The sequence below is a fragment of the Acinetobacter pullicarnis genome, assembly GCF_006352475.1.
Classification (GTDB): domain Bacteria; phylum Pseudomonadota; class Gammaproteobacteria; order Pseudomonadales; family Moraxellaceae; genus Acinetobacter; species Acinetobacter pullicarnis.
This window is the reverse complement of the sequence record NZ_VCMZ01000001.1, coordinates 3,056,585-3,171,927: the sequence shown is the minus strand read 5'-3', so window position 1 is coordinate 3,171,927 and position 115,343 is coordinate 3,056,585. Positions and strand designations below refer to the sequence as shown.

99 protein-coding genes and 8 tRNA genes (2 of these 107 running past the window's edge) are annotated in these 115,343 nt (G+C 42.3%); 74 read left to right on the top strand and 33 right to left on the bottom strand.

Going from position 1 to position 115,343, the window contains the following annotated elements:
- The 4 genes from trpB to FD716_RS14070 all read left to right on the top strand — a co-directional run.
- A protein-coding gene (gene trpB / locus FD716_RS14085; RefSeq protein WP_139852921.1) for a tryptophan synthase subunit beta crosses the window boundary here: on the top strand, positions 1–895 show its 3' portion. It extends 335 nt beyond the left edge of the window; 895 of the gene's 1,230 nt are visible here — the last part of the coding sequence; the start codon falls outside the window, past its left edge; the stop codon is at positions 893–895.
- 205 nt (positions 896–1,100) lie between these two features.
- Positions 1,101–1,610, top strand: a complete 510-nt coding sequence (locus FD716_RS14080) for a DUF1543 domain-containing protein (RefSeq protein WP_139852920.1) — start codon at positions 1,101–1,103, stop codon at positions 1,608–1,610.
- 329 nt (positions 1,611–1,939) lie between these two features.
- Positions 1,940–3,583, top strand: a complete 1,644-nt coding sequence (locus tag FD716_RS14075) for a nitrite/sulfite reductase (RefSeq protein WP_139852919.1) — start codon at positions 1,940–1,942, stop codon at positions 3,581–3,583.
- Positions 3,576–4,061 (top strand): DUF934 domain-containing protein, encoded by a 486-nt coding sequence (locus tag FD716_RS14070; RefSeq protein ID WP_139852918.1) that lies wholly within the window; start codon positions 3,576–3,578, stop codon positions 4,059–4,061. The genes FD716_RS14075 and FD716_RS14070 overlap by 8 nt, the downstream gene beginning before the upstream one ends.
- A gap of 97 nt (positions 4,062–4,158) precedes the next feature.
- Here FD716_RS14070 and FD716_RS14065 read toward each other — a convergent pair whose 3' ends face one another.
- From FD716_RS14065 to FD716_RS14055, 3 genes are all read right to left on the bottom strand, one after another.
- The gene (locus tag FD716_RS14065; protein WP_139852917.1) at positions 4,159–4,611 is read right to left on the bottom strand and encodes a VOC family protein; all 453 of its coding nucleotides are present in this window, start codon (positions 4,609–4,611) and stop codon (positions 4,159–4,161) included.
- Positions 4,612–4,775: 164 nt separating this feature from the next.
- On the bottom strand, positions 4,776–5,951 hold the full coding sequence (locus FD716_RS14060; protein WP_139852916.1) for a thiolase family protein: 1,176 nt from the start codon (positions 5,949–5,951) through the stop codon (positions 4,776–4,778).
- Positions 5,952–6,103: 152 nt separating this feature from the next.
- A complete protein-coding gene (locus FD716_RS14055) occupies positions 6,104–6,637 on the bottom strand; it encodes a GspH/FimT family pseudopilin (protein ID WP_139853699.1) in 534 nt (177 codons plus the stop codon).
- A gap of 732 nt (positions 6,638–7,369) precedes the next feature.
- Here FD716_RS14055 and omp38 point away from each other — a divergent pair.
- A complete protein-coding gene (omp38, locus tag FD716_RS14050; protein ID WP_139852915.1) occupies positions 7,370–8,419 on the top strand; it encodes an outer membrane protein Omp38 in 1,050 nt (349 codons plus the stop codon).
- Positions 8,420–8,679: 260 nt separating this feature from the next.
- Here the strand turns inward: omp38 and FD716_RS14045 are convergent, their stop codons facing one another.
- The 4 genes from FD716_RS14045 to FD716_RS14030 all read right to left on the bottom strand — a co-directional run bounded on the left by FD716_RS14045 (position 8,680) and on the right by FD716_RS14030 (position 14,292).
- Complete coding sequence (locus tag FD716_RS14045; RefSeq protein ID WP_139852914.1) at positions 8,680–9,885, bottom strand: RtcB family protein; 1,206 nt, start codon at positions 9,883–9,885, stop codon at positions 8,680–8,682.
- Positions 9,886–10,322: 437 nt separating this feature from the next.
- On the bottom strand, positions 10,323–11,789 hold the full coding sequence (locus FD716_RS14040) for an amino acid permease (protein WP_139852913.1): 1,467 nt from the start codon (positions 11,787–11,789) through the stop codon (positions 10,323–10,325).
- Between the two features lie 36 nt (positions 11,790–11,825).
- Positions 11,826–12,842 (bottom strand): class I SAM-dependent methyltransferase, encoded by a 1,017-nt coding sequence (locus FD716_RS14035; protein WP_139852912.1) that lies wholly within the window; start codon positions 12,840–12,842, stop codon positions 11,826–11,828.
- A gap of 70 nt (positions 12,843–12,912) precedes the next feature.
- The gene (locus FD716_RS14030; protein ID WP_139852911.1) at positions 12,913–14,292 is read right to left on the bottom strand and encodes a uracil-xanthine permease family protein; all 1,380 of its coding nucleotides are present in this window, start codon (positions 14,290–14,292) and stop codon (positions 12,913–12,915) included.
- A gap of 471 nt (positions 14,293–14,763) precedes the next feature.
- Between FD716_RS14030 and FD716_RS14025 the strand changes: the two genes are divergently transcribed.
- Together FD716_RS14025 and FD716_RS14020 are read left to right on the top strand one after the other, a co-directional pair.
- Complete coding sequence (locus FD716_RS14025) at positions 14,764–14,946, top strand: hypothetical protein (protein ID WP_139852910.1); 183 nt, start codon at positions 14,764–14,766, stop codon at positions 14,944–14,946.
- Positions 14,936–16,354 carry an amidase gene (locus FD716_RS14020; RefSeq protein ID WP_139852909.1) on the top strand — a complete coding sequence of 473 codons (1,419 nt, stop codon included), beginning with the start codon at positions 14,936–14,938 and terminating at the stop codon, positions 16,352–16,354. Before FD716_RS14025 ends, FD716_RS14020 begins: the two co-directional genes overlap by 11 nt.
- Before the next feature lie 192 nt (positions 16,355–16,546).
- Here the strand turns inward: FD716_RS14020 and FD716_RS14015 are convergent, their stop codons facing one another.
- A complete protein-coding gene (locus FD716_RS14015) occupies positions 16,547–16,969 on the bottom strand; it encodes an Lrp/AsnC family transcriptional regulator (protein WP_139852908.1) in 423 nt (140 codons plus the stop codon).
- Positions 16,970–17,369: 400 nt separating this feature from the next.
- Here FD716_RS14015 and FD716_RS14010 point away from each other — a divergent pair, with 400 nt between their 5' ends.
- The 7 genes from FD716_RS14010 (at position 17,370) to mscL (ending at position 26,706) form a co-directional block, all read left to right on the top strand.
- A complete protein-coding gene (locus tag FD716_RS14010; RefSeq protein ID WP_139852907.1) occupies positions 17,370–18,587 on the top strand; it encodes a bifunctional succinylornithine transaminase/acetylornithine transaminase in 1,218 nt (405 codons plus the stop codon).
- A gap of 10 nt (positions 18,588–18,597) precedes the next feature.
- Entirely contained in the window at positions 18,598–19,713 is a 1,116-nt protein-coding gene (gene astA / locus FD716_RS14005; protein ID WP_139852906.1) for an arginine N-succinyltransferase, read from the top strand.
- A gap of 6 nt (positions 19,714–19,719) precedes the next feature.
- The gene (gene astD, locus FD716_RS14000) at positions 19,720–21,189 is read left to right on the top strand and encodes a succinylglutamate-semialdehyde dehydrogenase (RefSeq protein ID WP_139852905.1); all 1,470 of its coding nucleotides are present in this window, start codon (positions 19,720–19,722) and stop codon (positions 21,187–21,189) included.
- A gap of 21 nt (positions 21,190–21,210) precedes the next feature.
- Complete coding sequence (gene astB, locus FD716_RS13995; RefSeq protein WP_139852904.1) at positions 21,211–22,551, top strand: N-succinylarginine dihydrolase; 1,341 nt, start codon at positions 21,211–21,213, stop codon at positions 22,549–22,551.
- Between the two features lie 40 nt (positions 22,552–22,591).
- The gene (gene astE / locus FD716_RS13990; protein ID WP_139852903.1) at positions 22,592–23,647 is read left to right on the top strand and encodes a succinylglutamate desuccinylase; all 1,056 of its coding nucleotides are present in this window, start codon (positions 22,592–22,594) and stop codon (positions 23,645–23,647) included.
- Between the two features lie 574 nt (positions 23,648–24,221).
- A complete protein-coding gene (typA, locus tag FD716_RS13985) occupies positions 24,222–26,078 on the top strand; it encodes a translational GTPase TypA (RefSeq protein ID WP_139852902.1) in 1,857 nt (618 codons plus the stop codon).
- A 187-nt stretch (positions 26,079–26,265) separates the two neighbouring features.
- Positions 26,266–26,706 carry a large conductance mechanosensitive channel protein MscL gene (mscL, locus tag FD716_RS13980; protein ID WP_139852901.1) on the top strand — a complete coding sequence of 147 codons (441 nt, stop codon included), beginning with the start codon at positions 26,266–26,268 and terminating at the stop codon, positions 26,704–26,706.
- 77 nt (positions 26,707–26,783) lie between these two features.
- Here the strand turns inward: mscL and FD716_RS13975 are convergent, their stop codons facing one another.
- Positions 26,784–27,068, bottom strand: coding sequence for a peptidylprolyl isomerase (locus FD716_RS13975; protein WP_139852900.1), 285 nt, complete (start codon positions 27,066–27,068; stop codon positions 26,784–26,786).
- The gene (mutM, locus tag FD716_RS13970) at positions 27,065–27,919 is read right to left on the bottom strand and encodes a bifunctional DNA-formamidopyrimidine glycosylase/DNA-(apurinic or apyrimidinic site) lyase (protein WP_139852899.1); all 855 of its coding nucleotides are present in this window, start codon (positions 27,917–27,919) and stop codon (positions 27,065–27,067) included. The genes FD716_RS13975 and mutM overlap by 4 nt, the downstream gene beginning before the upstream one ends.
- A 281-nt stretch (positions 27,920–28,200) precedes the next feature.
- Between mutM and FD716_RS13965 the strand changes: the two genes are divergently transcribed.
- Together FD716_RS13965 and FD716_RS13960 are read left to right on the top strand one after the other, a co-directional pair.
- Positions 28,201–29,499 (top strand): carbohydrate porin, encoded by a 1,299-nt coding sequence (locus FD716_RS13965; protein ID WP_139852898.1) that lies wholly within the window; start codon positions 28,201–28,203, stop codon positions 29,497–29,499.
- An 89-nt stretch (positions 29,500–29,588) separates the two neighbouring features.
- Positions 29,589–30,701 carry an NADH:flavin oxidoreductase/NADH oxidase gene (locus FD716_RS13960; protein ID WP_139852897.1) on the top strand — a complete coding sequence of 371 codons (1,113 nt, stop codon included), beginning with the start codon at positions 29,589–29,591 and terminating at the stop codon, positions 30,699–30,701.
- Positions 30,702–30,825: 124 nt separating this feature from the next.
- Here FD716_RS13960 and FD716_RS13955 read toward each other — a convergent pair whose 3' ends face one another.
- The 6 genes from FD716_RS13955 to ygfZ all read right to left on the bottom strand — a co-directional run bounded on the left by FD716_RS13955 (position 30,826) and on the right by ygfZ (position 36,268).
- The gene (locus tag FD716_RS13955; protein WP_228714954.1) at positions 30,826–31,956 is read right to left on the bottom strand and encodes an esterase-like activity of phytase family protein; all 1,131 of its coding nucleotides are present in this window, start codon (positions 31,954–31,956) and stop codon (positions 30,826–30,828) included.
- 277 nt (positions 31,957–32,233) lie between these two features.
- Complete coding sequence (locus tag FD716_RS13950; RefSeq protein WP_139852895.1) at positions 32,234–32,944, bottom strand: DsbC family protein; 711 nt, start codon at positions 32,942–32,944, stop codon at positions 32,234–32,236.
- Positions 32,945–33,058: 114 nt separating this feature from the next.
- Positions 33,059–34,600, bottom strand: a complete 1,542-nt coding sequence (locus tag FD716_RS13945; protein ID WP_139852894.1) for a DKNYY domain-containing protein — start codon at positions 34,598–34,600, stop codon at positions 33,059–33,061.
- 167 nt (positions 34,601–34,767) lie between these two features.
- Positions 34,768–35,088, bottom strand: a complete 321-nt coding sequence (locus FD716_RS13940; RefSeq protein ID WP_139852893.1) for a low molecular weight protein tyrosine phosphatase family protein — start codon at positions 35,086–35,088, stop codon at positions 34,768–34,770.
- On the bottom strand, positions 35,085–35,333 hold the full coding sequence (locus tag FD716_RS13935) for a hypothetical protein (protein WP_407641899.1): 249 nt from the start codon (positions 35,331–35,333) through the stop codon (positions 35,085–35,087). The genes FD716_RS13940 and FD716_RS13935 overlap by 4 nt, the downstream gene beginning before the upstream one ends.
- A 212-nt stretch (positions 35,334–35,545) precedes the next feature.
- Positions 35,546–36,268, bottom strand: coding sequence for a CAF17-like 4Fe-4S cluster assembly/insertion protein YgfZ (ygfZ, locus tag FD716_RS13930; RefSeq protein ID WP_139852892.1), 723 nt, complete (start codon positions 36,266–36,268; stop codon positions 35,546–35,548).
- 319 nt (positions 36,269–36,587) lie between these two features.
- Here ygfZ and acnD point away from each other — a divergent pair, with 319 nt between their 5' ends.
- From acnD to tuf, 7 genes are all read left to right on the top strand, one after another.
- Positions 36,588–39,194 carry a Fe/S-dependent 2-methylisocitrate dehydratase AcnD gene (acnD, locus tag FD716_RS13925; RefSeq protein ID WP_139852891.1) on the top strand — a complete coding sequence of 869 codons (2,607 nt, stop codon included), beginning with the start codon at positions 36,588–36,590 and terminating at the stop codon, positions 39,192–39,194.
- Between the two features lie 122 nt (positions 39,195–39,316).
- Positions 39,317–39,796 (top strand): DUF2569 domain-containing protein, encoded by a 480-nt coding sequence (locus tag FD716_RS13920; protein WP_139852890.1) that lies wholly within the window; start codon positions 39,317–39,319, stop codon positions 39,794–39,796.
- Between the two features lie 336 nt (positions 39,797–40,132).
- On the top strand, positions 40,133–41,224 hold the full coding sequence (locus FD716_RS13915) for an EcsC family protein (protein WP_139852889.1): 1,092 nt from the start codon (positions 40,133–40,135) through the stop codon (positions 41,222–41,224).
- Positions 41,225–41,574: 350 nt separating this feature from the next.
- Positions 41,575–41,949 (top strand): 30S ribosomal protein S12, encoded by a 375-nt coding sequence (rpsL, locus tag FD716_RS13910; RefSeq protein WP_000246374.1) that lies wholly within the window; start codon positions 41,575–41,577, stop codon positions 41,947–41,949.
- Between the two features lie 195 nt (positions 41,950–42,144).
- Entirely contained in the window at positions 42,145–42,615 is a 471-nt protein-coding gene (gene rpsG, locus FD716_RS13905; RefSeq protein WP_016657334.1) for a 30S ribosomal protein S7, read from the top strand.
- 184 nt (positions 42,616–42,799) lie between these two features.
- Positions 42,800–44,935 carry an elongation factor G gene (gene fusA / locus FD716_RS13900; protein ID WP_139852888.1) on the top strand — a complete coding sequence of 712 codons (2,136 nt, stop codon included), beginning with the start codon at positions 42,800–42,802 and terminating at the stop codon, positions 44,933–44,935.
- A gap of 91 nt (positions 44,936–45,026) precedes the next feature.
- Positions 45,027–46,217 (top strand): elongation factor Tu, encoded by a 1,191-nt coding sequence (tuf, locus tag FD716_RS13895; RefSeq protein ID WP_139852887.1) that lies wholly within the window; start codon positions 45,027–45,029, stop codon positions 46,215–46,217.
- Between the two features lie 305 nt (positions 46,218–46,522).
- On the opposite strand, the gene FD716_RS13890 is transcribed toward tuf, so the two are convergent.
- Complete coding sequence (locus FD716_RS13890; RefSeq protein WP_139852886.1) at positions 46,523–46,879, bottom strand: hypothetical protein; 357 nt, start codon at positions 46,877–46,879, stop codon at positions 46,523–46,525.
- A 725-nt stretch (positions 46,880–47,604) separates the two neighbouring features.
- Between FD716_RS13890 and ndhC the strand changes: the two genes are divergently transcribed.
- The 14 genes from ndhC (at position 47,605) to upp (ending at position 63,520) form a co-directional block, all read left to right on the top strand.
- On the top strand, positions 47,605–48,153 hold the full coding sequence (ndhC, locus tag FD716_RS13885; protein ID WP_139852885.1) for an NADH-quinone oxidoreductase subunit A: 549 nt from the start codon (positions 47,605–47,607) through the stop codon (positions 48,151–48,153).
- Between the two features lie 6 nt (positions 48,154–48,159).
- The gene (locus FD716_RS13880) at positions 48,160–48,837 is read left to right on the top strand and encodes a NuoB/complex I 20 kDa subunit family protein (protein WP_139852884.1); all 678 of its coding nucleotides are present in this window, start codon (positions 48,160–48,162) and stop codon (positions 48,835–48,837) included.
- Positions 48,838–48,920: 83 nt separating this feature from the next.
- A complete protein-coding gene (gene nuoC / locus FD716_RS13875) occupies positions 48,921–50,708 on the top strand; it encodes an NADH-quinone oxidoreductase subunit C/D (protein WP_139852883.1) in 1,788 nt (595 codons plus the stop codon).
- A gap of 14 nt (positions 50,709–50,722) precedes the next feature.
- Complete coding sequence (gene nuoE / locus FD716_RS13870) at positions 50,723–51,232, top strand: NADH-quinone oxidoreductase subunit NuoE (RefSeq protein WP_139852882.1); 510 nt, start codon at positions 50,723–50,725, stop codon at positions 51,230–51,232.
- Positions 51,229–52,560 carry an NADH-quinone oxidoreductase subunit NuoF gene (nuoF, locus tag FD716_RS13865; protein ID WP_139852881.1) on the top strand — a complete coding sequence of 444 codons (1,332 nt, stop codon included), beginning with the start codon at positions 51,229–51,231 and terminating at the stop codon, positions 52,558–52,560. The genes nuoE and nuoF overlap by 4 nt, the downstream gene beginning before the upstream one ends.
- Positions 52,561–52,571: 11 nt before the next feature.
- The gene (nuoG, locus tag FD716_RS13860; protein ID WP_139852880.1) at positions 52,572–55,256 is read left to right on the top strand and encodes an NADH-quinone oxidoreductase subunit NuoG; all 2,685 of its coding nucleotides are present in this window, start codon (positions 52,572–52,574) and stop codon (positions 55,254–55,256) included.
- 2 nt (positions 55,257–55,258) lie between these two features.
- Positions 55,259–56,275, top strand: coding sequence for an NADH-quinone oxidoreductase subunit NuoH (nuoH, locus tag FD716_RS13855; protein WP_139852879.1), 1,017 nt, complete (start codon positions 55,259–55,261; stop codon positions 56,273–56,275).
- Between the two features lie 18 nt (positions 56,276–56,293).
- Entirely contained in the window at positions 56,294–56,830 is a 537-nt protein-coding gene (nuoI, locus tag FD716_RS13850; RefSeq protein ID WP_139852878.1) for an NADH-quinone oxidoreductase subunit NuoI, read from the top strand.
- Positions 56,830–57,357, top strand: coding sequence for an NADH-quinone oxidoreductase subunit J (gene nuoJ / locus FD716_RS13845; protein ID WP_171477107.1), 528 nt, complete (start codon positions 56,830–56,832; stop codon positions 57,355–57,357). The genes nuoI and nuoJ overlap by 1 nt, the downstream gene beginning before the upstream one ends.
- Positions 57,357–57,665: an NADH-quinone oxidoreductase subunit NuoK gene (gene nuoK / locus FD716_RS13840; protein WP_139852876.1), complete on the top strand. Its 309-nt coding sequence runs from the start codon at positions 57,357–57,359 to the stop codon at positions 57,663–57,665. The genes nuoJ and nuoK overlap by 1 nt, the downstream gene beginning before the upstream one ends.
- A complete protein-coding gene (gene nuoL / locus FD716_RS13835) occupies positions 57,662–59,551 on the top strand; it encodes an NADH-quinone oxidoreductase subunit L (protein WP_139852875.1) in 1,890 nt (629 codons plus the stop codon). Before nuoK ends, nuoL begins: the two co-directional genes overlap by 4 nt.
- A 1-nt stretch (position 59,552) precedes the next feature.
- Positions 59,553–61,163, top strand: a complete 1,611-nt coding sequence (nuoM, locus tag FD716_RS13830; RefSeq protein ID WP_139852874.1) for an NADH-quinone oxidoreductase subunit M — start codon at positions 59,553–59,555, stop codon at positions 61,161–61,163.
- Between the two features lie 3 nt (positions 61,164–61,166).
- A complete protein-coding gene (gene nuoN, locus FD716_RS13825) occupies positions 61,167–62,732 on the top strand; it encodes an NADH-quinone oxidoreductase subunit NuoN (protein WP_139852873.1) in 1,566 nt (521 codons plus the stop codon).
- A gap of 152 nt (positions 62,733–62,884) precedes the next feature.
- Positions 62,885–63,520 (top strand): uracil phosphoribosyltransferase, encoded by a 636-nt coding sequence (gene upp / locus FD716_RS13820; RefSeq protein ID WP_139852872.1) that lies wholly within the window; start codon positions 62,885–62,887, stop codon positions 63,518–63,520.
- Positions 63,521–63,596: 76 nt separating this feature from the next.
- Here the strand turns inward: upp and gigC are convergent, their stop codons facing one another.
- Positions 63,597–64,475, bottom strand: coding sequence for a LysR family transcriptional regulator GigC (gene gigC, locus FD716_RS13815; RefSeq protein ID WP_139852871.1), 879 nt, complete (start codon positions 64,473–64,475; stop codon positions 63,597–63,599).
- A gap of 83 nt (positions 64,476–64,558) precedes the next feature.
- On the opposite strand from gigC, the gene FD716_RS13810 reads away from it, so the two are divergent.
- Positions 64,559–65,320, top strand: coding sequence for a ferredoxin--NADP reductase (locus FD716_RS13810; protein ID WP_139852870.1), 762 nt, complete (start codon positions 64,559–64,561; stop codon positions 65,318–65,320).
- 31 nt (positions 65,321–65,351) lie between these two features.
- On the opposite strand, the gene FD716_RS13805 is transcribed toward FD716_RS13810, so the two are convergent.
- Entirely contained in the window at positions 65,352–65,774 is a 423-nt protein-coding gene (locus tag FD716_RS13805; protein WP_139852869.1) for a hypothetical protein, read from the bottom strand.
- 166 nt (positions 65,775–65,940) lie between these two features.
- Here FD716_RS13805 and FD716_RS18935 point away from each other — a divergent pair, with 166 nt between their 5' ends.
- The 3 genes from FD716_RS18935 (at position 65,941) to FD716_RS18930 (ending at position 68,219) form a co-directional block, all read left to right on the top strand.
- Positions 65,941–66,084 (top strand): hypothetical protein, encoded by a 144-nt coding sequence (locus tag FD716_RS18935; protein ID WP_171477052.1) that lies wholly within the window; start codon positions 65,941–65,943, stop codon positions 66,082–66,084.
- Between the two features lie 274 nt (positions 66,085–66,358).
- A complete protein-coding gene (locus tag FD716_RS13800) occupies positions 66,359–67,957 on the top strand; it encodes a mechanosensitive ion channel (protein WP_139852868.1) in 1,599 nt (532 codons plus the stop codon).
- Between the two features lie 88 nt (positions 67,958–68,045).
- On the top strand, positions 68,046–68,219 hold the full coding sequence (locus FD716_RS18930) for a hypothetical protein (protein WP_171477051.1): 174 nt from the start codon (positions 68,046–68,048) through the stop codon (positions 68,217–68,219).
- A 16-nt stretch (positions 68,220–68,235) separates the two neighbouring features.
- Here FD716_RS18930 and FD716_RS13795 read toward each other — a convergent pair whose 3' ends face one another.
- Positions 68,236–69,435, bottom strand: a complete 1,200-nt coding sequence (locus FD716_RS13795; RefSeq protein ID WP_139852867.1) for a BaiN/RdsA family NAD(P)/FAD-dependent oxidoreductase — start codon at positions 69,433–69,435, stop codon at positions 68,236–68,238.
- A gap of 521 nt (positions 69,436–69,956) precedes the next feature.
- Between FD716_RS13795 and FD716_RS13790 the strand changes: the two genes are divergently transcribed.
- Entirely contained in the window at positions 69,957–70,886 is a 930-nt protein-coding gene (locus tag FD716_RS13790) for a 5'/3'-nucleotidase SurE (RefSeq protein ID WP_139852866.1), read from the top strand.
- Positions 70,887–70,901: 15 nt separating this feature from the next.
- Positions 70,902–71,552, top strand: coding sequence for a hypothetical protein (locus FD716_RS13785; protein ID WP_139852865.1), 651 nt, complete (start codon positions 70,902–70,904; stop codon positions 71,550–71,552).
- A gap of 77 nt (positions 71,553–71,629) precedes the next feature.
- Here FD716_RS13785 and FD716_RS13780 read toward each other — a convergent pair whose 3' ends face one another.
- On the bottom strand, positions 71,630–72,526 hold the full coding sequence (locus tag FD716_RS13780) for a 1-aminocyclopropane-1-carboxylate deaminase/D-cysteine desulfhydrase (protein ID WP_139852864.1): 897 nt from the start codon (positions 72,524–72,526) through the stop codon (positions 71,630–71,632).
- A 197-nt stretch (positions 72,527–72,723) separates the two neighbouring features.
- On the opposite strand from FD716_RS13780, the gene FD716_RS13775 reads away from it, so the two are divergent.
- Together FD716_RS13775 and FD716_RS13770 are read left to right on the top strand one after the other, a co-directional pair.
- Positions 72,724–73,485 (top strand): class I SAM-dependent methyltransferase, encoded by a 762-nt coding sequence (locus tag FD716_RS13775; RefSeq protein WP_139853697.1) that lies wholly within the window; start codon positions 72,724–72,726, stop codon positions 73,483–73,485.
- A gap of 24 nt (positions 73,486–73,509) precedes the next feature.
- Positions 73,510–74,196: a D-Ala-D-Ala carboxypeptidase family metallohydrolase gene (locus tag FD716_RS13770; protein WP_139852863.1), complete on the top strand. Its 687-nt coding sequence runs from the start codon at positions 73,510–73,512 to the stop codon at positions 74,194–74,196.
- On the opposite strand, the gene FD716_RS13765 is transcribed toward FD716_RS13770, so the two are convergent.
- Positions 74,186–74,647 carry a hypothetical protein gene (locus FD716_RS13765; protein ID WP_139852862.1) on the bottom strand — a complete coding sequence of 154 codons (462 nt, stop codon included), beginning with the start codon at positions 74,645–74,647 and terminating at the stop codon, positions 74,186–74,188. The two genes, FD716_RS13770 and FD716_RS13765, sit on opposite strands and share 11 nt — an antisense overlap.
- A 197-nt stretch (positions 74,648–74,844) precedes the next feature.
- Between FD716_RS13765 and FD716_RS13760 the strand changes: the two genes are divergently transcribed.
- A complete protein-coding gene (locus FD716_RS13760) occupies positions 74,845–75,468 on the top strand; it encodes a LysE family translocator (RefSeq protein WP_139853696.1) in 624 nt (207 codons plus the stop codon).
- A 115-nt stretch (positions 75,469–75,583) separates the two neighbouring features.
- On the opposite strand, the gene FD716_RS13755 is transcribed toward FD716_RS13760, so the two are convergent.
- Together FD716_RS13755 and metG are read right to left on the bottom strand one after the other, a co-directional pair.
- The gene (locus tag FD716_RS13755; RefSeq protein ID WP_139852861.1) at positions 75,584–76,756 is read right to left on the bottom strand and encodes a hypothetical protein; all 1,173 of its coding nucleotides are present in this window, start codon (positions 76,754–76,756) and stop codon (positions 75,584–75,586) included.
- A gap of 100 nt (positions 76,757–76,856) precedes the next feature.
- The gene (metG, locus tag FD716_RS13750; protein ID WP_139852860.1) at positions 76,857–78,914 is read right to left on the bottom strand and encodes a methionine--tRNA ligase; all 2,058 of its coding nucleotides are present in this window, start codon (positions 78,912–78,914) and stop codon (positions 76,857–76,859) included.
- A 395-nt stretch (positions 78,915–79,309) separates the two neighbouring features.
- Here metG and FD716_RS13745 point away from each other — a divergent pair, with 395 nt between their 5' ends.
- From FD716_RS13745 to dcd, 4 genes are all read left to right on the top strand, one after another.
- Positions 79,310–79,762: a hypothetical protein gene (locus FD716_RS13745; RefSeq protein WP_139852859.1), complete on the top strand. Its 453-nt coding sequence runs from the start codon at positions 79,310–79,312 to the stop codon at positions 79,760–79,762.
- A 249-nt stretch (positions 79,763–80,011) separates the two neighbouring features.
- Positions 80,012–81,298 (top strand): iron-sulfur cluster carrier protein ApbC, encoded by a 1,287-nt coding sequence (apbC, locus tag FD716_RS13740; protein ID WP_139852858.1) that lies wholly within the window; start codon positions 80,012–80,014, stop codon positions 81,296–81,298.
- A gap of 433 nt (positions 81,299–81,731) precedes the next feature.
- A complete protein-coding gene (locus FD716_RS13735; RefSeq protein ID WP_139852857.1) occupies positions 81,732–82,322 on the top strand; it encodes a LysE family translocator in 591 nt (196 codons plus the stop codon).
- A gap of 147 nt (positions 82,323–82,469) precedes the next feature.
- Positions 82,470–83,039 (top strand): dCTP deaminase, encoded by a 570-nt coding sequence (dcd, locus tag FD716_RS13730; RefSeq protein ID WP_139852856.1) that lies wholly within the window; start codon positions 82,470–82,472, stop codon positions 83,037–83,039.
- A gap of 126 nt (positions 83,040–83,165) precedes the next feature.
- Here the strand turns inward: dcd and FD716_RS13725 are convergent, their stop codons facing one another.
- Positions 83,166–84,881, bottom strand: a complete 1,716-nt coding sequence (locus tag FD716_RS13725) for a proline--tRNA ligase (protein WP_139852855.1) — start codon at positions 84,879–84,881, stop codon at positions 83,166–83,168.
- A 280-nt stretch (positions 84,882–85,161) separates the two neighbouring features.
- On the opposite strand from FD716_RS13725, the gene FD716_RS13720 reads away from it, so the two are divergent.
- Positions 85,162–85,524: a response regulator gene (locus tag FD716_RS13720; protein WP_139852854.1), complete on the top strand. Its 363-nt coding sequence runs from the start codon at positions 85,162–85,164 to the stop codon at positions 85,522–85,524.
- A 108-nt stretch (positions 85,525–85,632) separates the two neighbouring features.
- Here the strand turns inward: FD716_RS13720 and dapE are convergent, their stop codons facing one another.
- The 3 genes from dapE to FD716_RS13705 form a co-directional block, all read right to left on the bottom strand.
- On the bottom strand, positions 85,633–86,769 hold the full coding sequence (dapE, locus tag FD716_RS13715; protein ID WP_139852853.1) for a succinyl-diaminopimelate desuccinylase: 1,137 nt from the start codon (positions 86,767–86,769) through the stop codon (positions 85,633–85,635).
- A gap of 153 nt (positions 86,770–86,922) precedes the next feature.
- Positions 86,923–87,066 carry an entericidin A/B family lipoprotein gene (locus FD716_RS13710; protein WP_139852852.1) on the bottom strand — a complete coding sequence of 48 codons (144 nt, stop codon included), beginning with the start codon at positions 87,064–87,066 and terminating at the stop codon, positions 86,923–86,925.
- A 114-nt stretch (positions 87,067–87,180) separates the two neighbouring features.
- Positions 87,181–88,047, bottom strand: coding sequence for a DUF1853 family protein (locus FD716_RS13705; protein ID WP_139852851.1), 867 nt, complete (start codon positions 88,045–88,047; stop codon positions 87,181–87,183).
- Positions 88,048–88,133: 86 nt separating this feature from the next.
- On the opposite strand from FD716_RS13705, the gene FD716_RS13700 reads away from it, so the two are divergent.
- The 9 genes from FD716_RS13700 (at position 88,134) to FD716_RS13660 (ending at position 89,738) form a co-directional block, all read left to right on the top strand.
- On the top strand, positions 88,134–88,520 hold the full coding sequence (locus tag FD716_RS13700) for a YbaN family protein (RefSeq protein WP_139852850.1): 387 nt from the start codon (positions 88,134–88,136) through the stop codon (positions 88,518–88,520).
- A gap of 289 nt (positions 88,521–88,809) precedes the next feature.
- Positions 88,810–88,885: transfer RNA gene (locus FD716_RS13695), tRNA-Val, on the top strand.
- Between the two features lie 25 nt (positions 88,886–88,910).
- Positions 88,911–88,987, top strand: a tRNA-Asp gene (locus FD716_RS13690).
- A gap of 45 nt (positions 88,988–89,032) precedes the next feature.
- Positions 89,033–89,109 (top strand) — tRNA-Asp (locus FD716_RS13685).
- 17 nt (positions 89,110–89,126) lie between these two features.
- Positions 89,127–89,202 (top strand) — tRNA-Val (locus tag FD716_RS13680).
- 27 nt (positions 89,203–89,229) lie between these two features.
- Positions 89,230–89,306 (top strand) — tRNA-Asp (locus tag FD716_RS13675).
- Positions 89,307–89,379: 73 nt separating this feature from the next.
- A tRNA-Val gene (locus FD716_RS13670) sits at positions 89,380–89,455 on the top strand.
- A gap of 27 nt (positions 89,456–89,482) precedes the next feature.
- A tRNA-Asp gene (locus tag FD716_RS13665) sits at positions 89,483–89,559 on the top strand.
- Between the two features lie 103 nt (positions 89,560–89,662).
- A tRNA-Val gene (locus FD716_RS13660) sits at positions 89,663–89,738 on the top strand.
- 253 nt (positions 89,739–89,991) lie between these two features.
- On the opposite strand, the gene FD716_RS13655 is transcribed toward FD716_RS13660, so the two are convergent.
- The 4 genes from FD716_RS13655 to yccS all read right to left on the bottom strand — a co-directional run bounded on the left by FD716_RS13655 (position 89,992) and on the right by yccS (position 96,573).
- Positions 89,992–90,777, bottom strand: a complete 786-nt coding sequence (locus tag FD716_RS13655) for a YdcF family protein (protein WP_139852849.1) — start codon at positions 90,775–90,777, stop codon at positions 89,992–89,994.
- Between the two features lie 132 nt (positions 90,778–90,909).
- Complete coding sequence (locus tag FD716_RS13650; protein WP_139852848.1) at positions 90,910–93,534, bottom strand: PepSY domain-containing protein; 2,625 nt, start codon at positions 93,532–93,534, stop codon at positions 90,910–90,912.
- 212 nt (positions 93,535–93,746) lie between these two features.
- Positions 93,747–94,307 (bottom strand): SdpI family protein, encoded by a 561-nt coding sequence (locus tag FD716_RS13645; RefSeq protein ID WP_139852847.1) that lies wholly within the window; start codon positions 94,305–94,307, stop codon positions 93,747–93,749.
- Between the two features lie 91 nt (positions 94,308–94,398).
- Positions 94,399–96,573, bottom strand: a complete 2,175-nt coding sequence (gene yccS / locus FD716_RS13640; protein ID WP_139852846.1) for a YccS family putative transporter — start codon at positions 96,571–96,573, stop codon at positions 94,399–94,401.
- A 277-nt stretch (positions 96,574–96,850) separates the two neighbouring features.
- On the opposite strand from yccS, the gene FD716_RS13635 reads away from it, so the two are divergent.
- From FD716_RS13635 to FD716_RS13615, 5 genes are all read left to right on the top strand, one after another.
- Positions 96,851–98,047, top strand: a complete 1,197-nt coding sequence (locus FD716_RS13635; RefSeq protein ID WP_139852845.1) for a multidrug effflux MFS transporter — start codon at positions 96,851–96,853, stop codon at positions 98,045–98,047.
- Between the two features lie 510 nt (positions 98,048–98,557).
- Positions 98,558–99,940, top strand: coding sequence for a DcaP family trimeric outer membrane transporter (locus FD716_RS13630; RefSeq protein ID WP_139852844.1), 1,383 nt, complete (start codon positions 98,558–98,560; stop codon positions 99,938–99,940).
- A 579-nt stretch (positions 99,941–100,519) separates the two neighbouring features.
- Positions 100,520–101,761 (top strand): sodium/glutamate symporter, encoded by a 1,242-nt coding sequence (gene gltS / locus FD716_RS13625; RefSeq protein WP_139852843.1) that lies wholly within the window; start codon positions 100,520–100,522, stop codon positions 101,759–101,761.
- 245 nt (positions 101,762–102,006) lie between these two features.
- Entirely contained in the window at positions 102,007–103,053 is a 1,047-nt protein-coding gene (locus FD716_RS13620; RefSeq protein ID WP_171477049.1) for a patatin-like phospholipase family protein, read from the top strand.
- 176 nt (positions 103,054–103,229) lie between these two features.
- The gene (locus tag FD716_RS13615; RefSeq protein ID WP_139852842.1) at positions 103,230–103,742 is read left to right on the top strand and encodes an acyl-CoA thioesterase; all 513 of its coding nucleotides are present in this window, start codon (positions 103,230–103,232) and stop codon (positions 103,740–103,742) included.
- A 194-nt stretch (positions 103,743–103,936) separates the two neighbouring features.
- Here the strand turns inward: FD716_RS13615 and FD716_RS13610 are convergent, their stop codons facing one another.
- On the bottom strand, positions 103,937–104,140 hold the full coding sequence (locus FD716_RS13610; protein ID WP_139852841.1) for a hypothetical protein: 204 nt from the start codon (positions 104,138–104,140) through the stop codon (positions 103,937–103,939).
- 398 nt (positions 104,141–104,538) lie between these two features.
- Here FD716_RS13610 and FD716_RS13605 point away from each other — a divergent pair, with 398 nt between their 5' ends.
- The 9 genes from FD716_RS13605 to FD716_RS13565 form a co-directional block, all read left to right on the top strand.
- The gene (locus FD716_RS13605; RefSeq protein ID WP_139852840.1) at positions 104,539–105,534 is read left to right on the top strand and encodes a CobW family GTP-binding protein; all 996 of its coding nucleotides are present in this window, start codon (positions 104,539–104,541) and stop codon (positions 105,532–105,534) included.
- 83 nt (positions 105,535–105,617) lie between these two features.
- A complete protein-coding gene (locus FD716_RS13600; RefSeq protein ID WP_139852839.1) occupies positions 105,618–106,148 on the top strand; it encodes a YaeQ family protein in 531 nt (176 codons plus the stop codon).
- A gap of 60 nt (positions 106,149–106,208) precedes the next feature.
- Positions 106,209–106,550: an FKBP-type peptidyl-prolyl cis-trans isomerase gene (locus FD716_RS13595; protein ID WP_139852838.1), complete on the top strand. Its 342-nt coding sequence runs from the start codon at positions 106,209–106,211 to the stop codon at positions 106,548–106,550.
- Positions 106,551–107,068: 518 nt separating this feature from the next.
- Entirely contained in the window at positions 107,069–109,036 is a 1,968-nt protein-coding gene (pgaB, locus tag FD716_RS13590) for a poly-beta-1,6-N-acetyl-D-glucosamine N-deacetylase PgaB (RefSeq protein ID WP_407641934.1), read from the top strand.
- Between the two features lie 12 nt (positions 109,037–109,048).
- Positions 109,049–110,332 (top strand): poly-beta-1,6-N-acetyl-D-glucosamine synthase, encoded by a 1,284-nt coding sequence (gene pgaC / locus FD716_RS13585; RefSeq protein ID WP_139852836.1) that lies wholly within the window; start codon positions 109,049–109,051, stop codon positions 110,330–110,332.
- Position 110,333: 1 nt separating this feature from the next.
- The gene (gene pgaD, locus FD716_RS13580) at positions 110,334–110,747 is read left to right on the top strand and encodes a poly-beta-1,6-N-acetyl-D-glucosamine biosynthesis protein PgaD (RefSeq protein WP_139852835.1); all 414 of its coding nucleotides are present in this window, start codon (positions 110,334–110,336) and stop codon (positions 110,745–110,747) included.
- 126 nt (positions 110,748–110,873) lie between these two features.
- Positions 110,874–112,013 carry an acyltransferase family protein gene (locus FD716_RS13575; protein ID WP_139852834.1) on the top strand — a complete coding sequence of 380 codons (1,140 nt, stop codon included), beginning with the start codon at positions 110,874–110,876 and terminating at the stop codon, positions 112,011–112,013.
- A gap of 316 nt (positions 112,014–112,329) precedes the next feature.
- Entirely contained in the window at positions 112,330–112,638 is a 309-nt protein-coding gene (locus FD716_RS13570) for a hypothetical protein (protein WP_139852833.1), read from the top strand.
- A 125-nt stretch (positions 112,639–112,763) separates the two neighbouring features.
- On the top strand, positions 112,764–115,343 hold the 5' portion of the coding sequence (locus tag FD716_RS13565) for a heavy metal translocating P-type ATPase (RefSeq protein WP_139852832.1). Its footprint extends 93 nt past the window's final position; only the first 2,580 of its 2,673 coding nucleotides appear in the window; the start codon lies at positions 112,764–112,766; the stop codon falls past the right edge of the window.

The window sequence follows — 115,343 nt, the reverse complement described above, 5'->3', positions numbered from 1 at the left end:
CTCTGGTAAAAAACGTATTATTGCCGAGACAGGCGCGGGGCAGCATGGGGTTGCAACAGCAACGATTGCCGCGCGTTTGGGCCTTGAGTGCGTGGTCTTTATGGGTGCTGAAGACGTAAAACGTCAGGCCATGAATGTCTATCGTATGCGGTTATTGGGTGCAACGGTTGTTCCCGTTGAAAGTGGTTCTAAAACCTTAAAAGACGCCATGAATGAAGCCATGCGTGACTGGGTGACCAATGTCGATTCGACTTATTATGTGATTGGGACAGTGGCAGGTCCACATCCTTATCCGCAATTGGTCCGTGACTTCCAGTCAATTATTGGGCGTGAAGCACGTAAGCAAATTTTAGAACAAGCAGGTCGTTTACCGGATGCACTGGTGGCTTGTGTCGGTGGTGGTTCCAATGCAATGGGCTTGTTCTATCCATTCTTAAACGATGAAGATGTCAAAATTTATGGTGTTGAAGCCGCAGGTTTAGGCATTGCGTCCGGAAAACATTCAGCCCCATTAAATGCTGGTCATGTCGGGGTATTGCATGGTAACCGTACTTATCTAATGTCGGATGAGCAAGGTCAAATTATTGAAACACATAGTATTTCTGCAGGCCTGGACTATCCTGGTGTTGGCCCTGAGCATAGCTTCTTAAAAGATATGCAGCGTGTGAATTATGAGCCAATTAATGATCAGGAAGCTTTACAAGGTTTCCGTGACTTGACTCAAATCGAAGGCATTATTCCAGCATTAGAAAGTGCACATGCGATGGCCTATGTGACTAAGTTGGCACCTACGATGGACAAAGATCAAATTATCATTGCGACCGTTTCGGGGCGTGGCGATAAAGACTTGATGACTGTCGCGCGTATTGATGGTGTGGAAATGGTTGAGATGTAAGCCTTCTCCATTTGCAGCATAAAAAACTGCCACAGACTTTGCTTTGTGGCAGTTTTTTTTAGATCAAAATCGGCTTGCAGACCTAGTGCTGATAAAAGCTTGATGACATCATCAGCTTGAATGGTGTTCTGCTTGATATAAAGAATGACGTTGATATTCTGATTGTTATAGAAATTACATAAGTTATAGAAATAGTGGGGAATGTATGCCAAGTTTATTTATTGTGATGTTGGGTGGACGGCATGCACGTGCCAATACTGAAGTACATGATGTGGTATTGGCGGTGGGGGAGTCGCTAGAAGCGGTTTATCCGCAACTAAAACAGGCGTGGTTTGCCGAGCCACAAGGTTTGCATATTGATGCTTGGGCACAGATTAATGGCATTGAGTTTGAAGGTGTAAATTATCAACTACAGTTTAGTCATGCAGCACCTGCACAAGATGAGAAAAAGCTATATTTGATTAACCTTGGGGGATATGACCCACGTGAGTTTGGTGAACTGCATCGCTATGTATTGGTGGTGGCTCAAAATGAAATCGTAGCCAAAGTTAAAGGCAAACAACATTTCGCTGCACACTGGCACAAACAACATACCGATCGGGTACTTGAAGTCGATGACTGCCTTGCCATTGATCAAGTGCATGGGCATTTTGTGCAGCTGGTTCAGGGAGAATTTGCTAACAATCGTTGGGAGAATACTTATTTAAGTATTTAAAGTGAATCACACAATGAATATCTCAAATGGAGAATGAGTGGCTTAATGGCTTGCTTTGACGCCGTAGATTATAGCGAGAGCAATCATGAAATTGGGTTTGAGCTGATTATTAGCGCGATTTATTCTTTATCTCAAATTGATATATCTATTTGAATATAAAATAAAACTAGTGCTTAGTGCTTGATATCATGATGGATCTTTATGCTGGAATTGCAATGAAAGCTGCTTATCAAGAAAACCGCTATTAAGTATGTAAAAAAGACATTTTATTGATAGATCAAACATGGTTATGCTATGACCCTTTATAATGATATTACTAGCCTTACGCCATGTATTTATATACCGACTTCGATCAGCAACTGATTAATGAACGAGTTGCACAATTCCGTGATCAAACTGCACGCTATTTAGCGGGCAAACTAAGTGAAGATGAATATCGTCCGCTTCGCTTACAAAACGGTTTATATGTGCAACGTTATGCACCCATGTTACGTGTTGCCGTGCCTTATGGTTTGATGAACTCGAACCAGCTGCGTAAGGTCGCGGAATTGGCGAAGTCGTATGACCGTGGCTATGCCCATGTCTCTACGCGTCAGAATATTCAGTTTAACTGGCCAGCACTCGAAGATGTGCCTGAAATGCTTGCAGAATTGGCAACTGTCCAAATGCATGCGATTCAAACATCGGGCAACTGTATTCGTAATACCACCACCGACCAATATGCTGGGGTGGTTTCAGGTGAAGTTGCAGATCCGCGCCCAACCTGTGAGTTGATTCGTCAGTGGAGTACTTTCCATCCAGAATTTGCGTTCTTACCGCGTAAATTTAAGATTGCAGTATCAGCCTTGGCAGAAGTCGATCGCGCAGCCGTTTCATTCCATGACATTGGGGTGTATATCGTCAAAAATGCCGCGGGTGAAATTGGCTACACCATTAAAGTCGGTGGTGGTTTAGGTCGTACCCCAATTATTGGTTCAATCATTAAAGAATGGTTGCCGCGTGAAGATTTAATTGCTTATTTAGAAGCGGTGTTGCGTGTATATAACTTACATGGTCGTCGTGACAACAAATATAAAGCGCGTATTAAAATTTTAGTCAAAGCTTTAACTCCACCGGTGTTTGCTGAAAAAGTCGAAGCTGAATTCCAGCACACCATTCAAAGCTTGAAAATTCAGCCTGAAGTTTTGAAAAAATTGGATGAAGAGTTTACTCCATTCGATTATCAAGCCTATCAAGATGAAGATTTCACTGCATTATTTGCTGAATATCCGAAGTTTAAACATTGGTTTAACATCAATACCAATGCGCATAAAGTGCCTGGCTATCGGATTGTGACCATCTCATTGAAACGTGCAGGTATTGCACCCGGTGATATGAGCAGTGAAGAAATGAACTTGATCGCAGATTTGGCTGATCAATATACCTTTGGTGAATTGCGTACCACGCACGAACAAAATATTTCGTTGGTTGACGTACCACAAAAAGATTTGTTCGCTGTTTGGCAAGCACTGGATGCACAAAACCTTGCACGTGCACATATTGGTTTTATTACCGATATTATCTGCTGCCCAGGCGGGGACTTCTGTTCACTGGCCAATGCCAAGTCTATTCCAATTTCAGAAGCGATTACCCGTCGTTTTGAAGACCTCGATACCATCTACAACTTGGGTCATATTGACTTGAATATTTCAGGGTGTATGAATGCATGTGGTCATCACCATGTTGGTAATATCGGCATCTTGGGTGTCGATAAAAAAGGTGCAGAATTTTACCAAGTGTCTTTAGGTGGCAATGCCGATCACGATGCATCACTTGGTGACATTCTTGGACCATCATTTGCAGCTGAAGTGATTCCAGATGTGATTGAAGAAGTTTTAAATACCTATCTTGATTTGCGTCAGGACAGTGAGGAATTTATTGATACTTATCGCCGTGTAGGCATTCAACCGTTTAAGGAGCGAGCTTATGCTTAATACCGCATTACAGGTCTTGGCTAAAGACGGAACCATTACGGACAACAGCTATCAATTGGTTGCGGAAGATGGAACGGTCCCTGCTGGTGATGTGGTGGTCACCACAGCGCAGCTTGAGTTGTTGGCGCAGATTCAAGGTAAAAAAGCCTTGTATATCACGGTTGATGATTCTCCAGAAGTGAACCAATTTCCTTTGGCAGCACTCGATACTATTTTTATTGAATTTGCGGGCTTTAATGATGGCCGTGGTTATTCATTTGCAGCCTTGTTGCGTCGCCAAGGCTACCAAGGTGAGTTACGTGCGGTGGGCGATATCTTTAAAGATGTTTTGAACTACTTAAAACGTTCAGGTTTCGATAGCTTCGTCATCAAAGAAGGCAAAGATATTCATGAGGCTGCTGCTGGATTAAATGATTTTAAAAATCCGTACCAAGCCTCAACTGGCGTGGCACAAGCACATTATCAAACCGGTGCTTAAGCGCGGTTGAATTAAAAAAGCTGGACTTCGGTCCAGCTTTTTTATGTGTAATTTTATTGTATATATTCACTCGCCTAGACCATAGATAAACACACGTTTAGCCCATGTTCTCAATTTGGCAGTTAATCATCCATTTGACACCAAACTGATCGGTGAAGGCACCATAGAGTGCACCCCAAAAGGTTTTGTCTAGTGGCATCTCGATCTGTCCATTTTGCGAGAGTGCATCGAATAAGCGTTGTGCAGTGGCTGCTTCATCTTGTTCAAGATTAATGGAAATATAGTGGTTATTGCCTTGAATATATTGTGTATTGGTCTGTACACAGAACTGCTCGCTAATATCCGAGCCCATCAGGACTGTGAATGGATTAATCGGAAGTGAAACATGCAGGATATAATTTTGTTCTTGTGCGGATAAGGTTAGGCCTTCTTGAGGGGGGAGCTCACCAAAACGTTTAAGGAATAAAAACTCTCCGCCAAAAATGGATTTATAAAAGTTAAATGCGGCTTCGGTCTGACCTTGGAAGTTAAGATAATGATTGAGTTGCATGTCTATTCCTTATTGTTTTTGAACATGGAGTATGGGCAGATGAAGCTAGCGAGCATCTGAGCCTAGTCGATTATCATAATTGAATATTCATTGTATTTTAAAGTGTTGGAAATAAAAAATCCCGCATTGAGCGGGATTCTTAAATTTAAGCTTTGCCTAAAGCATTATAGAATTTCAACGGCAACCGCAGTCGCTTCACCACCACCGATGCACAGTGCAGCAATACCTTTTTTACCACCTGTACGTTTAAGTGCGTGAATTAGCGTCAAAATGATACGTGAACCGGTCGAACCAACGGGGTGACCCAATGCACAAGCACCGCCATGAATATTCACTTTTTCTGCATCAAGTTTGAAGTCATCAATTGGGCACATTGTAACCATTGCAAATGCTTCATTAATTTCCCATAGGTCAACGTCCTGCGCTGTCCAACCGGTTTGCTTAAGCACTTTCTCAATGGCACCGACTGGGGCAATGGTAAATTCAGAAGGGTGTTGTGAATGAGAGGCATAGGCTACGATTTTTGCCAATGGTGCTAAGCCTTTTGCTTGAGCATGCGCCGCTGAGGTGAGAACCAATGCAGAAGCACCATCGGAAATTGAACTGGCATTGGCAGCCGTAATGGTGCCATCTTTGGCAAATGCAGGTCTAAGAGTCGGAATTTTATCAATATTGGCATTGAACGGTTGTTCATCTTTATCAACGATAACATCGCCTTTACGACCAGAGAGGGTAACAGGCACAATTTCAGCGGCAAAATAGCCTTCTGTGATTGCGGTTTGCGCACGTTTTAATGAACGAATGGCAAAGTCATCCATTTGCTCGCGGGTGTAGCCACGGCTATTTGCTGTATCTTGGGCAAACGAACCCATGAGGCGACCTGTTTCAGCATCTTCTAGACCATCAAGAAACATATGGTCTTTGATTTCGCCATGCCCCATGCGATAGCCACCACGTGCTTTCGGAAGTAGATAAGGTGCATTGGTCATCGATTCCATACCGCCTGCAACCACGATCTGCGCTGAGCCTGCTTTGATCATGTCCGCGGCTTGCATTACTGCTTTCATGCCAGAACCACATAATTTATTAATGGTTACAGCACCTGTTGAATCTGGCAGTCCGGCTTGACGCATAGCTTGACGGGCAGGGCCTTGTTTGAGGCCTGCAGGAAGAACACAGCCCATAATGACTTCTTCGATATCACTTGCTTGTAATCCAGCGCGTGCGATCGCTTCTTTAATTGAGGCTGCGCCTAATTGTGGTGCTGTTGCAGCGGATAAACTTCCTTGAAAACCACCCATTGCAGTTCTTGCACCATTTACAATAACGATGTCAGTCATGGCTATATTCTCCAAATTTATGATGTATTACTTTTTTCAAAACCTAAGCAGTATATAAAAAACAGGAGAACAATAAAGCGTTATTGCCGCAACAAAGTGGACTGTAGAGTCCGCTATTTTTTGTGTTTTCTCAGTAAATGAAAGGGGCAGGTTTAATTGCATTGCGCTGAAGCCAATGTTGTGATGTGACCCATCATGCCAATTGCTAAATCTTTTTGGTATTCGACTTGCTCAAAGTTACAGTAGCTAAAATGTCCCATCGAACCTCTAGGTAAGCCAGTATCTGATTGAAAAACAATTTGATGTGGATGTGATGCATTGCCATGCCAAGTGAGTGAACCATATTTGAGTAAGGTGGGAGTGCTGGAAACAATAGTCTCATTGGGGTCGAGTTTACGATTTTTATTGGTGTCGATAAAAATGAGGATGCTGTGTTGCCATTGATCATTTTCGCAGCTTAATAAGTCGCGTGATGGACACATTACAATGTCACTGTGAACAGTGAGGGCATGGCTACGTGCAAGATTCATCTGTTGCCGAATGAGATAAACCACACTAGAAAATTCTTGGCGCGCCTGCATGGTTTTAAAAGAAGGGCTTGCCCAACTTGCAACAATAGCCAATATTGAAAGGGTGATGAGTATCTCAATGAGACTAAATCCTTTTTTAAACACATTAGCGCGCATTATGACTTCTTCAATTTAATATTATTGTCTTTACGTGCCCCAGCTAAAAAAACTTTTTTATAGAGAGGTCAGAGTGCTGTAATTCGATTACTTCTCTTTATGCGATGAATTTGTATTTTTGTACAAATTAAATATGCTGATAGCGTTGCTCAGCGTGTTTTACGGAGAGCATTCTAAGCGATTTCTTATGAAAATAACGTCAATAAAAATACGTGTGATTTGTGAGCAGTTTTTAAAAGAGTTGGCTGTTCTATTACTAATGATGGAAAATTGTAATGTCTAGTGGCCAATATCTGGTACACATCGGTTTATAGGGTTGTAGTGTGGTGTATATCAAGATATTTAACTAGAATGATAATTAATTTATATTATATCTTAGCTGCTGTAATCATTTAATTTTTTGTAAAAAAATAACATGGCTGACTGCTGCGGCTAAATTTTTATTACTATCTGCTTCGATTGCTGTTAAAATGCTGCCGCGCGAGTAAGTAAATATAGTGCTCGCATCAGATGCTTTTGTCAAAATTACGGAACTACAACGGAAATTGTAAGTAATTTTGTCAATAATCTACTTGATTAAATTTATCAAGCACTTGGAAAGATGATCAAGTATTTGTATCATTAAACCGAAGTAGCTAAAAAATAATACTGGGGTATTTAATAGCTTATCTCAGGAAGCTATAATATTTTAAGCTGAGCTTGAACAACAATTGTTATCTCTGGAGGATATCCATGAAATTGAGTCGTATCGCACTTGCTATGCTCGTTGCTGCGCCATTAGCTGCTGCTAATGCTGGTGTAACTGTTACCCCTTTGTTACTTGGTTATACAATCCAAGATAGCCAACATAACAATGGTCGTGATCGTCTAACTGAATCTGGTGAGCTAAAAGACGATTTATTCGTTGGTGCTGCACTTGGTGTTGAATTAACACCTTGGTTAGGTTTTGAAGCTGAATATAGCCAAGTTAAAGGTGATGTAGAGCCAGTTAGCGGTGCTGAATATAAGCAAAAACAAATCAATGGTAACTTCTACGTTACTTCTGATTTGATCACTAAAAACTATGACAGCAAAATCAAGCCATATGTATTGTTAGGTGCTGGTCACTATAAATACAGCTTCAGCGGTGCTACTGATGCTCAAATCGGTCGTGCTGGCCGTGGTAACACAGAAGAAGGTACACTTGGTAATGCCGGTGTTGGTGCTTTCTGGCGTTTGAACGATGTATTGTCTCTACGTACTGAAGCACGTGCGACTTATAACATCGATGAAGATTTCTGGAACTACACAGCACTTGCTGGTCTTAACGTTGTTCTTGGTGGTCACTTGAAACCTGTTGCTCCAGTAGTAGTTGTTGAGCCAGTTGCTCCAATCGCTCCTGTTGTTCAACCAGCGCCAGTAGAATTGACTGAAGCATTGAACATGGAACTTCGTGTGTTCTTTGATACCAACAAATCAAACATCAAAGATCAATACAAGCCAGAAATCGCTAAAGTTGCTGAGCAACTTAACGATTACCCGAATGCGACTGCTCGCATTGACGGTCACACAGATAACACTGGTCCACTTCAGTTAAACCAACGTTTATCTTTGGCTCGTGCTAACTCTGTTAAATCTGCACTTGTAAATGAATACAACATCGATGCTTCTCGTTTGTCTACTCAAGGCTTTGCTTGGGATCAACCGATTGCTGACAACAACACTAAAGAAGGTCGTGCTATGAACCGTCGTGTATTCGCGACGATTTCTGGTAGCCGTACTGTACTTGCTCAACCGCGTTAATTTGAGCATTTACCTATAAAAAAAGCGACTCGTCAGAGTCGCTTTTTTTTGTGCTGAAAATAATAAGAGCATCATAAAGTGATATGAAGTTACTTGCTTGTAACCGCAGTATTTTCAGCCTATTAATTTTGGCTCAGATACTTAGGCGAGCGTATTACAAGATCTGAAGTCTGAGTGATTACAAAGGCAGCCGAAGCTGCCTTTGTTTTACTTTTAACTCTCCGCATCAATTTATAGCTCAAAGGCGAAAACCCCAAAGTTTAGCCTTTAATACACAGCACTTGTTTTAAGGTATGTACTACGTCGATTAAGTCTGCTTGATTGGCCATTACCTCATGAATATTCTTATAAGCACTCGGAATTTCATCAACCACAGCCTTGTCTTTGCGACATTCAACCCCTTGGGTTTGTTCAATTAAGTCTTGTTGGCTAAATAAACGTTTGGCTTTACTACGGCTCATTTTACGACCTGCACCATGTGAACAAGAGCAAAATGAATCGGGATTGCCTTTGCCTTTCACAATAAAGGATTGTGCACCCATTGAACCTGGGATGATGCCATATTCATCTAAGCCCGCACGAATTGCACCTTTGCGTGTCACAAAGACCTCTTCACCAAAGTGCAATTCTTTTTGTACATAGTTGTGATGACAGTTAATCGCTTCCTTGGTCATTTGAAAGCTGGGCAGGAGTGGGCGAATGGCTTCTAAAATCAGGCGCATCATTTCACGTCGATTTTCATAAGCGTATTCTTGGGCCCATTCTACCGCTTCAACATAGTCATCAAAGTTAGCCGAACCTTCTGCAAAGTACGACAAGTCTTTGTCTGGGACATGTCCAAAGCGATGTTGTGCTTCTTTTTTGGCACGTTCAATAAAATAGCTGCCAATGACATTTCCTAGACCACGGCTTCCCGAGTGCAACATCACCCAAACATCTTGATTTTCATCCAAACACAGTTCAATAAAGTGGTTCCCCCCACCGAGCGTGCCCAATTGTTTTTGCCAAGTGGAATCAAAATGTTTTAGCCGACGGGTTAAACCAGGATGCTTGATGGTAATTTGTTTTAAGCGTTGTTCTAGTGGCGACAGGGTGGACGCCTTGGCTTTGATCTGCTTATGTGCTTCAAAGCCAACTGGAACTTTACGCTCAATCGCATTGCGTAGCTTACTGAGATTGTCAGGCAGTTGTGCTGCCTTTAAGCTCAAGCGTAATGCATTCATACCACAACCAATATCGACGCCAACTGCTGCAGGAATAATTGCATTTTTGGTTGGAATCACACTGCCAACTGTCGCACCTTTGCCCAAATGTACATCAGGCATAACCGCAATATGTGAGTGAATAAACTGTAATTGTGCCATTTTTCGTAGTTGGGTTAAGCTTTCTTCATCTATGTCGCGCGTATATATTTTTACTGGAACGCCATATTCAGCTTTGGCGTTCAAAATCATTTGTATGCCCATTATTTTTCTCTAAGCAAGTTTTCTTTAATGCTGCGTTAACTCCGCAGGTTTTTGGGGGTGCCCGAATTGATCTTTTGCGCTGTCATCAAAATTGAGACATAAAAAAACCTAGCGAATGCTAGGTTTAATCTGAGGCATTCGGACACTTTAAATTAAGCGAGTGTCCGTAAGTTCACGTCTGCTTAATTTAATATTTGTTGATTTCCAATAACAGCATGACGTCCTCCTAAAATTTAAATCTGGTGTATTGCACTGGGTTCAGTGAATTGGAGCAAATTATAGAGCGGAAATATTATTAATCAAGCATTAATTTTTTATGAGATAAAATTGAGTTGTATCACATGTCAGTTTTATCTGTGTTTAAAAACATTAAACCCCTCTGTCGTGGAGGGGTTTAATTGGTTTAAGTACGTTGATTTAAAACAGTACTTAACGACTTATTGAGTGTCTGGATTCATCGGTTGCACATCCATATCCTTGTATGGAACCAATTTGGTTTTGTGCTTCCATTTATAGCCGAGCCAAATGGCTAGGAATAATGGAATAGAAATGTAAGTCGACAATAAACCGATCCAATTAATTTTCCCGCCAATCAATGCTTCGTAGTTCTGGCCCAAAATAATGATCGAACACAGAATAAATGCAAACCAAGGGGCAAAGGGGAAGAACTTGGCTTTATAGGCCAAATCAGACAGTTTATTACCTTGTGCAATATAGCCTTTACGGAAACGATAATGTGAAATCGCAATCCCAAGCCAAACGATAAAACCACACATCCCAGACATGTTGAGTAACCACGAGAACACTTCTTGTTCGCCAATAAAAGTGGTTAAAAAACAAAGTGCAGCAACCGCTGTAGTGGCATAGAGTGCGTTCATTGGCACACCACGTAGATCTAGTTTGGCAAACCATTTTGGTGCACGGCCTTGGCGTGCCATATCAAATAACATCCGCGTTGACGAGTACATACCCGAGTTACCCGCAGATAGAATTGCAGATAAAATCACCGCATTCATTAGACTGGCTGCAAAGGCAAAACCAGCTTTGTTATACAACAGGGTAAACGGAGATAGGGTGATGTTACCGTCGCCTTCACTTGCCAATTGTAGGTTTGGATCGTTATACGCAACTAAGGTGCCGATAATGAAAATACACAACACATAAAACAGCAAGATGCGCCAGAAAATTTGTTTAATTGCCAGTGGAATGGTTTTTTTCGGATCTTTAGATTCACCCGCAGCAACACCAACCATTTCTGTTCCTTGGAACGAGAATCCGGCAATCATGGCAACCCCAATCATCGCCTGTAGGCCGCCTACAAAGGGTGCATCGCCCACGGTCCAGTTGCTGAGTACGCTTTGATTTGGATCAAGCATAATGGTGCCGATCATATATAGGCCAATCACAATGAAGACCAAGATCGCAACCACTTTGATTAGGGAGAATAAGAACTCAGTCTCACCAAAGCCCTTTACAGTTAAGGCATTAATCCCAAAGATGATGGCTAGGAAGATGGCACTCCAGTAAAAGCCAGGAATATCAGGGAACCAGAATTTCATGATGAATTGTACGGCAACCAATTCAAAAGCAACCGTAATTGCCCAGTTATACCAATAGTTCCAACCTAGTGCGAAGCCAAAGCCTTCTTCAACATATTTAGTTCCGTAGGTAAAAAATGCGCCTGAGGTTGGATTGTGGGTGGCGAGTTCGCCGAGGCTGGTCATGAGGAAGTAAATCATGATCCCGATGAGCACATAAGCCAATAGCGCACCACCTGGTCCTGCTTGAGCAATGGTAGAACCTGATGCAAGGAATAAACCAGTACCAATGGAACCACCAATGGCGATCATGTTTAAATGTCGAGCCCCCAGCTTGCGCTGAAGTTGTTGGTCTGTTCCGCTCATTGTCGTTCCCTCATTCTCATTCCCTTTGAAGTTTCACTATGCACTGGCATATATCACCTTAAAGCCGTTTTGGTCTGCTTTGATTGTTGTTTCGCCAAATTGCTGTTCAATTAAGTCTGCATAATTTAAAAAGCGATTGGCGACAATCCAGAATTGACCCTTGCGTTTCAAATGTATTTTGGCTTGTCGGCAAAGTGTTTCGCTGGCATCGTAATTGGTATGAATTCCCTGATGAAACGGTGGATTGCTAATTAAGGCATCAAGCTGCTGCGGGGCATCTTGAATTCCCGTAACGGCATGCAATTGCAATTGATGCGCTTCAATTCCATTTTTCTCAAAGGTTAATTCGGTCGACTTTAATGCAAAGGCATCAACGTCTAAAGCATGAATAACATTTTTTTCATTCATTTTTGCCAGACAACAGCTAATGACACCGGCCCCACAACCAAAGTCGGCGAGTTTACCTGATTTTACTTGAGTCAGGTACGGCAAAAGCACAGCGGTACCGATATCGAGATGATCTTGGCTAAAAACCCCAGGTAAGGCACATATTTCTAGGCTAAAGTCTTGTATTTTAATCGAGTAATTTTTAACCCATGCGCTGAGAGGTTTTAATTTCTCAGTATGTTGCAGGGTCAACTGCCAAAATTGGCAATGTCGTGCACTATCTAACTTTATGGTTTTGCCAAAAGGCTGTAATTGTTTGCCAGCACGTTCCACCCCCCCTTTTTTCTCACCAACCAAGAAGATTTGTTGTCCCACTTGGAGATGGCAAACCACTTGATGCAGAATATAATCTAGCAAAGCCTTTGATTTAGGTACGTAAATGATTACTTGGTCAACGTCTTGTTTGGGAAATTCAATCGAGAATGTCGAAGTATACTGCGCATTTAGGTGCGCCTGATAATCTTGATAATTCCAAGTCCAATGCGTCGCTTCAATGTCGGCTTGCTTTAATGTATTCACCAAAGCGTCTGCTGGTGCATTAATCAAGAGGATACGGCCTTTGAGGGCATATTGTTGTCGAATTACAACTTCACTTCTGGGATCCATAAGTCTTATTTCGTCATCTAATTTAGGCATTTATATGCATTTAATGTGGATATTTAAGGACAGTGCTGTGTTAGGCATCCGTGCTTTTTTGAGCAGGAAGCACGACATTTAAAATCAAAGCAGTAATCCCGCCAGTCGCCACACCTGAACTAAAGATATTGCGAATAAGCTCTGGAAGATGTTCTAAAATTTGTGGAACTTGTGCAACACCCAAACCCAATGCCAATGAAATGGCAATGATCAATAGGGCACGACGGTCTAAGTGCACACCAGAAAGAATATTAATACCAGATGCTGCAACGGCACCAAACATGACCATGACTGCACCGCCCAATACCGCTTGGGGAACTGCTTGAATTACTCCTGCAACCATTGGGAATAAACCGAGCAAGACCAATAGGATTGCAATCCAGATGCCAACGTAACGGCTGGCAACACCAGTGAGTTGAATAACACCATTATTTTGTGCGAATACTGAGCTTGGAAAGGTGTTGAAAATTCCTGCCAACAATGAGTTAGCACCATTGACTAACACACCGCCTTTAATGCGTTGCATCCAAATCGGACCATCAACGGGTTGATTTGAAATTTTAGAGGTTGCGGTAACATCCCCAATGGCTTCAAGTGAAGTCACTAAGTAAATGAATGCCATTGGAATAAACAGCCCCCAGTCAAAGCTGAGTCCAAAATGCATTGGGGTTGGAATCTGCATAATTGGTGCATCTTTTAAACCAGAAAAATCCAGATAGCCCATCAAGCCCGCAATTGCATAGCCGATAACTAAGGCGATCAAAATGGCTGAACTTTTCACCCAAACAATGCGAACGCGATTGAGTAAAATAATGATCGCCAATACCGTACAGGACATCATCAGGTTCTCTGGACTGGCAAAGGTATTGGACTGCATCGCTTGATAGCCGCCGCCCATGCTAATCAAACCTTCCTTAATTAAGGTTAGTCCAATCAGCAGTACCACGATTCCAGTGACCAGCGGAGTGATCAGCATTTTCACCCATGGCAAAATACGGGAAACACCCATCTCAATAAATGAACCAGCAATCACCACGCCAAAAATTGCAGCCATCACTTGGTTTACTGGCGTTCCTGAGGCGACCATGGCGCTTCCGATCCCAATAATTGGACCAATAAAGTTGAAGCTGGTGCCTTGTACAATTAAAAGACCTGCACCAAATGGACCGACTTTTTTACATTGTAAAAAAGTTGCAATACCAGAGATGACCAACGACATCGACAGGATCATGTTGGTATCTTCGCGAGATACGCCCAGCGCCAAGCAAATCAGCAGGCCAGGGGTCACGATCGGTACAATAATCGCCAGTAAATGTTGTAATGCAGCGAAAAAAGCGATCCAAGGTTTTGGTTGGTCATTTAGACCGTAAACGAGGTCAATTTCAGGCTTTTGTGGTGATGAGGGGTCGTATTGAGACATAAGTGGGAGGGCATATGAGCAAGATGGCGCTATTCTAATCGACTGTATACATATTGGAAACAAAAAAGCGTAGATTGCAGTTTTACCATGCTGTATTCAGACTTTTAAAGTATAAATATTTTTATTTTGTTTGAAATGGAACGTTGATCTGGGCATTTTGAAGTACAAATAAAATTGAAGTCAATTTATTTATAGATTGATGTGACATAGAAGGTGATTCAGTTGCTATTTTACGTTAATAGTAAACTTTGATAAGCACTGGCAAGGGTTATTTTATTCTATAGAATTCATGTTATTTTACAACCAGACCTAAGCCTAATTCTGATTTTTTTAAATTGCTCTAAAGTCAATGTTGCAGCTTGCGAAAGTTGTTGGTGTTTCAGATTGAATGGATGAAAACCACTGTAATTAAGACTTAATATAAATTACATATTGGCAACCTAAGCATTTTTCAAAGGAGCAGAGAAAGCCATGGAGTTGAGTGCAACAGTATTATTGGAACGTCAATCGATTTCAGTTAATTCAAAGACACAAGTGGAATTAGAGCAGCGTTGGGAGGGAATTCAAGCGTTGAAAAATAATGTGAAAAGTACAGCAAGAAATGACTATGATATGAGTTTGGTCAATACAGCAGGGGGTGATCATGTTGAATAAGGAACTCTTAACTTTACCAGTGACCGAGCTTGCTAAATTAATTAAAAATCGTCAATTAAGTTCAGTTGATTTAACCACGATGCTCTTGCAGCATGCGCATCAATATAACCCAGAAATTAATGCCTATATTTCTTTTCGAGATGAACGTGCTTTAGCTGAAGCAGCCAAGGCCGATGAAGAAATTGCTCAAGGAAATTATAAGGGCACTTTTCATGGTATTCCGATGGGTATTAAAGACAATATTTATCTGGGGGGTGAAGTCACCAGCATGGCCTCAAAAATTCATTCAAAGTTTGTATCGGTTGATGATGCGAGCGTGATTGAAAAATTAAAGGCGGCAGGTGCGATTATCATTGGTAAATTGAACATGCATGAGTACGCGTGGGGGATTACCAACAATAGCCCACACTTTGGCGCTTGTCATAATCCTTGGAATTTAGAGAAGATTCCCGGTGGCTCGAGTGGTGGATCTGGGGCATCTGTTGCCGCAGGCATGTCGACCATTACTTTGGGGACAGATACCGCGGGTTCAATTCGGATCCCATCTTCAGCATGTGGTTTGGTTGGTTTAAAACCAACACATGGTCTGGTAGCAAAATATGGTTGTTTTCCATTGGCATGGAGTCTTGATCACATTGGCCCAATGGCAAAAACAGTGCAAGATGCCGCAGCGATGTTGCAGGTGATTGCTGGTTTTGATGCACGAGATCCAACGTCTAAGCAGGTTGAAATTCCAGATTATGTTGCATTATTGAACAGTGATGTCAAAGGCAAAGTCATTGGTATTAATGAAGAATACTTCTTTAACCAAGTTGATGCTCCAATTGAAAAGCTGGTCAGAGCACAAATTGCACAACTCGAGCAAGCAGGCGCGATTATTCAGCCAGTTTCGATTCCTGCATTGCAACATGCTGAGTATGTGGAGTTGATTACCAGTTTATCTGAAGCGTCAACCATTCATCATGAAGACATGTTGGTACGTGCAGACGATTTTGGCGATGATATTCGCCTATTGTTTGAGTTGGGTGAGTTGCCAACGGCCGTTGAGTATTTACAAGCGCAACAATTAAGACGCGAGCTTAAATTGCAGTTTAGCGCGTTGTTTAATGAAATTGATGTGCTGATTACACCCACCTTGCCAGTCTTACCACCTGATATTGGAAGTTCAGTAGCGAAGTTGAATGGTGAAGAAGTGGATTTGCTCAATCATATTATTCGTTTCACTGGACCGAGTAATTTGACGGGCTTGCCTGCATTGTCGATACCATGTGGTTTGGTGGAGGGTCAACCTGTGGGCTTACAAATTATTGGCCCCGCGTTCCAAGAGCAGAAAGTATTTGATATTGCATTAGCGATTGAAAAACAGGTTCAATTTAGTTATCACAAGCCGACATTGGATCGCATTTAAATTCAGGTGGGATGAGCACTTGATCTTGATTGATTGAGCGTAAAAACAAGTCATTGGGGAATATAGGTTTAGGCTTATATTCCCTTTTTTATTTATTGTTATTTTGATTAATGTTATCTCCATGCTGGCGCTTGAACGTTATGCTGAATACCTCCTTAGGGGTGGTTATGGCGTGGCGCAGGATGACTCGGATTAGACCTTATGGGTCGATAATAAAATGCTGGTTTCAGTGCTATGGATCCCCTGAATACTGCGAATACGCTCTAGTATTTTATCAAAAAAATCTAAGCTTTCTGATTTGAGTTCAACCAAAAGATCCCATTTGCCATTGGTGGTGTGGAGTTTTTCTACAGCCGGTTCTAAGCGCAATGCTTTAATCACCGCAGCTGCCTTATTGCCTTCGACGCGAATGTGCATCCACGCACGAATCATGTCCTTTTCAAAGTCGGGTTTCACCTTGATGGTGTAGCCGGTGATGATGCCGTTGGCCTCCATATATTCCATTCTTTTTTGCACGGTGGCTCTAGAAATCCGCAAGGTGGTTGCCAGTGCGGTAATTGAGAGCCTTGCATTGTCACGCAGTAATCCGAGGATTTGACTGTCCGTGTTATTCATTTTGATTTCTTCTTTAATCAAATTGAAAAAATATAGGGCATTTTAGGCAAATTACCAACTTTTTTGGATCGAATTGTTCACCCATACTTAACACTCGATGTTGCCGCTGCAACTCAAACCTTGTAAATGCTTGCACAGGATTACATGAGGATTGGTTGGGGCTGTGCGATACAAAATAGGTTGATTTCATCCAAGCGATGGACCTTTTAGCAAGCGATCTATTTGCTTTTATATCGTTATCCCGATGGCGACTTGTTTAGAGGCACTGTTTTTTTGTTGCAGATTGAACACTTTATTGCTGCAAAAATTTTAAAAAGTGGATACACCAAAGAACAAAACGATACCGATGACGAATTCAAATAGATTGACAAAATAACGTCAGCATTCAGTGAGGATCACAATGCATCAGCAAATACCAACACGTCAAAACTTTAATGATTGGATGATCCCTGTTTACGCACCTGCAAATTTTATTTTGGTTCGTGGTGAAGGTTCGCGGCTTTGGGATCAAGCGGAAAAAGAATATATCGATTTTGCAGGGGGGATTGCTGTTAATGCACTGGGGCATGCGCATCCAGTGGCTGTGACAGCCCTGACTGAGCAAGCACAAAAGCTCTGGCATCTGGGGAATGGTTATACCAATGAGCCTGTCCTCAATTTAGCGAAACGCCTTATACAACATACCTTTGCAGATAAAGCATTTTTCTGTAATTCTGGTGCAGAGGCCAATGAAGCTGCACTCAAGTTGGCACGTAAAGTGGGGCTCAGCCATCCCAGTGGACAAAAAAATAAAATTATCGCCTTTAAAAATGCATTTCATGGTCGAACCTTATTCACGGTGGCGGCAGGCGGACAACCGAAATACTCGCAAGACTTTGCACCGTTGCCACAGGGCATTGAACATCTTGCGTTCAATAATATTGAAGCGGCACAGGCTGCGATTGATGAACATACCTGTGCGGTGATTGTGGAGCCGATTCAAGGCGAGGGTGGGGTGATTCCTGCTAACCCAGCGTTTCTTCAAGCCTTACGTCAACGTTGTGATGAAACTGGGGCAGTGCTGATTTTTGATGAAATACAAACGGGTATAGGGCGTACAGGCGCACTTTATGCCTATATGAATACGGGCGTTACACCAGATATTTTGACCACAGCCAAAGCCTTGGGGGCTGGTTTTCCAGTCGGTGCAATGCTCACCACGGATCGTTTTGCTGCGCACTTTTGTGTGGGTGATCATGGAACAACATATGGGGGCAATCCCTTAGCCAGTGCCGTCGCTGCAGCAGTTTTCGATTTTATTAATGACGAGAAAGTTTTAGCTGGCGTGACACTGCGCTATCACTATTTTGTCGAGCGCTTAAAGCAGATCAATGCGAGCTATCCTATATTTGATCATATTCGTGGCCAAGGTTTACTTTTGGGGATTGTATTAAAGCCAGCATATGCAGGTCGGGCTAAAGCACTGGCTGAACTTGCTGCTGAAGCCGGTGTCTTGGTGCTGATCGCTGGACCGAATGTACTGCGTTTTACCCCATCGCTGATTATTCCCGAGCATGATATTGAAGAAGGTTTGCAACGCTTTAGTCGTGCTTGTGCGCACTTCTTAGCACAGGCATAGGTCGCTCATCATGATGATCATTCGACATGCAGAACATCGAGACATTGACGACATCTATATCTTGGCAGCGAAGTCAGGAGTTGGGATGACTTCACTGCCGCAAAATAAAGAAATTCTCGCTGCCCGAATTGCACGAACACAGAACACCCTTGCAGGTCGATTGAGTAAGGGCGAGCGTGGTTATTTATTTGTATTGGAAGATACCGAACATAACCGTGTGGTCGGGATGAGTGGTTTAGAAGTAGCGGTTGGGCTGAGTGAGCCTTTTTATAATTATCATGTGGGGCGGCAAGTACATGCTTCGCAAGCCTTAACCGTTTATAAAACACTGAATACTCTATTTTTGAGCAATGACCATACTGGCTGTAGTGAACTGTGTACGTTATTTCTAGACCCTGATTTTCGTGAAAATCAAAACGGTAAGTTTTTATCCAAAGTTCGGTTTTTATTTATTGCTGCTTTTCAAGAGCATTTTGAAGCCAAGATTATTGCAGAAATGCGTGGTTTTTCCGATGAAGATGGACGCTCACCCTTTTGGGATGCTCTGGGGCATTACTTCTTTGATATGGATTTTTCCACAGCCGACTATTTAAGTGGTATCGGCCAGAAAGTCTTTATTGCAGAGTTGATGCCGCGTTTTCCTGTGTATATCGATTTATTGCCTGAACGTGCGCAGCAAGTGGTGGGTCAAGTTCATCCACAGACCAAGCCTGCATTTCATGTGCTTGAAAATGAAGGGCTACAGTATCAGGGATATGTCGATATCTTTGATGGCGGGCCAACGCTTGAAGCCGAGGTGAAAAACCTGCGTGCGGTGAAAGAAAGCCGAATTTGTCGAGTGCGTATTTTGGGTCAAGAAGATATCGATCAAGAATCTGTTAATCAACCATGCAGAGTTCAGGACAATACCAATCTGGACAAACTCACTGAAAAAAGCCCAGCTTCGATAGGACGACTGCCAGAAAGTTGTTTGGTGGCAAATGAGGATTATGAACAGTTCCGCGTCATTCTGATCAATCATCACGTTGACGCAAACAGCATCGAGTTAACGCTTGAACAAGCACAGCAACTTCAGGTCAATGCGGGCAGTAAAGTTCGTATTTTGCCATTAAATAGTACGGAGTAAGGCAGCATGTCACAAGGATATTTATATATTGATGGCACTTGGGTTCAGGGGCGAGGGGATCAATGGATCAAGTCAAATCCAGTCAATCAGCAGCCAATTTGGCGTGGTCATGCCGCGGATAGTCACGATGTTGAGCAGGCGGGGCTGGCTGCACGTCAAGCCTTTGTACTTTGGGCGCGTCGACCTTTGGCTGAGCGCATTGCCGTGGTTGAAGCTTTTGCTTCGTTATTGGAACAGCATAAAACCCATTTGGCGCAAGTGATTAGCCAAGAAACCAGTAAGCCGCTTTGGGAAACCTTAACCGAAGTGCAAGCCATGATTGGAAAAGTGGCAATTTCAATAGGTGCATATCAGCAGCGTACAGGCGAAACCACAACGGCTTTCGCTGATGGTGTAGCTACGTTAAGACATCGGCCACATGGCGTGTTGGCGGTCTTTGGTCCCTATAATTTTCCGGGACATTTGCCCAATGGGCATATTGTACCTGCACTGATTGCAGGTAATAGTGTGCTGTTTAAACCGAGTGAACTGACACCATGGACGGCAGAGGAAACGGTGAAGCTGTGGCATCAAGCAGGTTTGCCTGCGGGGGTGCTGAATTTACTACAAGGTGGACGGCAAACAGGCGAAGCCCTGATACAGACTGCGCAGATTGATGGCGTTCTATTTACAGGGAGTGCCGAAACTGGTGGGGTATTGCATCGTCAATTGGCAGGTCATCCTGAGAAGATTTTGGCTCTGGAAATGGGCGGTAATAATGCCTTAATTATTGATGAAATTACGGATCTCGATGCGGTGGTGAATCTAACCCTACAGTCGGCCTTTATTTCAGCTGGTCAGCGTTGCACCTGTGCGCGTCGTTTAATTATTAAGCGAGGAGCTGCAGGAGATGCCTTTGTTCAGCGATTGCTACAAGCCACGCAGCAGTTGTTGATTGGGGAATGGGATGCAGAACCACAGCCGTTTATAGGTGGCGTGATTTCAGTGCATGCAGCCAATCAAATGCTTGCTGCGCAGCAGCGTTTGATTGAGCTGGGAGCAAATGTCTTATTGGAGCTTAAAGCCTTACGCGATAACAGTAGTTTGTTACGACCAGGTATTTTAGAGCTGACGGATGTCACTGATGTGCCAGACGAAGAGTATTTTGGACCGCTCACGATGATTTATCGTTATGACGATTTTGATGAGGCACTGCGTTTGGCCAATGCGACCCGCTTTGGCTTGGCACTTGGCTTGGTTTCAACAGATCGTGCGTTGTTTGAGCGGCTTTTGCTTGAAGCGCGTGCTGGGATTGTAAATTGGAATAAACCATTGACTGGGGCATCAAGTGCTGCACCTTTTGGTGGGGTGGGGGCTTCAGGGAATCATCGTGCCAGTGCATTTTATGCGGCCGATTATTGTGCATGGCCAATGGCATCACTCGAACGTGAGCAACTCAATTTGGCTGAAAAACGATCCCCCGGCATTGTGCTGTAGTCGGCTGTTATGGAGAACAAAATGTCAGGTTATGAAGTTAATTTTGATGGTTTAGTTGGGCCAACCCATCATTATGCAGGGCTGTCTTTTGGTAATGAAGCCTCGACCAAACACAGTAAGCAATTGTCCAATCCCAAACTGGCTGCCAAACAAGGCTTACTTAAAATGAAAGCCTTGGCAGACTTGGGCTTAAAACAAGGGGTTTTTGCACCACAAGAACGACCGCATATCGCGAGTTTAAGAGCATTGGGTTTTGCTGGAACAGATCATCAGGTGATTGAGACTGCGCTGAATCGTGCACCCGAATTACTGTCTGCGCTGAGCTCTGCCTCAAGTATGTGGACGGCAAATGCAGCCACGGTTTCTCCTTCAGCAGACAGTGCGGATGGTCGCGTACATTTTACGGCTGCAAATCTTAATAATAAGTTTCACCGTTCTATTGAACATCCGACGACCAGTCAAATTCTGGCGGCAATGTTTGCCGATGAACGCCACTTTGTACACCACGCGGCCTTGCCTGGCGTCAGCTTATTGGGGGATGAGGGGGCTGCCAATCACAACCGCTTAGGCGGGGATTATGACAGCGCTAGTGTGCAAGTCTTTGTTTATGGGCAGCAATACTTAGGTGGCCAACCTGGTCCGAAGCACTATCCCGCACGTCAATCACGCGAGGCGAGTGAAGCTGTTGCGCGTTTACATCAATTGGATCCCAACAAAACTGTTTTTGTACAGCAACATCCCGATGTGATTGACCAAGGGGTATTTCACAATGATGTGATTGCAGTCAGTAATCAGCAAGTACTGTTTCATCATCAACATGCTTTTTTAAATCAACGTCAGGCTTTGGCTGAGATCAGGAGCAAAATGGCGCATTTGGGACATGAGTTGGTTGCCATTGAAGTACCTGCAGCACAGGTGTCTGTTGCCGATGCAGTGGCTACGTATTTATTTAACAGTCAGATTTTGACTCGTGCAGATGGTGGGATGAGCATTGTTGTGCCTGAAGAATCCCGTCAGAACCCAGCGGTTTGGGGTTATCTGAATGAAATGATTCGAATGGGAACGCCAATAGATGCCATTAAAGTGTTTGATTTACGTGAGAGTATGCGCAATGGCGGTGGGCCTGCTTGTTTAAGATTGCGGGTTGCGGTTAATCAGGCGGAATTAGATGCGATTAATCCCAAAGTATTAATGAATGATGTGTTATTTGATCGACTCAATCTGTGGGTGGATCAGCATTATCGAGATCGTTTGAGTCAAACGGACTTAGCCGATCCTGTGTTATTGCAACAAAGTCGTCAGGCTTTGGATGAGTTAACCCAAATTCTTGGTTTAGGCTCAGTTTACGACTTTCAACGGTAGTTAAAAGTCGTTAAAAATAGTCAAGGAGTATGTAAAGGCCATGATTGATTTTTTAGATTTGCTGTTAAAACAACAGGTGTGTTTAACGCAGCAGGGACAAACAGAGGATTTAAGTTGGACGTGGCTTGCTGAGGGGGTGTTGGAATTGACCCCCAAGCAGCATTATGAAAAAAGTGTCGTTATTTCAGCAGGGGTGCATGGCAATGAAACTGCGCCCATTGAAATATTGTCACAGCTTTGCCAAGACCTATTGCATGGACGGCTTCGTTTGGCGGTTCGATTGCTTTGCATATTGGGTAATCCAGCTGCGATTCGTGCTGGTACTCGTTATCTTGAAAATGATATGAACCGAATGTTTTGCGGTGCCTATCAGCAACTTGAGCCAGCAGTGGAAACACGTCGTGCCGCGTTATTAGAACAATTGTTGACTGATTTTTTCATTAAAAGTCCACGACATGCAAAACCTTACCATTTCGATTTACACACTGCAATTCGCGCTTCATTGTTACCGACATTTGCGCTCTTTCCTTATCAAACCCATGCTTATGATCAATATGTGTTGCAGTGCTTAGAAGCAGCAGCCTTAGATGCGATTGTCTATCACAATGCAGCGGGCAGAACTTTTACCCATTTTAGTAGTTTTAACTTTCAAGTGGCGAGTGTAACGTTGGAGCTTGGACAGGCCAAAGCCTTTGGACAAAATGACTTAACTCAATTTAGTCACATTGATCAGGTATTAAGAGCGGTGGTGAGTGAGCAGGCATTGCCTGAGCGAGACAAGATTCGTATTCGTCAATTTAAAGTGATCGACTCTATTATTAAGCAGGCGGAAAATTTTCAATTAAACCTAGCAGATGATGCCGCAAATTTTTCTGTATTTGAACAAGATCAAATTATTGCCACACAGGCGATTTCTGAGCATGATGCTCATTTGCAAGCACAGATTGTATTACATCCCCATGAACGTCATGGTTTTGAACAACATACCGTAGAAGGGCAGCGCTATATCGTGAGTCAACCACAAGTATTTATTCTATTTCCAAATGCAAAAGTAAAATTAGGTTTACGAGCTGGTTTGGTTTTGGAAGAGATTTAGTGGTTTAAACACAATATTTAATTTTGGTACTCGATTTAAATGCTGAGTTTTAGTGTTATCCAACATAGGCCTCAGCATCTTGAGTGGGCTGCGGATACGGCTGAGCAGACCGAAGTGTTACAGAGAGCGTGGGTTGAGATCAGCTAGTTTTAGGGAAATTCACTGCGATTTAGCGTGATCATGCGCTTAGATTTTAAAAAAAACGATCTTTTATCTGCTTGACTGGTGCTTTTTTTAGTCATAGCGCGACCATTTGTGCTATAATTTCCACCCCCAGACACAGGCTGTTTGAGCTTAAGTGACGATGTAAGGATATTTTTTGGCATATCCAATCACTGCTCCAATGGCGATATAGCAAAGCGCGTAAGCTGCTGTTTAGCCTTTGCGAAGATTAAATCTAATTCATCAAGTTCAAAGACTTCTTTTTTTGTGAAAGTATGACAATGAAATTGCTTTGTAAAAAAAGTTTATTGAATTTTCGCTAGTCTGTATAATCTGCCACAACTTAATTGTATGCGCCAATGCACAATTGAGGATTTCCTTTCAATTGTGTAAATATTTGGCTGAGATTTCTATGACCGATTCAAATTCTACGAACAATATCAAGAACTTGCGTAATATTGCAATCATTGCGCACGTCGACCATGGTAAAACGACGCTTGTCGATAAATTGCTACAACAATCTGGTGCACTCGGTGATCGCGCAGGCGAAATTGAACGCGTTATGGACTCAGGTGCAATTGAGAGCGAACGTGGTATTACCATTTTGGCTAAAAATACTGCCATCACTTGGTTAGATGAGCGTACCAATACGGAATACCGTATTAACATCGTCGACACCCCAGGACACGCCGACTTCGGTGGTGAAGTGGAACGTGTTATGTCGATGGTTGACTGTGTATTGTTATTGGTTGACTCGCAAGAAGGCCCAATGCCACAAACACGTTTTGTGACACAGAAAGCATTTGCTCGCGGTTTAAAACCAATCGTAATTATCAACAAAGTTGATAAGCCAAGCGCTCGTCCAGATTGGGTTATTGACCAAGTATTTGACTTGTTCGATAGCTTAGGTGCAACTGATGAACAGTTGGACTTCCCAGTTGTTTATGCTTCAGGCTTAAAAGGGATTGCGGGTCCTTCACCAGAAGAACTTGCGACCGATATGACACCGTTGTATCAAACGATTGTTGATATCGTTGAGCCACCTGCAGTTGATGCAGATGGTCCATTCCAAATGCAAATTTCATCACTTGATTACAACAGCTTCGTTGGCGTAATTGGGATTGGCCGTATCCAACGTGGTTCGGTAAAAACCAATACACCGGTAACTGTAATTGATAAAGAAGGTAAAACCCGTAACGGTCGTATCTTAAAAATCATGGGTTATCACGGTCTTGAGCGTATCGATGTTGATACTGCTGGCGCTGGTGATATCGTATGTATTACAGGTATGGATGCATTAAACATTTCTGACACGATTTGTGATCCGAAAAATGTTGAAGCTTTACCACCATTGTCTGTAGATGAACCAACAGTATCGATGACGTTCCAAGTGAATAACTCACCATTCGCAGGCCGCGAAGGTAAGTTCGTAACTTCACGTAATATTCGTGAGCGTTTAGATCGTGAGTTAATTCATAACGTTGCATTACGTGTTGAAGATACTGACAGCCCAGACCGTTTCAAAGTATCAGGTCGTGGTGAATTACATCTATCTGTATTGATTGAAAACATGCGCCGTGAAGGCTTTGAGATGGGTGTATCTCGTCCGCAAGTGATCATGAAAGAAGTTGATGGTAAAACTGAAGAGCCATATGAAAACGTTACTTTTGATGTTGAAGAACAACATCAAGGTTCGGTTATGGAGCAAATGGGTACGCGTAAAGGCGAAATGACCAATATGGAAGTTGACGGCAAAGGCCGTATCCGTATTGAAGCAACTGTTCCTTCACGTGGCTTAATCGGCTTCCGTTCAGAATTCTTGACCATGACTTCAGGTACTGGGATCATGACTTCAAGCTTCTCGCATTATGGCCCTGCTAAACAAGGTGCTGTAGCGAAACGCCAGAACGGTGTGTTGGTTTCTATGGTTAACGGAACTTGCTTGGCATTTGCTCTATTCACTTTACAAGACCGTGGTCGTCTATTTGCAGAACCACAGCTTGAAGTGTATGAAGGTATGATCGTTGGTATGAACTCTCGTTCAGACGACATGTCAGTTAACCCGACTAAAGCGAAACAGTTAACTAACATGCGTGCTTCTGGTACGGATGAGGCATTAACTTTAACACCAGCAATCAAATTTACACTTGAGCAAGCGCTTGAGTTTATTGAAGATGATGAGCTTGTTGAAGTTACACCTAAATCAGTTCGTATTCGTAAAAAATTCTTAACTGAAAATGACCGTAAACGTGCTGCACGTGGCATGTAATTGATTTAATTCTAAATCAATTGGTTAAAAAACCGCAATTTCTGCTGAGATTGCGGTTTTTTTGTATTAAAAATTCAAAAGAATATTGGAAAAAAACAAAAACCGAGTAAATTAGCAGGGATTGTATAGGTAACAACTAAAGTAAATTACATCCTATAAATAGACATGATGAGTTTGGAGACTTTATATGAGTATTATTCAAGAATTTAAAGAGTTTGCAGTAAAAGGCAATATGATTGATTTGGCCGTGGGGGTAATCATTGGTGGCGCTTTTGGTAAAATTGTAGATTCATTGGTAAAAGATATCATCATGCCGTTGATTTCAGTGATTACTGGTGGTGGCGTTGATTTCTCACAGAAGTTTATCGTATTGGGAGAAAATCCGGATAATCTACAATCCCTTGATCTATTGACCAAAGCCGGTGTAAACGTTTTAACCTACGGTAACTTTCTCACTATCTTGCTGAATTTTATTATTTTGGCTTGGGTGGTGTTCTTGATGGTGAAAATGATTAACCGTATGCGTCGTAAACAAGAAGAGGCGCCGGCAGCACCAGCAGCAACACCAGAAGATATTGCCTTACTGCGCGAGATTCGTGACGAATTGAAAAAACGTCCACAAGCATAAGTATTTGTATTGAAAAAACGTTGCCGAGGGCAGCGTTTTTTCAATCTGTGTTTCTATTGGGGTTTTACTTTATTGATTTAAAATTCCATACGAAATTTAATTTCCAATAAATGAAAACCAAACTGACTTTTAATAGGGCCGTGTAATACACGTTCTGCACCACTAAAGACCAAGCGATCAATCACCGGCACCAATTGGCCTTTTTTAACTTCTCCGAGTTCCCCACCTCTTTGTGCGGAGTTACAGGTAGAGTGAGCTTTGGCAATTTGAGCAAAGTCCGACCCTGATTTTATTTTTTGTTTGAGCTGTTCAGCCAAGTCTTTGTCTTTGACTAATATATGTCTGACGATTGCAGTTTTCATTGAGATGATCCTTTGATTTTAGTCGAAGTGGTTACCGCAGTTTTCTTTAAGGCTTGGCATTGTGGGCAGTAAACACTTGCACGTTGACCCAGCTTCATATTCAGCAAGGTTGTTTCGCAGTTAATACACATTTCACCTGCGCGACCATAGGCCAATAGGGTTTGTTGGAAGTAGCCATTTTCACCCATGGCATTGCTATAGTCTTTTAGGGTTGTACCACCCAATAAAATGGCTTGCTGTAAAATACGTTTAATCTCAATAACAAGTTGTTCAATTTGCTTTAGCGTTAAACTAGATGCAGGCTGTGCAGGGTGTATGCCAAGTTGGAAGAGGCATTCTGTTGCATAGATGTTGCCAACCCCGACCACCACATGATTGTCCATAATGGCGACCTTAATCCCGACCTGTTTCGATTTGAGCTTTTCTGCCAAATAGTGAGCATTAAACTCATCGCTCAAAGGTTCAGGGCCGAGCGTATCAAGCAATTTGATGCGGCTTTCCGCTGTTAGCCAAAGGATGCAGCCAAAGCGTCTTGGATCGTGATAGCGCAATTCAATATCGTCAAAACCAATGCGGAGATGGTCGTGTTTACGAAGTTCACTAGATGGCTCGCATAGACGAAAACTCCCCGACATTCCTAAGTGCCAAAGCATACTGTCCTGTTCAAACTCAGCCAAAATATACTTTGAACGACGGCTGAGTTGAAGGAGTTTCTGACCCTGTAGTTTTTGTATATCTGCGGGAATCGGCCAGCGTAAACGTGATTCACGCACCTCAACAGCACGAACTTCTTGCTGAATGAGTGGCAGTAAACTGGTTTTGGTGGTTTCAACTTCAGGTAATTCAGGCATAGATCACTCAAACACGCGGTGAAAGGAAAAATTAAAAGAGAATTCTCGCGCTATTCTAGGTGAGTTTACCATGTGAATAAAGCACATCACGGCAGATACGCTTACTTTGGTTCTTTAACTTAAAATCAGAGTGAAAAAATTATGAATAAAAATGAACCAATATTCATTTTTTGTATTACTATGTAATGCTTTGATTCAAAAGCATATGTTTGAAATCAAAACAGGAACCCTTTGAATTTTACACAATGAATGTGTAATGCACGCTTTTAACTAGGATTGTTATGAAAAAAATAATACTTTCAAGCAGCATCATGCTGATCAGTGCGGTACAGGGCAATGTCTATGCACAAGATGCATTTGACCCTAAAGGCACTTACTTGTTTGGGGATTGGGATGGTAAGCGGACTGAATTGGCTGAAAAGGGCATTAAATTTGACGCCAATGCTGCGTTAGATATCGCCTATTTAGCGGATGGTGGTTTTGACGCACATCGTGCTCCAACCTATGCCAGCCAATTTTGGTTGGGTTCAACCTTTGATATGAATCAACTGGCAGGTTGGAATGGCACCACGATTCGTGCGCTCATTACCGCACGTCAAGGGCAAAGTACCACCTTAGATGCTGTGCAGGATCCAATGGCTCCTCAGTTTGCCAATGCTCAAGCCAATTGGGGGCGTGGTAATGTTGACAGTCGTTTAAGTGAGTTGTCGATTGAGAAAAAGTTTGAACAACAAGGTGTTAGCATTAAAGCGGGTCGTATGGGCATAGGCACCGATTTTAATGTGATGGCTTGTGACTTTCAAAGTACCGCATTTTGCGCAGCGCAAATGGGGAAATGGCAAGGCAAAATTTGGATGAACACACCCGTTTCCCAATGGGGCGCACGGGTTAAATATCAGATACAACCTGAGCTTTTTGCACAAGTTGGGGTATATGAATATAACCCTGAAAATGCTTTGGAAAAGCATGGTTGGAACTTTGATACCAAGCATGCAGATGGAGTCACCTTCCCTGTTGAAGTGGTATGGTCGCCAAAGCAAGGTTTGTTTGACTTAGCAGGCAGCTATCGCGCAGGAATGATCTATAACACGGCCGATAAGCCAGAAAATCAATATGATGTGGGTTTTGCTCCCAAAACCGTTGGGGAAGACCATACCGTTGGTGGCTGGCTGACCTTTGAGCAGCAATTGACTTCAACGGGTGCAGGACGTCAAGGCTTACATAGTTTTGGTAACTTTACTTTTCATGACCGTACCACGACGCAAGTCAGTGACTCTCAACAGTTTGGTTTAAAGTACATCGGTTGGTTTGATGGGCAGCCAAACGATATTGTTGGCCTTGCCGTCAACCGTGTTGGGGTTAATAATCGCTATCGTGATTATGTGAACAGTGTACGTCAGGGCACAGGGAAAACCCAACTTGATCAAAGTGCGGAATATAATATTGAGTTGAATTATTCTTATTTTCCAACACAATGGTTAATGTTGCGCCCAGTACTTCAATATGTCGTCCATCCTGGTGCAACCAGTCAAGTTGATGATGCCTTGGTCTTAGGATTTAGCTCAAAAGTGATTTTCTAAACGCATTTTTAAGCTCGATTAGGATCAGTTTAAGGTGCTTGATCGCTAAAATAGATGGATGTGCATACAGACGAGAAGAGGGAAGACGGATGGCATTATTGTTTGAGCAGATTCATTTTGGTGATTTAGCACTACAGAATAAAATCGTGATTGCACCCATGTGCCAATACTCAGCCAACCAGCAAGGTGAATTGAGTTTTTGGCACAGCCAGCAATGGGCAAGCTATGCGCTTTCTGGTGCGGGCTTATGCATTGTTGAGGCGACCGCAGTCAGTCCAGAGGGGCGGATTAGTTATGCTGATCTTGGCCTTTGGAACGATACTCAACGTGATCAGATTAAAGCCTTGCTCACCCAAATTAAAACGCTTTCTCCAATGCCTTTTGCAGTGCAATTGGCACATGCGGGGCGCAAAGCATCAAGTGAAAAACCGTGGTTAGGGCGACAGCAAATTGCAGCAACTGAGCCGCATGGTTGGCAAGTTGAGTCCGCCAGTGCATTGCCTTTTCATGCGGGTGATGCAGCACCACATGCTTTGAGTATTGCAGAGATCCAATCGGTGATTGAAGATTTCGCTCAAGCCGCTGTACGTGCGGTTGCAGCTGGTTTTGCATTGATTGAGCTGCATGGTGCTCATGGATATTTACTGCATCAGTTCTTATCACCCTTGTCGAATCAGCGGCAGGATCAATATGGTGGTTGCTTAGAAAATCGAATGCGTCTGATCTTGGATGTTTTTCGTGCTGTGCAAAAAAATCTGCCTGCAGGATTTCCAGTTGGCGTCCGTATTTCTGCACAAGACTGGAAAGTCGGTGGCTGGACAGTTGAAGAATCAATTGAAGTATCGAAGCAGCTGGCGCAATTGGGTGCGGCTTATATCCATGTCTCTTCAGGTGGCTTGGATGAGCAGCAACAGATTGAGATTGGACCGAATTATCAAGTCCCATTTGCAGCAGCGATTAAGCCACATGTGGATATTCCGGTGATTGCAGTCGGGCTGATTACCGAAGCGGAACAGGCAGAAGCGGTATTGCAACAGGGCCAAGCCGATGCCATCGCTATCGCACGTGCACTTCAGTACAACCCTCGTTGGCCTTGGCATGCCGCTGCAGCCTTGAAGACTAAAATTGCAATTGCACCGCAATATTTACGTTGCCAGCCACATGATGTAAAAGCGTTATTTCAGCCATTTGCTGAAAATTAAGACATAAAAATACGCAAGTACCGTGGATGAGTGCGTTGAATACCCATCAGCTCTTGCGTATTGAATGCACTAAAAATGCATCTCTTAAAAACCTAAAGCTTGAAATCTAAATCTTACAAGACAATTATGGCAGAACTTCGAAGGCAATAAATTGCGTGATTTGCTGTTCTGAGAAGTTATTGTCTGCCACTAAAATCAAACTTCGGTTGCCATTTTTGAGCTTTGGCCCCCAACTGATCCCTTCGATATTGTCCAGTTTAATATTTTGATAAGTCAGTGGTAATTCAAGTAATAGCTGCTTTTTCATAGGGGTATATTTGGCATTGACCAAGCGATCCATTTTTTGGACATCCGTGGTCTTATCTTCAATTGTAGTGCGATATAAGCGAATGGTATTGCCTACGCCATCAGCAAAAGCCCGCTCCACTGCAATAAACTCATTTTCTGAAATCGCGAGCATTTCTGAGAGGCCATTGTCTTCAGGGTAGCCGCCAGCAATGCCAGCTTTGGCAATTTTTTCAATTGGATAGGCATATTGTGCCAGTGGCTTATTGGTGTTTTGATCTAACTGAATAACACGGACTACGCTGCCTGCGGTTAATGAGCTGAGTGGACCATCTTGGATAAGCGCATCTTCATTTGCCGTAAAGATTTTTCCTTTTGCTGTCACTGTGAGTGCTTCAAATAACTTATTGCTACGACCACCTGTGGTTTTGTTGTCGACGTATTCAAAAGCCTTTGGTATTTCAAAAGCTTTCACAAAATGACCATCCTTGCGATATTCCCGAACAAACGGCTGGCTCAGAGCATTTCCTGCCGCAAAATTTCCTTCGCTTGAGATATATAAATTGCCGTTGGCTGCAGCCCGGATTGATTCAGGATCGACGGTGCGTTTGTCAGATGGAAGCAAGATATTATTTTGATCTCTTAAATAGATCATATTTTGAATGCTGACTTTTTTGATCTTCTCTTGATCTAGGTCAATTGCCAGTTGATAAAAACGGGGTGCACCGCGTTCTCCACCACGATCATCTGAAATGGCCCAGTATTTGCCGTCAGTATCTAAATCTAGCCCCGATATTCCACCAAATTCGACACCGTTATACATGGTTTTACTGAGAATGTTGTAGTCACCAATCAGACGAAGCGATGAAATACTTTGTGCTGAGGTTGGGCTTTCATCATCATCTTTATTGCAAGCGACCAGACCTAAACTTGTTGCGACCAAGCCCACGCTGAGTAGCAGTGTGCGCATCTTTTTTGTCATGCAAAACATAGAGAAATAACCTTATCTTTTTGAACGCAAACTATAAGATTTGAAGATTTCATGACGATGAATTGTTTAGCATTCTGTGCAGGCTAATTTTGAGTATTTGTATGCTAATTTTTTGTGGCAGTGCTTGAGTCAGAAGTCTAAAGAACCGATGTGTATGACAACAATAAGATTAAAAAAAGGGAGCAGATGAATGCCCCCTTTTTTGCTCTCTTATATTCGCTACTGCGCATCGGCAATAGGGTTATTGCGACTCAATTTATTTTTTGATTTCTGCGAGACGTTTTTCAAGATCTTCCGCGCTCATACCACCGGGAATACGGCTACCATCTTGTAAGAACAGGGTTGGTGTTCCGGTAATCTCTAGTTTCTCTGCAAGTGCAATATTGTCCTGAATTGGGTTGGTACAGCTATCTTTACCCGTCGGTTGTTTTTTATTTAAAGTATAATCTGTCCATGTTTGATACGGTTTTTTCGAGCACCAAACCTGACGTGAAATACGTTCGGCTTCTGGATGTAAGCTGGTGAGTGGGAACATAAATAAATAAATCGTGAGATTGTCGATTTTTGCCAATTCAGCTTCAAGCTTATGGCAATACGGGCAGTCTGGATCACTAAACAAATAAATGACACGCTCACCTTTGCCTTTGACCTGCTTAATTGCTTGTTTGAGTGGTAACTGCTTCACATCGATTGCACTCAAAACTTGTGTGCGTTCTTCGGTTAGATTTTTTTGTGCAGGCAGGTCGATTAAACTGCCTACAAAGAAATAGCGACCTTCGTCATTGGTATAAACAATCCGGCCACCCATAAACACTTCATAAATGTCTTTTACTGGGGTGCTATTCACTGACTTTGCAGGCATATCCGGAAAGTTGGTTTTAAGATTTTGTTGGAGTTTTTGAATATCTGCATGTGCCATGCTCATACTCAGTAAGCCAAAAGAAAGTAAGCTAAGCCAGGTTTTCATGTTCATACTCTTATTAAGTCATGGCGTTATATTGCCGAATTTGGTGTAAAAATAGTAGCGTTAAAATGTAGCCACTAATAGATAGATATCATTGGCTTACTAGATTTTATTGTATTAAGGTTTATTCCTTTGCTTGGATGCTCTGAGCGGATTTCTAAACTTTGCTGGTTTGCTATCTGTCGCCGTTTGGGGAAGCAGTTTAAATTTATGTAGCAATTTAAACAGCAGTAACAGCACCGCAAAAATAATCAGCGTAGCCTTAATCACAATTGAAGCATCAGCATAAGTAGAGGTTGCTGTGAGAATTTTTTGTTTTTTAACGGGGGCGAGTTGTTCTGATTTGATCAATTTACGAATATCATTTGGATGATATTCTGAGCTGATTAATTGCTGAACCAATGTTGGATCTGCAATACGATAGAGGGTTTGCCGAATCAGTTGGGTTGGGCCGAGCTGATCAAAATAATAAAATACTTCACCTTTTTTCCAGACCTCACCAAAGCGATGATCCACTGTGGCGATTTTCTGCCAGTGGCCTGTGCTTGATTCATCCAATTGATAGATATGCGTCGATCTCGACTGTAGGCCCGGATTTTTGTTACTGCCCCAACGCTCCGAACTTTCTACATATAAAGTCTCTTGACCATTGCTAAAGATCAGTGGGGCAATTTCATTCCATTGACCAATGGCAAAGGGATTATCACCCGCCCGCTGAATACGTTGCGTTTGCGTATCATAATAATAAACCCCAGCTTGGCTGATAAATAAGCCATGTAAAACATGCGCACCATGAGTGGAAATTAATCGATAGGGCCCATGTTGGGGATCGAAAGCCAGATGATCAACATAGGCCAGCCCTTGTTTGGGTGCGATTAAGTAATTCTGCTGTGAAATATTATCGACTGTGATGCTATATAAATCGCTTTGATCTGGTAAATCTAATAAATGCTGTTGGTAATAGACATGTTGGCCATCGGCAAAGTAAACATAACTATCCCGAACATCACCATCGTTATAACGTTTAGGTAAAGCGCGTAGGGTATTTGGATTTGCTTGAGGCATTAACTGCCCTGCAAAGTAGGTCTGTTGTCCATTACTGGCAATGACACGTTCCAGCATACTGCGATAGGGCTGGGCACTGGGCGCTAATTCAAAAGAAGGATAAATATAGGTTTGTGGTTTAGCCGCAAGATCCCATGCATATAAAAGCTGTTGATACAGTTGAGTTCCTTTGCCTAGTGTCTGATTGGGTTCACTCATATTGGCACAATAAAAAGTATGTTTTCCATCACTAATATAGCCATTGCCCAGTGAAACGGTTTGTGCGGGATCAAGTTTGGGTAAAATGAGATTGCCACAATAGACCTGTTTATTATCGACTGCAAACTGGCGGTTTTGGAAACCATCTGCAATAGATCTAAAGCTCTGTGCATCAGCTTGATCCACTTTATACACCCCATTGCTGGGCACACTGGCATAGATTTGACCTTGATATTGCTTGTAAATCGTACCTAAAGTCCCTTGGGTGTTGTTTTCTGGGCGGTCAATTGCATTGTTTGGATCTTTGTTCATGCCGATAAAAAAGCTGATGCAGATGATCAGACTCAACAGCGTGAGACAAATGACAAATAATTTAAGCCAAGTAGTGAGTTTCATGGGGCTGGCAATGTACTTTTGACTATTGTGTGGAGAAACAATGGTAATGCGAAAGTGAGTTATTCGGAAAGTATTTATATTTTCGTGGTTTATTTTGAATGAGAGGGGCTTGGTATCCAGCAGAAGCCGCACCGCTTTGCTGCTGGAAGGTTAATTCTTCAGCAGCATTATTCTAAATAAGGCTGCATGCTTTGGAGCAGTATTTCGACCAGTTCTGGGTCCATATACTGATATTCATCTGGGATGTCTAAAACGATTATTTTTCGTTTGCCAAGTTGTCTCGAAAATTTCTCTCTAATCCAGCGTTGATGCTTTTCTTCCATCACAAAAATAGTATCTGCCCAAGCCAAGTCTTGCGCAGATAAGCTGTGTTTTGCATGTTTACTGGTACCTGCAGAACGAGTGTTAATGCCGTAGCCTACGGCAAAAGTACGTTCTGCCGTAGGACTGCGCCATTGATTGCGACTACAGATAAATAAGAAATTCAAATTAATAAGGTCCAATAATCGTAAGCAGCCTGATATTTCCGAAGATGATTTGGAATGCGCGGGTATTCAATTTTCAGTTGTCGTGCCCGCGCAAGTTTAAGCGAGCGTGAATAGAGGTTTTTCCATTTCTTTTCAGGCTTGTATATATCGAGTGTGTGGCCGCAATTGCGACCACGATATAAATATTTTTGTTTACGTCGCCATGCTCGACCACGTTGTTGAATAAAATAATCGATTGTTTCCATTTGCTAAAACTCAAGTGTTGATCGGGGTTCAGCAGCCGCGATAACACATGATGGGCAGAGTATAGGCAAGGAAAAGTTAAAATACAAATCAACTGCATTCTAAGTAATTTAAAATTAAAAAGACCGCTCTAAGTATTAGAGCGGTCTTTTATGGTTCTAAGTAATGATGTATATAGAATTTTTTACTTAAAACTTATATTACACCATTGTATTTACTGTGGTCGTGCGACATCACCATTTAAGGCTGCGGGTAAGTCTAGAACCGTTAAACTAAACTCAGCCAACGCTTCAGGTTTTGCCACGACTAAGGCTTTAAAACCACCTTCGCTGGCAATACTATTTACCACTTGAATAGAGTTGCCTAATTTGGTGGTTGGCGCAGGGACTTCACCGCCACCAAGCACCAAGTGTAGCCATTGTTTGGGTTTGGCTTTGAACCAAAGTCTTGCAACAACTTCCTGACCTAAATAACAGCCTTTATCGTAGTGCACGCCTTCACGTTGATGTAAGCGTAACTCTTGTGGTTGAAAGACCTCAGCCGATTCAGCAGTGATCCATGCTTGCCCCGTTTCAATCGCCTGTAATTGCCAAGCATCAATATCGCTTTCACTTGCAGCAAAATCGGTATGTATCCCATTGATACGAGGGAAAACAGTGGTACCTGCTTCTAGTTTCATTTTTGAAAAAGCACCATATTTTTTGATATGTGTCGCCAAAGCATCGGCTTGGTCAGCGGTGGCCACAATCTCGAATGATTCTGCTGTGATTTTTGTTAACCACAAGCCAAACTGTAGACGACCTTTTAGGCTGCAAATACCAGTGTAGCGTGTAATATTTAAATCGAGGTTTTCGACGTTGATGGTCACTTGACCTTGTAGGAATTTTTGGGCTTCAGCACCGTTTAAGCTGAAAGAGGTGAACGCTAAACTGGTCATAATTACTCGCAAAGGAACTCGCAAAAGAATTCACAAAAGAAATCGCTAAGGCTGTGTCTCGTAAAACGAACCGAGTAAGCCGAATCTAAGACTAAAGAATGAGTTTAATTTTCTACTATTTTTCAAAAAAAACCACCGAAAGAACAGAAATTCAAAGAGTTATGTAACTAATTGTTTCTAAAACCCCTGTTTTGATATGTAACTATATGAAAAATAAAGGATTTGGGAAATGGGTTTTTCGCAGCGTACAATGCCAGCAGATCCATTCTAATGACATCCACATGAAGTGGTTAAAAAAGACTCCAGGGGCAAGTAGGCTATGAATCAGAATTATCGTAAACCATTGCAATCTACCCAGCTCGAATATTTTGACGTGCGTCAAGCCGTTGAAGATATCCAGCCAGGCGCATATCAAAAACTTCCGTATACCTCTAAAGTCCTTGCAGAACAATTGGTACGTCGTTGTGATCCTGCAATATTAGAACAATCCTTAACCCAGTTAATTCAATCTAAACAAGAACATGATTTTCCTTGGTATCCTGCACGTGTGGTGTGTCACGATATTCTCGGTCAAACCGCATTGGTGGATTTGGCAGGTTTACGTGATGCGATTGCGGACCAAGGTGGTGATCCTTCAAAAGTAAACCCAGTCGTCCCGACACAGTTGATCGTCGATCACTCTTTGGCAGTGGAGTTTGGTGGTTTTGATCCAGATGCATTTGCGAAAAACCGTGCTGTGGAAGACCGTCGTAACGAAGACCGTTTCCATTTTATTGAATGGACCAAAACGGCATTTGAAAATGTTGATGTGATTCCTGCTGGGAACGGCATCATGCATCAAATTAACTTAGAAAAAATGTCACCTGTGGTACAAAACCGCGATGGCGTGGCTTACCCAGATACCTGTGTTGGTACCGATTCACATACACCACATACCGATTCACTTGGGGTGATTTCCATTGGCGTGGGTGGTTTGGAAGCTGAGAACGTGATGCTTGGCCGTGCCTCTTGGATGCGCCTTCCAGACATCATTGGGGTTGAGTTGGTTGGTCAACGTCAAGCGGGCATTACTGCAACCGATATCGTGTTGGAGTTGACTGCATTCTTGCGTAAAGAGCGCGTGGTGGGTGCATACCTCGAATTTTTCGGTGAAGGCGCAGACAGCATGTCGGTTGGCGACCGTGCCACGATTTCCAATATGACGCCTGAATATGGCGCAACTGCGGCAATGTTCTATATCGATCAAAACACTATTGATTATTTAACCTTGACCGGTCGTGAGGCTGAGCAAGTTCAATTGGTTGAAACCTACGCCAAAGAAATTGGGCTGTGGTCAAGCGATATGACCCAAGCGGTTTATCCACGCGTACTCCGTTTCGATTTGTCTAAAGTCACTCGTACCATTGCGGGTCCATCAAATCCGCATGCACGGGTTGCCACATCCGATCTCAAAGAAAAAGGCATTGCGGGTATTGTTGAAAACCGTACCGATGGTTTGATGCCAGATGGCGCGATTATTATTGCTGCAATTACTTCATGTACCAATACCTCAAACCCACGTAATACTGTGGCTGCGGGCTTATTGGCACGTAAAGCCAATGAGTTGGGTTTGCTGCGTAAGCCTTGGGTGAAATCTTCTTTTGCACCGGGTTCTAAAGCAGCGGCATTGTATCTCGAAGAAGCGGGTGTACTAAAAGACTTAGAACAACTTGGTTTTGGTATTGTGGCCTATGCGTGTACCACTTGTAACGGCATGTCTGGTGCATTAGATCCTGTCATTCAACAAGAAATTATTGACCGCGACTTGTATGCCACTGCAGTACTTTCGGGTAACCGTAACTTTGATGGTCGTATCCATCCTTATGCAAAACAAGCATTCTTGGCTTCACCGCCATTGGTGGTGGCCTATGCAATTGCAGGGACCATTCGTTTAGATATCGAAAACGATCCACTGGGTAACGACCAAAATGGCAATCCAATTTACTTAAAAGACATCTGGCCATCAGATGAAGAAATTGATGCTTTGGTAAAAACTTCGGTAAAACCTGAACAATTCCGCAAAGTATATATTCCAATGTTTGACTTGGGTGTTGCAGAGAAATCTGCGAGTCCATTGTACGATTGGCGTCCGCAAAGTACTTATATTCGTCGTCCGCCATACTGGGAAGGCGCGTTGGCTGCACCACGTACTTTGACCAATATGCGTCCGCTTGCAATTCTGCCAGATAACATTACTACGGACCATTTATCACCATCGAATGCCATTGTATTAGACAGTGCTTCAGGTGAGTATTTGGCGAAAATGGGTGTGCCAGAAGAAGACTTTAACTCCTATGCAACTCACCGTGGTGACCATTTGACTGCACAGCGTGCAACTTTGGCCAATCCGAAACTGTTCAATGAAATGGTACGTCGCTCAGACGGCAGCGTGAAGCAAGGTTCAAAAGCGCGTGTAGAGCCAGAAGGCGAAGTGATGCGTATGTGGGAAGCGATTGAAATTTATATGAATCGCAAGCAGCCACTGATCATCATTGCGGGTGCGGACTATGGTCAAGGTTCAAGCCGTGACTGGGCTGCTAAAGGTGTGCGTTTGGCGGGTGTAGAAGCGATTGTCGCTGAAGGTTTTGAGCGTATTCACCGCACCAACTTAGTCGGTATGGGCGTATTGCCACTTGAGTTTAAAGCCGGCGTTGACCGTCATACCTTAAAACTTGATGGGACTGAACTCTATAGCGTGATTGGCAATATTGCACCACGTTCGGATTTGACCTTGGTGATTGAGCGCTCAACTGCAAAAGGTCAGAATGAAATCATTGAAGTTGCAGTGACGTGTCGTTTAGACACTGAAGAAGAAGTGCATGTTTATGAGGCGGGTGGTGTGTTACAACGCTTTGCACAAGACTTTTTAGAAGGCCAAGTGGCTTAAGTTAGAGCTAAAATCTTAACTTTAAGACAGGAAACGCCAATCGAGTGATTGGCGTTTTTTTATTGATGTTGAATGAATCGAGTAAGATGGCGCAATAACAATCTTTGAGAAGAAGCGTTTTGATGCGTGAGAATAATGATTTAAAAGGTTTAGATGGCTGGTTGGTTTTGGTCGCGATTATGCTGAGTTTTTCGGCTTATAAGTTGGTGTTTAAGTTAATCGGGTTTGTCAGTGAGCTGATCCTAGATGAGCTTCCTATAATATTTACTTCGGTCGAGGGTGTTACTAGGCATTTTTTAGTTGTATCTAGCCTTGTATTTTATGCAGCTGCATTATCGTGGTTTTTATATTTAATCATTTTATTTTCCACCTTTAATTATAAGTTTCCTAAGTATTTGGTTTTGACGCTTTCACTTGCGGTGCTGCTTGATCCATTAAAAGCTTTGGTGCAATATTTTTTAGTACCACATACAGCCATCGCTTATCCAGAGCTGTTGATTGGTTTTGGCTTTAGCTTGCTCATGGCAGTACTGTGGATTCCATATATGCTTAAATCGGAACGGGTCAAACAGACCTTTGTGGAAAAAAGACCAGTTCAATAAAATATTTTGAATTAAAGCTTGGAGAGCTTGCACCGTTCCAAATTGTATTGCGGCATGGGTTGAGTGGGGTATTTAGGCGCAAGATGAACTCAATCGTATGCAATATGCTGGTTGGTCTAGAGCCTGAGGTTGCTCGATAATGGTCATTTCTTTGATGTCACTACAGGTGCTCCATATTTACATTACTAAAATGAAACCGCTAAAGTCATAGATCTTAGATTGACTTTTTCTCTGATTCAGTACAGTTTAAAAGATGAAATTTACTTTTATTTGCGCATGTATTTAAAACATGCAGCTTCAATCTAGAAAAAATATAAATATTGCGGAGTAGCTTATATGACGAATTCAAATCATCAGCCGAGTAGTTTGATCGCAGCAACCCTACAACTTGCAAAAAAAGTCGGATCAACAGGCTTAGGGATGATTCAGCATGTCGCACCAGATACAACTGTGAAATTAACCGAAGTACCAGATGAGGCTCGGGTGATTGAGGGGCAGGCGACTCAGCGTGGTGAGCGAAAGAAAAATCATTATGCGGCACCACAACAATTGATGCGTGAGCATTTTCCGCGTATTTCAAGCCAGTTATTGGGGCGTCATTATCAAAAAATAAATCACGTTACTTCATTTATTTCACCAGGGTTTAATGACAAAGTTGCTGACTATTTTTTTGAGCGTTTAAACAATACGGTTTCAAAACTCAGTTCGAGTGAGGCCTTGTTAAATGAAGTTGGCGCCAAAGACTTGATCGAACTGAGTAAAGATCCTGCGCGTTCAGCACGGATTAGTGTTGCGCTATGTAATCAAAATAAAATTTTGGCTGCGATGCAAGGTGCAGCCAGTGGTGTTACAGGGATATTGGGTGCAGCGGTTGATATTCCATTTTCGATTGCTTTGGCGTTGCGCGGGATTTATCAGACTGGGCATGCCTATGGTTTTGAATTAAACGCAGAAGATCATCCCATTGTGGAATATGTGTTTAAACAAATTGATCTTGGATCAGTTGCAGAAAAACAAACGGTATTGGCGACCATTCGCAATATGGCGCAGGTACTTAAAGAGCATAATTTACAGCAGTTACAGCGTTTGGTTGGTTCATCTAATGATGTCGAGTATTTAAAAAAATATTTGGTTGATGCGCAAGGGGAATTTAAGTGGGCTTGGATGCAACATGTTCCGCAAACCAGTTTTGTAGCAAAACTTGCACCGATAGCAAATTTAGGGGTGGGGGCGCGTTACAGCATGCAGCTGGTCGAAGATGCTGGATCTCATGCACAACATATTTTTCATCATGCGCGGCTGTATCTCCTTGAGCATCCTGAAACGGATCTTGATCTTTTGTCCGCTTATCAGCAAGCAATGTCTGACTTGAAGCAAGTGCAACTGTCACTCAATTTGCCAGCGGATGAGGTGGAAGCGCCAAACTAATCATCAATCGTTTATTTAATAAAGTGTGCTATGCATTAGGCAGCCGTTGAGTGTGACACTCAGGCTGCCTAATGCATTGTGATCTATTTGAGATGAATAAGTTAAGCGGGGGAGTTTAAAGCCCCAATGCGCAAAGCAGAAATATCACAGCTATTGTTGAGTGAAATAAAGTGATACATATTGTTAAAAGAAATAAAACATTCACGTTTAACCCTTAAAATTTTCTAGATACAAAAGGTTGATACGGTATTTGCTTGGCAATGTTGACCATTTTTACTTCTTGGCTTACAATTGCGTGCCCCCAGAAAGTGGTCTTTTTGGTGGTTTTTTTATAACGGGAGATTTGCCATATGGCAACAACGAATCAATTGATCCGCAAGGGTCGTACAACTTTGGTTGAAAAATCAAAAGTTCCTGCGTTGAAGGCTTGTCCACAACGTCGTGGTGTGTGTACACGTGTTTATACAACTACACCTAAAAAACCTAACTCAGCAATGCGTAAGGTTTGCCGTGTTCGCTTAACTTCAGGTTTTGAAGTATCAAGCTATATCGGTGGTGAAGGTCATAACCTACAAGAGCACAGTGTTGTTCTTATCCGTGGTGGTCGTGTTAAAGACTTACCGGGTGTACGTTACCATACCGTTCGTGGTTCTTTAGACTGTGCTGGCGTTAAAGATCGTAACCAGTCACGTTCTAAATACGGTGCTAAACGTCCTAAGAAATAAAATTCTTAGCGCTTAGAACTGCAATCCTTTATCGTCTCGCTTGTTTAATTTGTAAAGAATTCTTTATAAGATTTAAGGTTTTAACTTTAGGTTTTGAAAAGTTCAAGCGACGTGTAGTAAGGCCAGCGAAGAGTACAGGGCACTTTGTACTACTGCTGGATAACCCTGAAGTGTCATATTTGTAGGTGTATTAAGATGCCAAGACGTCGCGTAGTCGCTGCCCGTGAAATCCTTCCGGATCCGAAATTCGGCAGCCAAACAATCGCTAAGTTCATGAACCACGTTATGCAAGATGGTAAAAAATCAATTGCTGAAAGTATCGTTTACGGTGCTTTAGACCGCGTTCAAGAAAAAAACAAAGTCGATCCAGTTGAATTTTTCGAGACTACTCTTGAAAAAGTTCGTCCAATGGTCGAAGTAAAAGCACGCCGTGTTGGTGGTGCTACTTATCAAGTACCTATGGAAGTACGCCCATCCCGTCGTACAGCCCTAGCAATGCGTTGGTTGGTAGATGCTGCTGCTAAGCGTTCTGAAAAAACGATGGCTTTACGTCTTGCTGGTGAGTTGCTTGATGCAGCTGAAGGTAAAGGTTCAGCGATCAAAAAACGTGAAGATGTGCACCGTATGGCTGAAGCTAACAAAGCCTTCTCTCACTACCGCTTCTAAGCGGCTAAAACAGTCCCTTATCAGGAGAATACTTATGCGTACCGCAGCTAGATTTAATATCGCGCTCTACCAAAGTGGAGGGTTCGCGGGAATTTAAGTTGCTCCCTGTCTTAAGTATTCGAGCGCACCAATCGTCGGTTGGTGCGTCCTGTTTTAACTACAAAATTTAGGAATGCTAGAAATCATGGCACGTCAAACCCCAATTTCTCGTTACCGTAACATTGGTATCTCTGCACATATTGATGCAGGTAAAACAACAACTTCTGAACGTATTTTGTTCTATACCGGTGAGAGTCACAAACTTGGTGAAACTCATGAAGGTTCAGCAACAACTGACTGGATGGAACAAGAGCAAGAACGCGGAATTACCATTACCTCAGCAGCAGTAACTTGCTTCTGGAAAGGTATGGCTGGTCAATTCGATCAGCACCGTATCAACGTTATTGATACCCCAGGACACGTTGACTTCACCATCGAAGTTGAACGTTCTATGCGTGTACTTGATGGTGCATGTATGGTTTATTGTGCTGTTGGTGGTGTACAACCTCAGTCTGAAACTGTATGGCGTCAAGCGAACAAGTACGGCGTGCCGCGTATTGCGTTCGTAAATAAAATGGACCGTACAGGCGCGAACTTCCTTCGCGTTGTAGAACAAATGAAAACACGTTTAGGTGCAAGTCCTGTGCCGATCGTGCTTCCAATTGGCGCAGAAGATACCTTTACTGGTGTTGTTGATCTGATTGAAATGAAAGCAATCATCTGGAATGACGCAACTCAAGGTATGACCTTTGAGTATGGCGAAATTCCTGCTGACCTTGTTGAGTTGTCAGAAGAATGGCGTACCAACATGGTTGAAGCTGCTGCTGAAGCCACCGAAGAATTGATGGACAAATATCTTGAAGAAGGCGAGCTTTCTAGAGAAGAAATTGTTGCAGGTCTTCGTGCGCGTACACTAGCTGCTGAAATTCAGCCTGCTTTGTGTGGTTCTGCGTTCAAAAATAAAGGTGTTCAACGTATGTTGGATGCTGTTATCGAGTTCTTACCTGCACCGACGGATATTCCGCCAGTAAAAGGTATTCTTGATGACAAAGCTGAAACTGAAGCAACACGTGATGCATCTGATGATGCACCGTTCTCTGCATTAGCATTCAAAATCATGAATGACAAATTCGTAGGTAACTTAACCTTCGTACGTGTTTATTCAGGTGTGTTAAAAGCAGGTAGCCCTGTTTATAACCCAGTGAAATCTAAGCGTGAGCGTGTTGGTCGTATCGTGCAAATGCACGCAAATGATCGTCAAGACATTGAAGAAATTCGTGCAGGCGATATTGCAGCGTGTGTAGGCTTAAAAGATACAACGACTGGTGATACTTTATGTGCTGAAAGCGACATTATTACGCTTGAGCGCATGGAATTCCCTGAGCCGGTAATTCAATTGGCTGTTGAACCTAAAACGAAAGCTGACCAAGAAAAAATGTCAGTTGCTTTAGGTCGTCTAGCGAAAGAAGATCCATCATTCCGCGTGTTTACAGATGAAGAATCTGGCCAAACAATTATCGCTGGTATGGGTGAGCTTCACCTTGACATCATCGTTGACCGTATGCGTCGCGAATTTAGCGTTGAAGCGAACATTGGTAAACCAATGGTTGCTTACCGTGAAACCATCAAGAAAACGGTTGAACAAGAAGGTAAATTTGTTCGTCAAACTGGTGGTAAAGGTAAGTTCGGTCACGTATATGTTCGTTTAGAGCCACGTGATACAACTGATGGTAAAGACTACGAGTTCGTTGAAGAAGTCGTTGGTGGTGTAGTTCCTAAAGAATTCTTTGGCGCTGTAGACAAAGGTATTCAAGAACGTATGAAAAATGGTGTATTGGCTGGTTATCCAATCGTGGGTATCAAAGCGACATTATTTGATGGTTCTTACCATGACGTCGACTCTGATGAGTTGTCGTTTAAAATGGCAGGTTCTTATGCCTTCCGTGATGGCTTTATGAAAGCAGAACCTATCCTGCTTGAACCAATCATGAAAGTAGAAGTTGAAACGCCAGAAGACTACATGGGCGATATCATGGGTGACTTAAACCGTCGCCGCGGTATGGTTCAAGGTATGGATGATTTACCTGGTGGTACTAAGTCTATTCGTGCTGAAGTGCCATTGGCTGAGATGTTTGGTTATGCAACGCATATGCGTTCAATGTCTCAAGGTCGTGCGACGTATTCAATGGAGTTTGCAAAATATGCTGAAACTCCACGTAACGTGGCAGAAGGCATTATCACTAAGTTCCAAACTGGTGGTAAAAAAGGTGACGACGAGTAATCTTTCGATTACTATAAGCCAAACTAAATTTTAGTTAAAAACTAGTTGCTCATGAGAGATCCTCATGAGCAGTTCATAAAGGAAGATCATCATGGCAAAAGCCAAGTTTGAACGTAATAAACCACACGTAAACGTGGGCACAATTGGTCACGTTGACCATGGTAAAACAACTTTAACTGCTGCAATTGCAACTGTTTGTGCAAAAACTTTTGGCGGCGAAGCTAAAGACTATGCAGCAATTGACTCTGCGCCAGAAGAAAAAGCACGTGGTATTACCATTAATACTTCACACGTAGAATACGATTCTCCGATTCGTCACTACGCGCACGTCGACTGCCCAGGTCACGCCGATTATGTTAAAAACATGATCACTGGTGCTGCTCAAATGGACGGTGCAATCCTTGTTTGTTCATCTACTGATGGCCCTATGCCACAGACTCGTGAGCACATCTTGCTTTCTCGTCAGGTTGGTGTTCCGTACATCATCGTGTTCTTGAACAAATGTGACATCGTTGATGACGAAGAGTTAATCGAATTGGTAGAAATGGAAGTTCGTGAACTTCTTTCTACTTATAACTTCCCAGGTGATGACACTCCAGTAATCCGTGGTTCTGCACTTCTAGCGCTTAATGGCGATGACAGTGCTTACGGTGTTCCTGCAGTTCTTCAACTTGTTGAAGCACTTGACACGTATATTCCAGAGCCAGAGCGCGCTATCGATAAAGCATTCCTAATGCCAATCGAGGACGTATTCTCAATTTCTGGTCGTGGTACTGTTGTAACAGGCCGTGTTGAAGCTGGTATCGTTAAAGTTGGTGAAGAAGTTGAAATCGTTGGTATCAAAGATACCGTGAAAACAACTGTTACTGGCGTTGAAATGTTCCGTAAATTGCTTGACGAAGGTCGTGCTGGCGAGAACTGTGGTGTTCTTCTACGTGGTACTAAGCGTGAAGACGTTCAACGTGGTCAAGTACTTTCTAAACCAGGTGCAATCAAACCGCATACTAAATTTGACGCAGAAGTTTACGTTCTTTCTAAAGAAGAAGGTGGTCGTCATACACCGTTCCTTAACGGTTACCGTCCACAGTTCTACTTCCGTACAACTGACGTAACTGGTGCAATCCAGTTGCAAGAAGGCGTTGAAATGGTTATGCCAGGTGACAACGTTGAAATGTCAGTAGAATTGATCCACCCAATCGCAATGGACCCAGGTCTACGTTTTGCGATCCGTGAAGGTGGTCGTACTGTTGGTGCTGGTGTTGTTGCTAAAGTAACACTATAAGTACGACGGTGAATTAAGTGGTGGCTTTGCTACTACTTAATTAGAAAAAACCCGCATCTATGATGCGGGTTTTTTTGTGGGGCTGTTTTATGGCTTTGCTACTCTTTAATCTTCTTGATTGTCTTTTAAGGGGTAGGTTGTTAAAGAAGGGTAGGGGGTAATGCCTATCAGTTAAGATAAATACAGCTATTTTTGATTAATTAATTATGTTTGAAAGCCCCTTCTCCCTTTGGGAGAAGGTTGGGAAGAGGGTGCTTTTAAACCACAAAAGCCCTTAACTGACTGGTATTAGGGTAGGGGGTTACTTATTTATAAGAAGTTGCATCAGGCTCATTGATCGGTTTGCCATCAAGTAGTGCAAGACGCGCCTCTTGGTTAAACTGAATAAGAAGTGTGTGATCTGAGAGATTAACTTTGTAGTGCGCAATAAGGCTTTGATCGCCATTAAGTGTTTCTACTGTATATTCATCGCAAATATTTAAAATAGGTTCGAGGCTGGTGGTGGTTGCAGCGAAATCTTGGCGGAAAACCTCTGCAAGTGAAGCAAGCTCTATGCTGGTTTCATTGTTTTCAGGGTGCTTTTTTATCCCTTGTTCAAGGTGGCGGATAAATGTTTGTGCAAAGAAAAAGTAATTTGGTTTGTGTGAAAATTCTAGGTTCATGCGCTGCCTCTTTTATCAAAGAATATTTATTTTAAATGTCGGTTTATCTTATAAAGAAATATGCCCTTAATTGTATTAAAGATAATTAAACCTTGTAACTAAATTGCAAGTTAAAACAAAAACTTTGATCAAATTTTAGCATGTGGAAATCTTTGTTTTAAGGTGTGAGGGGGTGAGTGATTTAATCTGGGTGTGGATGCTGAAATTATCACTGATAATTCATTGATTTATTTTTCGTTGCTATACTTATTTTTCTAATAATTTATTGTATTGTGAGAATTGAGTTTTACGAATCAGTCAGGTGTTTGTTGTAGGGTGATAATGTAACAAATTATACCACGATGAGTTAAGCATTCTCATTATCATTCTGAAATAAAACAGGAATGAGATATCAAATAATCAGGATGTTGTCCTATGAAAATAAGAGTTAAAGCCGTTTAAATAACAGCGATTGGCCGAAAACAACGTTGTGAGATTATATTTAAAAAAGCAATTTTATGAGTTCATTTGATTGGTTGAAGTGATTAATGTTTAGGCAAATTGCTTTAATAAGAGTCAATTGTGTATATGGCTTAAAAAATCATCCTAAAGACTTAGAGTTATGAGCTAGCAAGGGAAATCATAAATCAGGTACAATTACACAGATTAAATTTGTGTTTGGTGTATTTTAAGGTCAATACACTCATTCTTTGTTAATAATTAGGCCTGCCAGGAGTTATCCCCGCATGAGTGCCATTACTCCATACGATTGGGCAAGCATTGCCTTCGTGATCGGTGTTACATTTTTGTGCGTCTTTATGCTCACTGTCCCATTACTCCTCGGGGGTAAATCTTGGGGCCGTGCAAAGCAAGAGCAGTTTGAATCAGGTGTGGTCGGTGCTGGTGGCGCACGTATGCGCTTGTCTGCGAAATTCTATCTGGTTGCGATCTTCTTCGTTGTTTTCGATTTAGAAGCACTCTATCTCTACGCCTGGGCAAACTCAGTGCGCGAAGTAGGGTGGGTCGGCTTTATTGCCGCCGCAATATTTATTTTAGTGTTATTGGTTGGTTTGATTTATGAGCTTTCAACAGGTGCGCTCAATTGGGCACCGAGTGATCGTCGTAAAGCTGCTGGCTACAAAGCTAAAATCGGAAGTCCCAATATGGATCTCGCAGAAATTACACGATTCAACTCAATCGAAGAGTTGGTGATCGATCCAACTGGTCAAATTCCAGCGCAATCTTCAGGTCGTGTAAAAGCGAAAACACCTGTTATGTCTATAGATAAGGAGTAACTCGGGATGAAATATACTTTAACCCGTGCGAATCCGAATGCTGATCAATATCCGCTTCAAGAACGCCAAGTCGTAAGTGATCCGCTGCAAGAAGAAGTGAACAAAAATGTGTTCATGACTCGTCTTGAGGATGTGATGCACACTGCTGTGAACTGGGGTCGTAAAAACTCAGTTTGGCCATTTAACTTTGGTACGTCGTGCTGCTACGTTGAATATGCCACCACCTTAACGGGCGTACACGATATGTCTCGATTTGGTGCGGAAGTTATTCGTGCGTCACCACGTCAGGCCGATTTGATGATCATTGCGGGAACCTGCTTTGTGAAGATGGCGCCCGTTATTCAGCGTTTGTATGAACAAATGTTGGAGCCTAAATGGGTGATCTCGATGGGTGCATGTGCCAACTCTGGTGGTATGTACGACATCTATTCAGTGGTTCAAGGCGTTGATAAAATTATTCCTGTGGATATTTATGTTCCAGGTTGTCCGCCTCGTCCAGAAGCCTTGCTTCAAGCACTGATGTTATTACAAGATCAGATTCAATTAGAGCGTCGTCCACTTTCAGCTGTGATTGGTGGTGATCTGCAACCAATTTATAAGCCAAAAATGATGCCAGAACGTGATCGTAAAAATGCGGAGCGTATTGCCGTTAAAAACTTACGTTCTATGGATGAGATTGAGTAATTTCTTGCTTGCCCATTGCCAAATGTGTGCAATGAAATCAACGAGAAATAGCCAGAATTTGTATTAAATAGGAAGCCAAGCCAATGGCTGAATCAGAAATTGCTATGCCAGCGTCAACACCTGTTGATTCACGCCCAGCATTTGCGATTGTAGAAGAGTTACAAGCCAAGTTTGGTGAGAACTTCTACGTGCAAGCGACGTGTGAAGATTTTCCAACTGTCTGGGTGGAACGCGCACGAGTACATGAGGTTCTCATGTTCTTGCGTAAAGTATCACGTCCATATGTGATGCTGTTTGACTTGTCCGCTGTGGATGAACGTTTAAGAACACATCGTGATGGTCTACCTGCATCAGACTTCACGGTGTTTTATCATTTGTTGTCGCTTGAGCGTAACAGTGATATCCGCGTTAAAGTTGCATTAAGTGAAAGCGATCTTAAGATTGTAACTGCAACTGACATTTGGCCAAATGCCAACTGGTATGAGCGTGAAGCATACGACATGTTTGGGATCCATTTTGATGGTCACCCAATGCTACGTCGTATCTTGCTGCCAACCTATTGGGAAGGCCATCCGTTACGTAAAGAGTATTCTGCACGTGCAACGGAATATACGCCGTATATGCAAGACAAAGCCAAGCAAGACTTTGAACAAGAGCATTTGCGTTTTGTACCCGAAGATTGGGGTCTAACACGCGGCAACGATGATGAAGACTTCATGTTCTTGAACTTGGGGCCTAACCATCCATCTGCGCATGGTGCTTTCCGTGTCATCTTGCAGCTTGACGGCGAAGAAGTGAAAGACTGTGTCCCTGACATCGGTTATCACCACCGCGGTGTGGAAAAGATGGCTGAACGTCAAACTTGGCATTCATTTATTCCGTACACCGACCGCGTCGACTACTTAGGTGGTTGTGCACAGAACATGCCTTATGTGTTGGGTGTAGAGCAATTGGCCGGGATTACTGTTCCTGACCGTGCGCAATGTATCCGTGTGATGATGTCGGAACTGTTCCGGATCAATAACCACTTATTGTTTATTGGTACTGCGATTCAGGATGCGGGTGGTATGACCCCTGTATTCTATATGTTTGCAGACCGTCAGAAGATTTATGATGCAATTGAAGCCATTACTGGTTTCCGTATGCATCCAGCTTGGTTCCGTATTGGTGGAACTGCGCATGATCTTCCAAACAATTGGCAAAAACTCATTCGTGAAATTCTCGAATGGATGCCAAAACGCATGAACGAATACTATACCGCTGCATTACGCAACTCGGTGTTTATGGGTCGTACCCAGAAAGTCGCTCAATACGATGCAAAATCTGCATTGGCATGGGGTGTCACGGGTACAGGCTTACGTGCTACGGGTATTGATTTCGATGTACGTAAATATCGTCCATACAGTGGTTATGAAAATTACGATTTCGAAGTGCCGCTTGAGTATGAAGGCGATGCTTATGCACGTGTCATGGTGCATTTCCATGAAATCAACGAATCACTTCGAATCATTAAGCAATGCTTAGACAATATGCCGTCTGGTGCATACAAAGCAGACCATCCTTTGGCCGTTCCACCGCCAAAAGACAAAACCTTGCAAGACATTGAAACTTTGATTACGCACTTCTTGAGCGTGTCATGGGGTCCTGTTATGCCAGCGGGTGAGTGTTCTGTGATGGCTGAAGTGGTGAAAGGTGCGAGTAATTACTATATGACGTCGGATAAATCGACCATGAGTTATCGTACCCGTATTCGTACACCAACCTTCACGCACTTGCAGCAAATGCCTTCGGTGATCAACGGTAGTCTGGTTTCTGACTTGATTATTTATTTGGCAACCATTGATGTGGTTATGGCTGACGTGGATCGCTAAGGGGATAATTCATTATGATGATTTTGACAGATAAAAAGCCACGCGTGAATGTTGAAGGGATTCTGACCAGTGAAGAAATCCACGAAATTCAACATCACATTACGCATTACCCATATCCACGTGCAGCATCGCTTGATGCGTTAAAACATGTACAACGTCGCAATGGTTGGGTCGATGATGCGCAGCTCAATGCGATTGCGCAAATGCTTCAAATCAGCACTGCTGAGTTGGAAGGCGTTGCGACATTTTATAACCGCATTTATCGCCAGCCCGTCGGCCGTCACGTGATTTTGCTGTGTGACTCGATTGCATGCTTTTTAATGGGTGCAGAGACGTTGGCAGAAGCATTCCAACGTGAGTTGGGTATTCAGTATGGTCAAACCACCGAAGATGGTCGTTTTACTTTGCTGCCAATTTGCTGCCTCGGAAATTGTGATAAAGGGCCAACGTTAATGATTGATGAAGATACCCACGGTCTTGTGGAAGTCTCATCAGTTGCCCAGTTATTGGAGAAGTATCTATGAATACTGAACCAAAACCGATTTATGGTGAAGGTAATCCTGAAACGCATCCGCTTACTTGGCGTTTAAGCAAACATGAGCATGTCCGTGATGTTGACGCGTTTGAAGCGTTAGACGGCTATGCTGGCTTTAAAAAAGCCATTACCATGCCGCCAAAAGACGTGCTTGAAGTGATTAAAGCTGCAACCGTAAAAGGTCGTGGTGGTGCAGGTTTCCCCGCTGGTATTAAATGGTCATTGATGGCACCGACCGATGGTGGTCCACGTTATTTGATCTGTAATGCCGATGAGATGGAGCCAGGTACGTTTAAAGACCGTCTACTCATGGAGCGTTTACCGCATCAGTTGATTGAAGGGATGCTGATTGCAGCGTATACCCTTGAAGCAACTCATGGTTATATCTTTATTCGTGGTGAGTACATCGAAGCTGCGCAATACCTCAATCAAGCACTTGATCAAGTCCGTGCCAAAGGTTATTTGGGTGAAAACATCCTAGAAACCAATTGGGGCTTTGACCTGCATGTGCATACCGGTGCTGGGCGTTATATCTGTGGTGAAGAAACTGCATTGATTAACTCGCTTGAAGGCCGTCGTGCCAATCCACGGACCAAACCACCTTTCCCTCAAGTGGCAGGGGCATGGGGCCGTCCAACGATTGTTAACAACGTCGAAACATTCAATAACTTACCAGCGATTATGCTGCGTGGTCCAGAATGGTATATCGGCTTGTCTGCAGGCAAATCAAAAGATCCAGGCACCAAAATCTATGGCGCGTCAGGTAAAGTGAAATTCCCAGGTCTTTGGGAACTTCCTTTTGGTACCACAGCGCGTGAAGTGATCGAAGACTATGCCGGTGGTATGCGTGATGGTTTAACCCTCAAAGCATGGTTACCAGGTGGTGCATCGACGGATTTCCTTGCTGCAGAACATATCGACTTACCGATGGATTCGGAAACAATTATGAAAGCGGGTTCTCGTTTAGGGACTTGCTTATTAATGGTTGTGGATGAAACCCAATGTATGGTTTCAGCAACACGTAACTTAGAAGAATTCTTTGCACGTGAATCTTGTGGTTTCTGTACACCTTGCCGTGATGGCTTGCCATGGGCAGTGAAAGCGCTGGTCGCAATTGAGAACGGTGAAGGTAAGATGGAAGATATCCAAAACTTACAAGAACTGACCAAGAAATTGTGGATTGGTAAAACTTTCTGTGCACATGCACCAGGTGCGATGGAACCATTGATGGGCGCGCTTAAATATTTCCGCAGCGAGTTTGAAGCAAAAGTGACGGATCGTCCTATTGCTCAAGCAAGCAACGTAGAACAGGCTTAAGGAATTCGACTATGGCTACCATTCATGTCGATGGAAAATCGTATGAAGTCAATGGCTCAGAAAACTTGCTGCAAGCATGTTTGAGTCTAGGCATCGACATCCCCTATTTTTGTTGGCATCCGTCTTTAGGTTCAGTCGGCTCTTGCCGTCAATGTGCGGTAACACAATACGCCAATGCAGAAGATACGCGTGGCCGTTTGGTCATGTCCTGCATGACGCCTGCGAGTGACAACAGCTTTATCTCAATTGAAGATAAAGAAGCGGTTGAGTTTCGTGCATCGATCATTGAGTTCTTGATGACCAACCACCCTCACGACTGTCCAGTCTGTGAAGAGGGCGGACATTGTCATTTACAAGATATGACCGTGATGACCCAACATGACCGTCGTCGCTATCGCTTTACTAAGCGTACCCATCACAATCAAGAGTTGGGTTCGTTTATTGCGCATGAGATGAACCGTTGTATCGCATGTTATCGCTGTGTTCGTTATTACAACGACTATGCTGGTGGTACCGACTTTGGTGTCTATGGCAGCGCATCACGTGTGTATTTCGGTCGTCCAGAATCAGGCACATTAGAGTCTGAATTCTCTGGTAACTTGACTGAAGTTTGCCCAACGGGTGTTTTCACGGATAAAACTCATTCAGCACGTTATAACCGTAAATGGGACATGCAGTATGCGCCAAGCGTATGCCAAGGCTGTTCTTCGGGTTGTAATATTTCGCCAGGTGAGCGTTATGGTGAAATCCGTCGTGTTGAAAACCGTTTCAATGGTGATGTAAACCAATACTTCTTGTGTGACAAAGGTCGTTTCGGTACCGGTTATCTCAACCGCGAAGATCGTCCGCGTCAGCCACAATTACGTCATGGCGCAGAAATCACCACGTTATCGGTAGATCGTGCACTTGATACTGTGATTGAAAAAATCCAAGGCAAAAAAGTTTTGGGTATTGGTTCACCACGTGCCAGCTTAGAAAGTAACTTTGCACTGCGTGAATTGGTTGGCTCGGCAAACTATTCAACCGGTATGTCGCAAAAAGAGCAAAACTTGGCTGAATTAGCGGCTTCAATCATGCAGAGCGAGGGGATTTACAACCCAACCATGCGTGAAATTGAAAGCTATGATGCGGTGCTGATTTTGGGTGAAGATTTAACCCAAACTGCGCCACGTATGGCATTGTCTGTACGTCAAGCTGCGAAAAACAAAGCCAAACAAATGTCGGCAGATCGTCGTACCCAAGAATGGTTAGCTGAACCAGTACAACGTATTGGACAGGATCAGAAATCACCAATTTATATCTTGGCTGCAACCCAAACCCGCTTAGCCGATGTTGCAACAGGCGAAGTGGTTGCTTCACCAAATGATATTGCGCGTCTTGGCTTTGCCATTGCGGCTGCCGTAAATGGTGAAACGATTCAAGGTCTCGCTGACGATGCCAAAGCTTTTGCAGCACAAATTGCAGAAACCTTAAAAGCGGCGAAAAAACCATTGATCATCTCAGGAACCAGTCTACAAGACCCTGCGATCATGGAAGCTGCGGCACAAGTGGCACAGAACCTTGGTGCCAATGCTGGGTTAAGCCTGACAGTTCCAGAAGTGAACTCGATGGGCTTGGCGTTGTTCGGTGGCTTAAGCCTCGAACAAGCATTTGCACAAGACTATGACACGCTGATTGTGGTTGAAAACGATTTATATCGTCGTCTGCCAAGCATTCAAGTAGAACGTGCTTTGGCTAAAGCCAAAGATGTGATCGTGCTCGATCATTCAGAAAGCCCAACGCTAGCACAAGCCGATATCGTGCTTTCTGCAGCCAGCTTCGCGGAAGGCGATGGCACTGTGGTGAGTCAAGAAGGTCGTGCGCAACGTTATTATCAAGTTTATGATCCAAGCTATTACAAACCTGAATACACCATCAAAGAATCTTGGCGCTGGTTACATGCCATTGAAACGGGTGTAAAAGGCAAAGCAATTTCGTGGACTTTATTGGATGATGTGATCGAATCGATCGTGCGCAGTGTGCCTGTACTTGAAGCCATCGAAGATGTTGCACCAGATGCGGGTTACCGTGTACATGGTCTGAAAGTTGCGCGTGAACCACGTCGTTACTCTGGCCGTACGGCAATGCGTTCACAGATTTCTGTACATGAGCCAATGCAGCCAGTGGATGTTGACTCTGCTTTAACTTTCTCAATGGAAGGTTATGTTGGATCACAAACCAAATCAGCTTTGGTTCCATTTGCATGGGCACCAGGTTGGAACTCTCCACAATCTTGGAACAAATTCCAAGACCAAGTGGGTGGACATCTAAAAGGTGGTGATGCAGGCATTCGTCTGTTTGATCGCTTGGCAAAACGTCCTGCACGTAGCTATGTTGCACCTGCAGCAGTTTTACTCAATCCAGAAAGCTTCCGTCTTGTGCCAATGCACCATATTTTCGCTTCAGGCGAATTTACGGTAAAAACACCAGCCATGGAAAGCCGTATTCCTGAAGCTGCATTTGCAGTGGGTGCAGAAGATGCTGCACGCTTGAATATTCAAGAAGGTCAAGCATTGACCGTACAAGCAGGCGAATCAAGCATTTGCTTGCCAGTCCGTGTGATTGACTATTTACCTACAGGTTATATCGGTTATCCGGTGGGTCAAGCACCGACGATTTCGCTTGCTGAGCCTGTTTCTGTTGCGGTAGGAGCCTAATCATGAATGAATCGATTCGTGCACTACCCACTTGGGCATCAGACTGGCCAGTCGCCTATTCGGTGATTCAGGCAATCGTGATCCTGTTGGTGGTGGTGCTCATGGCGGCATTAATGTCGTTTATTGAACGTCGCTTATTGGCACTCTGGCAGGACCGTTACGGTCCTAACCGTGTTGGTCCAGGCGGGATGTTCCAGATCGTTGCCGACATGTTGAAAATCATGTTCAAAGAAGACTGGACACCGAAGTTTGCCGACAAACTCACCTTCCGTTTAGCACCTGGGGTTGCCATGGCAACCGCAGTACTGTCCTTTATGGTGATTCCGATCAGCCCAACCATGGGTGTGGCGGATATGAGTATCGGGCTATTGTTCTTTATGGCAATGGCTGGTATTGCAGTTTATGCCGTGTTATTCGGTGGTTGGGCGTCAAATAACAAATATGCGTTATTGGGTGGTTTACGTTCTGCTGCTCAAACCATTTCTTATGAGGTTTTCCTAGGGATTTCACTCATGGGGGTGGTGGCGATTGCAGGTTCATTTAACCTGCGTGACATCGTTGAAGCACAACGTGATGTTTGGTTTATTATTCCGCAATTCCTTGGCTTCCTGATTTTTGTGGTGGCTGGTGTTGCCGTCACGCATCGTCATCCATTTGACCAACCCGAAGCTGAACAAGAATTGGCTGAAGGTTATCACGTGGAATACGGTGGTATGAAGTGGGGGATGTTCTTCGTTGCTGAATACGTCAACATCATCTTAATTTCAGCACTGATCGTGACTTTATTCTTTGGTGGTTGGTTAGCGCCATTCAACTTAGAAATTTCATTTATACCGCCAGCATTTTGGTTTATCGCAAAAACAGCATTCTTTGTAATGATGTTTGTCTTGGCACGTGGCTCGTTAATGCGCCCACGTTATGACCAAGTGATGAATTTTGGTTGGAAGGTTTGTTTGCCACTGGCATTGGTTAACCTTCTCGTAACTGGTGCTGTGATTCTTTTGAATCACGCGGCTTAGGACAGCAGGGAGTTCAACATGTTTAAAATTCTAGCTGGAGTCGGGTCAATCGTTCGTAGCTTGTGGATGGTATTTAGCCATGTCACACGTAAACGTGACACGATTTTATATCCTGAGGTGCCAGTCGCTGTACCACCACGTTATCGTGGACGGATTGTGTTAACCCGCGACCCAGATGGTGAAGAGCGTTGTGTTGCTTGTAACCTGTGTGCGGTTGCGTGTCCAGTCGGCTGTATCTCATTACAGAAAGCAGAAAAAGAAGATGGTCGTTGGTATCCGGAGTTTTTCCGTATCAACTTCTCTCGCTGTATTTTCTGCGGGATGTGTGAAGAAGCGTGTCCGACCACCGCGATTCAAATGACCCCAGATTTCGAATTGGGCGAATATGTGCGTCAGGACTTGGTCTATGAAAAAGAGAACTTACTGATTTCAGGTCCAGGCAAATATCCAGACTACAACTTCTATCGTGTAGCGGGTATGGCGGTTCAAGGCAAAGACAAAGGTCAAGCACAGAAAGAAAGTGCACCAGTAGATGTACGGAGCTTATTACCATGATTTGGCCATTCTATTTAATGGCCATCGTGGCCATTGTTTCGACCCTACGCGTTGTGACTAACGCGAACCCGGTGCATGCTTTACTCAGTTTGATTGTGTCTTTATTGGCAGTTGCTGGCATGTTCCTTACCATCGGCGCACCGTTTGCTGCGGCACTTGAAGTGATCGTGTATGCAGGCGCCATTATGGTGTTATTTGTTTTTGTGGTGATGATGCTCAATCTTGGTCAGGATACTGTTGACCAAGAACGCAAATGGTTAAGTTCAGATGCCTGGGCTTATCCTGCATTGATGTGTTTCCTCCTGGGTTTGACTTTAGTGTGGATCCTCGCATCTGATTACAGTGCACCAAGTACTCAAGGACTTGTAATGGGAACTGGCATGATTGGCCCGAAAGAAGTGGGTATTGCGCTGTTCACCAAATACATCTTATTGGTTGAAGTTGCAGCAATGTTATTGCTTGCAGCTTTGGTTGCAGCATTCCACTTAGGCAAGCGTGAATCCAGTGCAGAAGAGGAAAGACAATAATGGGCAACATTCCTTTAGAACATGGTTTGATCGTTGCAACGATGCTATTCGCACTGGGTTTTTATGGTGTGATGGTACGTCGTAACCTTTTATTTATGTTAATGAGTCTCGAAGTGATGATGAATGCCGCTGCGTTGGCATTTGTTGTGGCAGGTAGTGCCTGGATGCAGCCAGACGGTCAAATTATGTTTATCTTAATTCTGACTTTAGCGGCAGCAGAGGCGTGTATCGGTCTTGCGATCGTACTTCAGTTTTATCATCGCTTCCATCATTTGGATGTGGATGCTGCTAGTGAGATGCGCGGATGAGTTTATTAGCTTTAACAATTTTATTCCCACTCATTGGTTTTGTATTGTTAGCAGCAGGGCGCAACAAGCTCCCTGAAACTGTTGCAGCAATCATTGGTGTGGGTGCAGTGGGCTTATCAGCGCTTGCTGCATTATTTGCGGGCATCAATTTCGTCAACAGCAACGCAACCAGTCAAGTGGTCCATTTATGGACGTGGTTTGATGTCGGTAATTTAGCACCGGGCATGAGCTTACATCTTGATGGCTTGTCTTTGTTGATGTTGGGTATGGTGACTGGGGTTGGCTTCCTGATCCACATCTTTGCCGCGTGGTATATGCGTGGTGAAGAAGACTTTGCTCGTTTCTTCTCTTATTTCAACTTGTTCGTTGCGAGCATGTTGCTGTTGGTGTTGGGCGATAACTTAGCGTTATTGTTCCTCGGTTGGGAAGGTGTAGGACTTTGTTCTTATCTACTGATTGGTTTTTATTATAAAACCCCTGCCAACGGTTTTGCTGCAATCAAAGCATTTACGGTAACCCGTGTGGGTGACGTCTTCTTGCTCATTGCAATGTTCTTGCTCTATCAACAATTTGGCACGCTACACATTGCGACCATCGTTGAAAATGCACCAACTGTTTTGGCACTGAGTTCATCGTTAACCATTTGGACTGCTTTAATGTTGTTCTTGGGTGCTGCAGGTAAATCTGCACAAATCCCATTACAAACATGGTTGGCCGATGCAATGGCAGGCCCAACACCGGTTTCAGCGTTAATTCACGCTGCAACCATGGTGACTGCTGGTATTTACTTAACCAGCCGTATGTTCAGTGTGTTCGAAATGGCACCTGAAGTATTGATGTTCATCTCAATTACTGGTGCGGTTACTTTATTGGTTGCTGGTTTTGCCGCTTTGGTTCAAACCGACATCAAACGTATTTTGGCTTACTCAACCATGAGTCAGCTCGGTTATATGTTTATGGCGGTCGGTGCAGAAGCGTATCAAGCGGGTCTATTCCATATGCTGGCGCATGCGTTCTTTAAGGCATTGTTATTCTTGTCTTCTGGTGCGGTGATCTTGGCATTCCATCACGAACAAAATATCTTCAAGATGGGTGGTCTATTCCACAAAAACAAATTCTTGTTTGCCTGCTTCGCAATTGGTGGTGGCGCACTCGCTGCAATTCCATTTATCACGATTGGCTTCTTCTCGAAAGATGCGATATTGGGTGCAGTTTGGGTCAAAGGCCAAGCGGTTTCAATTTATAACTGCTTGTACTGGGCTGGTGTTGCTGGTGCTTTCCTCACGTCAATTTATACCTTCCGTCTTATTTGGGTGGTGTTCTTTGGTGAAGCGAAAACTGAATATCATCCGATCAAAGGCGCAACCTATTGGGCACCATTGGCAATATTAGCTGCACTTTCTACTGGCTTGGCATACGTGCTGATTGAGCCTGTGAAAAAGCTATTGACCAGTGCCAATATTCCAGCCTTTGAAATTCCTGCAACTTTAGAAGCAGGTGCACATGCAGCTGAATATACTGCGGTGGGCATTGCTTTGGTTGGCTTGGTGGTTGGTATCGTTTTATTTGCTTTTGCTTACAACTCTGTAAAAGCTTTCGCTCAAACCTCATTGGGTGCTGGCCTTGCCAATATCTGTCGTAATGCATTTGGTTTTGATGCTTTGTATAACATCGTATTCGTTAAACCTTATTTGCTATTGGCGAAGATCTTTGGTCGTGATCCGATTGATGGTTTCTGGCTGTTACTGCCTGCAATTGTAAAAGGTGGTCATCAGTTTAGTAGTTCACGTCAAACAGGTTCATTACGTGAGTATGCATCAAGCATGTCGCTCGGTGTCATTGTCTTACTAATGATCTTGATCGTGATCCAGATCGTGGGGAAATAAAATGGAAACTAATAATTTAATTTTGCCCGCGTTGATCTTGGTTCCGTTCATTGCAGGTTTTCTGTGTTGGGTCGTCGACAAAGTCGATAAACACTTGCCGCGCTATATTGCATTGCTCGGTATGTTGTTGACTTTGGTCCTAACCGTCGTCCTTTGGGGGCAGGGTGGTTTCAGTTATGAAATCGGCCAAGCAACCCCAACCTGGGCTGCTCAATTCTATGTGCCATGGATCAGTGCCCTCGGCATTAATATTCACCTTGCAGTCGACGGTTTATCGTTACTGATGGTGGGCTTAACCGCACTCTTGGGTGTATTAGCTGTTGGCTGTTCTTGGGGTGAAATCCAAAAGAACGTTGGTTTCTTCCACCTGAACCTATTGTGGTCTTTGGGTGGCGTAATCGGTGTATTCATTGCAATCGACATGTTCTTATTCTTCTTCTTCTGGGAGATGATGTTGGTGCCAATCTATTTCTTGATTGCACTTTGGGGACATTCAGGTACAGCAGGAAAATCACGCGTTTATGCAGCGACCAAATTCTTCCTCTACACCCAAATTGCGGGTCTGATCATGTTGATCGGTATCCTCGGACTGGTGTTATTTAATGCCATGGTTGTAGGACAGCCTTTAAGTTTTGCTTATGCAGATCTTATGAATGCAGCACATATTCTTGAAAGAGAATATCCAAGCGTGGCTTATGGATTCATGCTGTGTCTGTTTATTGGTTTTGCAGTGAAGTTACCGGTATTCCCATTACATGGTTGGTTGCCAGATGCGCATGCGCAAGCACCCACTGCGGGTTCTGTCGACTTGGCTGGTATTCTGATTAAAACAGCGGCTTATGGTTTATTGCGTTTTGTCATTCCTTTCTTCCCATTGGCATCTGCTCAATTTGCAGATTTCGCGATTATTTTGGGTATGATCGGGATTTTCTACGGCGCATGGTGTGCTTTCCAGCAGACCGATATGAAACGTTTGTTGGCTTATACCTCAATTTCGCACATGGGCTTCGTGTTATTGGCACTTTATGCCGGTAATATTCTGACCTTCCAAGGTTTGATGATCATGATGTTGGCACACGGTCTGTCTTCAGCAGCACTGTTCATTATGTGTGGTCAGGTTTACGAACGTGTACATACCCGTGATATGCGTTTAATGGGTGGGATACGCGGTCAACTTCCTTATCTATCTTTCTTCTTAATGTTCTTTGTTGCTGCGCTGGTCGGTATTCCAGGTCTGGGTAACTTTATTGGTGAATTCCTCATCCTGATGGGATCGTTCAACCAATTCCCAGTGTTCACGATTATTGCCGCAATCAGTCTAGTTTTTGCTGGTCTGTATGGTTTGATCTTGATTCACCGCACGCTATTTGGTACGCCAAATGAACAACAGCAAGCACATTATACAAACCCACTCAAAGATCTCTCTGCGCGTGAGATCAGTCTATTGATGGTTTGTGCAGTCGGTTTACTTTGGCTCGGTCTCTATCCACAAAGCTTCCTTGATATTTCTCATTCAAGCATGGCGTGGATTACCAATAGCTATTTACCGGTTCAAGAAGTCGTTGAAGCAACCCAACAGGTTGTCATTCAACAAACTGTGGAGATGCAATAAGTCATGAACTTCACACTTTCATTTAATGAACTTATGCCATTGGCCCCAGTGATGATTGTGGCGTTAACCGCCATCGTGGTGATGATTTTGATTGCGATTAAACGCAATCATAATCTGATCGCGACAACATCGGTTGTGGGTTTAAACCTTGCGGTTGCTTATATTTTATATACGGTATACCTCAGTCATACAGCTGCTATTTCAATCATGGGCTTGTTCATGGTTGATAGCTTTGCCTTGTTCTATCAAGTGATTATCTTGATCGCTGCATTGGCATGCTGCACCTTGTCTCATGCGTATATCGAGCGCTACAAAGACAACCGTGAAGAGCTTTATCTCTTAATGTTGATCTCGACTGCGGGCGCAATGTTAATGACGGTAAGCTCAAACTTTGCGGCACTGTTTATTAGCCTTGAGTTAATGTCAATTCCAGTTTATGGACTTGTGGCATATACCTATCAGCGCAGTAAATCACTAGAAGCGGGCATTAAGTACTTGGTCCTTTCTGCGACTGCTTCTGCGATGTTGTTGATGGGTATGGCGTATATCTATGCAACGCTTGGTTCACTGAGCTTTGCAGGTCAAGCAGATGATATTTCTCTTGCGCTGATGTTAAAAGAAACGCCTGAACAGTTAATGGCGTTACAAACATATTTGCCTGTTTATGAGACTTTATTCCAGTCACCAGTGATGATTCTAGGTCTAGGCCTGATGATTGCTGCGATTGCGTTTAAATTGTCTTTAGCGCCATTCCATAAATGGACACCTGATGTTTATCAGGGCGCACCAGCACCAATTGCAACGTTCTTAGCAACTGTGTCTAAAGTAGCCATGATTGGCTTCTTAATTCGCTACTTGCTCACTTCTGGTGTGGTGAGCATTGACTCAATTCGCACGATTATCGTGATCATTGCTGTGCTTTCAATTTTGGTGGGTAACTTCTTGGCAGTGAAGCAAGTTAATCTAAAACGTATTTTAGCTTACTCTTCGATTGCTCATTTTGGTTATCTATTGCTTGGTCTCATGAGTGTTTCGTTCTTGAGCCTCACTTCAATCAATGTCTATGTACTGTCTTATGTACTGACCACGATTGGTGCGTTTGGGGTAGTGACCTTGATGTCGAGCCCATATAACAACCAAACTGAAGCAGAAAGCTTGGCTGATTATCGTGGTTTGTTCTGGCGTCGTCCGATCTTAACGGCAACTTTAACCGTGATGATGTTGTCTTTGGCGGGTATTCCGTTGACGGCTGGTTTTATCGGTAAATTCATGCTGATTATGACCATGGTTTCAACTCAACATTGGTTCTTTGCAGCAATGGTTATTGTCGGCAGTGGTATTGGTTTGTATTACTACTTACGCGTGATGATCGTGATGTATATGACTGCACCGGTTCAACCAAGTGTTGATGCAGAGCATAACTGGGGCCAACAAGCAGGCGGCATCATGGTGTTGTTTGCAGCATTCTTGGTGATCTTACTCGGGGTTTATCCAAACCCAATGATCGAGTTGGTGAAAGGCCTGGAAATCCTCAGCCCATTGCAAATCATCTTGGCTAAATACAGCTAATTTAATGTTTGCATGAAAAAGGCCCTCATTGATGAGGGCTTTTTTCTGTCTCATCAATAACCTAAAAAAACATGAATATTCTTTTTGTACTCCAACTGATAAAAAACATTTATAATAGCGGCAATTTATCGTTATGTTTTAGGTAGTCTCCCGTGCCCATTCAAGAAATTAGACATCCACTGATTCAGCATAAACTTGGCTTATTACGCCGCACGGATATTAGCACTAAAAATTTTCGCGAACTTGCTCAAGAAGTCACCATGCTTTTGACTTATGAAGCAACGCAAGATTTGACTATGTGTGATCAAGAAATCTCAGGCTGGGCCGGTAAGGTGGTGACTCAGCGTATTGCAGGTAAAAAAATTACCGTTGTTCCGATTTTACGTGCTGGTATCGGCATGTTAGAAGGCTTTCTCAACCTTATTCCAAGTGCCAAAGTTTCTGTACTTGGTTTGGAGCGTGATGAAGAGACACTCGAAGCACGCACCTACTATAAGAAGCTGGTACCGGATGTACAAAACCGTATTGCAATGATCATCGATCCAATGTTAGCAACAGGTTCATCTCTTGTGGCAGCAATTGATGTGCTCAAAGCCAGTGGTTGTAAAGATATTCGAGTGATGGTTTTGGTTGCAGCACCAGAAGGGGTTGCACGTGTCGAAAAAGCTCACCCCGATGTGATGATTTTTACTGCTTCAATTGATGAAGGCCTAAATGAACACGGCTATATCGTGCCAGGTCTTGGTGATGCTGGTGATAAAATCTTTGGTAGTGTACAAAAAGACTAGTCACACCGAAGCTGAAGCTTGCTCCGATCAAAAAACAGCGCAGTGCTTTGATAAGAACCCCGCTGTTTTTTTTGGCTTATTCGTTGCAAAACTGCATAAAGGTTTTTAGGCCAGGCCCTTGATACTTTTGACGATGGACCAGCATGAATAGCGGGCGGGTGAGTTGCCAGAAGGGTGTATCTAAAATAATTAACCGGCCATTGTCCAGCAACGGTTGAATCGCCAACTTGGAAATACAGGACATGCCTAAGCCACCAGCAACAATTTTTAAAATGGCTTCATTATGACCTAAGGTCAGACGAATCTTGGCATTTTGAATATCTTTTAAAATCGCTTGATCAAAGACTTCACGCGTACCTGAACCTTCTTCTCTTAAAATCCATTCAATATGATTGAAATCTTGTGGTGTGAGTTCACGATTAAGCTGCGCCAGAGGATGATCTGGTGAGCAGCAGACTGCCATTTCATCGTCGCGCCAGTGAATACATTGTAATTGAGGAAGATGGCAAGAGCCTTCAATCAGTGCCAAATCAAGCTGAAACTGACTGACCGCTTCAATCATTTGTCGCGTGTTGCCGACTTGTAATTGTAAGTGAGCTTGAGGTTGTTGCTGTAAAAAATTGGCCATTAAATCTGGCATTAAATAATCGCTGATGGTCAGTGTTGCACCAATACGAAGATCAATACTTTGTAACTCACCTTTGGCGGCTTGTTCAAAAGCTTCGCAGCGGCCTAAAATTTCTAAAGCTTGGGGCAATAAAAAACGCCCTAAATCATTTAACTGTAGTCGTTTTCCCAGACGGTCAAAAAGCACCGTACCTAAACCATCCTCAAGATCCGCTAAGGCCATACTGGCAGCACTTTGTGTGAGCCGCACAGCTTCGCTGGCTTTAGTAACGGTACCCTCTTGAGCAACTGCAACAAAAACAGCCAATTGGCGTAAAGTCATGCGCATGTAATATGCCTTTATTTTTTAAATATTCATTGGTTAAGCAGTCATGCTACCATGAGCACTGTCTTTCGTGCCACGTAGAAATCATGTCTCTCGATAAGTTTACTTTAGAAAAAGTCCTGTCCGTACATCGTTGGACAGATAATTTATTTAGTTTTACGATGACACGCCCTGCACATTTTAAATTTACAGCAGGTCAGTTTGCGCGCATTGGAATTAAAGTCGCAGATGATCTTGTTGTTCGTGCTTATTCTGTGGTGTCTTCTCCTTTTGATGAAACGTTAGAGTTTTTTTCTATCGTCGTTCCTGATGGTGCTTTTACATCTCATTTGCAACATCTTAAAGTGGATGACGAAATTTATTTAGAAAAAATCCCCTATGGTTTTCTAACCTTAGCACGTTATCAAAAGCCACTGCCCAAGGATTTATGGTTGTTGGCGACTGGAACTGGCTTAGCACCATTTTTATCAATGTTACAAGACTTTGAAACTTGGCAAAATTATCAATCTATTCTGCTGGTCTATAGTGTACGTAGCGCAGCTGAATTGGCCTATGTCGATCAAATCCAACAGATTGTAGATAACTTTGCCGAAGGGCATAGCGGATTTCAGTTTGTGCCGATTATTACCCGTGATCCACAAGCAGATTTACATGAACGTTTGCCGATCTTAATTGAAAATGGTCAGCTTGAACAGAAAGTTGGATTACAGTTCAATCCAGAATCCACCCATATTATGCTCTGCGGTAATCCACAAATGGTAGAAGACACCAAAGAGGCTTTAAAAGCGCGTGGACTCAGTATGAATAGACGTGGTGAAGGAAATATTGCGGTCGAAAATTATTGGTAAGTAGAAATTAAGACAATCTTGGCAGATTGTCTTAATGGACGAACATGTCCATAAACTCACGTAATTCTGCGATTGCTGTTTCAACATCGCTGTTTAACCATGTCGGCTCAAATAGGCCAGCATAATGTTCTAAGCGATCTTGGGGCACAATCAGGCGGACAGGACAGTCCTCTTCAAGCAGGCGCCATGGAATGATTGGGACTTCTTGATCAAGATAAGCAACAACATCACGAATATCAATAATCAGCGCATTAATGCAGTCAGGGAAAGGCATGACTGAAAACTCATCACTGCGTCTACGGAAATATTCGAGATCGCCCCATTGCAATAGCTCGCTTGGCTTATGAAATTCGATAATTCCAATAAGATGCTCGTCGCGCGTGTGATGTAGAAAACATTCATGTGTAACATCAGTGTCTAAATCAAGCGTGACATGCTGCCGTTGATAAACCATAGCAACCAGAACAGAAAAGTGGGCGCTTAGTATAGCTTAGTTTCTTGCAGAGAGGCGCTATTGCAGCGTTACCAACCAATAAAATATTTTACACAAGACAACAACAGCGGATGGGCTGCATTGCTAAGATTAATGGCGTCGATTGTTTAATCGGGAGGTGACTATCATGCAACATGATTTCAGCAAACCATCTCATGTAACCAGTGCTGAAGAATTGAAAAGAAAACAACGTTTGCCAATTTATATGTTGATATTGGTTGGCTTATTTCTGGTCGCAATGCTCAGCTTTCTTATTTCTCATACGGTTTAGCCCGCTATTCAACGTTCTCAGAAAATAAACATGTGCTCAGTTGATCTGAGTGTTAGACACATAGGTTATGGTCACATCACTGAAAAAAGGCTTGAGCGATCTTTTTATGCTCAGGCCTTTTTACAAATAAAAGCCAATGTTTTGTTGTATTTATGCTGTATTTCATTGATTAAAAAAAAGACTATTATTATGGTGGTAAACAGATTATTAGAAAAACATTTTAACAAACTTTTAAAACATTGCTTTAACGCAATGAAAACATGAGGGCATAAGCATGCGTGACGATTTGACTCGTGATATTACAGGCCGGTTTGACATGATGTATTACTGGGATCAATTTCAGCCCATCATCGCTGCAGTGGCAATTTTACTTTTAGGATGGTTGCTTGCATTAATTATTGCTGCAGGTGTTAAGAAATTACTCAATAAGCTCAATACTAACCATAAGCTGTCAAATGCAGCAGGGCATACGACAGAAACTGCGTCATCCCCAAACTATGAGTCGATTTTAGCCAAATTCGTATTTTGGTTTATTTTAATTTTCGCGATTATTGCAGCACTGAATGTACTGAATATTAGCGGTGTAAGTGGCCCATTAAGTGCCATGATCACACAATTCTTGGTATTTGTACCGAATCTTATTGCAGCACTCATTGTCGGTTTTGTGGGTTGGATCATTGCACGTTTTATTCGTGCTGCACTCACCAAAGCCCTGTCAAAGACTCAGCTTGATGAAAAGCTGAGCAGTGAAGTGGGTATCAGTACCATCAGTGAAAATATTGCTGATATCGTTTATTGGCTAGTGTTGTTACTGTTTTTACCGATTATTTTATCGATTCTTGGTTTAGATGGTTTATTACTTCCAATTCAGAACATGCTGAATGATGCCGTTGCCTTTGTGCCAAATATCTTTATGGCTGGGGTGATTCTATTTATTGGTTATGTTTTGGCGAAGATCGTTCGCGGTATTGTTGAGGGTTTGAGCAACAGTCTGAACGTTCAGCAATGTGCTGAAAAAGTTGGTCTCTTTAAAAAGTCGAATGTCACCAAATTATTGGGTTCATTTATTTTTACCGTGATCATGATTACGGCACTGATTGTCGCCTTTGAAGCCTTGGGTGTACGTGCAATTTCTGATCCTGCAACAGCGATGTTGTATGAAGTAATGAATGCTATTCCACAGATTATTGCGGCAGGTTTAATCCTCGTTGTGGCTTATGTGGTTTCACGTTTTGTCGGACGCTTAGTCGCTGAATTGGTTGCTGGCACTGGCGTAGACAACATTCCTGCGAAGTTAGACTTACAACGTTACTTAGGTGAAACCAAAGTTTCAGGTATTGTTGGTTTTCTGATCGTCTTCTTCACCATGCTGTTTGCCGTGTCAGAAGCTGCAAATCGTTTGGGTCTAGATCAAGTTCGTGATTTGATTGCGATGTTTATCCAATTTGGATCAAATATCTTATTAGGTGCGGTGATCTTGGCAATCGGTTTCTGGTTAGCCAATGTGGTGGCCAATATCGTACAACGTGGCGAATACAATAGCTCACGCTGGTTGGCCAACTTAGTCCGTATTTTAATTATGGGCCTCGTCATTGCAATGGGCCTTAAAGCCATGGGGATTGCAGATTCGATCGTCAATCTTGCGTTTGGCTTGACCTTGGGTGCAGTGGCTGTGGCCTTTGCCTTGGCATTCGGTTTGGGTGGGCGTCAACCTGCTGAGCGACTATTGAGCGATTTCATTGACTGTGCGAAAAAACAGAAAGATGAAGCGGCTGCGAAACAGTCGACAGTGCAACCAACGTTGAGTGTGAAAGATCCAGCGACATCTAAAGATGACAATGCACAAAGTCCGTCGAAAGATGACCTGAATTAACCTTTAAATAAACTCAAAAATCGATCACGCTGATGCGTGGTCGATTTTTTTTATGCGAATTTAAGTCAAGACAAATTAGGGGGAGCATATGCCAACAAGGAAACCCAATAGATTTTTAGCACCAGTGATCATTGCGGGGATCACGGTTGGCTTCTTAGTCAGTGCTTATAAATTCATTTTTGCAAAAAAACAGCATCAACCATCAACGAATGCGCAAGCTGAAATAGGTACGACGACAACGCTGCAAGATATTGAACGATAAGCTTGATGAGGCGTACTTATACATATTGCGCAGCGGCATAAGCAGATGACCAAGCCCATTGGAAGTTGTATCCCCCCAAATGTCCGGTGACATCTAAAACCTCACCAACAAAATACAAGCCTTTTTGTTTTTTACTTTCCATGGTCTTTGATGAAACCTCGGTCGTATCCACACCACCTAAGGTCACTTCAGCGGTTCTATAACCTTCGGTACCTGAAGGTTTTACTTCAAAGGCATGCAGTTGCTGGGCTATTTTAATCAACTTATCATCGCTCATTTGCGCAATTGCAGTCTCTGCATCTGCGGGCCAAATAAGTTGCTGCAATTCGAGTAAAATACTTTTGGTGAAGAAATCACTCAGGAGGGTGCGAATCAGCACTTTGGGTTGTTGGGTTTTTTTCTGGATTAAAAATGCTTCGAGATCTTGATGTGGCAAGAAATCAATTTTGAAACTTTGTCCCGCCATCCAATAGTTCGAGAGTTGTAAGGCACTTGGGCCACTGAGCCCGCGATGCGTGAACAATAAAGCTTCATTAAATGCATTCAGTGGATTACTGAGGGTCACATCAAGGGCATTACCACTCAGACGTGTAGTCACTTCTTTAAATTGATCCGAGAAAGTAAAAGGAACCAAGCCAGCACGGGTCGGATGAACATGATGCCCAAACTGTTTTGCCAGTTGATAGCCAATACCAGAGCCACCTAAGGTTGGAATAGACAAACCACCCGTCGCAACAACGAGAGACTCGGCCTTGAAATCACCTAGTGATGTTTTGACAGAATAACCTTGATCTTCTAATTGTTGTACCGCAGTGACTTCACAACTACTCTGAATGGTGACGCGTTGGGTCTTTTCACATAGATCCAGTAGCATCGCCAAAATTTCTTTGGCACCTTTTAATGTAAATAGTCGACCATGATTGCGCTCTTCATAGCTAATCCCATAATCACAAACCAAACCAATAAAATCCCATTGGCTATAACGCGATAAAGCAGAAATAACAAAATGTGGATTATGTGAAATGAAATGCGCAGGTTCGACATCCATGTTGGTAAAGTTACATTTACCGCCACCAGACATTAAGATTTTTTTGCCAATTTTATTGGCTTTTTCTAAGACCAAGACTTTGCGTCCACGTTGTGCGGCCAATGATGCCAGCATCAGTCCAGATGCACCTGCACCAAGCACAATAACATCATAGTTTAAGTGGGACATGTGAAACTCATCAAGGTCTAAAAGGTGGGCAGTATAGCCAAATTTTCAGTATTTTTCAGGATAAATCTTGGGAGTGAGGGATAAAGATATTCAGTCAAAATGTTTTGTGAAACCAAGCTTAGCGCGCTTGGTTTGCTTTTCAAAACTGAATGAAGTTGTGATTTATGCTTTAAAGTACGGCTACTTCTGTGACTTTATGTAAAAATCATCGCATGCGAAATCTCATTTATACAAAGCTGCTCGTATGATGAGTCGATTAAGAATAGGGTAAACCCAACCTTTAAAAATAAAAACCACTGGTTTTATGATGCGTTAATTTAAGGTTAATATAATGATTTTAAATTAATATTACACAATCAGCTTGAGTGGGGTTATCGGTGCTATAAAAAAGAGACCTTGCAATGAAGTGAGTTTTTAGTAGCTTTATTCATAAAATTACGTATTTAAAGCATAAAAATCATTCATTAATTTGAAATATTTATATCGCATATTCTAGCCTCATTTTTTAATTTGAGTTAACAATGAAGAGAATCCTCCTTTCATGTAGTTTAATTTTATGTGCAACACCAAGTTTTGCTTTAAATATTCTATTAAGTAATGATGATGGCCTGACGAGTAATTTAAAGGCATTAGAAGTCGCATTAACGAATGCCGGTCATAATGTCCTTGTTTCAGTACCATGTACCAATCAGAGTGGTCGCAGTGCTGGTTTAGTTGTCTATAGTAAAGATAAACTTGAGGCAACCAATGATAAAGAAATTAATAAGGAAGGTGGATGTTTAAATGGTGTCGCGAAAGTCGGGGATCCTGCATTCGGACCTTATAAAAAAGCTGGTTATGAAAACTATAATTATATTCACGCTACACCAGTAGTTTCTGTGATGTATGGCATTGATGTGGTTGCAAAAAATAAATGGGGGAAAATGCCTGATCTGGTTATTTCAGGACCAAATGAGGGGCAAAATGTAGGTAGTTTTAATCTATATTCTGGCACGATCGGTATTGTTCAGTATGCAGGTAGTCGGGGTATTCCAGCGATTGCATTTAGTGCGGGGATGAATACAGTTGCCAATCCAGGATTAAATAACCCAAACTCGACTATTGTTGCTAATCAAGCCGTACGTTTAGTTACTGAGATTCAAAAGAATGCCAGCCAAGGCAAGTTATTACCATCTCGTACCGTATTAAATGTCAATTTCCCAGATAATGTAACGCCTCAAACAAACTTTGCTTTTGCTAAAATTGGTAGCTTTGATGAATATACTGCCAAATTCGATAAAGATCTTTCCTCAGGCTATACCCCCATTACGCAAGCGACTGCAGCACAACAACAAGATGAGGTTGTCGTTTCTAAAAATAAAATCTCAGTCACTGCTATGCAAGTTGCTTATGATGCTCGGCCAACAACTCAAGAATGGTTGAAACTTCGTTTACGTCATTTATTTAACTAAAATAGGTTACGCGAAATGAATCAATTCAAATATGTTGCGCTTGCTTGCTTAGGATTAATGGTCGGTTGTAGCGATAATGATAAAGACAATCAACGCCCAGACGTCCCAGCTCAGCCAAATCTTCCTCAGCTATTCAATGGTGCTTTTAACTTTTCTATCGAGAATGGTGACGATATTCAGGTTGGGCAATATTATAAAAATGCGGATGACGCATTTTTACTGATCAATAATGATGAACAGCGAGCAGAAACGTTGTATTACTTAAATGGTCGGGATAACTGGCTTATGCTCACTTCAGGGACTGCACCGAGTACGATTAAATTTGCAAATACTGATGCAATGAGCGCTGAGCCACTCGCTTTGGAAAAGGCAGCAGGTCATTATAAGTCTCAATTTATGGATCAAGTGATTGCCTTTAATGTTGATCAGCAAGGTCGAGTCAGTACCCAGGGAACAGGGTGTAGCTTTCAAGGACAGCTGAGTGAAAGTAAAATACCGAATACGTTGAGCTATAAACTTTCAGCACAAAATTGTGTCGATCAAATCCCGCAAAATTTACAAGGCTATTGGGTTGCAAATGCTGAATATCAACCTGTTCAATTTCGGATGTTAAATACCAACGACAAGCTTTTAGATCTATGGTTATATCCTGATGAAATTAAATAATGGCTGATGAGCTAATCAATCAAGTGTGCTAGATCGACCAGAGCAAGCTCTTCTTTAAACGGAGAGGTTGCTTGAGGTCAAGCATTTGCTTCTCCCTTCCCCTGTAAACCGCCACTATGAATCACCAGTACACGGGTACCTGCTTGAAAATAGTTTTTCTTAAGCAAATCAATCAGCCCGTAAAGCATTTTTCCCGTATAGATTGGCTCAAGCGGAATGCCATATTGTTGTTCAAAATCATCGATAAAGCTGCGTAATTCAGCAGTGGTTTTGGCATAACCACCACAGCAATAATCATCAATGATTTTCCAGTTTTGTTTGGTAGTATATTGCTGTACCTCAGCATTTAAAAAATCACCTTTTAAGGCTGAAAAGCCCAAAATCTGTTGTGTGTCTGAACTGGCATTAATAATGCCTGCCAAAGTTCCACCGGTACCGACTGCAGCACAGATTACGTCATAATTGACCAAGTCTTGTTCACTGAGAATAGCCTGACAACCTTGGACTGCGAGGGCATTGCTACCGCCTTCAGCAATGATATAGGCATCAGGGAATTGCATTTTAAGTTGTGCAAGATAGTGTTGATCTTGTTTTAGTCGATAGTTTTCACGCGAAACAAATTGGAGTTGCATGCCGTTTTCTTGGGCCAAGCGCAGGGTGCTATTAAGTGGCTTATTGGCCAGCTCCTCCCCACGAATAATACCAATACAATCAAAACCAAAATACTGTGCAGCATAAGCGGTTGCTGCAATATGATTGGAATAGGCACCACCAAAGGTCAGCAGTTGGCGATAGCCTAAGCGCTGCGCCTCAAGCAAATTGTATTTGAGTTTGAAAAACTTATTACCAGAAATTTGCGGATGAATACAGTCTAAGCGTTTGATACTGATTTTGATTGTCGGATTTATTGCAGGATCAATCGTGAGTGCCTGATAAGGTACAGCTTGGGCAATCTGATCAAATTGATTTAACATCTCAGACTCTAAATTCTGTTTGAGTGTGGCATCATAGCGCAAATTGAATCATAAAATTTATCAAGTTTTAATGCATTGTTTGAGCAAAATGCTTATTTATTCATAACTATAAGTTGTTAAATTTTATAAAATTAATAATTTTATTTTTATATCGAATAGTCTTAGAGTAGAACATTCAGCTTAGGAGAAGCCTCATGATAAATAATCAACATCAGCTTAATCAGCAACAATATCGAAATAAATCAGAAGCCTATTTAAATAGTCAAGCGCATGCGCAGGGCATCGAATTTGCAAAAATGCAGGACATGCTACAACAACAGCAGTGTCAGCGCGTTTTAGATTTGGGCTGTGGTGGTGGTCATGTGAGTTACCAAGTTGCAGCTTTTGTCGAACAAGTCGTGGCCTATGACTTAAGTGCTGAGATGGTTGATTTAGTGGTCAAGCAAGCAGCTGTTAAAGGCTTGGACAATGTGATCGGAGAGGTTGGTCCCGCAGAAAGTTTAGTCTTTGCAGATCAGTGTTTTGATGCGGTGATCAGTCGCTATTCTGCCCATCATTGGCAGCATGTCGGGCAGGCTTTGCAACAGGTGCATCGAGTGTTGAAACCAAAGGGGCGTGTGGTGTTTTTTGATATCGTCGGCAGTTCCGATCCCATTTTAGATACGTTCTTGCAAAGTATTGAAGTGATTCGAGATCCGAGCCATGTGCGAGATTATAGCGTGCAAGAATGGGTGCAGATGGCGGAGTATGCCGGATTTCAAATTGAGCGGATGGAGAAGCAAAGTCTAAAACTTGACTTTCAAAGCTGGGTTGAACGGATGCAAACACCTATACATGCAATTGAAACTATTCGATATTTACAAAAAAATGCATCGGATGCTGTTCAGCAGTATTATCAGATTCAAGCTGATGGCACATTTGTTAGCCAAGCCTTATATTTAGAGCTCAGTAAAATTTAAAACAGATAAGTTAAAACCAATAATATGAAAAATCATGCTGCTTATATGCTTTTTATTGCTGTGTTTTTGATCGCTTGCCAACCGAAACAGCCTGAAACCCTGCCTGTAGATGAATTGCAAAATCCAGTCTCAAAGCAACTACAGCAACAGTTCGAGCAATGGAAGCAGCAGCAAGATCCAATGTTGTTGGCAGAATATCAACAGTATGTGGCGCAACGTATTCAACAGCCCTTGAGCTTATTTGCCTTGAGTTACAATGGGCATCGTATGCCAAAGCAGTGTGAGGCATTACGTTTTTCGATTCCTCCAAAAAATCATTGGCGGAACCTGATCCCGAGTTTAAAACTGATTGAGCAATTACAAGCGCAAGGGCTATTTCAGCATTACAGAATTATCTCGACCTTCCGTAGTTCGGAGATGAATGATTGTATTCAGGGGGCGGCTAAAAGTAAGCATGTCTTTAATTATGCAGTTGATTTTAAGGTGTTAGATGCAAAGTATCAGCCTTATAGCAGGACTGAATACCAAAAAATCGAACAGCAGTTTTGTCAGTTTTGGTCAAGCCAAGGGCGTAAGTTAAATATGGGACTCGGTATTTATCCACGACATAGTTTTCATATTGATGCAGCAGGCTATCGTACTTGGGGTGGCGATTATCGTGGTACAAGTTCGCCGTGCTTAAATCAGTATGCGGTAAAGCCTAAAGCGTAGCTTCGGTGTCGGGTCGTATTTGCGTATATTTCCAAGATAAATGTGCACAAATCATCGAGGTCATACTACAGAGTACGACTGCAAGCGCTAAGGGGACTAAGGTATCGCGATAGAAGAAATAAATGAATAAGGCAGGGATGAACCAAATCAGTGAAGCATAAAAACCAGCTTTTATAAAATGGTGATATTTACGTTGTTTGGGGAAGTACATCAGGATATTCAGGAAAATTCGCTGTGTAATCAATGCAGGAATAGAACCAACAATATAACCCACGACCACTGCAATGCAGCTAAAGAGCAGCATTCCAATAACATGTTCAACTAAAAGTGACTGATCTGCAAAGTTGAATGAAGCTGAAAAAAAATTGAGTAGCAGAAATGCCAGCAGAATGATTGCTGTACCGATCAAAGGGCCGAATTGGAAAAAGACATTTACATTAATTTTTTTCATTTCAGAAGCATAAGCTAAAATGAGCCTGCTGTAAAATAGTTCAATTTCGAGCGGATTTGATCATCTCCGTAACATTAGACCAGCATGCAACTCTATTACGTGTGTAAACACATTTACTCCAAATTTATTCATCTTAGGACAATAAATAAAAGACGATTTCATGTAAGATGGGCGGAAAATTCTTAGGCCATTCTCCTGTGGAATCCTTGTTCATTTTAGTTTCAATTGCAATTGCCTTAATGCTAGGGGCGATTAGCCCTGGGCCAACCTTTATTTATGTGGCTAAAAACTCAATTGCGATTTCTCGTAAGCACGGTTTATTTACTGCTTTTGGAACAGCAACGGGCGCAGCAATTTTTGGTTTTCTCGCAGTGATGGGCTTACAAGCGGTGTTATTGGCGGTTCCGTCAGCCTATTTAGCCCTAAAAATCTGTGGTGGGATCTACCTACTCTGGTTGGCTTATAAAATTATTCGACACGCCAAAGAGCCGATGCAGTTACAGGCACAGTCTGCCACACAGATGAGTTTTAAGCAGGCTTTTCGTTTGGGACTGATTACTCAAATGAGTAACCCAAAGATCGCAATTGTCTTAGCCAGTATTTTTACGGCATTGTTGCCCGCAGAAATTCCAACTTACTTTTATGTGGTGTTGCCACTGCTATGTTTCTGTATCGATGGCGGTTGGTACTCACTGGTTGCTGTGGCTTTATCTTCACACAGGCCGCGTCAGGTGTATTTAAAGTTTAAAGCCGTCTTTGACCGCGTTGCAGGCGGAGTCATGGCACTCTTAGGGTTGAAACTGATTTTTGGAATGAAGTGATTGTGAGTACGAGTTAACTTTAAAAGAATAAAGCAATTGAGCTTATGAAGCTGCCCAAGCGATATTATAAATTTCCGCTTGGGTAGCTTTTTTATTTGGCGGTTTGAAAATAATATTAGACCATCATTTTAATCAGCTTAACTAAAAATAGGATGACTAGAATAGAGACTGTAATTTTAAAAAGGTTGAGTTGAGATTGTGCTTGGTTGCTGACGCCAGCATCAATCATCATCTGTTCTAAGGTAACTTCCTTGCCAAACTGATCGTAGGCGCTGAGTTCCCATTGATCGATTAAATCTGAGTGCCAAAACTGGGCTGGGAGTAATAAAATAAACTGGCTAAATTGTGGGGCTATTAAGGCAGGTAAGTTTCCATTGACTAGCACACCATTGGGTAAATATTTTTGATCAATATAGATTGTCGCCGTGCAAAGGGGATATCCAAAAATTTCCATTGGCAGATATTCACCGAGAACGCGTTGCATTTCATTATTTAAATGCTCCGCCAAGATTTGCTCATGCGTGTTTAAATGAGGCTGATGTCTTAGAGAAAATAAGTAACTTGCGAATGCTTCTAAATCTTCAGCTAATAATTTATTACATGGATCATAAATGACTTCTGCAGGGCAACCACCAACATATTGTGCTTTAAATAATAGTTGATTGGCTTGAACAATATGGCATCTTATTTTGAAGCCATGTTTGAGCAAAATATCAATTTCATCAAAGTAGGCATAAAGCGGGTCTTCTTGACTACAGTATAGTGGGCGTTGGCTTAAAAAAGATTTTAGCGATTTTAAGTTTAATTGCTTCAAGGCCTTTAAATGGTTTTTATTATATTCTTGCGGTATTTCTACCAGAGTTTGTTTAATATTTTCATTTGGAATTTTAATTTCCAACTTTTCTGCAAGAAGCGAAATGAAGTTGCTTTGTTTAAGTACAATCGCATCATTTAATTGATCAAGCGTAAAAAACTTTTGGAGGATCGTATCTTTGAGATCACTTCGTTTTGCCTGAATGATCTGGTCATCTTCATACCAGTAAATTTTGTGATGTGTTAAACGCGCAAAGATCTCAGCAATATAAAATCCCAGTAGTTTTAAATCATCGGGTTCATGCGTGGCGTAGTGGTTTAAGAAAAAATATTCTATTTGATACAGGCTTTGTATCGAGAAATCAAAGGTGATTGCTTGAAGTAGATCTTCGCTGACATTAATAAATTTTGGTACTTGCTTATTATTCAACGCATAGATTGTTTGTACGGCTTGAAAGTTAATGGTTATACGCATGTGGATCACATTATGCCTTTAATGGCTTTAAAAAGATCAGCCCATCTTGTACGGACTGATCTGCGATGTTTGTGGCATACATTGTGTTGAACGTTAGTAATTAACTGACTTTATCACCGGGTTTTGCACCGCTGTCGGGTGAAATAATAAAGATTCCATCAGCATTTCCAGCAGCCAGTACCATGCCATTCGACACCCCAAAACGCATTTTACGCGGTGCAAGATTGGCAACCAAGACCACCAATTTACCAGTTAAATCTTCAGGTGCATATTGACTACGAATGCCACTGAATACATTGCGTGGCTCAGCCTCACCAGCATCTAGGGTGAGTTGTAATAGCTTGTCTGAACCTTCAACAGTTGCAGCGGCAACGACTTTGGCAACACGTAAATCAACTTTTAAAAAGTCTTCAATTCCGATCACTGAATCTTCCGATGTTGTTGCAACGGGTGTCGCTTTGACTGCTGCTTTTTCTTTTTTCTTCACGACTTTTGGTGCTTCAACCGCGGCTAAAGAATCTTTAGATTCATCCACCATGGTTTCAACTTTTGCTTTATCTACACGTTGCATCAATGGTTGGAACTGCGCAATCGCATGATTGGTGAGAATGTTTTGACGTGAAGCGAAGTTAAAGCGCTCGAGTTGCAAGAACAGCTGAACCTGTTCAGCCAGCATCGGAAGGACTGGCGCCAAATAGACGGCCAATTGACGGAACAAGTTAATCCCGACAGAGCAGACTTCATGTACTTGTTGTTCTTGACCTGCTTGCTTGGCCAGTGCCCACGGTTTTTTCTCATCAATATATTGATTGGCTTTGTCTGCCAACGCCATAATTTCACGAATTGCGGCTGAGAATTCACGGCTTTCATAAGCGTGGATAATGCTTTCGCCTGCATCGATAAAGCTTTGTACCAACTCCGGTTCTGCACAGTTCGCAGACAAGGTGTTGTCAAAGTCTTTGTTGATAAATTTGGCGCAACGGCTGGCAATATTGACCACTTTACCGACCAAGTCTGAATTGACTTTCTGTACGAAGTCTTCAAGGTTCAAGTCTGAGTCTTCAACTTTATCTGAAAGTTTCGATGCAAAATAATAACGTAAATGTTCTGGGTTTAAATGCGCTAAATAGGTTTCTGCTTTAATAAACGTGCCACGAGATTTTGACATCTTCTGGCCATTTACTGTTAAGAAGCCATTGACGAATAGGCCTGTTGGCGTACGGTAGTTCGCACCTTCCAACATGGCAGGCCAAAACAGTGCATGGAAATAAACAATGTCTTTACCAATGAAGTGATAGACCTCATTTTGACTGTCTTTTTTCCAATAATCATCAAAGCTTAAATCTGGGCGTTTGGTTTTAATATAGTTTTCAAAACTCGACATATAACCGATCGGTGCATCAACCCATACATAAAAGTATTTGTTCGGTGCATCTGGAATTTCAAAGCCGAAATAAGGCGCATCACGAGAAATATCCCAATCGGTTAGACCGGCATCAAACCATTCATCAAGTTTGTTAGCAATAGATACAGGTAAGCGACCTTGGTCACGCGTCCATTTCTGTAGATACTCAGAAAAATCAGGCAGTTTAAAGAAATAATGATCTGATGATTTCTCAACTGGAGTTGCACCACTCAGGGTTGAACGCGGGTTCAGTAACTCAATTGCATTGTAGGTGGTACCACACGACTCACAAGCATCGCCATATTGGTCTTCTGTTTTACATTTTGGGCAGGTGCCTTTAATAAAGCGATCTGACAAAAACATGCTTTTTTCAGGATCGAATAACTGGGTCACAGGGCGCACTGCAATATGACCTGCTTCGCGGTTTTTAAGGTAAATCTCATTGGCACGTGCGCTATTGGTTGCGCTATGAGTCGAATCATAGTGATCGAACTCAATGGCAAAACCTTGGAAGTCGCGTTGATGTTCTTTTTGTACTTGGGCGATTTGCTGTTCAGGCGTAATCCCGTTGGCTTCAGCACGTAGCATGATCGCGGTGCCATGCGCATCGTCCGCACAAACATAAGTCACATTATGTCCCATTGCACGCATCGCACGAACCCAAATATCAGCTTGGATATAACCGAGTAAGTGACCCATATGAATTGGACCATTGGCGTAGGGTAGGGCATTAGTGACTAAAATATTTCGCACGGATCTAACACTCTCATTGCTAGTGAATACAAGGCTCTCGATTTTACCTGATGAGTGGGGGAAAGCAAGGATTCTATCGGATTGAAGCGCAATGCTGAATTTACTTGATCTCAGTATTCGATTGCTTTCATTCTTCTGATTTTAAAATCATTTTTGTTAGAAGCCTGGTTATATTCAGGCGCAATATTAAGATCTATGCTATTGGTCTTTGTCTTATAACTTTAGTGGTCTAGCATTGAATTAGGATAAGTAAAATATAAAAGAGTAACTGTTTTGTTTCAAAATGCAGTTTTGTAACGGTATTTATGTCTTCTAATGTATAACTAATAGACTATAGCCATGTTCAATCATGAACGGGTTTCCGTCTTAAAAGCAATTTCAAGAGGACTTATAAAATGACAAATGACAGCAAACTTGACGACTTAAAAAACAAAGCATCAGACCTAAGTGAAGATATTCAACATAAAGCCAAAGAGGCGAAGTTACAGGCGGAAAAATCAGCTGATGATTTGAAACATAATGTTGATGCAGCAAAACTTCAGGGTGAGAAATCATTTGATGATTTGAAAAAGAGTGCAACAGATCACTTTACTGAGCATAAAGAAAAGCTTGATGCAAAAGTAGATGAAATCAAAGGGGATCTAAAGGATTCACAGCACAATGTTCAAGATAAGCTGGATCAGTTAAAAGCAGATGCAAGCCAAAAGCTAGATGAAGCAAAGTCCAAAGCGACTGAACTTAAACATGAAGCCAGCGCAAAGTTGGAAGACTTAAAACATCAGGCCAGTGCCAAAATTGATGATCTGAAAAAAGCAGCAACAGAGACCTTAAATAAGTTTAAAGATTAATCCTCCTAAGCTCAGTTGGTGTGATCGAGTTTAGTGCTCGATCACCTGATTGGATAGATTCAATTAGTCTTCGCTCCCTCAGTAAATCTATATTTTCCATAATTTTTAATATACCAAATCAATAAAACCAACTAAAATACTCGGAATTATGATCATTCGCTGTAAAGCGTATAGATCTGTGCTTAACCTTGTCTGCATTTAAGGCTAAACTAGCCAATATTCAGCTGTTATCCAAATTTGGAGTAAATTATGTCGTGGCTTTCTTCGCTTAAATCTGTTTTTTCACCTGCGCTGGAGGTGAAGCAAGAAGAAGTCCAGCAGGTACTCCAATCTTATGTGTTGCCTGAATCGACAGATACGCTACAAGCCCGTATTTCCCAAATTAATATTGAAGGGCGTGTTTTACAACTCACCATCAATACCTTTGTACATGAAGCGGATCATTTGCAGAAAATTCATGATGATTTGGCAGATGCACTGGAAAAATGTGGTATTCAAGAATTGAATTTACATGTGATTCAGCAGAAAACAGGCAAGCTGCAACAAGCAGCACAAGCTGAAGGCACTGAGTCTACATCTGCGAAACCTAAACTTCCCCCTGTAATTGATGCAACGGCAGCTTCAACAACAGCAACACACGTACAGGACAAAGCCAAGCCTGCGCCATCTGAAACGCCAGCACAAGCCGCTGAAGCTGATCCAAATAATCCACCGATTCAAAAAGCGGCACCACAACAGCGTGATGTGCCAAAACATCCACGCATTAAAAATGTGATTTTAGTGTCGTCAGGCAAAGGTGGGGTGGGGAAATCAACCACCACCGTTAACTTGGCTTTGGCTTTACAGCAATTGGGTTTGAAAGTCGGTGTACTTGATGCTGACATTTATGGACCAAGTATCCCAACGATGTTGGGCAATGCTGGTCGCACTCCACTGATTGAAGCTGAAAACTTTGTACCAATTGATGCCTATGGAATGCCCGTTTTATCGATTGGCCATTTGACTGGGGACAATAATACCCCAGTGGCATGGCGTGGCCCCAAAGCAACAGGTGCGTTAATGCAATTGTTTAATCAGACTTTATGGCCAGACCTTGATGTACTGATGATTGATATGCCACCAGGCACTGGAGATATTCAACTGACATTGGCGCAGCGTATTCCAGTGACAGGTGCCGTGATTGTGACCACCCCGCAGAATGTGGCATTGATGGATGCAACCAAAGGCATTGAACTGTTTAATCGGGTACATATTCCAGTGATGGGTGTGATTGAAAATATGTCGACCCATATTTGTAGCAATTGTGGTTTTGAAGAGCAAATCTTTGGGGTGGGCGGTGGCGATAAACTCTCCGAGCAATACCAAATTCCATTGCTTGGACGCCTACCATTGAATGTGCAGATCCGCGAAAATGCCGATGCAGGTAAACCTTCCGTTGCTGTCGGCGATAGTGCCGCTGAAAGCTATATTGAGATTGCGGAAAAAATCGCAGCTCAACTTCCAAAAACCGAAAAAGATTCACATCGAATTTTCTAATTGCGCTTTTTTTAGGTTTTTTAGCTCATGTTTATTCACGTTATTTCTGCTCAAGCAGTAACGTGAATTTGAGTCAGAACTGGTTTTAAACACATAAAGTGTTTTCCTCTCAATTCATGCATCTGACAATCAGATTGTCGTTGGTGTTTTTTTGGGGGCGACTAAACTTAAGTGTCATGTCAATTTTGTTGACTATAAAAGTGACATTTAAAGTGATAAGCACAGATTAAAAAGATTGAAAAGTGTGCTTTAATGTAGAAATAATGGATTCTTGTTAATTTATTTGTAATTTTTTTATCAGATAACAAGTGTATGATTTATCTAAATTAAAATACAGAATCCTGTAATTTTGATATGTCAGCTTACAAATTATTTTTTGCCATTGGCTGTGGTTTATTCTAATCTGCCCTCAATCTGGCTGTAAGGTTGATGGATGATTTCATGGTTTTTTATTGGGATGGTGACCACAATTTTACTCACTCCCGGCCCGACCAATACACTGTTGGCATCCTCTGGTATTCAGGTGGGTGTGCGACGTTCGCTCATGCTTATTCCAGCCGAAGCTTTGGGATACTTATGTTCAATTAGTTTATGGGGCGTGTTGATTGGTACAGTTGCGTTAAAATATCCATTTATTCCGCCAATTCTAAAATTATTCAGTGCGGGTTATATTTTATTTTTATCTTTTAAATTATGGAAAAGTAATAGTAACGAATTAGAAGAAGTTGCAGGAATTCGTGCACGTGAATTGTTTTGTGCCACTTTATTAAACCCTAAAGCATTGTTATTTGCTTCAGCTATTTTCCCTGACATTGTTTGGCATAATGCGACTGCTTATACCTCACATATGCTGATGTTCTTGGCGCTGATTATACCGATTGCATTTTTATGGACCTTGATTGGAACGGCATTGGTGAGTAATAAAATACAATGGCTGAACCAAAGAAACCTACAGAAAGGGGCATCAGTGATCTTAATGTTTTTCTGTATTCCGCTTAGTTACTCGGCCATTATCAGCCTTTAGTCTTTTACTGTTAGGCGTAAATGCCGTTTTAACTTGACGTGAGACCTTATTTACGCGGCAAGATCTGTTGGCTAAACATTTCCTTCATGGACTTTTTCAGTTAAAGTACAGCGCTATATATGTCATAGCTTTTTTTGGAATATTCTAATGTCAATAAAATCTGATCGTTGGATTCGCGAGATGAGCGAAACACACGGCATGATCGAACCTTATGCTGCACAACAGGTACGTTTAAACGAGCGTGGCGAAAAAATTGTATCTTATGGTGTGTCGAGCTACGGTTATGATGTTCGCTGTGCACCTGAGTTTAAGGTGTTTACCAATGTGCATTCTGCGATTGTTGACCCGAAAAACTTTGATGATAAGAGCTTCATTAATATCGATTCAGATGTCTGCATTATTCCACCAAACTCGTTTGCGTTAGCACGCACAGTTGAATACTTCCGTATTCCTCGTAATGTCTTAACCATTTGTTTGGGTAAATCGACTTATGCGCGTTGCGGTATTATTGTCAACGTGACCCCACTTGAACCAGAATGGGAAGGTCATGTCACTTTAGAGTTTTCAAATACCACCAATTTACCAGCGCGTATTTATGCCGGTGAAGGTGTAGCACAGATGCTATTTTTTGAAAGTGATGAAGTCTGTGAAACCTCATATAAAGACCGTGGTGGTAAATACCAAGGTCAAACCGGTGTAACTTTACCGAAAGCTTAAGCCTTGTATTTTTTCGATCATTTGCCGTGAAGCCGAGTGCTGAATGTTTGAATTGATTGCATAAAAAATCCCGCTCAGTTTAATGAGCGGGATTTTTTTAGGTTTGATGGCTTGCTCTAAGCTCGCTTATTTGGCCAGTTGTGCCAAAAGCTGAGCTTTGTCTAACTGCACAGATTCGCTATCACGACGGCCTTTATATTCAAAAGTACCTGCATCTAGGCCTTTTTCACCAATCACAATACGATGTGGAATACCGGTTAATTCAAGATCTGAGAATTTCACTCCTGGACGCTCATTACGGTCATCCAGTAATACATCAAATCCAGCTGCTTGAAGTTCTTCATATAAAGCTTCCGCAGCTTCCACGGTACGCGGTGATTTATGTGCATTCATTGGCACAATGGCGATATCGAAAGGCGCAATGGCTGCCGGCCATAAAATACCTTTGTCATCAAAGTTTTGTTCAATGGCAGAAGCCACAACACGTGTTACCCCAATCCCATAACAGCCCATCGTAACGGTTACAGGTTTGCCTTGTTCGCCCAATACGGTGCAACCCAAGGCTTCAGAGTAGGTCTGACCCAATTGGAAAATATGGCCGACTTCGATACCACGTTTGATTTGCAGAACACCTTTACCATCTGGTGATGGGTCGCCATCAACGACATTGCGCAGGTCATAGACTTCACTGTAGTTCGCATCGCGTTCCCAGTTCACGCCGGTTGCATGTTGGTCAACGAGGTTTGCACCGGCAACAAAGTCAGACAATACTGATGCTGCGCGATCGACAATCACGGTAATGCCTTTTTCAAGCAGACCTTGAGGACCAATAAATCCAGTCGGTAGTGCAAGCGCTTCGATTTGTGCATCTGTTGCAAATTCTAAAGGCGCTGCAATAAGTGGATGATGTTCAGCTTTGATTTCATTAAGTTCGTGATCACCACGTAAAAATAATGCGATGACAGGTACTTGGCCTTTTTCATCTGGATGACCTTGAACCAACAAGGCTTTCACTGATGTATTCGGCTCAACTTGTAAGAAGCTTGCGACCTCTGCAATGGTTTTTTGCTGTGGTGTTGCTACATTTTTAAGTGCTTGGCTTGGGGCAGCACGTTCACCGACCAGTACCGCTTCAGCTTTTTCAACGTTTGCAGCATAGTCAGATTCAGTCGAGAACACGATGTCATCTTCGCCACTTGAGGCCAATACATGGAACTCATGTGAACCCGAACCACCGATTGAGCCTGTGTCGGCTTGTACTGGACGGAAATCTAAGCCTAAACGTGTGAAAATACGACAGTAAGTGTCATACATGACATCGTAGGTTTCTTGCAATGATGCCTGATCAATATGGAAAGAGTAGGCATCTTTCATGGTGAATTCACGTGAACGCATCACACCAAAACGTGGACGGATTTCATCACGGAATTTGGTTTGAATTTGATAGAAATTGATCGGTAACTGTTTATAACTTTTGAGTTCGTTACGCGCTAGATCGGTGATCACTTCTTCGTGGGTTGGGCCCAACACAAATTGATTTTGATGACGATCATGGAAGCGCAATAGCTCAGGGCCGTATTGCACATAGCGGCCAGACTCTTCCCATAAGCTTGCGGGTTGGGTTACGGGCATCAGTACTTCAAGTGAGCCAGCGCGGTTCATTTCTTCACGAATAATCGCTTCAACTTTATTCAACACGCGTACACCCATCGGCAACCAAGTGTATAAACCTGAAGCCAATTTACGAATCATCCCCGCACGTAACATGAGCTGATGTGAAATCACTTCCGCGTCATTTGGGGTTTCTCTTAACGTTGCAAATAAAAAGCGACTCGCGCGCATGGAAACTTTCCTGATCATTAACGATAAAAATAAAGTGAGCATGAGTGTGCTAAAAAAGCGATCGACTCATTTTCGGATGCGACATTATGCCATGAAATTTTCAGATGGGGGCGATGAATCGACGGTTTTATCTCGTTGCATCAGCGTTGGAGTGGGTAAAAAATCTTCTGATTTCGTGCGCTTGTCATGTTAATGTAAGCATGAAAAATGCTTTAATTGATTTGGGGCCTACAACGGTCCTTTTATTCGACAGAACAACAAGGACAAGAGGAGAAATGCTATGACACGTATACTGATTGTGGATGATTCAGCGACAGAATTGTTCCGTTTCAAAGAAATTTTGAGTAGTCATGGCTATGAAGTCCTAGAAGCCAGTAATGGTGCAGATGGAGTGACCCTTGCACTGGCTGAACAACCTGATTTAATTATTATGGATGTGGTGATGCCTGGTGTGAATGGTTTTCAGGCAACACGTCATATTGCACATGATGAAACCACCCAGCATATTCCAATTATTTTGGTGAGTACCAAAGACCAAGATACCGATCGGGCTTGGGGGAAGCAGCAAGGTGCCAAAGAATACTTGACTAAACCAATTAATGAAGCTGAATTACTTGAAATTATTGCGCAATATGTCAATTAACCAAGAATAAAACACTCAAGAATAAGGCGCATATTTGCGCCTTATTCTTTGCAGAAGTGCCCAATTAGGGCATTCACTCCTTGGGCTAGATGGACCTCAGCTAGTGGCTTATTTTGCCAAAAGTTGAACTAAAATTTGCTCATAAATTTCAGCCAAAGGTTCAAGTTCACAAATGTTGACGTGTTCATTGGCTTGATGAATGGTGGCATTGAGTACCCCAAGCTCTAAGACTTGTGCGCCTGTTGGTGCAATGAAGCGGCCATCAGAAGTACCACCGCTGGTTGAGAGTTCAGTTTCAACGCCAGTCACTTCACGAATCGCATGTGTGGCTGCATTGACTAATTCACCAACGGGGGTGAGAAATGGTAGACCAGAGAGAGTCCAGTTAATTTTATATTCCAATTGATGCTTCGCTAAAATCGCGAGTACACGTTGCTTTAAGTCCTCTGCGGTTACTTCAGTTGAATAACGGAAGTTGAAGGTTACTTCTAATTCGCCTGGAATAACGTTGGTTGCGCCTGTACCTGAATGAATATTTGAAATTTGGAATGAAGTCGCAGGGAAGTATTCATTGCCCTGATCCCAAACTTCTTTACATAACTCATCGATTGCAGCAGTTGCAGCGTGGATGGGGTTGTTGGCGAGATGTGGATAGGCAACATGGCCTTGTTTACCAATCACCGTTAATACCGCATTTAACGAGCCACGACGGCCATTTTTAATCACATCACCAAGCTGAGTGGTGCTTGAAGGCTCACCAACCAAGCACCAGGTCATTTTTTCTTGACGGGCTTCTAGGGTTTCAATGACTTTGACGGTGCCATTAATCGATGGGCCTTCCTCATCAGAGGTAATCAAAAAGGCAATTGAACCTTGGTGATCTGGGTGTTTTGTCACAAAGCGTTCGGTGGCAACCACCATTGCAGCCAGCGCTGTTTTCATATCGGCACTGCCACGACCATAGAGTTTTCCATCCCGAATTTCTGGTAGAAAAGGATCTGACTGCCAAGCATCCAAATGACCTGTTGGTACGACATCAGTATGACCCGCAAAACAAAATACAGGATCCGTTGTACCGCGACGCGCCCAAAGATTGTCTACGTCATCAAAACGCATATTTTCAATATTAAAGCCAACATTGGCTAAACGCTTGGCCATGATGTTCTGGCAATCATAGTCGAGTGGCGTGACAGAGGGTTGGCGTAAAAGTTGTAAGCTGAGGTCGAGAGTATCGGATTGATTCATGGAAGAAGATCAAGTAAGTCAAATTGAGGGCTATGATAGAGGAAGATAAAACTGAATGAAAACCGAAATACAATAAAGATGGAAATAGCCAGATCATAAAAAAGCCCCAATATCTGGCGAGATAGGGGCTTTTTATAAAGACAGTCAAAACAATTACATTTTATCTTGTGTCTTTTCTGCTGTTTTGGTTACTGCGTTACCTGCAGAAGAAACATCTTGCCCCATACCTTTAAAGGTATTACAGCCAGTTAAAACAAATGCGACTACTAACGAAGCTGCTAAAATTTTTTTCATCATCATCTCCAAATTGTAATTTATTTTGATGCTTTTAAAGATTAGGTAAATACAAATGGATTGAATACAAGACTTTCATTATAGAAACGTTATTTAATGTAGCTGATATCACGAAATTTACTTTTTAGTCACGTTACTGTGCAGTGCAGGTGCCTGACGATACATATAAAAGTCATTGTGATTAAAGTTGTAGTACAAACCATTTGTCCACCAAGTGCAATTGCTACGGTCACGTTGGAAATCTGGGCATAACCATTCTTGCCTATTGAGGCGTGAGTAATGCTGGGCATACAGCTGATGTCCCCAATGACCTATGCGCCGTAAAGGATTCACCCACTGAGGGAGAGTCGCATCACGCTGTTGGCTGGGAAGATAGAATTGTCCTTTAACAACCGCAATGCGTTTTTCAATCTGCTGTTCGGCTGCATGTGTAAATTTAAATTGTTGTTGACTAAAATGATTGAGTTTTTTAAACAAAGTGTCATCCCGATTTAGCCCATACCAATGCGCTAAGCTCAGATCTGCTTCTGCTAAATAATATTTTAAAGCCACTTCCCAGTGTTCAACGCATTGCGTATCGCGGTTAAGCACTAAAAAATCGAGCTCTCCCAATGTATTGCGACCCTCAATGATTTGTAAGCTATGCCCCAATAGTTGATAGCAATGATAATCCTGATCGCGTAGCCAAAACCAAATCAGGTATTCAAATTTGAGTCCAAGACGGGTACTTTTGAGTGGTGCGAAAAAGGCAGTCAGTATTTCGGGATGTTGATCGAGTTGGCGAAGTCGTGATTGGTAGTGCAAGTATTGTTGTGACCAAAAGTCAGGTGTGTGCCAAGAAAAGTGATGATTAAGTAGGAGTTCATCGGGTGTATTTTGGATTAAGTTCGGGCTAGCCAGTGCGAAAGCAAGTTGCCGAACCAGAGGATGACTATAGTCTAACCAAGGTTCAAAATACGAAGTAAAACGTGTGGCTGTAGTCATCTTTAAAATCAATACTCAGAAATCATGGCTGTGGGAAATAACAAAAAATAGATATACTCAGCCAACTACCTAGATCAAGTGTTCACATGAAAATATTGTTTTGGCGTAGCCTTGTTATTCTGTTCATCATACTCGGTTTTATTGGTGCATTGTTGCCTGGTATGCCAACCACGGTTTTTTTGATTTTGGCAGCATGGGCTGCATCGAAGGGTTGGCCGCAGATGGATGCTTGGCTATTGAACCATCCTAAATATGGTGCAACTTTGCGTGCTTGGCGTCAAAACGGCACAGTGCCGAGAAAGGCCAAATACTTTGCTTCGATCATGATGTTACTAAGCGCAGTGATGATGTTATTTACTCCAGCACCGCTTGCAGTCAAAGTTTTTACCAATGTGACGATGTTCGCGGTGGCCATTTGGCTATGGATGAGACCGGAACCGACCAAAACATCTCAGTCATCTGAGTCAACTTAAAGCCGAACCGACTTAAAGCAATTAAATCGAATGCGGACTACACAATGTGGTTGTAATGAGCATTGTGGCTTTAAAATATCAAATTATGCAGAAAAATTAGGCCGTGCTGATTGGATATAGATTTTAAAAATCGCGATAAATAGATAAAAAATAGACAAAAAACCGCTTATTTCTTGTAAATCAACTATTTTTTAATCACTCAGTCTCGAAAAAGTGGATTCCTCGGTAAAAGCGTTTGACAGTCCCATAAGAATCTCTATAATGCACCACACAAACGTTAAAGTCGTTTGGGCGCTTAGCTCAGTTGGTAGAGCGTCTGCCTTACAAGCAGAATGTCGGCGGTTCGATCCCGTCAGCGCCCACCATGTCTTAATGTTGAATTTTTAAAGTGCAGCGGTAGTTCAGTTGGTTAGAATATCGGCCTGTCACGCCGAGGGTCGCGGGTTCGAGTCCCGTCCGCTGCGCCATTTAAAATTTCAGCTTACGTTTGCCACAAAAGTGTTTGTGTTTGCGCAGCGGTAGTTCAGTTGGTTAGAATATCGGCCTGTCACGCCGAGGGTCGCGGGTTCGAGTCCCGTCCGCTGCGCCATTTATACACACTCTTGAGGGCGCTTAGCTCAGTTGGTAGAGCGTCTGCCTTACAAGCAGAATGTCGGCGGTTCGATCCCGTCAGCGCCCACCATTTTAATACTTAGAAAAGTATTGCGATGCAGCGGTAGTTCAGTTGGTTAGAATATCGGCCTGTCACGCCGAGGGTCGCGGGTTCGAGTCCCGTCCGCTGCGCCATTTTCTAGAAGTTTAACTTCGAAGATAAGGCACTAGATCCAGTGACACAGTAAAATAACCCTGTTATTTTTCAGGGCGCTTAGCTCAGTTGGTAGAGCGTCTGCCTTACAAGCAGAATGTCGGCGGTTCGATCCCGTCAGCGCCCACCATTTTAATACTTAGAAAAGTATTGCGACGCAGCGGTAGTTCAGTTGGTTAGAATATCGGCCTGTCACGCCGAGGGTCGCGGGTTCGAGTCCCGTCCGCTGCGCCATTTCTCTATTAAAATCAAATATATTCATTTCTTCACTTTATTCATTATCTTATATGAACTAAAGCGGTTGGAACTGAATTTTTACCCTTTAGATTTTCTAAAAGGGCGCTTAGCTCAGTTGGTAGAGCGTCTGCCTTACAAGCAGAATGTCGGCGGTTCGATCCCGTCAGCGCCCACCATATTCTTCTTAAATACTTCTTATTCTAATAAAGTCATTGGATTAACCTGACTGCGTATTTCACACCTTCATTTTTTATTCAATCATTCAAACTTATTTTGATCATGCAATTGAATCATTTTGCAGGGCTGCGTCATTTTAATTTTTATAAGATATTGATTGATGACTTTGAATATTTTAAAAGCCTCTACCGATACTTGCGGGATATATTGCTCTTAAGTATCCGTAGGGGCTTTTTCATATAAGTTTCAGTTTCAGTATTCAGCCAAGAGCCAACCACTAATATAAGCAAAATATTCTCTGAGCCAAGCATTGTAGCGGGTTGAAAGTGGGGTGTTGGCACTGACACTTTCGACATTTTTATAGCCTTGCTTGTTCGCGATTGCACTGGCACGGAGCGTATGAAAGTCACTGGTGACAATCGCAATTGGGGAATTCAAGCTAAGTTGCTGTGCGACTAAAATCGGTTGACTGTTTTTAAGATTCAGTTCGGTGCTGGTACTTTTTGCTTCAAGTGCAATACGTGTGGGATGAATCTGAAAATTATGTTGTAAATAGTCAGACATCACCGCAGCTTCAGTACGAACTTCGCCGTAATCTAATCCGCCACTGACAATAATCAAAGCTTGTGGATATTGCTGCGCCAGTAAGGCTGCGCGATCTAAACGTAGCGCCAGTGTTGGTGAGGCTTGCCCTTGCACAATGCCACTTCCTAGTACAATGATGGCAGCAATCTTTTGTTCCGGAAGCGGTTGTTGGCTATGACTGGCAATATAAATAAAGAAAGCAAATAAGCTAATCAGCCAGGCACTCAACCCAATCCAGCCCCAGCGCCATAACTTAGCCAGCCGGGGGCGCGTAGATAAGAACTGCTGAATTTTATTGCTGAAAATACTGCTTAAACAAAACACTGCGCCAATTAGAAAGGGCAGAATTGTGCCTAAATGGACTTTTTTATATGCCAGTAAAATAGCACCATCAAGCAATAAAATCAGCCCGACGATAAAGAGGAATATTCTAAAAATTAAAGTTTTACGCATGTGTCGATGTTTTGCCAAAATTTAGGCAAAGTCTACGCGAGTTTAACTTGGTTTTATAGTTTTGAAGAGAGGTGGCACTGTCAAAAAGCCGAGCATAAATGCTCGGCTTTTGAGTTGATCTCGGAGCAAAAGTTAGTAGACATCACGTCGGTAGCGACCTGCTTGACGAAGCTGATCGACAACAGCTTCACCAAGAATATCAATTAAGGCATTGTCGACATCACGAGCCATTGTCAGCATGCTGCCACAGACATAGATGATGGCTTCATTGTCAATCCATTGTTTGAGGCGTTCTGCTTGTTGACGCAAGAGGTGGTGCACATAAACTTTGTCTGCTTGATCGCGTGAGAAGGCCAGATCAAGCCGTTTAAGTACACCCGTATTTTTCCAAGCCTCAAGGGTGCCTTGATAGAAATAATCATGTGCGCGTTGACGCTCACCAAAAATCAGCCAGTTTTCACCATAACCGGCCTCGGCTCGGGCATAAATTAAGCTCATTAATCCTGCGATACCAGTCCCATTACCAATACAAATAATTGGCCGATTATCATCGATTAGATGAAACGAACGATTGCTACGAATGCGCAGTTGAACGGCATCGTATAATTGAACATGTTGCGTCATCCACCCGGAACCTAAGCCAACTTCACCGAGTTGGTTGACTTGTTGTCGAATCACTAAACGTAAACGTTGCTGTTCAGGAATGCTGGCAATGGAATATTCACGGGTAGGCAAGGGCGGGAGTTGTGCAAGGAACTGATCAAGATGATTGTTTGGCTTGCATTGCACTGTTAAATCGCGATCCCATAACCATTGCTGCAAATTACATTGCTGATTGGGTACAGGCGCTTTGGCATCAAGTGCGTGTTGTTTTAAAAACTCAGCAATACGTTCAGTGCTATTGCCAGGTTGAACCTCTGCGATGTCACCAGCTTGCCAGCTAACATCGTGTTTGGTTTCTAATTCAATATTATAGGTCGGTGCACCTAGGCTGTTTGGATTGAGTAAGCTACGTTGCTGTAACTGCCAGCAATCGAATACTTTTTCAATTGACATGTCGTTTAGCTCAAGCTGGGTGGCTTGTACTAAGGCGCTATTCCATTGTTGAATATCATGATCACTGCCATTGTTGACCTCAATGGTATTGAACAAACGCTGCGCACCTTTGCGCTGCATCCATGCATCTACACGATGACCAAAATGACAATAACTATCGGGATACTCTTTGGAGCCGAGTGCTAAGACGGCATAACTTATATGGCTAAGGTTACACTCCATTTTGAGCATTTTCTTTTCAAAAGTACTGGCAAGATCTGGGGCTTGTCCTGTGCCATAAGTGCTGAGTACCAAGAGTATTTGCTGATTTTGCTGAAAGTCATCTTCAGTGAGGTGCTGAATCGGTTTAACCACAACGGGTTGATGTGCTTCTTGCAAGCGGGTTGAGGTACGCCATGCCAATTGTTCAGCCACACCTGTTTGTGAGGCATAAGTCACCAGCCATGGTTTGGCATTCGGATCAATATGTGTAATTGGGCTTGCTATACGCGCAGCAAGAGCAAGTCTTTTTTGTTTGCGGCGTTTGAGATAGAGCATCCAACCCGTCACAAAGAACAAGGGCATGGTGAGTGCTGCAAGCATAAACATGAACTGTACCACGGGGCCGAAGAAGCTACCGCGATGCACAGGCAGCATACTGCCCATGATTTTTTCATTCAGTTTTTTGTCTTGGTATAACTCAATATCTTGAAGTTGATTGATTTGATAATTGTAATTGGCTTTGTTACGTGCGCGTTCATGTTGTGGAATTGCATCAACAAAGCTGAGTTCCATCATTCCATCTGCTTTTTTGGGCAAGCTGAGGGTAAGGGTTGAATAATCACGACCAATTTGGCTATTGAATCCAATCCATGTGCTTTGTAATGCAGTTTTTATTTGATCTGCATTGAGCTGAGCATCAGTAGCTGAGTGCTGTTTTTCCAGATTTAGTTGTTTATTGTTTGGATTTCCGCGTGTGGCATTGTTGGCACCAGCTTGTGCAGATTTCTCAGCTGCTGGATTGGTAGCGGCTTTATTTTGTGATTGTGGCGCAGTTACTCCGAGCACCTTAAACATACCACTGCGCCACCAGTCATAGGACCAATACAGTCCAGTACAGGCAAAGGTCAGATAAAAAGCCACCAACCAAGTTCCAATGACGGCATGTAGATCCCAAATAAAGTTACGACCTTTAAGCTTGGGTTTTACAGCAAACCATTGTTTCCAAGTGTGTTTTTTTGGCCATCGTAAATACACACCACTGAGCACAAAGAAAATCAGCATTAATGTACTGGCACCAGTAATTTGCTTACCGACGTCACCTACAGTTAAGTAGCGATGGAGTTGTTGAATAAATTGGAAAAAATCTCGTCCCTGAATGTCCGGCAGTACCTCTGCGGTATAAGGGTTGATCATCATGTTATAACCACGTCGCGCGCCTTCCTTGACGATATTTATACTTGACGATGCTTCGGGATTTTTATCGATGGTGATGCTATTTATTTTTAGCCCCGGATCTATACGCTGAAAATGTTGATAAATTTCACTCGGACTAAGCTTCGTGCTGTTTTCAACTGTTACGGTATAGCTGGCAGGGTTCAACCATTTTTGAATTTGTTGTTCATACGAATAAATAGCACCAGTAATGCCCATAATCGAAAGCACTAATCCTGCTGTAATCCCCAAAAACCAATGGATTTGAAAAAAGGTTTTTTTAAACATATTGTTAAGTTGATGTGTGTGAGTTGACACCGCTAAGTATAACTGAAGAGATTGTAGGTAGTATGTATTCTCATTATCATTTTTATTTGAACAAGTGCGAGTGTATAGTTATTTTTAGGCAAAGCGGTTTATATTGCACAGTATACAAGGCAAAAGCCCCCAGATTTGGAGGCTTTTAGGCATATATTTTAAATCAATAATAAAAAATACTTTTAAACTGGCTTTGCTGCACCAACTGTTTCATTTAAATGTTTACGTATGGTTTTAAATGAAAAGTTTTTACCATTCATGCGCGCAGGTAAAATATAAGCACCTTGCTGGCCTTTGGCTTTGAAGTTAATCAGTAAAAATTCTGGGGTGTTATACCATTCATAGATATCCGTCCAAGCGATTGTGCCTACACCATGTTGAGCACCCATTTGCTGGCGCATTACGATGCCTTGAGGTTGCACACCTAATTGGATTCCTTTGATTTCTTGAACTGGATATTCCTTCATTTTACGTTTTACGTACCACTCTAATCCAAATTTACGGATCAGGAAAAAGATCACGACGGTCGCAATTGCAACCCAAAACATGACTGTAGAATAGTTTTTAATTGAAACGATACCAATAATAGAGAGTACGATCACCGCAGCCATGATGATCCAGACTTTGGTACTAATTTTATTGGTACTGCGCCAAATGAAGAGTTGTGCCTGACGTTGCTCAACGTCAGAGACTTCATAAGGAACAGGTTGTAAAGTATAAGCGTAAAGATTCTTGGCGGTCATAACATCAACAATAAAAAATGGGTAAACTCACGAGAGTTTAACATTAAATTAAAACTCGTCGTGATTATAATCGAATATTTAAGCAAGACCCTTAGACAGGTGAAAATTCACTGATCTGATCATTGGGATCATGGCTTAAACTCTGCTTTAACGTACTCAATTGGGGCAGTACCGCGAACATCAAAGACAATTGCTGCAGGATGATTCGCGCTTCAGATGACGGATCATCTGATTGGTTGAGTTGTTTTAACATACTTTTTAATAAATCTTGTGTATGTGGTCCTGGCATTTGGTCGTGTAACAACGCACCTTTAATGTCATTTAAGGCTTGATCAAGTAAGGTTAAAACCTCAGGATCTGAGATGAGATTACGATGCGCACCTAAAGCGGCAATATAACTAATAAAGGTATGATTCAAACAAAGAAACTCAAAGGCCAGATTCTTTTGCATCGGATCAAATTCGGGTTCAGTCACCAATGTTGAAATTAATGATGCGACATCCGCATCGGTATTGTGTGCAGCACGACGAAATACCCGATAATTCAGGCTATTATTGCGACCATAATGATACTGTTGCACCACTTCAGTTAAATAATTACATTGCGCTTCAATTGCGCGTTTAATGGTTCTTGGGAGACGTCTAAATTTCCAATCAGGGAAAATAAAGGTCACACCAAACCAAGCAAATGCACAACCAATAATCGTATCAATTAAACGTGGTAGGGCAGCGCTGAATCCAAGGCCATCTAAGTTAAAGTTAATCAGCGCTAAAATTGTCATAAAAGCCGTGGCTTGGGCATATTGCTTACTGCGTAATTCAAAAAATAGCACGCCACAGATCACTAAAAAGATCAGCTGCCCTTCAATGGAGGGCACAAAATATAAAATTGCATAGCCTAAAATGATCCCAGCCAAGGTACCCCAAATTCGCAGGCGCAAACGGCGTTTGGTCGCATTAAAATTGGGTTGGCTGACAAACAAGGCTGTTAGCAAAATCCAATAACCATATTCAATATTACTCAATTGAACAAAGATATAGCCGATAAGCAGAACAATTGAAACGCGAATGGCGTGACGGAATAAAACCGATTCAGGGCTTAGATTTTGTTTCACCCGAATAAAAATATCATCCCAGCCTTTAAGGTCGTCATCTTTTAATTGGTTTTCAATATATTTGGATTTATCGAGTTTAATGTGGCGTTCAGTTTCCACATTGCGCAGTTGTACATCGATTGACTTTAAATTATCAAAAAGTGCAAAAAGTGCATTGGTCCAAATCGAATCATAGTTGGTGTTGTATTTTAGCTTTTCTAAGGATTTTCTAAGATTGCTAAACGCTTGTTGAAAGCGTGGGTTATGGTGATAGTTTTGTCTATTTAAAATACTTTCGCTTAAGTCCTCACAGGCCTTTCCTTGTAAGGATAAGATCCGTTGAAAGCGAAATAAGATGTCACTGTGTTCAAATATTTTGGCAAGTTTTTGATAATCGATATGTGACGAGTCAGCACGTTCATGAATATCTTGTGCAACGAAGTAATACTGTAAGCTGGTTCGAGTATCGCGTTGGCCTCGGTCACCTTTTAAACGGGTGAGCAAAGTAGTGCGCATTTCGTTAAAAATACCGATTAATTTACCATTTTCCAAAGACAGTCCAATCATGCTTTGCTGATAGCTTTTTGCCGTCATATCAACATCAAATAAATTGGATTTTGAAAATAAAAAATCACCAAGCGCAGAATAGCATTGCGATAATTTATCTTGGACTTGCCGAGCAGGAAACAATAAAAAGCTAATGGTTGAGATCACACCATACCAGATTGCACCAACAACCAAGAGGATGGGTTGAAAATACCATTGTTCAAATAAGTGGGTGCCCAACATGGTGTAAACCGAGACGACCAAGCAGCCATAGGAAATCGTGGCATAACGTCGGCCCAAAGATCCCAGTAAAATCCAGCCAATACACGATAAAATTAAACCGATGCCAAAGAAAAATGGATAGGGGAATAAGAGTTGAACTGAAGCCGCAGTCAGAAAGAAACCAATATAGGTATAAATCAAATTCATAATGCGGACTGAAAAACGATCATCAATATCGCTTAAGCCCGCAGCAACCACACCCAAAGTGAGTGGAATGGTCCAGAGTTGTTGGCCCAGATAGTAAGGGATAAAAGCCGTTCCTGCAAAGGCGATGATCATGCGAAGACCATACATGAAGGAACTGTTATAAATCACTTTTTTAAATAGCGTTAGCCCAGAGTTCAAGTTTGAATTCCTATTAACGAATACAGCAAAAACACTTCAAATAATCGAAGCATAAAATAGTGCCCAAAACAAACCACGCATAGCGCTAAAACCAAGCATGACAGCAATCGGAAGATTTCTGCACGCAGTATAGCTTTCACTCAGTAGATTTAGCTGAATATAGCGGTAAAGCTAGATCTAAATAAAACGATAAATTTAAATCTTTTCTCGGCACAAATAGTACTACGGAGCGTGTAAACTTGTCAGCATAGATTGATTGGAAAGTAGAAATAGACGCATGACAACAAAAAAAATAGATCAACAGTATTCAACTGGTTGGATCATGTTATTGGCCTTGTTTACTGCACTTGGTCCATTGTCTATTGATATGTATCTTCCTGCATTTTTACAAATGGCACATGACTTTAATGTCAGCCCGCAAATGGTCTCCAATAGCTTACCCGCTTATTTTCTTGGACTGGCACTGGGCCAATTGATATATGGTCCGCTCAGTGACCGAATCGGACGTAAAACACCGCTGTATTTCGGCATGGCTGTATTTGCATTGGCAAGCTTACTTTGCGCCTTTGCGACAGATGTTTGGTTTTTGATTGGTGCACGTTTATTGCAAGCTTTAGGGGGGTGTGTCGGGGTGGTGATTGCGCGAGCAGCCATTCGAGACCGTTTAGATGTGCAAGGTTCTGCTCAAGCATTTTCTAGCATGATGATTGTCATGGGAATCGCACCAGTCATGGCACCGATATTTGGTGCTTGGGTGCTGTATTTCTTTGATTGGCAGGCCGTTTTTATTTTACTTATGCTGATTGGTATTTTTTGCTTGGTTTGTGTGCATTTCTTTTTCACAGAAACCTTACCAGTAGAGCGACGTTTAAAGCTTTCAATTCGCCAAGTGGGCTTGCTCTATCAGACGATTTTAAAAGATAAAAGCTTTAGATTGCCGATGTTGGCTGGCTGTCTAACCGGTGGTGCGCTGTTCTGTTATATCAGTTCGGCTTCCGCAGTCTTTATGGGGGTCTTTGCGATGGACCAACAGCATTTTGCCTATGCTTTTGCATTCAATGCTGTAGGAATCATGTTCTTATCGTCGATCAATAAACGTATCAGTCAACGGGTTGGAATTAAGCAGCGGTTACAAATGGGCGGTCTTATTCAGTTTACAGGGGCGGTTATCGTGCTGTTGTGTGCTTTTGCTACATCAGCAAGCCTGTGGGTTGTAATGTTTGGTTTATTTATGGCGGTTGCAGGTATTGGTTTTACGGGTCCCAATGCGATGGCGCTAGCCATGTCGCAACAAGGAGCGCGTGCTGGAACGGCAAGTGCCTTAATGGGGAGCGTTCAATTCTCTTCTGGTCTGCTCGGTGGCCTGATGCTTAACTTTATGCCTTGGAATGCTCTGCTGAATATGGGCATATTAATGGTGCTTTTCACCCTACTTGGACTAACTGCTATTTTCACCATCGCTAGACAGCAATAAAAGCAGATGAGCGTGAAGTGGTGAGTGAAAAAACCAATAAAAGTTCAGTTAGAATAATGAAGCGCCGCGATCATGAGACCAGTATTGAGCGGTTTTTTGAGCAATATTACGCTGGAAAGAACAAATAAAAAGACACATGTATTTTTTTTGCTTATACATTAGTCGAATATGCTCTCACGATAGAATCAAGTTTATTTGTGTAAATATATAATTTTTATAAACTTATTGGAATTTGATTTAAGCAAACGGTTGGGAATTAAGCAAACTGGAAGAAAACTGATTTTAAACATCTCAATAAGTTGTTAAATTAGTCGTGTGAAATACACATAATGTTACTTTCGTTTTTAAAGTTTCATCAAAATTAAGTCAAAGCATGTTACTTCGATGTTTTTTTTGTGGGTGTTTTACAGCGCTCTGCTAAAACTAGAGTGAGTGGTTTTCAATCTGATTTTTTTATATTAAAAAATCTGACATGCATGGATGTGGATATTATAAATTTAGGAGTTTTAAATGAGTCAATTTTTGAGTCGTAAAGTATTTTTAAAGCAGGGCGTTGCGGTTGCGGTCACAGCATTGATGATGGGTTCTGTACATGCAGCATCTGACAAAGATGAAATTAAAAAATTACGTGATGAAGTGCAAGCTCTTAAATCACTAATTTTACAACAGCAACAGGTTCAACAACAGCAGCAGCAAGTCCAACAGCAACAGCAAGTTCAAATCGAACAAGTTCGTACGGCGCCAGTACAACAGCCAGTTGCAAAAGCTGAATCTGCACTTGCAAGTTTGAAAACCAAAGCGGGTTCAAACTTTAATTTATATGGTTTTGTGCGTGCAGATGCTGAATACCAATTTAAAGGTGGTAATGCAATCTTTAATCGAATCAATGCTGTTGATTTAAATGGTGTGCTTGATGCAAATGGCATCATGAACCCGAATAACGATCGTTTTTATAGTACGGTCACTACAACGCGTCTTGGTTTAGATTTTAAAGCCCCAGTACAAAATGCTGATGTGGGGGGTAAAGTTGAGATCGATTTCCGTGGTGGCGATAAAAACGATACTGTGCGTATTCGTCATGCTTATTTGACTTATAACAAATGGTTAGTTGGTCAAACTTCATCTTCTTTCGTGTCGGGTGAGACTTCACCAGAAATTTTGGATTTTAATGGTCCGTTGGGCACAGGAACACACCGTACACCAATGGTCCGTTATGCAGACAAGATTTCTGATACGACCAGTTACATGGTCGGCCTGGAGCAAGGTGATAGTGCTAACCGCTTGCCGACAGCAACGGCTAAGATCACCCAAACCTTTGCGGGCGATAAAGGCTTAGTCAATGCGCGTGCGTTGGTTCAAGAAACCCGTGCTAGATTAAAACCTGTGGATGGCGGTAATGAATATAATGATCAAGGTGAATTTAGTTGGGGCCTTGCTGCAGGTGCCAAATATAAGTTCAATGATCAGTTGTCTATGACAGCAGATTATACCCATCTAACAGGTGATAAGACTTATATGCTGTACGGGAATGACAATGCTTATACGGTCAATACCAATAAAAAATCAGTTGATTTGGTTGATTTAGATGCGGTCAGCGTTGGTGCAACGTATCGAATTAATCCTCAAGTACGTACCAGCATTGGTTATGGTGCCATGTTCTATGACAAGCAAGGTGCAGGCAAGAATGACAACCTACAACAAGGTTGGTTAAATGTATTCTATAACCCAACTAAAGTGTTAACTTTTGGTGCTGAATATATTTATGGTGAACGTGCAGTTGATGATTACAACAACATTGTCAAAGACAGCAGCGGTGCAGTTATCGTTAACAATACTAGCGATCGCGTTGGTCGTGATAGCCGTATTGGTGTAATGGCGAAATACGATTTCTAAACTCTAATCTATTATTATGTTTTCCCAAAAAGCCGAAGTCTTTACTTCGGCTTTTTGCTATTTAATCTTTATCAAGATGATTGCAGGGTAAAGCAATGCAGAAAAATATTGATTGTATTTTAAATAGTCAATAAACTTGAGTAATGATTGATTTAGCTAGTGACAAGATAAATATTAGGCATCCAGAAATAGTTTTGTAAAAAAATAAAGAAATCTAATCAAATTTCTGCATAATGTGCGCTTTCTTAAATATTCAACATGAATGCTTAAATAGTCTATGTTTTGTTGTTGGCTTTAAGTGGTTTTAAGCGAATAGCATCACTGTTTCACAAGACTGAGAAATTGATAAATGATGTCGCAGCGGAATTTGAATTTGTCATTGCTGAGCAAGCCAAATTTCTAAAGAACCGAATAGATGAAAGTCTTGGTGCGATGCGTTATTAGAATACGGGGCTTTTTGTTGTGTGGCTTTTCTAAATAAGTTTGGAGGTTTCTGGACTTAAACATGAATGATGAATGATAAAGCCTAAGTGAGACTACAGAACAAAAAGTGTGAAATCATATTGAATGGATTTGGTCATGGAATTTACTTTTAATGCGTTTTATACGCTTATTGCTGCAGTCATCGTATTGTTACTTGGACGATTTTTAGTTAATCGGATTGACTTTCTAAGACGTTATAATATTCCAGAGCCTGTTGCAGGCGGTTTGGTTGCTGCGATTATTTCTTTGCTGGTCTACAATTTTTTTGGATATAGCATTACCACCAGTGCAGATCTTCAGAAGAGCTTTATGTTGATCTTTTTTGCCTCAATTGGTTTAAGTGCCAATTTTGCAAAACTCAGAGAAGGTGGTGTTGGTCTTGTTATTTTCTTGGTTTGTGTTGCGACCTTTATTCTTATACAAAACGCTGTGGGTATTGGACTTGCCACAGCACTCGGCTTAAATCCATTAATCGGCTTAATTGCGGGTTCAATTACCTTAACGGGTGGACACGGAACTGCTGGCGCTTGGGGTTCAATTTTAGAAACCAAATTCCATATTGAAGGTGCATTAGCACTCGGTATGGCCAGTGCGACCTTTGGTTTGATCATTGGTGGTGTGATTGGTGGTCCATTAGCTAAGTTTTTGATTAACCGTCATAAACTAGCCACTGAAATGAACAAGGAAGAGGTTGAGAATCGTGATGAGCACCAAATTTCAAACCAAGGTGATGATGAGTTTATCGCTTTTGAACATCCTCATCAGGTTCGTTTAATTACTGCTGATAATGCGATTACCACACTCGGTCTATTTGCGGCCTGTCTTGCTTTTGCTGAATTTATGACTGCATTTAGTAAAGATACTTGGTATGAGTTACCGACTTTCGTTTGGACACTTGGCGGTGGTGTGATTCTGCGTAATGTTCTAGAAGGCATCTTCAAGGTTAATATTTTTGACCGTGCAATTGATGTTTTTGGAAATGCATCTCTATCACTGTATCTTGCAATGGCTTTATTATCATTGAAACTTTGGCAGTTGGCAGATCTTGCTGGTCCATTGATGGTGATCTTAACTGCACAAACATTGACGATGGGCTTGTATGCTGCATTTGTGACTTTCCGTGTTATGGGGAAAAACTACGATGCTGCGGTACTTTCGGCAGGGCACTGTGGTTTTGGAATGGGCGCGACACCGACCGCCGTTGCGAATATGCAGGCCATTACCAATATGTATGGTCCTTCACATAAAGCATTTCTAATCGTGCCTTTGTGTGGTGCATTCTTTGTTGACTTGATCAATGCAACCGTTATTCAAACTATTCTGTCTTTCTTTGCCTAAATAATATAAGCAAGGCATGATAAAAAAAGCCTTAATCCAGTCTTGGGTTGAGGCTTTTTTACGTGCTTTGAATCGTGAATCTTATTAAAAACTTTCAATTTAATGAATTGATTTGGCTTGGCTAATTTTGAATAAATAGCGTTTGTCTCATGTTTCTAAAGCAATGAATTTTAATAAAGTTAACAGAAAAATAAGATCAGATATGCTTAGATGGTCGGATTCGCCTTATTGACTGTGTTTTGCTGATGCAATTTATAAAAATATCAATCCTCATCTTGAGTGTACTGTCTACTGCATGTCAGTTGCGTCCAGTTCAAACTGTTGAGGCACAAGTGTTGGCATCAGATGATTTATTAACAATACAAAGTTTAACGACAACGACGGTCACTCCAATTGCAGCACAGGCCGATACGAAAATTTTGAATGATCGGCTGAAACAGAAAAAAATAGCACATCCAGAAAAACCAATCATTGCCTTAGTTCTTGGTAGTGGTGGTGCGCGTGGCTATGCACATATTGGGGTGATTGAGGTACTCGAGCAGCAAGGGATTAAGCCAGATTTTATTGTCGGAACCAGTGCCGGTAGTATTGTTGGATCGATCTATGCCAGCGGTAAAACAGCCAAGCAACTTACTGAGATTGCTCTAGGCATGAAAGCCACGGATGTTCGAGAATTTAAAATTGGTTTAAAAGGTATTTTTGACGGTAGAAAAGTAGAAGACTATGTCAATAAACAAGTTGGAGAGCAAACCCTAGAACAATTGCAAATTCCGATGTTTGTGGTCGCAACTGAACTAAAAAATGGTGAAAAAGTCGTTTTTAATTCGGGTAATACCGGGCAAGCCGTGCGTGCCTCTGTGACCATACCGAGTATGTTTATTCCAACCTTGATTGATGGTAAAGAATATGTCGATGGTGGCTTGGTGAGTCCGGTACCTGTTAATGTTGCACGCGAGCTTGGGGCTGATGTGGTTATTGCTGTCGATATTTTGGCACAACCGATGTATACCGAAACCAAGAATGTATGGGGATTGTTTAACCAAAATATCAATATTATGCAAAACACTTTGGCTGAAAAAGAATTAAAAAATGCGGACATTGTGATTCAGCCAGATTTGCGTGAGAAGGCGCATATTTTTGATGTTACTGCGCGTCAAGAAACTATTCAGGCAGGAATCGATGTTACACAACAAAAAATTAAGTTGATCAAAAACGTATTAGAACGAATCGAAGCGCAAAAAATGCTGGAAGTGAATGCAGTGAATCAGCTCGATTCCAGCACGAACGAATAATTCAGTTGTAGAAAGAGATCACAGGATTGACTCGGTATGGCAAGCTAATTGGGTTAATGTTTGTTTTAAGTGTGAAAAATGACCTGTTTGTCGAAGCAGTTGGGCATGATTTATAACATTTTAATGCGATGCCACGTATAATGTCTTTTTAGATTAGTGCATAAAGAGTTTTTTTGATGGCGCCTTTAGATCAAATTGTTCCTATCGACAACGACCAGTCAGAATTAGCCATGACCGTGCTTATGACACCTGAAATGGCCAATTTTTCTGGGAACGTGCATGGTGGCACAATTCTGAAATTATTGGATCAGGTGGCTTATGCTTGCGCGAGCCGCTATTCCGGTGCGTATGTTGTGACCTTGTCAGTCGATAAAGTGAATTTCAAAGAGCCGATTCATGTCGGTGAGTTGGTTACCTTCCTGGCAAGTGTCAACCATGTTGGTCGAACTTCAATGGAAATTGGTATTCGTGTTGAAGCGCAGAATATTCAAAAACGGACTGTTCGACATACCAATAGCTGTTATTTCACCATGGTTGCTGTCGATGAGCAGGGCAAGCCAAAGCAAATTCCAGAACTTGATTTAAACAATGAGTGGAAACGTTGTCGTTTTGAAGCGGCAGAACAGCGTAAGGCTGCGCGTTTGCAAGACAATCATCATCCTTCATGCAGTATCTATAAAAATACTTAATTGAGCGCCAAGCAGACTGATTAAAATGATCCTCTGACCTGAGCATGCTTGCTCTAAATTGTTTTAACCAAGCATGCATTGGATGAATTGTATTTTGATCTACAAAAGACCAAGTCGCAGCATGACTTGGTCTTTTGCATTACCGCATCAATGAAGTGCGGTGAGGAATGAGGAAAACCTCATTCATTCCACAATTATTGTGGAACTGCGTCAACTTCAACTTCTTCAGCAACAACACTGGCTGAAATTTCTTCTGTTGCAGGTGCAGCTTGATCTGTTGCAGGGGTTGCTTCTACTGCTTGTTCTTCAACAAGAACAACTTGATCATTTGGTGCAGCAAAAGTAGTTGCAGCAGAAAGTACAAGTGTCGTAGCGAGTAGTGTTTTAACTAAATTCATTGTAGGCATCCTTATTTAAAAATGTGATGATCACCAAATTTTGGTTAAGTAAAAATAAAGCTTGGAGATCGAAAATCATGCTACGTGCTGAATTTAGATAGGGCAACCTTATCAACAAAGCGAAACAGAGCTAGATACAGAGCAGTTACAGAGTCTATTGCTATGTTTTATAAGTGTAAGTAGATGCTGAAAAACCGCGCACCAATTGTGTGCAAATATGTAAGGTTTGGGTGAAAGACAGCCATAGTGTTTACAGAACATCATTATAATGTGCTGGATTACTTATGATCTATTATTGGAGTTTTAAATCAAGATTAAGACTTTAAAGCTAAAAATAGATCATAGCAAGCACATTCATTAGTATTATTAAAAGGTCATGACAAAATGAGGCGATTTAGTTGAAAATTGTTATTCAGGCACCGGTCAAAACACACATTATTTCTGGATTTTTAGGCGCGGGTAAAACGACGTTATTACAGCATTTACTCACGCAAAAACCTGAACACGAAACTTGGGCAATATTGATGAATGAGTTCGGTCAAATTGGCATTGATCAGCAACTTTTAATTCAACAACCCGGCTATGTGGTGAAAGAACTATTGGGAGGCTGTTTATGCTGTAGCAGTCAATTTCCCATGCAGCTCGCCTTATCTCGATTAATTCATGACCTACGTCCTGATCGATTGTTTATTGAACCTACTGGTTTGGGACACCCAGCACAATTGTTAGATCAGCTGAGTGAGCCGCACTGGCAGGAGAGTTTAGAACTTCGCGCACTGATTACAGTGATTGATGGTTCTCGTCTGCATGAGCAAGCCTTAGCTGAGCAACAACTCTATCAAGATCAATTAAAAGCAGCGCAAGTGGTGGTCGTTTCGCATATTGATCGCATGAATACGCAAGACTTGCAGGCGCTTGAGCAATTAAAAGTTGACTATGTGGCCCAAATAAGGGATTGGATGATGGTAGAGCAAGGTCAGATTGAATTTCAGCACCTTGATATCGCTTCAAAACCTCGAAATCGCAAAATAACGCCCTTGATCCAACAACAACGTCTGTTGCCGAAAGATGCCATACCTACGGTAGTTCAACAACTACCTTACCACTATACGGAAACGAACCAAGACTACTCAGTGGCTGGGTGGCGTTTTTCTAAGCGTTGGTGCTTTGATTTTCATTCTTTATTTGACTGTTTAAGTGAACAGCAAGATTGGTTAAGGATTAAAGCAATTTTTTATACCACTCAAGGTTGGTTGAGTTTTAACTTTAATCCTGCACAATTTAATTATCAGTCTTGCCCAGAAGGGCCGGATAATCGTATTGAAATTATTATTTCCGGTCAACGTGATTGGGAAAGTTTTGAAACAGCCTTGCTGAACTGTCGAATCAACTAAAGATTGCGAGCGATTCTTGCAGAAGAAGTCGCCTTTATTTAGCAAAATCTTATATGCTTAGCGCCAAATAGGAGTGTGACCCAATGGCATTAAAAGCAACAATCTATAAAGTAAACTTAAACATCGCTGATATGGATCAACATCAATATACCGATTATCAGTTGACTCTTGCGCAGCATCCGTCTGAAACCATTGAACGGATGATGGTGCGTTTACTTGCATTTGCTCGTTTTGCCAATGAACAGTTGGGCTTTACCCAAGATTTATTTGAAACCAGTGAGCCAGCATTGTGGGAAAAAGATCTTACCGGGCAATTGGTTACTTGGATTGAGGTGGGCTATCCAGATGAAGATAAGCTGAAAAAAGCCAGTGCGCGTTGTAATACTGTGGCTGTCGTCAGTTATGGTAGTAATGTCGCGGAATGGTATAAAAAATCAAGTAAAATTAAAACGCTTTCGAATGTTCAAGTTTGGCAGCTCTCCCAAGCCACGACTGAAGCCGTTGCAGCACTGTGCCAACGCACCATGCAATTGCAATTGAATATTTTAGATGGCGAATGGAACTTGATCTCAGATCACGGACAAGCATTAATTGAATGGACACAAATACAGTAAATGCTTGAGCTTAAAATGAGTTTGAACTTAAATTTAATAGGTTGAGGTTGGAGCGTTAAGATGAGTACTGAATTAGAAATTATTGATTTAAAAGTTGGAACTGGCAAAGAAGCAGTAAAAGGCGCCTTAATTACCACACATTATACCGGCTGGTTAGAAGATGGGACCCAGTTTGATGCATCACTCGATCGTGGTCAGTATTTTGAATGTGTGATTGGAACAGGCCGTGTGATTAAAGGTTGGGATCAGGGCATCATTGGAATGAAAGTCGGTGGTAAACGTAAATTGATCGTGCCTGCGCATTTGGCTTATGGTGAACGTAAAATGGGCAAAATCATTCCTGCCAATTCAAATTTGACCTTTGAAATTGAATTATTTGATGTGAAAACCCGTGACCAATAAGTGACTGGGTTTTAATTAAGATTGCTTACACCGCTGAGCATACCATCTGATGCTCAATTAATGCTGTGTAAGCAGTATTTAGGTGGGGGATTGCTTAACGTTATGGGTAATGGATTGCTGCTGTTTAAACCTTTTAAGCCACTTTAAATTATTCATCCTGTTGCTGCGGATGGTTGTATTTAGCATTAAATAATAAAAAAGATAAGTGTGCCACATGGTATTACTGAATCATGTGAATTTTATAAAGCTTACATATTTTTGCGCTGATTTTTATAAAAAAAAGATTAAAATTATGAAAAATCAGTCCCGAAATTTAAGATTTTTTTCATATTCATCTTTTAAATTACCACCATTCAAACAGTTGCTCAGCTGGGTCCAAGGAAAATCCACTTCACCTAGCGTCCTCTCAAGAATAGGCAGATTAATCAATCGTCAAATAATGATGTATGAGTAAATAATTTATGTTGAGCCGCTACTTTTCACCTGCTGTGATGATCTGCATCAGTCTTTGTTTACCTATGCTTGCTACGCATGCGATAGCAGAAGATCGACCAGAAGCGGCAGTTGAAGTCGAAGTCCCCAAGATTGACTTAAAAACCTTAACCGTTATTGGATATCATGAAATCGTGGCACATGCCAATGCGATCATTCCTGATTATGCTGTGAGTAGCCAACAATTCGAATTGCATTTGGATTGGTTGCAACAAAATGGCTATCATTTTATTACTGTAGATCAACTGATTAAAGCCAGTGAAGGTCGCTATCAGCTACCGAGCAAACCGGTCCTATTAACGGTTGATGATGGCTATCAATCATTTTATCAATATGCTTATCCGATTTTAAAAGCACGAAAAATCCCCGTGGTTTTATCCGTGGTCGGTTCTTGGTTAGAACCCAAGGCCAATAGTATGGTGCAATTTGGTGATGATCAATTGGCACGCAATAAATTGCTCAGTTGGACTGAGTTAAAGACCATGCAAGACAGCGGCTTGGTTGAAATTGGCAGCCATAGCTATAACTTACATCGAGGTGTGATTGGCAATCCGCAGGGGAACTCTGAGCCAGCAGCCATCACCCGAGAATATGACGCTAAAACAAAAACCTACGAATCTGACAAAGCCTATGCTGCACGGATCTATAAGGATCTAAAGAAAAATAATAGCGTACTTAAAGCGCATGGCTTACGTTCACCACGGGTCATGGTTTGGCCTTATGGTCGTTATAATATGCAGACCATAAATATTGCAAAGAAATTGGGTATGCCAATTGCGATTAGCTTAGATGATGGGCCCGATCATATTAAAAAATCATTGGGGCAAATGAACCGAATTCTAATCGAAGGCAATATGACCACGGATAATTTGGCGCAGGAAATTCAAAATCGCCAAATGAACCTAGGAGATAACAATCGTCCGCAGAAAATTATGCATGTCGATCTAGACTATATTTATGATCCAGATCTGCAACAACAAGAAAAAAATCTGGGGTTATTGCTGGACCGTATTCGTGCAATGAAAGTAAATACCATTTATTTACAAGCATTCTCTGATCCTGATGCCAATGGTTCAGCCGATATGGTGTATTTCCCCAATCGTTATCTGCCGATGCGCGCTGATTTGTTTAACCGCGTCGCATGGCAAATTCAGAGTCAAACCCAAGTCGGGCGGGTCTATGCGTGGATGCCATTGTTGGCTTGGGAGCTGCCAAAAAACAATCCAATATCTCAGGATTTAGTGGTAACGCAGCAGAGCAAAACGGGTGAGCATTTAAATATGGGCTATTTACGCTTAAGTCCATTTTCAGCACCAGCACGTCAAGTAATTAAAGGCATTTATCAAGATTTGGCAAAATCGACACCTTTTAATGGAATTCTATTCCATGATGATGCGACCTTGTCTGACTACGAAGACGCTAGCCCTGAAGCGATGCGGGTCTATGCTCAACATGGACTGCCGACGGACCTTGCTGAAATCCGTAAGGATGATGCAAAATTGCAAAAATGGACCGCCTTGAAAACCGATACCATTGATGACTTTGCAATGGAACTTGCGGCAGAGGTTCGACTTTATCAACCCTTTTTAATGACTGCGCGCAATATGTATGCGCAAGTGGCATTGTCCGCTTATTCTGAAAATTGGTATTCGCAATCATTGGAACAATCACTGAAAAAATATGACTTCACCGCGATCATGGCGATGCCTTATATGGAACAAGCACCTGATGCAAAACAGTTTTATCAGAACTTGGTGAAACGGGTTAAACAGCAGCCACAGGGCATGAAAAAAGCAGTATTTGAATTACAGGCTGTCAATTGGCGCACAGGTGAGAAAATTCCGACGACAGAAATGACCGATACAATTAAATCTTTGTATCAACAAGGGGTTTTACATGTTGGCTATTATCCAGATGACCCAATCCAAGGTCATCCAGATCCTGAAGAAATGCGTAAAGTGTTCGATAGCAAGTCTTATCGTTTGATTCCATAGGGAATGATGGATATGTCTTCTTTTCAGAGCCTTTGGCAGTCATTACTCAACTTTATTTTTTACTATCCCTTGTTTATGTCCTATCTGTGGATGTTCGGCGCATTGATCTTTTATTGGAAAGAACGCCGTGAGCCTGCTTATACCGCACCACCAGATTTGCAGGATTATCCACGGGTAGCAGTTCTGATTCCTTGTTTTAATGAAGGTTATAATGCAGAGGAAACCATTAGCCATGCATTGAGCCTTGATTATCCAAATTTTGAAGTGATCGCCATCAATGACGGAAGTTCGGACAATACTGCTGACGTGTTAAATGCCATGTCTAGCCAATATGCCAATTTACGTGTGGTGCATTTGGCCGAAAATCAGGGCAAGGCCATGGCTTTACAAGCTGGGAGCTTAGTGACTGATGCTGAATTCCTAATTGGTATTGATGGGGATGCTTTGCTTGATCCGCATGCGGCACGTTGGATGATGCGGCATTTTCAGCGTGATCTGGCAATTGCTGCAGTCACTGGAAACCCACGAATTCGCAACCGTTCCACTTTACTTGGGCGTATACAAGTCGGGGAGTTTTCGTCTATTGTTGGAATGATTAAGCGCGCGCAACGAACATTCGGGCGGATATTCACTGTATCGGGTGTGGTCACTGCTTTTCGTAAAAGTGCAGTACATGAAGTGGGGTATTGGTCACCCGACATGCTAACTGAAGATATTGATATTACTTGGAAATTACAGCGCGCAGGTTGGGATGTACATTTTGAACCGAATGCCTTGGTTTGGATATTAATGCCAGAGAGCTTGCGTGGTTTGTGGAAACAGCGGCTTCGATGGGCAATGGGTGGTGCGCAAGTTCTGCTTAAGAATATCGATATTCTAATGAAACCCAAGTTAAATTACTTGTGGCCGCTGATTATTGAATTATTCCTGACCTTGCTGTGGTCATATCTGATGTTAATTATGCTGATTATGTGGCTGGTGTATTTAATTTGGCCCGGCTTAGGTTCTCCGATATTGAGTTCACCCCTCTTGCCTTCAGGGATTGGGGTTTTATTGGGCGCGACCTGTTTAATTCAATTTGCAGTAAGTAAGTGGATGGATAGTCGTTATGAGCCTAAACTGGGACGTAACTATTATTGGATGATCTGGTATCCCATCGTTTTTTGGTTAATTACAGTTTCAGCCAGTATTATCGCTTTTCCAAGCGTATTATTTCGTCGCGGTGGAAAACGTGCCCGTTGGGTGAGTCCAGATCGTGGTATACGTCAACATGATGAACGAGAAGGAGAAGAATAAAATGACAAAAAGCTCTTTGATCATTGATTTACGTCGCCAACTTCCTTGGCATAAACGTTATGTCTCACATACAACGACAGCAATGCTTTGGGCGGGCTGGATTTTTCTTTGGCGGCCTTTAATGATCGTGGTTGGCTTTATTGGTGTACAAAATCCGTATTTGTTTAACCATTTTATTGAGGTCTTTACCAAAGCACTTGAAAATGGTTTTACTGCTTTAGTGGCTTGTGCGATTTCATTGTGGTTATGGAGCAACTTTGCTTCTGCCAAAAAAGTAAAACCCTTACAGCAAAATAGTGTGGAGGATTATGCTGACTATTTTGCTTTGAATCCTGAGGATTTGACTCAGTCGCGTCAGCAAAAAATTATGACCGTGCATCATAATGCTGAGGGTAAAATTACCCATATTGAATAAACGGGACTAGAATATATTTGATCCCACGACTGTGGGACTTTTATTTTTGCATTTCATTGCAATAAAGTAATTTATAAACAAATAGTCAGCGAGACAAAGTGAGCGATCTAGTCCGATGAAGCATGTATGCAAAAATTGAATGCAGCAGAAAGTATCCGTGGTTTGGCTTGTATGGCGGTGGTATTTTCACATTTGAGTTTAAGCTTTTTCCCAGATTTACATGCCTTTGATGTGGTTGGCCCATTGCAACCCAGTTGGATGGCTTGGATACATCAATCGCCCTTTGGCTTTTGGTTTTCGGGTACCGCTGCGGTTTATGTATTTTTTGTGCTCAGTGGTTATGTTTTGAGTTTTGCAATTTATAAGCACGCAAATCAACTGCAAACTAAAGTCAAAAATATGCTGTATAAGCGCTATCCACGCTTGGCCATTCCGGCTTTGTTTTCCTGCCTGTTGACTTGGCTTTTATTTCAGTCTTTTCAAGTCGATCCACAAAATGTTGGCGCATGGTTGGCCCACTATCTGACGCAGTCGGTCAGCCTCAAAGATGCAATATATCAAGGCGCGATCGGTTCATTTTTATTTGCACAAAGTTCGGTGAACTGGGTGTTGTGGACCATGCAGGTTGAATTGTTCGGTTCACTGTTGTTGTTTTTATTGATCTTGATTAGACAATACCAACAATGGTTATTTTTTCTGACCGCAGTGCTGTTGTTAAGTATCAGTTATTGGATTTGGAGCGAAGGCGTTTTTCTGGGGTTAAGCTGCTTTGTGTTGGGCATGTTGATTTATGCCTATGCGCGTGAGTTACCGCTGTTTGTTGCCATCCTGATGGGTTTGAGTGGGCTTTATTTGGCTGGAACGCATGACAATAGTGGGTCTTATCAGTGGTTAGTTGCTTTGTTGGGCACGAAGACCTATGACTATGCCAATGCATTGGCAGGGGTGTTGTTGGTGTATAGCATTTTAATGAGTCCACAAATTTCCAGCTATCTAGATCAAAAAGGGTTAGTGAAGTTGGGGGAGTGGTCATTTTCGATTTATCTGCTGCATTTGCCTTTGCTGTATTTGGTTTGTGTACCAGTATTAAATCAATTGATCCATTGGCAGGTCGATGCGCAACTTGCCGTCTGGGCAGCCATTTTCATTTTTTTATGTGCGTTGCTGTGCTGCGCTGCCATTTATAGTCGTTATGTGGATCGATTTGCAATTCAAGTTAGCCAAGGTTTTGCTCAAAAAATACAGTCTTTTCATCAAAATAAATAATGTGAGCTGTTAGACATTAATTGTTACTTTTATTTTTACTGTCAGCGACTACGCCTTATACAATGAAGCCAAAGCAATGGTATTCAGATTAAAAATAAAATCAAAAAATCGATATTCAGCTTATGAAAAATACGTCGATTGAGGGTGTGGTATGTTGAAATGGTGGCTTTTTCTAATCATAGTCGTGTTGGTTTTGGTCTTTTTTTTAAGAAGACGGCTAACTCGACCGAAGCTGAAATTTTTAATTAGCCCCAGTCGCCAAGCCACCTCAAAACTTTTTAATCGTGCAAGAAACTATCAAAAAATAGACCCCAAGATGAGTGCGACGCAAGCGCAAGAAGTCATTGCCAATCAATTGCGTTTTGATCAGGTCGCCAAGTTACTTTTTGAAAATAGAATTTCCCAAGCAAATTTTGAAGATGCAACCCAGATTCAACAACAGTTTTTGGGTAAAATGCCAGCACAATGCCATAGTCAGATTGAAGAATTCGATCTTGGAGAATGGTCTATTTTTTGGAATTATAAGCAGCAATCGCTGGAATACTACGTGGGACGCTATGGCATATTTTATACCCACGTTGATCGCTTCGGGGCTGAACATCAGTTAAAAATCAATTTTTCATAACCGCAGTATGGGTTATTTGGCACTTGCATAAAAAAATGATCCAGAGTACTTGACCTTCCTATGATGGCAATCTTTATGCTCAGTTTAATAAATCGCCTACGACCTACGAGAGGTGGGGGAAAGACATGCAAAATCATCAAAATTTAGAGTTTCGTCAAAGTGTACGTATTGAGGGCATGACCTGTGCCTCCTGTGTGGGTCGGGTAGAAAAAGCCTTGGCTAAAATCGATGGGGTTGATTCCGTGAGCGTTAATCTGGCAACAGAACAAGCGCTGATCGTCAGTCAACAGGCGTTGCAACATACTGATATCGCTAGTGCAGTGGAACGTGCTGGTTATAAGTTGCAGCAACCTGAGCCCATGAGTTTAGTCATTGAGGGCATGACCTGTGCCTCTTGTGTTGGCCGGGTAGAAAAAGCCTTGAATAAAGTAGCCGGTGTGCGCCGTGCCACGGTGAATTTGGCTACAGAGAAAGCACAAGTTGAACTTGATTACGAGGTTTCGCGTGCTGATTTGGTTGCCGCGGTAGAAAAAGCCGGTTATCAAGTGTTGGCACCTGCGATTGAACTACATATTGAAGGCATGACCTGTGCTTCATGTGTGGGGCGGGTGGAAAAGGCCTTAAAAGCCATTGATGGTGTGCAAACCGCTTCTGTTAATTTGGCTACGGAAACAGCCACGATTCAGGGCAAAGCTGGACTCAATGTCACCGATTTGATTGAGGCGGTGGCACGCGCAGGCTATACCGCAACTATCCATCAAGGTAATAACACTGAACAGCAAGATAAAAAACAAGATGAATTACAGCATTTAAAACGTGATTTGATCATCGCGACGGCTTTGGCATTGCCTGTGTTTATTTTGGAAATGGGGTCGCATCTGATACCCGTCTTTCATCAGTGGGTGATGCATAACATTGGTACCTATAACAGTTGGTTGATTCAGTTTGTATTAACCACCCTGATTTTGGTTTTTCCAGGACGTCGTTTTTATCAGAAAGGCATTCCAGCCTTGCTGCGTTTGGCACCAGATATGAACTCTTTGGTCGCCGTGGGGACGTTCTCCGCCTATTGTTATTCCTTGGTTGCGACTTTTGCACCACAAGTATTGCCCGAAGGCACGGTGAATGTGTACTTTGAGGCCGCTGCGGTGATTGTGGCACTAATTTTATTGGGGCGTTTCTTTGAAGCCAAAGCCAAAGGGCGGACTTCACAGGCGATTCAGCATCTGGTGGGCATGCAACCGAAAACGGCACGTATTGAACAAGATGGCCGTATGCTGGATATTGCTGTGGCTGATGTACAGTCTGGCATGGTGGTCGAGATTCGTCCGGGTGAGCGTGTGCCAGTGGATGGTGAAGTGCTTTCAGGACAAAGCTTTATTGATGAGTCAATGATTACGGGTGAGCCAATTGCTGTTGAAAAAATAGCGGGCGCAGGCGTGGTTGGCGGTACCGTCAATCAAACGGGAAGTATCCGGATTCGTGCGACGACCGTCGGAAATAATTCGGTTTTGGCGCAAATTATTCAGATGGTTGAACAAGCCCAAGGCGCAAAAATGCCGATTCAGGCCATGGTAGATAAAATTACCATGTGGTTTGTGCCAGTGGTGATGTTATTGGCGCTGTTGACCTTTTTGACTTGGTTGATTTTTGGGCCTGAACCCGCTTTAAGCTTCGCCTTGGTGAATGCGGTGGCGGTGCTGATTATTGCTTGCCCATGTGCGATGGGTTTGGCCACACCAACCTCAATTATGGTGGGAACTGGTCGTGGTGCTGAAATGGGCGTGTTATTCCGTAAGGGTGAGGCCTTGCAGTTACTTAAAGAAGCCAAAGTGGTTGCGGTTGATAAAACAGGCACACTGACGGCCGGTAAACCAAGCCTCACCGATTTTGATGTGGTGAATGGTTTTGATCGTAATGATGTGCTTGCGAAAGTCGCAGCGGTTGAGGTTAAGTCTGAGCATCCTATCGCACAGGCCATCGTGCTTGCTGCACAGGAACTTGAGTTAGCTTTAGAACCGATTAGTGAATTTAATTCGGTCACGGGTTATGGAATTCAAGCCAAAGTTGGTGAACATCTGGTCTATGTCGGCGCAGATCGCTTTATGCAAAAACTCGGCTTAGATCCAAGTGTATTTGCAGATACCGCGGCACGACTTGGGGTTGAGGGCAAAACACCCTTATATGTGGCAATGGATGATCAATTGGCTGCAATTATTGCAGTTGCCGACCCAATTAAGCCAACCAGTTTTAGTGCGATTCAAGCCTTGCATCAATTGGGGCTGAAAGTGGCGATGATTACTGGTGATAATCGACATACTGCACAAGCGATTGCAAAACAATTGAACATTGATGAGGTGGTTGCTGAGGTTTTACCAGAAGGAAAAGTTGAAGCTGTACGTAAATTGAAACAGCAGTATGGGCGTGTTGCCTATGTGGGGGATGGGATTAATGATGCACCTGCTTTGGCAGAAGCGGATGTCGGTTTAGCCATTGGGACAGGCACAGATGTTGCGATTGAAGCTGCTGATGTGGTGTTGATGTCGGGTAACTTACAAGGTGTGCCCAATGCAATCGCTTTGAGCAAGGCCACCATTGATAATATCCGTCAAAACTTATTCTGGGCATTTATTTATAATGCTGCCTTAATTCCAGTGGCTGCAGGCTTGCTCTATCCAAGCTTTGGTATATTACTCTCGCCGATT

Coding starts and splice junctions, on each gene's coding strand:
- FD716_RS14080 (WP_139852920.1), top strand. CDS start 1,101: ATGCCAAGTTTATTTATTGTGATGTTGGGTGGACGGCATGCACGTGCC.
- FD716_RS14075 (WP_139852919.1), top strand. CDS start 1,940: ATGTATTTATATACCGACTTCGATCAGCAACTGATTAATGAACGAGTT.
- FD716_RS14070 (WP_139852918.1), top strand. CDS start 3,576: ATGCTTAATACCGCATTACAGGTCTTGGCTAAAGACGGAACCATTACG.
- FD716_RS14065 (WP_139852917.1), bottom strand. CDS start 4,611: ATGCAACTCAATCATTATCTTAACTTCCAAGGTCAGACCGAAGCCGCA.
- FD716_RS14060 (WP_139852916.1), bottom strand. CDS start 5,951: ATGACTGACATCGTTATTGTAAATGGTGCAAGAACTGCAATGGGTGGT.
- FD716_RS14055 (WP_139853699.1), bottom strand. CDS start 6,637: ATGCGCGCTAATGTGTTTAAAAAAGGATTTAGTCTCATTGAGATACTC.
- omp38 (WP_139852915.1), top strand. CDS start 7,370: ATGAAATTGAGTCGTATCGCACTTGCTATGCTCGTTGCTGCGCCATTA.
- FD716_RS14045 (WP_139852914.1), bottom strand. CDS start 9,885: ATGGGCATACAAATGATTTTGAACGCCAAAGCTGAATATGGCGTTCCA.
- FD716_RS14040 (WP_139852913.1), bottom strand. CDS start 11,789: ATGAGCGGAACAGACCAACAACTTCAGCGCAAGCTGGGGGCTCGACAT.
- FD716_RS14035 (WP_139852912.1), bottom strand. CDS start 12,842: ATGGATCCCAGAAGTGAAGTTGTAATTCGACAACAATATGCCCTCAAA.
- FD716_RS14030 (WP_139852911.1), bottom strand. CDS start 14,292: ATGTCTCAATACGACCCCTCATCACCACAAAAGCCTGAAATTGACCTC.
- FD716_RS14025 (WP_139852910.1), top strand. CDS start 14,764: ATGGAGTTGAGTGCAACAGTATTATTGGAACGTCAATCGATTTCAGTT.
- FD716_RS14020 (WP_139852909.1), top strand. CDS start 14,936: ATGTTGAATAAGGAACTCTTAACTTTACCAGTGACCGAGCTTGCTAAA.
- FD716_RS14015 (WP_139852908.1), bottom strand. CDS start 16,969: ATGAATAACACGGACAGTCAAATCCTCGGATTACTGCGTGACAATGCA.
- FD716_RS14010 (WP_139852907.1), top strand. CDS start 17,370: ATGCATCAGCAAATACCAACACGTCAAAACTTTAATGATTGGATGATC.
- astA (WP_139852906.1), top strand. CDS start 18,598: ATGATGATCATTCGACATGCAGAACATCGAGACATTGACGACATCTAT.
- astD (WP_139852905.1), top strand. CDS start 19,720: ATGTCACAAGGATATTTATATATTGATGGCACTTGGGTTCAGGGGCGA.
- astB (WP_139852904.1), top strand. CDS start 21,211: ATGTCAGGTTATGAAGTTAATTTTGATGGTTTAGTTGGGCCAACCCAT.
- astE (WP_139852903.1), top strand. CDS start 22,592: ATGATTGATTTTTTAGATTTGCTGTTAAAACAACAGGTGTGTTTAACG.
- typA (WP_139852902.1), top strand. CDS start 24,222: ATGACCGATTCAAATTCTACGAACAATATCAAGAACTTGCGTAATATT.
- mscL (WP_139852901.1), top strand. CDS start 26,266: ATGAGTATTATTCAAGAATTTAAAGAGTTTGCAGTAAAAGGCAATATG.
- FD716_RS13975 (WP_139852900.1), bottom strand. CDS start 27,068: ATGAAAACTGCAATCGTCAGACATATATTAGTCAAAGACAAAGACTTG.
- mutM (WP_139852899.1), bottom strand. CDS start 27,919: ATGCCTGAATTACCTGAAGTTGAAACCACCAAAACCAGTTTACTGCCA.
- FD716_RS13965 (WP_139852898.1), top strand. CDS start 28,201: ATGAAAAAAATAATACTTTCAAGCAGCATCATGCTGATCAGTGCGGTA.
- FD716_RS13960 (WP_139852897.1), top strand. CDS start 29,589: ATGGCATTATTGTTTGAGCAGATTCATTTTGGTGATTTAGCACTACAG.
- FD716_RS13955 (WP_228714954.1), bottom strand. CDS start 31,956: ATGCGCACACTGCTACTCAGCGTGGGCTTGGTCGCAACAAGTTTAGGT.
- FD716_RS13950 (WP_139852895.1), bottom strand. CDS start 32,944: ATGAAAACCTGGCTTAGCTTACTTTCTTTTGGCTTACTGAGTATGAGC.
- FD716_RS13945 (WP_139852894.1), bottom strand. CDS start 34,600: ATGAAACTCACTACTTGGCTTAAATTATTTGTCATTTGTCTCACGCTG.
- FD716_RS13935 (WP_407641899.1), bottom strand. CDS start 35,333: ATGGAAACAATCGATTATTTTATTCAACAACGTGGTCGAGCATGGCGA.
- ygfZ (WP_139852892.1), bottom strand. CDS start 36,268: ATGACCAGTTTAGCGTTCACCTCTTTCAGCTTAAACGGTGCTGAAGCC.
- acnD (WP_139852891.1), top strand. CDS start 36,588: ATGAATCAGAATTATCGTAAACCATTGCAATCTACCCAGCTCGAATAT.
- FD716_RS13920 (WP_139852890.1), top strand. CDS start 39,317: ATGCGTGAGAATAATGATTTAAAAGGTTTAGATGGCTGGTTGGTTTTG.
- FD716_RS13915 (WP_139852889.1), top strand. CDS start 40,133: ATGACGAATTCAAATCATCAGCCGAGTAGTTTGATCGCAGCAACCCTA.
- rpsL (WP_000246374.1), top strand. CDS start 41,575: ATGGCAACAACGAATCAATTGATCCGCAAGGGTCGTACAACTTTGGTT.
- rpsG (WP_016657334.1), top strand. CDS start 42,145: ATGCCAAGACGTCGCGTAGTCGCTGCCCGTGAAATCCTTCCGGATCCG.
- fusA (WP_139852888.1), top strand. CDS start 42,800: ATGGCACGTCAAACCCCAATTTCTCGTTACCGTAACATTGGTATCTCT.
- tuf (WP_139852887.1), top strand. CDS start 45,027: ATGGCAAAAGCCAAGTTTGAACGTAATAAACCACACGTAAACGTGGGC.
- FD716_RS13890 (WP_139852886.1), bottom strand. CDS start 46,879: ATGAACCTAGAATTTTCACACAAACCAAATTACTTTTTCTTTGCACAA.
- ndhC (WP_139852885.1), top strand. CDS start 47,605: ATGAGTGCCATTACTCCATACGATTGGGCAAGCATTGCCTTCGTGATC.
- FD716_RS13880 (WP_139852884.1), top strand. CDS start 48,160: ATGAAATATACTTTAACCCGTGCGAATCCGAATGCTGATCAATATCCG.
- nuoC (WP_139852883.1), top strand. CDS start 48,921: ATGGCTGAATCAGAAATTGCTATGCCAGCGTCAACACCTGTTGATTCA.
- nuoE (WP_139852882.1), top strand. CDS start 50,723: ATGATGATTTTGACAGATAAAAAGCCACGCGTGAATGTTGAAGGGATT.
- nuoF (WP_139852881.1), top strand. CDS start 51,229: ATGAATACTGAACCAAAACCGATTTATGGTGAAGGTAATCCTGAAACG.
- nuoG (WP_139852880.1), top strand. CDS start 52,572: ATGGCTACCATTCATGTCGATGGAAAATCGTATGAAGTCAATGGCTCA.
- nuoH (WP_139852879.1), top strand. CDS start 55,259: ATGAATGAATCGATTCGTGCACTACCCACTTGGGCATCAGACTGGCCA.
- nuoI (WP_139852878.1), top strand. CDS start 56,294: ATGTTTAAAATTCTAGCTGGAGTCGGGTCAATCGTTCGTAGCTTGTGG.
- nuoK (WP_139852876.1), top strand. CDS start 57,357: ATGGGCAACATTCCTTTAGAACATGGTTTGATCGTTGCAACGATGCTA.
- nuoL (WP_139852875.1), top strand. CDS start 57,662: ATGAGTTTATTAGCTTTAACAATTTTATTCCCACTCATTGGTTTTGTA.
- nuoM (WP_139852874.1), top strand. CDS start 59,553: ATGGAAACTAATAATTTAATTTTGCCCGCGTTGATCTTGGTTCCGTTC.
- nuoN (WP_139852873.1), top strand. CDS start 61,167: ATGAACTTCACACTTTCATTTAATGAACTTATGCCATTGGCCCCAGTG.
- gigC (WP_139852871.1), bottom strand. CDS start 64,475: ATGCGCATGACTTTACGCCAATTGGCTGTTTTTGTTGCAGTTGCTCAA.
- FD716_RS13810 (WP_139852870.1), top strand. CDS start 64,559: ATGTCTCTCGATAAGTTTACTTTAGAAAAAGTCCTGTCCGTACATCGT.
- FD716_RS13805 (WP_139852869.1), bottom strand. CDS start 65,774: ATGGTTTATCAACGGCAGCATGTCACGCTTGATTTAGACACTGATGTT.
- FD716_RS18935 (WP_171477052.1), top strand. CDS start 65,941: ATGCAACATGATTTCAGCAAACCATCTCATGTAACCAGTGCTGAAGAA.
- FD716_RS13800 (WP_139852868.1), top strand. CDS start 66,359: ATGCGTGACGATTTGACTCGTGATATTACAGGCCGGTTTGACATGATG.
- FD716_RS18930 (WP_171477051.1), top strand. CDS start 68,046: ATGCCAACAAGGAAACCCAATAGATTTTTAGCACCAGTGATCATTGCG.
- FD716_RS13795 (WP_139852867.1), bottom strand. CDS start 69,435: ATGTCCCACTTAAACTATGATGTTATTGTGCTTGGTGCAGGTGCATCT.
- FD716_RS13790 (WP_139852866.1), top strand. CDS start 69,957: ATGAAGAGAATCCTCCTTTCATGTAGTTTAATTTTATGTGCAACACCA.
- FD716_RS13785 (WP_139852865.1), top strand. CDS start 70,902: ATGAATCAATTCAAATATGTTGCGCTTGCTTGCTTAGGATTAATGGTC.
- FD716_RS13780 (WP_139852864.1), bottom strand. CDS start 72,526: ATGTTAAATCAATTTGATCAGATTGCCCAAGCTGTACCTTATCAGGCA.
- FD716_RS13770 (WP_139852863.1), top strand. CDS start 73,510: ATGAAAAATCATGCTGCTTATATGCTTTTTATTGCTGTGTTTTTGATC.
- FD716_RS13765 (WP_139852862.1), bottom strand. CDS start 74,647: ATGAAAAAAATTAATGTAAATGTCTTTTTCCAATTCGGCCCTTTGATC.
- FD716_RS13755 (WP_139852861.1), bottom strand. CDS start 76,756: ATGCGTATAACCATTAACTTTCAAGCCGTACAAACAATCTATGCGTTG.
- FD716_RS13745 (WP_139852859.1), top strand. CDS start 79,310: ATGACAAATGACAGCAAACTTGACGACTTAAAAAACAAAGCATCAGAC.
- apbC (WP_139852858.1), top strand. CDS start 80,012: ATGTCGTGGCTTTCTTCGCTTAAATCTGTTTTTTCACCTGCGCTGGAG.
- FD716_RS13735 (WP_139852857.1), top strand. CDS start 81,732: ATGATTTCATGGTTTTTTATTGGGATGGTGACCACAATTTTACTCACT.
- dcd (WP_139852856.1), top strand. CDS start 82,470: ATGTCAATAAAATCTGATCGTTGGATTCGCGAGATGAGCGAAACACAC.
- FD716_RS13725 (WP_139852855.1), bottom strand. CDS start 84,881: ATGCGCGCGAGTCGCTTTTTATTTGCAACGTTAAGAGAAACCCCAAAT.
- FD716_RS13720 (WP_139852854.1), top strand. CDS start 85,162: ATGACACGTATACTGATTGTGGATGATTCAGCGACAGAATTGTTCCGT.
- dapE (WP_139852853.1), bottom strand. CDS start 86,769: ATGAATCAATCCGATACTCTCGACCTCAGCTTACAACTTTTACGCCAA.
- FD716_RS13710 (WP_139852852.1), bottom strand. CDS start 87,066: ATGATGAAAAAAATTTTAGCAGCTTCGTTAGTAGTCGCATTTGTTTTA.
- FD716_RS13705 (WP_139852851.1), bottom strand. CDS start 88,047: ATGACTACAGCCACACGTTTTACTTCGTATTTTGAACCTTGGTTAGAC.
- FD716_RS13700 (WP_139852850.1), top strand. CDS start 88,134: ATGAAAATATTGTTTTGGCGTAGCCTTGTTATTCTGTTCATCATACTC.
- FD716_RS13655 (WP_139852849.1), bottom strand. CDS start 90,777: ATGCGTAAAACTTTAATTTTTAGAATATTCCTCTTTATCGTCGGGCTG.
- FD716_RS13650 (WP_139852848.1), bottom strand. CDS start 93,534: ATGTTTAAAAAAACCTTTTTTCAAATCCATTGGTTTTTGGGGATTACA.
- FD716_RS13645 (WP_139852847.1), bottom strand. CDS start 94,307: ATGACCGCCAAGAATCTTTACGCTTATACTTTACAACCTGTTCCTTAT.
- FD716_RS13635 (WP_139852845.1), top strand. CDS start 96,851: ATGACAACAAAAAAAATAGATCAACAGTATTCAACTGGTTGGATCATG.
- FD716_RS13630 (WP_139852844.1), top strand. CDS start 98,558: ATGAGTCAATTTTTGAGTCGTAAAGTATTTTTAAAGCAGGGCGTTGCG.
- gltS (WP_139852843.1), top strand. CDS start 100,520: ATGGAATTTACTTTTAATGCGTTTTATACGCTTATTGCTGCAGTCATC.
- FD716_RS13620 (WP_171477049.1), top strand. CDS start 102,007: ATGCAATTTATAAAAATATCAATCCTCATCTTGAGTGTACTGTCTACT.
- FD716_RS13615 (WP_139852842.1), top strand. CDS start 103,230: ATGGCGCCTTTAGATCAAATTGTTCCTATCGACAACGACCAGTCAGAA.
- FD716_RS13610 (WP_139852841.1), bottom strand. CDS start 104,140: ATGAATTTAGTTAAAACACTACTCGCTACGACACTTGTACTTTCTGCT.
- FD716_RS13600 (WP_139852839.1), top strand. CDS start 105,618: ATGGCATTAAAAGCAACAATCTATAAAGTAAACTTAAACATCGCTGAT.
- FD716_RS13595 (WP_139852838.1), top strand. CDS start 106,209: ATGAGTACTGAATTAGAAATTATTGATTTAAAAGTTGGAACTGGCAAA.
- pgaB (WP_407641934.1), top strand. CDS start 107,069: ATGCTTGCTACGCATGCGATAGCAGAAGATCGACCAGAAGCGGCAGTT.
- pgaC (WP_139852836.1), top strand. CDS start 109,049: ATGTCTTCTTTTCAGAGCCTTTGGCAGTCATTACTCAACTTTATTTTT.
- pgaD (WP_139852835.1), top strand. CDS start 110,334: ATGACAAAAAGCTCTTTGATCATTGATTTACGTCGCCAACTTCCTTGG.
- FD716_RS13575 (WP_139852834.1), top strand. CDS start 110,874: ATGCAAAAATTGAATGCAGCAGAAAGTATCCGTGGTTTGGCTTGTATG.
- FD716_RS13570 (WP_139852833.1), top strand. CDS start 112,330: ATGAGTGCGACGCAAGCGCAAGAAGTCATTGCCAATCAATTGCGTTTT.